This is a genomic window from Paracoccus tegillarcae, from assembly GCF_002847305.1.
GTDB lineage: Bacteria > Pseudomonadota > Alphaproteobacteria > Rhodobacterales > Rhodobacteraceae > Paracoccus > Paracoccus tegillarcae.
Map to the genome: position 1 here is coordinate 480001 of NZ_CP025408.1, position 112738 is coordinate 592738.

114 protein-coding genes and 3 tRNA genes (2 of these 117 running past the window's edge) are annotated in these 112738 nt (G+C 62.4%); 48 read left to right on the forward strand and 69 right to left on the reverse strand.

The annotated features are described in order from the left end of the window. The 3 genes from CUV01_RS02410 to CUV01_RS02420 form a co-directional block, all read right to left on the reverse strand. On the reverse strand, positions 1 to 874 hold the 5' portion of the coding sequence (locus CUV01_RS02410; protein WP_101459068.1) for an NAD-dependent succinate-semialdehyde dehydrogenase. The gene continues 563 nt to the left of window position 1, outside the view; the window shows 874 of its 1437 coding nt (coding positions 1–874); the start codon lies at positions 872 to 874; its stop codon lies off the left edge, out of view. A gap of 109 nt (positions 875 to 983) precedes the next feature. Then, entirely contained in the window at positions 984 to 1937 is a 954-nt protein-coding gene (locus tag CUV01_RS02415; protein WP_101459069.1) for a LysR family transcriptional regulator, read from the reverse strand. A gap of 11 nt (positions 1938 to 1948) precedes the next feature. After that, positions 1949 to 2731 (reverse strand): aspartate dehydrogenase, encoded by a 783-nt coding sequence (locus CUV01_RS02420; protein WP_101459070.1) that lies wholly within the window; start codon positions 2729 to 2731, stop codon positions 1949 to 1951. A gap of 161 nt (positions 2732 to 2892) precedes the next feature. On the opposite strand from CUV01_RS02420, the gene CUV01_RS02425 reads away from it, so the two are divergent. From CUV01_RS02425 to CUV01_RS02450, 6 genes are all read left to right on the forward strand, one after another. Then, positions 2893 to 3846, forward strand: coding sequence for a dihydrodipicolinate synthase family protein (locus CUV01_RS02425; protein WP_101459071.1), 954 nt, complete (start codon positions 2893 to 2895; stop codon positions 3844 to 3846). Between the two features lie 10 nt (positions 3847 to 3856). Then, positions 3857 to 4741, forward strand: a complete 885-nt coding sequence (locus CUV01_RS02430) for a DMT family transporter (protein WP_101459072.1) — start codon at positions 3857 to 3859, stop codon at positions 4739 to 4741. A 115-nt stretch (positions 4742 to 4856) separates the two neighbouring features. Continuing rightward, positions 4857 to 5420, forward strand: a complete 564-nt coding sequence (locus tag CUV01_RS02435; protein WP_101459073.1) for a 3-hydroxyanthranilate 3,4-dioxygenase — start codon at positions 4857 to 4859, stop codon at positions 5418 to 5420. Between the two features lie 38 nt (positions 5421 to 5458). Continuing rightward, positions 5459 to 6445 (forward strand): TRAP transporter substrate-binding protein, encoded by a 987-nt coding sequence (locus CUV01_RS02440; RefSeq protein WP_101461806.1) that lies wholly within the window; start codon positions 5459 to 5461, stop codon positions 6443 to 6445. Positions 6446 to 6511: 66 nt separating this feature from the next. Then, positions 6512 to 7048, forward strand: a complete 537-nt coding sequence (locus tag CUV01_RS02445) for a TRAP transporter small permease (RefSeq protein ID WP_101461807.1) — start codon at positions 6512 to 6514, stop codon at positions 7046 to 7048. Beyond that, on the forward strand, positions 7045 to 8304 hold the full coding sequence (locus tag CUV01_RS02450; protein ID WP_101459074.1) for a TRAP transporter large permease: 1260 nt from the start codon (positions 7045 to 7047) through the stop codon (positions 8302 to 8304). Before CUV01_RS02445 ends, CUV01_RS02450 begins: the two co-directional genes overlap by 4 nt. Positions 8305 to 8467: 163 nt before the next feature. Here CUV01_RS02450 and rpsI read toward each other — a convergent pair whose 3' ends face one another. The 3 genes from rpsI to CUV01_RS02465 form a co-directional block, all read right to left on the reverse strand. Further along, positions 8468 to 8986, reverse strand: coding sequence for a 30S ribosomal protein S9 (rpsI, locus tag CUV01_RS02455; RefSeq protein ID WP_101459075.1), 519 nt, complete (start codon positions 8984 to 8986; stop codon positions 8468 to 8470). Between the two features lie 2 nt (positions 8987 to 8988). After that, a complete protein-coding gene (gene rplM / locus CUV01_RS02460) occupies positions 8989 to 9453 on the reverse strand; it encodes a 50S ribosomal protein L13 (protein ID WP_101459076.1) in 465 nt (154 codons plus the stop codon). 134 nt (positions 9454 to 9587) lie between these two features. After that, a complete protein-coding gene (locus tag CUV01_RS02465; RefSeq protein WP_101459077.1) occupies positions 9588 to 10025 on the reverse strand; it encodes a PaaI family thioesterase in 438 nt (145 codons plus the stop codon). Positions 10026 to 10081: 56 nt separating this feature from the next. Between CUV01_RS02465 and CUV01_RS02470 the strand changes: the two genes are divergently transcribed. Continuing rightward, positions 10082 to 10867 (forward strand): enoyl-CoA hydratase, encoded by a 786-nt coding sequence (locus tag CUV01_RS02470; protein WP_101459078.1) that lies wholly within the window; start codon positions 10082 to 10084, stop codon positions 10865 to 10867. A gap of 42 nt (positions 10868 to 10909) precedes the next feature. Here the strand turns inward: CUV01_RS02470 and CUV01_RS02475 are convergent, their stop codons facing one another. The 16 genes from CUV01_RS02475 to coaBC form a co-directional block, all read right to left on the reverse strand. Continuing rightward, positions 10910 to 11653: a cytochrome c biogenesis CcdA family protein gene (locus tag CUV01_RS02475; RefSeq protein WP_101459079.1), complete on the reverse strand. Its 744-nt coding sequence runs from the start codon at positions 11651 to 11653 to the stop codon at positions 10910 to 10912. Positions 11654 to 11750: 97 nt separating this feature from the next. Continuing rightward, positions 11751 to 14354 (reverse strand): Rne/Rng family ribonuclease, encoded by a 2604-nt coding sequence (locus CUV01_RS02480; RefSeq protein ID WP_101459080.1) that lies wholly within the window; start codon positions 14352 to 14354, stop codon positions 11751 to 11753. Between the two features lie 590 nt (positions 14355 to 14944). Continuing rightward, positions 14945 to 15021, reverse strand: a tRNA-Arg gene (locus CUV01_RS02485). A gap of 56 nt (positions 15022 to 15077) precedes the next feature. Beyond that, on the reverse strand, positions 15078 to 15764 hold the full coding sequence (locus tag CUV01_RS02490) for an ABC transporter ATP-binding protein (protein WP_101459081.1): 687 nt from the start codon (positions 15762 to 15764) through the stop codon (positions 15078 to 15080). Beyond that, a complete protein-coding gene (locus CUV01_RS02495; protein ID WP_101459082.1) occupies positions 15764 to 16507 on the reverse strand; it encodes an ABC transporter ATP-binding protein in 744 nt (247 codons plus the stop codon). Before CUV01_RS02495 ends, CUV01_RS02490 begins: the two co-directional genes overlap by 1 nt. Further along, positions 16504 to 17451, reverse strand: coding sequence for a branched-chain amino acid ABC transporter permease (locus CUV01_RS02500; RefSeq protein WP_101459083.1), 948 nt, complete (start codon positions 17449 to 17451; stop codon positions 16504 to 16506). The genes CUV01_RS02495 and CUV01_RS02500 overlap by 4 nt, the downstream gene beginning before the upstream one ends. After that, a complete protein-coding gene (locus CUV01_RS02505) occupies positions 17448 to 18365 on the reverse strand; it encodes a branched-chain amino acid ABC transporter permease (RefSeq protein ID WP_101459084.1) in 918 nt (305 codons plus the stop codon). The genes CUV01_RS02500 and CUV01_RS02505 overlap by 4 nt, the downstream gene beginning before the upstream one ends. 46 nt (positions 18366 to 18411) lie before the next feature. Next, a complete protein-coding gene (locus CUV01_RS02510) occupies positions 18412 to 19575 on the reverse strand; it encodes an ABC transporter substrate-binding protein (protein WP_101459085.1) in 1164 nt (387 codons plus the stop codon). A 146-nt stretch (positions 19576 to 19721) separates the two neighbouring features. After that, complete coding sequence (locus CUV01_RS02515) at positions 19722 to 20933, reverse strand: cysteine desulfurase (protein ID WP_101459086.1); 1212 nt, start codon at positions 20931 to 20933, stop codon at positions 19722 to 19724. After that, positions 20930 to 21526 (reverse strand): YIP1 family protein, encoded by a 597-nt coding sequence (locus tag CUV01_RS02520; protein WP_157994763.1) that lies wholly within the window; start codon positions 21524 to 21526, stop codon positions 20930 to 20932. The genes CUV01_RS02515 and CUV01_RS02520 overlap by 4 nt, the downstream gene beginning before the upstream one ends. After that, positions 21523 to 21942: a hypothetical protein gene (locus tag CUV01_RS02525; RefSeq protein WP_232962440.1), complete on the reverse strand. Its 420-nt coding sequence runs from the start codon at positions 21940 to 21942 to the stop codon at positions 21523 to 21525. The genes CUV01_RS02520 and CUV01_RS02525 overlap by 4 nt, the downstream gene beginning before the upstream one ends. 71 nt (positions 21943 to 22013) lie before the next feature. Continuing rightward, on the reverse strand, positions 22014 to 23354 hold the full coding sequence (locus CUV01_RS02530; RefSeq protein WP_101459089.1) for a SufB/SufD family protein: 1341 nt from the start codon (positions 23352 to 23354) through the stop codon (positions 22014 to 22016). Further along, positions 23354 to 24109, reverse strand: coding sequence for a Fe-S cluster assembly ATPase SufC (gene sufC, locus CUV01_RS02535; RefSeq protein ID WP_101459090.1), 756 nt, complete (start codon positions 24107 to 24109; stop codon positions 23354 to 23356). Before sufC ends, CUV01_RS02530 begins: the two co-directional genes overlap by 1 nt. 25 nt (positions 24110 to 24134) lie before the next feature. Continuing rightward, a complete protein-coding gene (gene sufB, locus CUV01_RS02540) occupies positions 24135 to 25652 on the reverse strand; it encodes a Fe-S cluster assembly protein SufB (protein WP_101459091.1) in 1518 nt (505 codons plus the stop codon). Positions 25653 to 25683: 31 nt separating this feature from the next. Then, a complete protein-coding gene (locus CUV01_RS02545) occupies positions 25684 to 26727 on the reverse strand; it encodes a cysteine desulfurase family protein (RefSeq protein WP_101459092.1) in 1044 nt (347 codons plus the stop codon). Further along, positions 26724 to 27956, reverse strand: coding sequence for a bifunctional phosphopantothenoylcysteine decarboxylase/phosphopantothenate--cysteine ligase CoaBC (gene coaBC / locus CUV01_RS02550; protein WP_101459093.1), 1233 nt, complete (start codon positions 27954 to 27956; stop codon positions 26724 to 26726). The genes CUV01_RS02545 and coaBC overlap by 4 nt, the downstream gene beginning before the upstream one ends. A gap of 119 nt (positions 27957 to 28075) precedes the next feature. On the opposite strand from coaBC, the gene CUV01_RS02555 reads away from it, so the two are divergent. Then, positions 28076 to 29590 carry a YifB family Mg chelatase-like AAA ATPase gene (locus CUV01_RS02555; protein WP_101459094.1) on the forward strand — a complete coding sequence of 505 codons (1515 nt, stop codon included), beginning with the start codon at positions 28076 to 28078 and terminating at the stop codon, positions 29588 to 29590. Between the two features lie 83 nt (positions 29591 to 29673). Here CUV01_RS02555 and gshB read toward each other — a convergent pair whose 3' ends face one another. From gshB to rsmI, 3 genes are all read right to left on the reverse strand, one after another. Further along, positions 29674 to 30621 carry a glutathione synthase gene (gshB, locus tag CUV01_RS02560; RefSeq protein WP_101459095.1) on the reverse strand — a complete coding sequence of 316 codons (948 nt, stop codon included), beginning with the start codon at positions 30619 to 30621 and terminating at the stop codon, positions 29674 to 29676. Positions 30622 to 30691: 70 nt separating this feature from the next. Beyond that, positions 30692 to 31015 carry a YraN family protein gene (locus tag CUV01_RS02565; RefSeq protein ID WP_101459096.1) on the reverse strand — a complete coding sequence of 108 codons (324 nt, stop codon included), beginning with the start codon at positions 31013 to 31015 and terminating at the stop codon, positions 30692 to 30694. Positions 31016 to 31085: 70 nt separating this feature from the next. Continuing rightward, the gene (gene rsmI / locus CUV01_RS02570; RefSeq protein ID WP_101459097.1) at positions 31086 to 32003 is read right to left on the reverse strand and encodes a 16S rRNA (cytidine(1402)-2'-O)-methyltransferase; all 918 of its coding nucleotides are present in this window, start codon (positions 32001 to 32003) and stop codon (positions 31086 to 31088) included. Between the two features lie 106 nt (positions 32004 to 32109). On the opposite strand from rsmI, the gene CUV01_RS02575 reads away from it, so the two are divergent. The 4 genes from CUV01_RS02575 (at position 32110) to CUV01_RS02590 (ending at position 38896) form a co-directional block, all read left to right on the forward strand. Then, positions 32110 to 33315 carry a penicillin-binding protein activator gene (locus CUV01_RS02575; protein WP_101459098.1) on the forward strand — a complete coding sequence of 402 codons (1206 nt, stop codon included), beginning with the start codon at positions 32110 to 32112 and terminating at the stop codon, positions 33313 to 33315. Positions 33316 to 33338: 23 nt separating this feature from the next. Further along, the gene (locus tag CUV01_RS02580) at positions 33339 to 36116 is read left to right on the forward strand and encodes a [protein-PII] uridylyltransferase (RefSeq protein WP_101459099.1); all 2778 of its coding nucleotides are present in this window, start codon (positions 33339 to 33341) and stop codon (positions 36114 to 36116) included. Further along, entirely contained in the window at positions 36116 to 37651 is a 1536-nt protein-coding gene (murJ, locus tag CUV01_RS02585) for a murein biosynthesis integral membrane protein MurJ (protein WP_101459100.1), read from the forward strand. Before CUV01_RS02580 ends, murJ begins: the two co-directional genes overlap by 1 nt. 129 nt (positions 37652 to 37780) lie before the next feature. Continuing rightward, positions 37781 to 38896, forward strand: coding sequence for an extracellular catalytic domain type 1 short-chain-length polyhydroxyalkanoate depolymerase (locus tag CUV01_RS02590; protein WP_101459101.1), 1116 nt, complete (start codon positions 37781 to 37783; stop codon positions 38894 to 38896). A gap of 25 nt (positions 38897 to 38921) precedes the next feature. Here the strand turns inward: CUV01_RS02590 and CUV01_RS02595 are convergent, their stop codons facing one another. Next, positions 38922 to 39611 (reverse strand): rhomboid family intramembrane serine protease, encoded by a 690-nt coding sequence (locus tag CUV01_RS02595; RefSeq protein ID WP_232962443.1) that lies wholly within the window; start codon positions 39609 to 39611, stop codon positions 38922 to 38924. Positions 39612 to 39697: 86 nt separating this feature from the next. Between CUV01_RS02595 and trpS the strand changes: the two genes are divergently transcribed. From trpS to fdhF, 3 genes are all read left to right on the forward strand, one after another. Then, positions 39698 to 40720, forward strand: coding sequence for a tryptophan--tRNA ligase (trpS, locus tag CUV01_RS02600; protein WP_101459102.1), 1023 nt, complete (start codon positions 39698 to 39700; stop codon positions 40718 to 40720). A 256-nt stretch (positions 40721 to 40976) separates the two neighbouring features. Continuing rightward, on the forward strand, positions 40977 to 42656 hold the full coding sequence (locus CUV01_RS02605) for an NAD(P)H-dependent oxidoreductase subunit E (protein ID WP_101459103.1): 1680 nt from the start codon (positions 40977 to 40979) through the stop codon (positions 42654 to 42656). 1 nt (position 42657) lies between these two features. Next, positions 42658 to 45453, forward strand: a complete 2796-nt coding sequence (gene fdhF / locus CUV01_RS02610; protein ID WP_101459104.1) for a formate dehydrogenase subunit alpha — start codon at positions 42658 to 42660, stop codon at positions 45451 to 45453. A 21-nt stretch (positions 45454 to 45474) separates the two neighbouring features. On the opposite strand, the gene CUV01_RS02615 is transcribed toward fdhF, so the two are convergent. Beyond that, on the reverse strand, positions 45475 to 46422 hold the full coding sequence (locus CUV01_RS02615; protein WP_198731869.1) for an XdhC family protein: 948 nt from the start codon (positions 46420 to 46422) through the stop codon (positions 45475 to 45477). Positions 46423 to 46568: 146 nt separating this feature from the next. Here CUV01_RS02615 and CUV01_RS02620 point away from each other — a divergent pair, with 146 nt between their 5' ends. Both CUV01_RS02620 and CUV01_RS02625 read left to right on the forward strand, forming a co-directional pair. Then, positions 46569 to 47192 (forward strand): HAD family hydrolase, encoded by a 624-nt coding sequence (locus tag CUV01_RS02620; RefSeq protein ID WP_101459106.1) that lies wholly within the window; start codon positions 46569 to 46571, stop codon positions 47190 to 47192. 35 nt (positions 47193 to 47227) lie between these two features. Continuing rightward, positions 47228 to 47301, forward strand: a tRNA-Gly gene (locus CUV01_RS02625). A 43-nt stretch (positions 47302 to 47344) separates the two neighbouring features. Here CUV01_RS02625 and CUV01_RS02630 read toward each other — a convergent pair. The 4 genes from CUV01_RS02630 to CUV01_RS02645 all read right to left on the reverse strand — a co-directional run bounded on the left by CUV01_RS02630 (position 47345) and on the right by CUV01_RS02645 (position 51309). Continuing rightward, positions 47345 to 48658 (reverse strand): FtsX-like permease family protein, encoded by a 1314-nt coding sequence (locus tag CUV01_RS02630; protein ID WP_101459107.1) that lies wholly within the window; start codon positions 48656 to 48658, stop codon positions 47345 to 47347. After that, the gene (locus CUV01_RS02635; protein WP_101459108.1) at positions 48655 to 49317 is read right to left on the reverse strand and encodes an ABC transporter ATP-binding protein; all 663 of its coding nucleotides are present in this window, start codon (positions 49315 to 49317) and stop codon (positions 48655 to 48657) included. Before CUV01_RS02635 ends, CUV01_RS02630 begins: the two co-directional genes overlap by 4 nt. Then, complete coding sequence (locus tag CUV01_RS02640; protein ID WP_101459109.1) at positions 49314 to 49745, reverse strand: hypothetical protein; 432 nt, start codon at positions 49743 to 49745, stop codon at positions 49314 to 49316. The genes CUV01_RS02635 and CUV01_RS02640 overlap by 4 nt, the downstream gene beginning before the upstream one ends. A 70-nt stretch (positions 49746 to 49815) precedes the next feature. Next, the gene (locus tag CUV01_RS02645; RefSeq protein ID WP_198731870.1) at positions 49816 to 51309 is read right to left on the reverse strand and encodes an alkaline phosphatase; all 1494 of its coding nucleotides are present in this window, start codon (positions 51307 to 51309) and stop codon (positions 49816 to 49818) included. A 423-nt stretch (positions 51310 to 51732) separates the two neighbouring features. On the opposite strand from CUV01_RS02645, the gene CUV01_RS02650 reads away from it, so the two are divergent. Both CUV01_RS02650 and truA read left to right on the forward strand, forming a co-directional pair. Then, on the forward strand, positions 51733 to 52704 hold the full coding sequence (locus CUV01_RS02650) for a 5-bromo-4-chloroindolyl phosphate hydrolysis family protein (RefSeq protein ID WP_101459110.1): 972 nt from the start codon (positions 51733 to 51735) through the stop codon (positions 52702 to 52704). A gap of 1 nt (position 52705) precedes the next feature. Beyond that, entirely contained in the window at positions 52706 to 53497 is a 792-nt protein-coding gene (gene truA, locus CUV01_RS02655; RefSeq protein ID WP_101459111.1) for a tRNA pseudouridine(38-40) synthase TruA, read from the forward strand. A 37-nt stretch (positions 53498 to 53534) separates the two neighbouring features. Here the strand turns inward: truA and CUV01_RS02660 are convergent, their stop codons facing one another. Next, positions 53535 to 54191: a sugar transferase gene (locus CUV01_RS02660; RefSeq protein ID WP_101461810.1), complete on the reverse strand. Its 657-nt coding sequence runs from the start codon at positions 54189 to 54191 to the stop codon at positions 53535 to 53537. Between the two features lie 262 nt (positions 54192 to 54453). On the opposite strand from CUV01_RS02660, the gene CUV01_RS02665 reads away from it, so the two are divergent. From CUV01_RS02665 to CUV01_RS02705, 10 genes are all read left to right on the forward strand, one after another. Further along, positions 54454 to 54909: a universal stress protein gene (locus CUV01_RS02665; protein ID WP_101459112.1), complete on the forward strand. Its 456-nt coding sequence runs from the start codon at positions 54454 to 54456 to the stop codon at positions 54907 to 54909. A gap of 81 nt (positions 54910 to 54990) precedes the next feature. After that, positions 54991 to 55551, forward strand: coding sequence for a NifU family protein (locus tag CUV01_RS02670; protein ID WP_101459113.1), 561 nt, complete (start codon positions 54991 to 54993; stop codon positions 55549 to 55551). Then, positions 55544 to 55870, forward strand: coding sequence for a GFA family protein (locus CUV01_RS20440; RefSeq protein WP_479684915.1), 327 nt, complete (start codon positions 55544 to 55546; stop codon positions 55868 to 55870). Before CUV01_RS02670 ends, CUV01_RS20440 begins: the two co-directional genes overlap by 8 nt. Continuing rightward, entirely contained in the window at positions 55867 to 56463 is a 597-nt protein-coding gene (tsaB, locus tag CUV01_RS02675; RefSeq protein ID WP_101459114.1) for a tRNA (adenosine(37)-N6)-threonylcarbamoyltransferase complex dimerization subunit type 1 TsaB, read from the forward strand. The genes CUV01_RS20440 and tsaB overlap by 4 nt, the downstream gene beginning before the upstream one ends. Next, entirely contained in the window at positions 56460 to 56858 is a 399-nt protein-coding gene (locus CUV01_RS02680) for a GNAT family N-acetyltransferase (RefSeq protein WP_101459115.1), read from the forward strand. Before tsaB ends, CUV01_RS02680 begins: the two co-directional genes overlap by 4 nt. Before the next feature lie 104 nt (positions 56859 to 56962). Continuing rightward, positions 56963 to 57952, forward strand: a complete 990-nt coding sequence (locus tag CUV01_RS02685; protein ID WP_101459116.1) for a BMP family lipoprotein — start codon at positions 56963 to 56965, stop codon at positions 57950 to 57952. Further along, complete coding sequence (locus CUV01_RS02690) at positions 57953 to 59602, forward strand: ABC transporter ATP-binding protein (RefSeq protein WP_101459117.1); 1650 nt, start codon at positions 57953 to 57955, stop codon at positions 59600 to 59602. Next, positions 59602 to 60699, forward strand: a complete 1098-nt coding sequence (locus tag CUV01_RS02695; protein WP_101459118.1) for an ABC transporter permease — start codon at positions 59602 to 59604, stop codon at positions 60697 to 60699. Before CUV01_RS02690 ends, CUV01_RS02695 begins: the two co-directional genes overlap by 1 nt. A gap of 119 nt (positions 60700 to 60818) precedes the next feature. Next, entirely contained in the window at positions 60819 to 61736 is a 918-nt protein-coding gene (locus CUV01_RS02700) for an ABC transporter permease (protein ID WP_232962671.1), read from the forward strand. Next, positions 61720 to 62541: a purine-nucleoside phosphorylase gene (locus tag CUV01_RS02705; protein WP_101459120.1), complete on the forward strand. Its 822-nt coding sequence runs from the start codon at positions 61720 to 61722 to the stop codon at positions 62539 to 62541. Before CUV01_RS02700 ends, CUV01_RS02705 begins: the two co-directional genes overlap by 17 nt. Before the next feature lie 63 nt (positions 62542 to 62604). Here the strand turns inward: CUV01_RS02705 and CUV01_RS02710 are convergent. Both CUV01_RS02710 and dapA read right to left on the reverse strand, forming a co-directional pair. Next, positions 62605 to 62691 (reverse strand) — tRNA-Leu (locus CUV01_RS02710). A gap of 154 nt (positions 62692 to 62845) precedes the next feature. Then, a complete protein-coding gene (gene dapA / locus CUV01_RS02715; protein WP_101461811.1) occupies positions 62846 to 63721 on the reverse strand; it encodes a 4-hydroxy-tetrahydrodipicolinate synthase in 876 nt (291 codons plus the stop codon). 112 nt (positions 63722 to 63833) lie between these two features. Here dapA and CUV01_RS02720 point away from each other — a divergent pair, with 112 nt between their 5' ends. After that, positions 63834 to 66017, forward strand: coding sequence for a lytic transglycosylase domain-containing protein (locus CUV01_RS02720; RefSeq protein WP_101459121.1), 2184 nt, complete (start codon positions 63834 to 63836; stop codon positions 66015 to 66017). On the opposite strand, the gene CUV01_RS02725 is transcribed toward CUV01_RS02720, so the two are convergent. The 3 genes from CUV01_RS02725 to CUV01_RS02735 form a co-directional block, all read right to left on the reverse strand. Next, positions 65971 to 66927 carry a DMT family transporter gene (locus tag CUV01_RS02725; protein ID WP_101459122.1) on the reverse strand — a complete coding sequence of 319 codons (957 nt, stop codon included), beginning with the start codon at positions 66925 to 66927 and terminating at the stop codon, positions 65971 to 65973. The two genes, CUV01_RS02720 and CUV01_RS02725, sit on opposite strands and share 47 nt — an antisense overlap. 81 nt (positions 66928 to 67008) lie before the next feature. Then, positions 67009 to 67797, reverse strand: a complete 789-nt coding sequence (locus tag CUV01_RS02730; protein ID WP_101459123.1) for an inositol monophosphatase family protein — start codon at positions 67795 to 67797, stop codon at positions 67009 to 67011. 61 nt (positions 67798 to 67858) lie between these two features. After that, on the reverse strand, positions 67859 to 68764 hold the full coding sequence (locus CUV01_RS02735; RefSeq protein ID WP_101459124.1) for a LysR family transcriptional regulator: 906 nt from the start codon (positions 68762 to 68764) through the stop codon (positions 67859 to 67861). Positions 68765 to 68856: 92 nt separating this feature from the next. Here CUV01_RS02735 and metF point away from each other — a divergent pair, with 92 nt between their 5' ends. Then, a complete protein-coding gene (gene metF, locus CUV01_RS02740) occupies positions 68857 to 69735 on the forward strand; it encodes a methylenetetrahydrofolate reductase [NAD(P)H] (RefSeq protein ID WP_101459125.1) in 879 nt (292 codons plus the stop codon). A 21-nt stretch (positions 69736 to 69756) separates the two neighbouring features. Here the strand turns inward: metF and CUV01_RS19990 are convergent, their stop codons facing one another. The 5 genes from CUV01_RS19990 to CUV01_RS02755 all read right to left on the reverse strand — a co-directional run bounded on the left by CUV01_RS19990 (position 69757) and on the right by CUV01_RS02755 (position 73332). After that, entirely contained in the window at positions 69757 to 70035 is a 279-nt protein-coding gene (locus CUV01_RS19990; protein WP_232962445.1) for an FAD-dependent monooxygenase family protein, read from the reverse strand. 18 nt (positions 70036 to 70053) lie between these two features. Beyond that, a complete protein-coding gene (locus CUV01_RS19995) occupies positions 70054 to 70338 on the reverse strand; it encodes a hypothetical protein (RefSeq protein WP_232962447.1) in 285 nt (94 codons plus the stop codon). Between the two features lie 60 nt (positions 70339 to 70398). Continuing rightward, a complete protein-coding gene (locus CUV01_RS20000) occupies positions 70399 to 70935 on the reverse strand; it encodes an FAD-dependent oxidoreductase (protein WP_232962449.1) in 537 nt (178 codons plus the stop codon). Between the two features lie 83 nt (positions 70936 to 71018). Continuing rightward, positions 71019 to 72143, reverse strand: a complete 1125-nt coding sequence (locus CUV01_RS02750) for a DUF2235 domain-containing protein (protein WP_232962451.1) — start codon at positions 72141 to 72143, stop codon at positions 71019 to 71021. A 34-nt stretch (positions 72144 to 72177) separates the two neighbouring features. After that, complete coding sequence (locus tag CUV01_RS02755; RefSeq protein ID WP_101461813.1) at positions 72178 to 73332, reverse strand: type III PLP-dependent enzyme; 1155 nt, start codon at positions 73330 to 73332, stop codon at positions 72178 to 72180. 131 nt (positions 73333 to 73463) lie between these two features. Here CUV01_RS02755 and CUV01_RS02760 point away from each other — a divergent pair, with 131 nt between their 5' ends. Further along, entirely contained in the window at positions 73464 to 73895 is a 432-nt protein-coding gene (locus CUV01_RS02760) for an Lrp/AsnC family transcriptional regulator (RefSeq protein ID WP_101459126.1), read from the forward strand. A 40-nt stretch (positions 73896 to 73935) separates the two neighbouring features. Continuing rightward, the gene (locus CUV01_RS02765; protein ID WP_101459127.1) at positions 73936 to 74187 is read left to right on the forward strand and encodes a hypothetical protein; all 252 of its coding nucleotides are present in this window, start codon (positions 73936 to 73938) and stop codon (positions 74185 to 74187) included. On the opposite strand, the gene CUV01_RS02770 is transcribed toward CUV01_RS02765, so the two are convergent. Beyond that, entirely contained in the window at positions 74164 to 75132 is a 969-nt protein-coding gene (locus CUV01_RS02770) for a threonine dehydratase (protein ID WP_101461814.1), read from the reverse strand. The two genes, CUV01_RS02765 and CUV01_RS02770, sit on opposite strands and share 24 nt — an antisense overlap. Before the next feature lie 116 nt (positions 75133 to 75248). Between CUV01_RS02770 and CUV01_RS02775 the strand changes: the two genes are divergently transcribed. Then, positions 75249 to 76376, forward strand: a complete 1128-nt coding sequence (locus CUV01_RS02775) for an aminotransferase class V-fold PLP-dependent enzyme (protein WP_101459128.1) — start codon at positions 75249 to 75251, stop codon at positions 76374 to 76376. Positions 76377 to 76472: 96 nt separating this feature from the next. On the opposite strand, the gene parC is transcribed toward CUV01_RS02775, so the two are convergent. Next, positions 76473 to 78692, reverse strand: a complete 2220-nt coding sequence (gene parC / locus CUV01_RS02780) for a DNA topoisomerase IV subunit A (protein WP_101461815.1) — start codon at positions 78690 to 78692, stop codon at positions 76473 to 76475. A 128-nt stretch (positions 78693 to 78820) separates the two neighbouring features. On the opposite strand from parC, the gene CUV01_RS02785 reads away from it, so the two are divergent. From CUV01_RS02785 to betC, 9 genes are all read left to right on the forward strand, one after another. Further along, the gene (locus CUV01_RS02785; RefSeq protein WP_101459129.1) at positions 78821 to 79354 is read left to right on the forward strand and encodes an SH3 domain-containing protein; all 534 of its coding nucleotides are present in this window, start codon (positions 78821 to 78823) and stop codon (positions 79352 to 79354) included. Between the two features lie 93 nt (positions 79355 to 79447). Further along, positions 79448 to 80272 carry an SDR family NAD(P)-dependent oxidoreductase gene (locus tag CUV01_RS02790; protein ID WP_101459130.1) on the forward strand — a complete coding sequence of 275 codons (825 nt, stop codon included), beginning with the start codon at positions 79448 to 79450 and terminating at the stop codon, positions 80270 to 80272. Between the two features lie 24 nt (positions 80273 to 80296). Continuing rightward, positions 80297 to 80497, forward strand: a complete 201-nt coding sequence (locus tag CUV01_RS02795; protein ID WP_101459131.1) for a twin transmembrane helix small protein — start codon at positions 80297 to 80299, stop codon at positions 80495 to 80497. Next, on the forward strand, positions 80497 to 81069 hold the full coding sequence (locus CUV01_RS02800) for a cob(I)yrinic acid a,c-diamide adenosyltransferase (protein WP_101459132.1): 573 nt from the start codon (positions 80497 to 80499) through the stop codon (positions 81067 to 81069). The genes CUV01_RS02795 and CUV01_RS02800 overlap by 1 nt, the downstream gene beginning before the upstream one ends. A gap of 120 nt (positions 81070 to 81189) precedes the next feature. Next, positions 81190 to 81948, forward strand: coding sequence for an electron transfer flavoprotein subunit beta/FixA family protein (locus tag CUV01_RS02805; RefSeq protein ID WP_101459133.1), 759 nt, complete (start codon positions 81190 to 81192; stop codon positions 81946 to 81948). Next, positions 81948 to 82874, forward strand: a complete 927-nt coding sequence (locus CUV01_RS02810) for an electron transfer flavoprotein subunit alpha/FixB family protein (protein ID WP_101459134.1) — start codon at positions 81948 to 81950, stop codon at positions 82872 to 82874. The genes CUV01_RS02805 and CUV01_RS02810 overlap by 1 nt, the downstream gene beginning before the upstream one ends. 283 nt (positions 82875 to 83157) lie before the next feature. Continuing rightward, a complete protein-coding gene (locus CUV01_RS02815; RefSeq protein ID WP_101459135.1) occupies positions 83158 to 84033 on the forward strand; it encodes a 3-hydroxybutyryl-CoA dehydrogenase in 876 nt (291 codons plus the stop codon). A gap of 81 nt (positions 84034 to 84114) precedes the next feature. Then, positions 84115 to 85044 (forward strand): choline ABC transporter substrate-binding protein, encoded by a 930-nt coding sequence (choX, locus tag CUV01_RS02820; RefSeq protein WP_101459136.1) that lies wholly within the window; start codon positions 84115 to 84117, stop codon positions 85042 to 85044. 20 nt (positions 85045 to 85064) lie between these two features. Beyond that, complete coding sequence (gene betC / locus CUV01_RS02825) at positions 85065 to 86534, forward strand: choline-sulfatase (protein ID WP_101461816.1); 1470 nt, start codon at positions 85065 to 85067, stop codon at positions 86532 to 86534. 80 nt (positions 86535 to 86614) lie between these two features. On the opposite strand, the gene CUV01_RS02830 is transcribed toward betC, so the two are convergent. The 6 genes from CUV01_RS02830 to CUV01_RS02855 all read right to left on the reverse strand — a co-directional run bounded on the left by CUV01_RS02830 (position 86615) and on the right by CUV01_RS02855 (position 89863). Next, entirely contained in the window at positions 86615 to 87022 is a 408-nt protein-coding gene (locus tag CUV01_RS02830) for a DUF2852 domain-containing protein (RefSeq protein ID WP_101459137.1), read from the reverse strand. A 93-nt stretch (positions 87023 to 87115) separates the two neighbouring features. Beyond that, the gene (locus CUV01_RS02835; RefSeq protein ID WP_101459138.1) at positions 87116 to 87730 is read right to left on the reverse strand and encodes a TetR/AcrR family transcriptional regulator; all 615 of its coding nucleotides are present in this window, start codon (positions 87728 to 87730) and stop codon (positions 87116 to 87118) included. A gap of 9 nt (positions 87731 to 87739) precedes the next feature. Continuing rightward, the gene (locus tag CUV01_RS02840; protein WP_101459139.1) at positions 87740 to 88018 is read right to left on the reverse strand and encodes an HPr family phosphocarrier protein; all 279 of its coding nucleotides are present in this window, start codon (positions 88016 to 88018) and stop codon (positions 87740 to 87742) included. Continuing rightward, a complete protein-coding gene (locus CUV01_RS02845) occupies positions 88015 to 88410 on the reverse strand; it encodes a PTS sugar transporter subunit IIA (RefSeq protein WP_101459140.1) in 396 nt (131 codons plus the stop codon). The genes CUV01_RS02840 and CUV01_RS02845 overlap by 4 nt, the downstream gene beginning before the upstream one ends. 28 nt (positions 88411 to 88438) lie before the next feature. Continuing rightward, positions 88439 to 89401: an RNase adapter RapZ gene (rapZ, locus tag CUV01_RS02850; protein WP_101459141.1), complete on the reverse strand. Its 963-nt coding sequence runs from the start codon at positions 89399 to 89401 to the stop codon at positions 88439 to 88441. A gap of 33 nt (positions 89402 to 89434) precedes the next feature. Continuing rightward, the gene (locus tag CUV01_RS02855) at positions 89435 to 89863 is read right to left on the reverse strand and encodes an HPr kinase/phosphorylase (protein ID WP_101459142.1); all 429 of its coding nucleotides are present in this window, start codon (positions 89861 to 89863) and stop codon (positions 89435 to 89437) included. A 194-nt stretch (positions 89864 to 90057) separates the two neighbouring features. Here CUV01_RS02855 and CUV01_RS02860 point away from each other — a divergent pair, with 194 nt between their 5' ends. Further along, positions 90058 to 91653, forward strand: coding sequence for a phosphoenolpyruvate carboxykinase (locus CUV01_RS02860; RefSeq protein WP_101459143.1), 1596 nt, complete (start codon positions 90058 to 90060; stop codon positions 91651 to 91653). 93 nt (positions 91654 to 91746) lie between these two features. On the opposite strand, the gene argF is transcribed toward CUV01_RS02860, so the two are convergent. The 7 genes from argF to CUV01_RS02895 all read right to left on the reverse strand — a co-directional run bounded on the left by argF (position 91747) and on the right by CUV01_RS02895 (position 96977). Then, a complete protein-coding gene (gene argF, locus CUV01_RS02865; protein ID WP_101459144.1) occupies positions 91747 to 92673 on the reverse strand; it encodes an ornithine carbamoyltransferase in 927 nt (308 codons plus the stop codon). A 120-nt stretch (positions 92674 to 92793) separates the two neighbouring features. After that, on the reverse strand, positions 92794 to 93276 hold the full coding sequence (locus tag CUV01_RS02870; RefSeq protein ID WP_157994764.1) for a GNAT family N-acetyltransferase: 483 nt from the start codon (positions 93274 to 93276) through the stop codon (positions 92794 to 92796). Further along, complete coding sequence (locus CUV01_RS02875) at positions 93269 to 93580, reverse strand: nitrile hydratase accessory protein (RefSeq protein WP_232962453.1); 312 nt, start codon at positions 93578 to 93580, stop codon at positions 93269 to 93271. Before CUV01_RS02875 ends, CUV01_RS02870 begins: the two co-directional genes overlap by 8 nt. Beyond that, entirely contained in the window at positions 93567 to 94223 is a 657-nt protein-coding gene (gene nthB / locus CUV01_RS02880; RefSeq protein WP_101459146.1) for a nitrile hydratase subunit beta, read from the reverse strand. Before nthB ends, CUV01_RS02875 begins: the two co-directional genes overlap by 14 nt. Then, positions 94220 to 94843: a nitrile hydratase subunit alpha gene (gene nthA, locus CUV01_RS02885; protein WP_101459147.1), complete on the reverse strand. Its 624-nt coding sequence runs from the start codon at positions 94841 to 94843 to the stop codon at positions 94220 to 94222. The genes nthB and nthA overlap by 4 nt, the downstream gene beginning before the upstream one ends. A gap of 3 nt (positions 94844 to 94846) precedes the next feature. After that, on the reverse strand, positions 94847 to 96022 hold the full coding sequence (locus CUV01_RS02890) for an aspartate aminotransferase family protein (RefSeq protein ID WP_101459148.1): 1176 nt from the start codon (positions 96020 to 96022) through the stop codon (positions 94847 to 94849). 136 nt (positions 96023 to 96158) lie between these two features. Continuing rightward, positions 96159 to 96977, reverse strand: a complete 819-nt coding sequence (locus CUV01_RS02895) for an ABC transporter permease (RefSeq protein WP_101459149.1) — start codon at positions 96975 to 96977, stop codon at positions 96159 to 96161. A gap of 115 nt (positions 96978 to 97092) precedes the next feature. Here CUV01_RS02895 and CUV01_RS02900 point away from each other — a divergent pair, with 115 nt between their 5' ends. Both CUV01_RS02900 and CUV01_RS02905 read left to right on the forward strand, forming a co-directional pair. Then, complete coding sequence (locus tag CUV01_RS02900) at positions 97093 to 97701, forward strand: GcrA family cell cycle regulator (RefSeq protein ID WP_101459150.1); 609 nt, start codon at positions 97093 to 97095, stop codon at positions 97699 to 97701. Between the two features lie 3 nt (positions 97702 to 97704). Further along, a complete protein-coding gene (locus CUV01_RS02905) occupies positions 97705 to 98148 on the forward strand; it encodes an NUDIX hydrolase (RefSeq protein ID WP_101459151.1) in 444 nt (147 codons plus the stop codon). Here CUV01_RS02905 and CUV01_RS02910 read toward each other — a convergent pair. From CUV01_RS02910 to CUV01_RS02965, 12 genes are all read right to left on the reverse strand, one after another. After that, positions 98142 to 100475, reverse strand: a complete 2334-nt coding sequence (locus tag CUV01_RS02910; RefSeq protein ID WP_101461818.1) for an aldehyde dehydrogenase family protein — start codon at positions 100473 to 100475, stop codon at positions 98142 to 98144. The genes CUV01_RS02905 and CUV01_RS02910 overlap by 7 nt on opposite strands. A gap of 7 nt (positions 100476 to 100482) precedes the next feature. Continuing rightward, positions 100483 to 101430, reverse strand: a complete 948-nt coding sequence (gene deoC / locus CUV01_RS02915) for a deoxyribose-phosphate aldolase (protein WP_101459152.1) — start codon at positions 101428 to 101430, stop codon at positions 100483 to 100485. A 116-nt stretch (positions 101431 to 101546) separates the two neighbouring features. Further along, entirely contained in the window at positions 101547 to 102416 is an 870-nt protein-coding gene (locus CUV01_RS02920) for a LysR family transcriptional regulator (RefSeq protein WP_101459153.1), read from the reverse strand. A 194-nt stretch (positions 102417 to 102610) separates the two neighbouring features. Continuing rightward, positions 102611 to 103303 carry a DUF1523 family protein gene (locus CUV01_RS02925; RefSeq protein WP_101459154.1) on the reverse strand — a complete coding sequence of 231 codons (693 nt, stop codon included), beginning with the start codon at positions 103301 to 103303 and terminating at the stop codon, positions 102611 to 102613. 10 nt (positions 103304 to 103313) lie between these two features. Further along, the gene (locus tag CUV01_RS02930; protein ID WP_101459155.1) at positions 103314 to 103595 is read right to left on the reverse strand and encodes a hypothetical protein; all 282 of its coding nucleotides are present in this window, start codon (positions 103593 to 103595) and stop codon (positions 103314 to 103316) included. 3 nt (positions 103596 to 103598) lie between these two features. Further along, positions 103599 to 104972: a DUF6638 family protein gene (locus CUV01_RS02935; protein WP_101459156.1), complete on the reverse strand. Its 1374-nt coding sequence runs from the start codon at positions 104970 to 104972 to the stop codon at positions 103599 to 103601. Between the two features lie 213 nt (positions 104973 to 105185). Beyond that, complete coding sequence (locus tag CUV01_RS02940) at positions 105186 to 105623, reverse strand: YbjQ family protein (protein ID WP_232962455.1); 438 nt, start codon at positions 105621 to 105623, stop codon at positions 105186 to 105188. 79 nt (positions 105624 to 105702) lie between these two features. Then, positions 105703 to 107625, reverse strand: a complete 1923-nt coding sequence (locus CUV01_RS02945; RefSeq protein WP_101459158.1) for an AAA family ATPase — start codon at positions 107623 to 107625, stop codon at positions 105703 to 105705. Further along, on the reverse strand, positions 107626 to 108207 hold the full coding sequence (locus tag CUV01_RS02950) for a putative glycolipid-binding domain-containing protein (protein ID WP_101459159.1): 582 nt from the start codon (positions 108205 to 108207) through the stop codon (positions 107626 to 107628). Then, positions 108182 to 109324 carry a hypothetical protein gene (locus tag CUV01_RS02955; protein ID WP_101459160.1) on the reverse strand — a complete coding sequence of 381 codons (1143 nt, stop codon included), beginning with the start codon at positions 109322 to 109324 and terminating at the stop codon, positions 108182 to 108184. Before CUV01_RS02955 ends, CUV01_RS02950 begins: the two co-directional genes overlap by 26 nt. Further along, entirely contained in the window at positions 109321 to 109707 is a 387-nt protein-coding gene (locus CUV01_RS02960; RefSeq protein ID WP_157994765.1) for a hypothetical protein, read from the reverse strand. The genes CUV01_RS02955 and CUV01_RS02960 overlap by 4 nt, the downstream gene beginning before the upstream one ends. Further along, on the reverse strand, positions 109682 to 110755 hold the full coding sequence (locus CUV01_RS02965) for a hypothetical protein (protein WP_101461819.1): 1074 nt from the start codon (positions 110753 to 110755) through the stop codon (positions 109682 to 109684). The genes CUV01_RS02960 and CUV01_RS02965 overlap by 26 nt, the downstream gene beginning before the upstream one ends. A 131-nt stretch (positions 110756 to 110886) precedes the next feature. On the opposite strand from CUV01_RS02965, the gene CUV01_RS02970 reads away from it, so the two are divergent. Both CUV01_RS02970 and CUV01_RS02975 read left to right on the forward strand, forming a co-directional pair. Next, the gene (locus CUV01_RS02970) at positions 110887 to 112167 is read left to right on the forward strand and encodes an acetylornithine deacetylase/succinyl-diaminopimelate desuccinylase family protein (protein WP_101461820.1); all 1281 of its coding nucleotides are present in this window, start codon (positions 110887 to 110889) and stop codon (positions 112165 to 112167) included. Positions 112168 to 112239: 72 nt separating this feature from the next. Continuing rightward, a protein-coding gene (locus tag CUV01_RS02975) for a hypothetical protein (RefSeq protein ID WP_101459162.1) crosses the window boundary here: on the forward strand, positions 112240 to 112738 show its 5' end (the start). It continues 1736 nt past the right edge of the window; only the first 499 of its 2235 coding nucleotides appear in the window; it begins with the start codon at positions 112240 to 112242; the stop codon falls past the right edge of the window.

Here is a 112738-nt window from a genome sequence, read left to right on the forward strand (position 1 = left end):
CATGTACGAAAAAACGCGTCGGCGATGTGCAGACTTGGCCCGCGTTGCGGTATTTGCGGATCGCGCTGCTGGTTGCCGCCTTCTCGACGTCGGTGTCTTCGCAGACGATCACAGGGGCATGGCCACCCAGTTCCATCAACACCCGGGTCATGTTTTCGGAGGCCAGCGTCGTCAGGTGGCGCCCGATGGCCGTCGATCCGGTGAACGCGACCAGACGCACCGGATCTTGCCGGATCAGGTGATCCGAAATCTCAGCGGGCTCACCAAAGACAAGGTTCAGCACGCCTGCAGGCAGGCCGGCATCGTGAAACGCCTGAACGATATGCATCGCGCCTGCCGGTGTTTCCTCGGCCGCCTTGAGGATGATTGAGCAGCCAGTTGCCAGTGCGCCGGCAATCTTGCGGCAGGGCTGGCTCATCGGGAAATTCCACGGCGACAGGCCCAGAACAATGCCGACCGGTTCGTGATGAACAACATAGCGCACGCCGGGTGCGGACGGGATCACCCGACCATAGGTGCGCATCGCCTCGCCCGCGTCCCATTCCAAAAACTCACAGCCGCGGATCACCTCCAGCCTTGCCTGGGGCAGCGGCTTGCCGTGTTCTGCGGTGATAGAGCGGGCGATTTCTTCCTGCCGGTCGCGCAAGATCGCCGCAGCCCTCAGCATGATGTCGGCGCGCTTACGCGGGGCTGTACGTCGCCAGACGCGAAACCCCTCATCTGCGGCACTCAAAGCATCGTCCAGGTCTGAAATTCGGGCAATAGGAAGGCGGCCGATCTCTGCCTCCGTCGCGGGGTTGATGACCGACAGATTGTCTGCCGTCTTGCGCCATTCGCCGCCGATATAGAGTTTCAGATCCGGATAACTGCTCATGGTGCCCTCGCAAGGTCGTGTTGCTGATGGGCAGGGTCACATTAGGCTGGCCATCACATCAACGCAATTGAACAAATACTGGTATCCGATTGCGTGATATCAGAGCCTGCTACGCTGGCTGGAACTCTTTGGCCGCAACCTGCAGGGCGTCGAGAAAGGCGCTTCCTGCCGGAGACAGGCTGCGTTCACCCCTGTAGGACACGCCGACTGGCCCGGCACCAAACGGGACAGCCCAGTCAATTCTGGTCAACAGCCCGCTTTCGATATCAAGGGATGCGACATGCGCGGGCAGCAGTCCCACGAAATCATGGGACCGCAGCAGCGAGCGATTGGCGAGATAGGATACCGATTCAATTGCGGTGGCAGGCACATACTGCCCTTGCCGGACGAAATACTGATCCGTCTGCCGCCTGAGGGTGGTTTCAACCGGGGGCAGGATCCAGCCAAATGGCATCAGCTGCTCGAACGACACATTGGCGACACCGGCCATCGGGTGCTGATTGCCTGCGACAGCCATCACCTGCTCGTCAAAGAACTTGACCTGCTCGATCCGCGAGCGATGCCTGTGGCTGGGCAAGCGCCCGACAACCATGTCAATCTCACCCGACAGCAGTGCGGGCATCAACACCTCGTTCGTTCCCTCGACGATCTTGATCGCGACATTGGGCCGGTCCCGCAAAAGGTGCTCGACAGCGATGGGCAACAACCCGGGCGAGGCCGCAAGCAAGGTGCCGACAACGACCCGCCCGCTATTGCCTTCGTTCAGATCATCCAACTCCTGCGCGGCGTTCGATACCTGCGAGAATATCAGCTTGCCATGCCGGATCAGGGCCTCGCCATAAACCGTAGGAACGACCCCCCTATTGGTCCGCTCGAACAGCTTGACCTCAAAATCCAGCTCGAGGTCCTGTATCATCTTGGTCGCGGCAGGTTGCGAGATGCTCAGATTGCGCGCGGCATTCTGAATGTTGCCATGCTGGCCCACGGCGACAAGCAACCTCAGCTGGCGCAGCTTTAGCCGGGTCAGGGCGCGATCGAGGATGCGGGTGTGATTGGATGCCACGTGTCAGCCCCTCAAGTGATGATGGCCGCGTGGCGGCGTTCGATGGCGGCAATGACGCTCATTGCCGCAAGGGCGGAACTGCGCGGATTTTCCGGCAACGGTTTGCCCTCGATCCGAAAGGTAAAGCTGCCAAAGCTGCCCGATGCCTGAATTTCGTGAATGTTGGCGGTGACATCGGGATCGGCGATGAGCCTGACCTTGGTAAGATCGAACCCCATGCCTGCGATCGCCACGGCGGCGGCAACATTCGCATTCTTGGGATAGTCCCTGGCCGCTTGCCGCGCGGTGCCATCAAAATGCATCTCGGCCGAGCGCAGATTTGTCAGGTCGATGCGGTCTTCGGCTGGTGACCCCAACCAGCCCTCGGGCGGCTTGCGGCCCGTATAGGTGACATCCGTCAATCCGCCCACCCGTGCGGCCTGCAGGCAATCAAGCGCGCCGATGGCCCCGCTGGCAAGATGCAGTTGCCCGCCACCCGCCCGAGCCGCCGCCGCCAGATCCCTCTCCAACTCGGGGTCGGAAAGTGCGCCCACCGATACTGACACCAGATCAATGCCTCGCCGCAGGATGGCAGCCCCGTGTTCGACAAGGGCTGCGTGCCCGGCACAATCGACCATCAGGTCAATATCATCCGGTAAATCAGACACCTTCGTCACACGCAGGACGGGCTCATCGCCCGGCGCCTCCCCCCGCGTCCGGCGAACCAGCATCACATGCGGACCAAGCCCCTGCGACCCAAGCTTTTCGGTCACATACTGGCCAATGGCCCCTTCGCCGATCATTCCGATTTTCATCCAGGTCTCCCAACAGTCCTCACCCTATAGCAGGAAACTCTGGGCCCCTTGGTATAGAAATTTTGAATACCCAGTTCACTCCAATCCGATTGGCATCAGGCGGCAAACACACCCTTAGTGGGGCATATCACCCGTGCAAAAGACCCATCGGAGCCGCTCTCATGAAGTATGAAAAACAGGACGCCAAAGCCTATGCGCGTGAGAATATGCGCGGCATCTGGGCAGCGGCACTGAACCCGTTTGACGACAATCTGGCGCTGGATGAGGCCGGGTTGCGCCGCAATATCCGCCACTGGATCGACGATCTGGGCATCGAAGGGCTGTTCATTGCCGGCAAGCAGGGCGAGTTCTGGTCAATGACGCTGGACGAGCGCAAGCGCAACATGACCGTTGCCGCCGAGGAATGCGGCGACAAGGCCGGGACGATCATGTCGATTTCGGATCAGAACGTCAGCACAGTGCTGGAATTGGGCCGCCACGCGCAGGATTGCGGGGCGGACTATGTGGTGGTGCATGCGCCCATGCTCACCTTTTGCCATGATCGGGACGAGGTGTTGTACAACTATTACAAATACCTGTGCGATCGCCTGGACATCGGCATCGCGATGTGGAGCCACCCCGACAGCGGTTATCTGATGCAGCCCGAAACCTGCGCGCGGATTTCCGAGCTTACCAATATCATGGCCATCAAATACTCGGTCCCGCGCGAAATGTATGCGCGTCTGACCAAGATGGTCGGCGACCGGATTCTCGTCTCGACGTCGCAAGAGGATGACTGGCTGGACAATATCGAAGAACTGGGCTGGCAGCTTTATCTGTGCTCTTCGCCGCCCTATCAGTTGCAAACGACAAACGACCGCCGGATGCATGAATATACCGAACTGGCCTTTGCAGGTAAGTTCGATCAGGCGCGGCGCGTGCGCGACAGTCTGGAACCGGTACGCGCGGCGATCCGCGACACCAAGCCCGGCGGGAAACCCACGGCGCATGGCAAATATTGGCAAGAATTGCTGGGCCAGGTCGGCGGGCGCGTGCGCCACCCGATGCTGGAACTGACGGACGCGGAAAAGACCGCGACCAAGGCAGCGTTCGAAGGTTGCGGCCTGCGGATTTGATGCATCGCACATGAGCGGCCAAGGTTTTGCGCTGCTTGCAGCCCTTTTCTACGGGATGGCCGGCGTCACGATTGCCAAAGGCAGATCCACCGCGCGCGGCGACAATGGCGTGTTTCTTTCGGTTCTTGTGACCGCATGCATGTCGGGTGGCTTGTGGCGTCTGCAGGGACAGACCGACGCCTCTGATCTGCTCGCCTCAGATGCGCTGATCCCTGTTGCAGCCTTCATCGCCGCGGGAATGTTCTCGATGGTCATGGGGCGGACCACCATGTACCGCGCGACGGAACAGATCGGCCCGGTGGCAACCAGCCTGCTGCGCCGACTGACGCCGGTTTTCGCGTTGCCCATCGCCTTTCTGATCCTGGCCGAGGTGCCGACCTGGGGGACAGTCCTCGGCGCAGCTTTGGTGATTTGCGCGATCCTGATCCACATCGGCAGACCCACCCTTGTATCAAAAGGCGCGGTAGATGCTGGCTGGGCGATGGGCGTCGCGTCGGCGGTCTTTTACGCCCTGTCCTACGCGCTTCGCAGCTATGGGCTGGATCGCATCCCGGATGCGGCCATGGGCACATTTATCGGCGCACTGGCCGGCCTGCTCTGGATGCAGGGCGCGGCCGCTTTGGGGCCAAAACCGCGCGCGCGATTGCACCGGCTATACGTGGACCAAGGGCGCTGGCACTGGCTGACCGCAATAACGCTGAGTGGCGGGCAGTTGTGTCAGTTCTTTGCGCTTAAATCGACATCGGTCGTGGTGGTCGCCACCCTCGGGTCGCTCGAGGTACTTTTCACCGCTTTTCTGGGCCACGCACTTCTTGGCCGCACGCGGATCGGACAAGCTCGCATCTGGCTGCCGGCGGGCCTGGCAGCCATAGGAACCGCTCTGCTGATGTTGTAGGAACCGCTATCATGAAAACTGATATCTACATTCTTAGAAACAAATATTTCGTGGCCGCAAATTCCCCTACGCTTTCAGCTAGACAAGACCTTCCATGCGGCAACGGAGCAAACACATGTCCAATCATCCAACATTGAAGCCCTTCAATTTCAAACGTTGGGTCGAAGAGAACGCCGACAAGCTGCGTCCCCCGGTCGGGAACCAGCTGCTGCACAAAGAAGGTGACATGATCGTCATGGTCGTTGGTGGCCCCAATACCCGCGTCGATTTTCACGATGACCCGGTGGAAGAATGGTTCTTTCAGCAAAAGGGCGACATGATGCTCAAGATCGCCGATGGCGGCAAAATCTATGATGTGCCAGTGCGCGAAGGCGAAGTTTTCATGCTGCCGCCACATACCCGCCACGCGCCGCAGCGCCCACAAGAGGGTTCAATCGGTATCGTCGTGGAGGCCCCTCGCCAGCCCGGCATGATGGAAGGGTTCGAATGGTATTGCTTCAACTGTGAAGGCTTGGTGCATCGCGCCGAGTTGGCCCTTGATGGCCCCGAGGGCATCGTCACCGCCCTGCCACAGATCTACGAGGCCTTTCATAACAGCGACGAGGCGCGCACCTGCCCGCATTGCGGCACCATGCATCCCGGCAAAGGGAAACCACCCGCGGATTGGGTGCAATTATAAAAACGAATAAGACAGAAAACATGATCAGGGAGATCAGAATGACATTCATGGGTAAAGCACTCGGGGGCGCGGCCTTCGCTGCATTGGCTGGTCTAACGACGACTGCAGCGATGGCCGAAGACTTTCGCATCGGGCTGATTACGCCGCCGCAGCATATCTGGACCAAGGCCGCAGAGGCCTTTGGCACCGAGTTGGCCGAAGCCAGCGGTGGTGCGCATAGCCTGACGGTCTTTCCGGCAAGCCAACTGGGCAACGAATCCGAGATGCTGCAGCAATTGCAGACCGGCGCGCTGGACATGGCATTCATGACCGTGGCCGAAGTCTCCAACCGGGCGCGTGATTTCGGCGCTTTCTACGCCCCCTATCTGGCAAATGACATCGAACATGCCGGACAAATCCTGCGCAGCGACACCGCAAAATCGCTGCTCGAGCAACTGCCCGCAGAAGTCGGGGTTGTCGGCACGGGTTATGGCATGGCTGGCCTGCGCCAGATTGTCAGCCGCGGTGACATCACCTCGGCTGCAGATCTCGCTGGCCTCAAGCTGCGCATCACCCCCTTCGAGCCGATCCTCGATTTCTACAATGCCTTCGGCGCGGCACCTACGCCCATGCCGCTGCCAGAGGTCTATGACGCGCTGGCCAATGGTCAGGTTGACGCAATCGACATGGATGCCGAATTGATCTGGGTCCTGAAATACTATGAGCAGGCCGATACGATCGTGCAGTCCGATCACATGATGTTCCCGATGGTCGGGCTGGTCTCGGGCAAGGTCTGGGCGGATATGTCGGGGGATGACCGCGCCATGGTCGGTGAACTGATGGCCAAACATGTCGACAGCACCATCGATTCCTACATCGAAAAGGAACAAGGGTGGCTGGATCAGATAGCCGAAACCGGCAAGACCTATACCAAGGTTGACGAATCCTTCTTTGGTGATGCTGTCGACAAATGGAACGCGATCTGGTCCGAAAAGTCCGCCGCGCTTGACGGCTTGCGCGAGGTCGCGGCTGATACGGCCAACTGAGACGAGAGGTCGGAACGATCCCGGGGCGCAACGCACTTGCGCCCCGTTTTCATGGGAGAATCGGATATGCTGGGCAGGGCTTCTGCAAACTGGGCACGCGTTGAAATGGCGCTTGCAGCGGCAATGGCCGCCGCAATCACGCTGCTGATCCTTTTGAATGTCGCAACGCGCAGCCTTGGGGTCGCGCTCTTTTGGGTCGATGAACTGGCCATCTATGCCATGGCGTGGATGACATTCCTGGGCGCCTCGGCAGCCCTGCACTATGGCCACGCGGTCGCTGTCACCATCCTGACGGACGTCCTGCCGCGCACCATCAGGACAGGGGCGGCGATTTTGGCGGATCTGATCGTGCTGATCTTTGCCTTGTTCATGATCTGGTTCTGCTGGCGCTGGTTCTCGCCATTGGAACTTGCGCGGCAGGGATTTGATACCAAGGCCTTTCAAGCGGCCACCTTCAATTTCATCTATGCCGAACCGACGACGACCTTGGGGATCAAGAAAGCCTGGGTCTGGAGCGTGATGTGGTTCTTTGCCCTCGGCGCAACCCTGCACAGTCTTGCCAATCTGTTTGACCGTAGCGATCGTGCCAGAGGCGCCCCATGACACCACTTATCTTTGCGTTCAAACTGCTGATCGCGGTGCCGGTGGCGTTGGTGCTTGCTCTGACGGCAATCTGGTACATCTGGGAAAGCGGCAACACGGTCCTCTACGACAGTTTTGCCCAAAAGATGTTTGCGGGCCTCGAAAACTACGGGCTGCTTGCGATCCCCCTGTTCATGCTGACCGGTGAAATGATGAACGAGGGCGGCATGACCGGCAGGCTCATCAACGCGGCCCGTGTCTTCGTGGGCGGGTTCCGGGGCGGTCTGGCCTATATCAACCTGCTCGCCAATATGTTCATGGCCGCAATTATCGGATCGGCGACGGCGCAAATCGCGGTGATGGCGCGCGCCATGACGCCCGAGATGGAGAAAGAGGGCTACGACAAGGGTTTTGCCGCCGCCACGACTGCCGCCGGCGGGCTGCTGGCCCCTGTCATCCCGCCCTCGATGATGTTTGTCATCTACGGCGTGTTGGCCCAGGTTCCCATTGGCGAAATGTTCCTGGCTGGCATTCTGCCGGGCCTCTTGCTTGCCAGTTCCTTCGCGGCTGTCATCGCATTGATTGGCTTTATTCAAGGGTTTCCCAAGGGCGACTGGTTCACCCGCAAAGAGGCAATCTCGGCACTCTTGGCCTGCCTGCCTGCTGCGCTGATCCCCATCGCGATCATCGGCGGGATCCTGTTCGGAATCGCCACGCCGACCGAATCCGCAGCCATCGCCTCGCTGATCGCCTTTCTTGTAGGCTGGCTGATCTACGGCGAATTAAAGCCGCGTTCGCTGCTGGAGATGTTCCGGCGCACTGCCGTGAACGCGTCAATGATCGTGTTCATGATCGCGGCGGCAAACGTATTTGGCTGGGTCATCATCTACGAGGCTCTGCCGCAGAAACTGGCGGCCCTGATCACAACCGTCACCAGCGATCCCTTCATGTTCCTGCTGATCGTCAACGTGATCTTGCTGCTGGTCGGCATGCTGATCGACGGCATTGCGGCCGTTATTCTGATCACGCCAATACTGCTGCCCATCGCGATGAATGACTACAGCATCAGCCCCTATCAGTTTGGCGTTGTCATGTGTCTGAACCTCGTGCTGGGCCTGTTGACCCCACCTGTCGGTGTCGGTCTCTATATCGCCTCTTCGATGAGTGGTGCATCGCCGGGCCGCATCCTGCGTTCGCTTTGGCCGTTCTTGCTGGCGGTTGCAGCAATCCTGGTCTTGCTCAGCCGGTTTCCAGCGATCTCCACGGCGTTGATCTAGCGCCTGCAGTGGCTGGGCGGTTCAGGCCAACCGCAGTCGAACGATGAACGCGCGCTTGCACGATCAATGACGGAGGCAGCAAAACGCAAAGGCGCGGCCCGAAGGCCGCGCTTTTTTCGTTGGTGCTTCTGGATCAAAACCATCCAGAACGGATCTGCAAAGATCAGCGCTTCGAGAACTGGAAGCTACGGCGAGCCTTGGCCTTACCGTATTTCTTCCGCTCGACCACGCGGCTGTCGCGGGTCAGGAAGCCGGCGGCTTTCAGCGCGGCGCGCAGGGTCGGTTCATGCAGTTGCAGCGCCTGGCTGATACCGTGCTTCACGGCGCCTGCCTGGCCGGACAAACCGCCGCCCTTGACGGTGGCCTGCACGTCATACTGACCGCTGACGCCGGCAACCTCGAAGGGCTGGCGCAGGATCATCTGCAGCACCGGACGCGCGAAATATTCGCTCATGTCCTTGCCGTTCACCATGACCTTGCCGGAACCGGGGCGAACCCAGACGCGAGCCACGGCATCCTTGCGTTTGCCGGTCGCATAAGAACGACCCAGATCGTCGCGCTTGGCCTCGTACAGCGGCGCGGCGGCGACGGCGTCAGCAGGGGCGTCGGCAGTGGCGGTATCCGCCGCGCTGCCCGCAACGGCCGATTTCAGTTCGTCGAGAGATTTGATGTCTTCAGCCATAATCACGCGCTCCGGGTGTTCTTGGCGTTCATGGACTTGACGTCCAGAACTTCGGGCTGCTGTGCCTCATGCGGGTGCTCGGTCCCGGCATAGACGCGCAGATTGGTCATCTGCTGCTTGCCCAGTTTGTTGCGGCTGATCATCCGCTCGACCGCCTTGGTGACGACGCGCTCGGGATGCGCACCTTCCAGCAATTGGCGTGCGGTGCGGTGCTTGATGCCGCCCGGATGGCCAGTGTGCCAGAAGTATTTCTTGTCATCGCGCTTGTTGCCGGTCATCTGCACCTTGTCGGCGTTGATGATGATGACGTTGTCGCCCATATCCATGTGCGGAGTGAAGGTCGGCTTGTGCTTGCCGCGCAGCCGGTTGGCGACGATCGTTGCAAGGCGGCCCAGAACGATGCCCTCGGCGTCGATCAGGATCCACTTCTTCTCGATCTCCGCCGGTTTAGCGGTATAGGTTTTCATCTTGCGTCCCTTTGATGGGGGTAAATTCGAGATGCAGCTATATCGTGAATATCCACGACCCCGTCAAGCGACATGATGCTTAATTACTCAAGCAAAATCAGCATCTTAACAAATAGGTATTTAAATACCCCACTCTAGCCCCCTGAATTCGGGCGGTTCTGAGGAATCGAGTAGGTCATAGAGCAGCGGGCGACCGGCTGATCCTGCCCGTCCGAAAAGATCAGCGCCTCCCCTACGGCCAACACCCGCCCCAATTTGAGGATCCGGCATTGGGCCAGCAAATCGCACCCGGCCTCGGGTTTGCGCATGAAATCGATGCTGGCATTGGTCGTGACCGCCAGCGCGACCGGACCGATGCGCGACAGAATGGCCGTATAGATCGCCAGATCCGCCAAGGCGAACATCGAAGGCCCGCTCACGGTTCCGCCGGGCCGCAGATGCGACTGGTTGACCTTCAACCGCGCGACCAGAACCTCATCATCAGCCGTATCGACGATAAATTCGCCCGCTATCTGCTGAAATTCGCGCGCCAGAAACGCATTCAGCGCATCTGCATCCATTGTCAGACCCATACTTTCCCCCCTTGCCAATCCGCTCTAGAGTTTCGGCAGCCGAGGAGGAATTCAAGATGGATCAGCTGGTCTTACGCAACGATACGGGTCATGTGGCACGGCTGACGCTGAACAGCCCAAAGAATTTCAACGCACTGTCGGTCGAAATGATTGCCGCACTGAGCGATCATCTGACCGCAATCGCAGACGATGACAGCATTCGCGCCGTGATCCTGTCGGGCACAGGCAAGGCTTTTTGCGCCGGGCATGACCTGCGGCAGATGCAATCCGCGCGCGATTTGCCGGATGGCGGCGGTGCGGCCTATCAGAGCCTGTTCGACGATTGCGCGCGCATGATGCAGATGATCCCTGCCCTGCCCCAACCCGTCATCGCGCAAGTGCACGGTATCGCCACGGCGGCGGGCTGCCAGTTGGTCGCCAGCTGCGATCTGGCCATCGCTGCCGAAGGCACGCGCTTTGGCGTGAACGGGGTCAATATCGGACTTTTCTGTTCGACCCCGATGGTCGCACTCAGCCGCGTGATCCCGCCCAAGGCAGCCTTTGAAATGCTGACGACCGGTAACTTCATCGACGCTGTCCGTGCGCGTGAACTGGGCCTGATAAACCAGATCGCACCCGGTGATGAACTGGCGGATCAGGCCCTGAGCATGGCCCAGACCATCGCCGCGAAACTGCCCGCCGCCGTGCGTATGGGAAAGCGCGCCTTTCACGACCAGATGGGTCTTGGATTGGCCGATGCTTACGGGCGCGCAGGCGGCACCATGTGCGAAAACATGATGCTGCCGGAAACGGATGAAGGCATCACGGCATTTCTGGAAAAGCGGCCGCCCAACTGGTCCTGAGGTGGGCTGTCTTGATGGGCACAAGGTGGCTGTAGCGGCGCCTTAACCCAACATGGCCAGCGCCGGAAATGTCTCGAGCAGCCAATAGGCAAAGGCCGCGAAAGCACCCGTCAGCAGCATTATCCCGACGATCACCAGCAGCCCGCCCATGACCCGCTCGATGGTGCCCATATAGGGTTTGATGCGGTTCATCAGACCGATCGAGCGGTTGATGAATATCGCCGATAGCAGGAACGGAATGCCCAAACCCATGGCATAAACCGCCAGCAGCGCCGTGCCCCGGCCCATCTCTCCACCCGCCGCGGCAAGCGACAGGATCATGCCCAGCTGCGGCCCGATGCAGGGCGTCCAGCCAAAGGCAAAGGCCAGCCCCAGGACAAACGCGCCGAAGGCGGTACCGCCCTGCTCGCCCGCCTCCAGCCGTGCCTCTTGGTCAAGAAAAGGGATGCGGATGACATGCAGGAAATGCAGGCCCATCACGATGACCATTACCCCGGCAATCCGCGACAGCCATTCCTGATACTGCAGAAACGCCCGCCCAAAGGCAGACGCGGCAAAGCCCATGACCAGAAAAACGACCGACAGGCCCAGAACGAACATCAGCGCCGGGCCGATGGCACTGCGCTCGCCCGATTTCAGCCCGCCGACATTCACCCCGGTCATATAGGCCAGATAGGGTGGAACGATGGGCAGGACGCATGGCGACAGAAACGACAACAGACCAGCCAGCATCGCGACCAGCGCGGCAGGCAAAAAGGCGGCTTCGGCAAGTTCGATTCCCAGCATGGCGGCACTCTAACGCGCGAAACCGAAACGGAAAGAGCGTATCAGGTCACGCCTGCGTGGGGTGACCGGTCCGGATCGCCCGGACCGGCCCGTTTCTTCAACGGCCGAGTGACCACCAACCGCGCCGCTTAGGCCGCGCGGGACGTTCTTCGGGCTGAGTTTCGGCCTGTTCGGACGCATCAGCACCGACCAACGCGGCCTTTGGCTCTGGCTCAACTTCGGCGGCCTGTGCAGGCTCGGGCTGTTGCTCGGCCTCCGGCTCGGGTGCTTCTTCAGCCACCTCTTCGGGAACGATCACGGGCATCGCAGGCTCGGCGTTGCTCTCGGCATCAACAACCGGCTCTGGGGCGACAGGTGCCGGGGCCGCTGCAATCTCTTGCGGCACGTCTGCTGGCGCATCCGGTTGGGCATCCTGCGAGGCAGCGGCAATTGCGGCTGTCTCAGTGCCGTCATTGGCCTCATCGCCCTCATCCGACTTGCGACGCGAACGGCTGCGGCTCTTGCGCGGCTTTTTCGGCTTGGCATCCTCGTCTGCCTCAGCCGCTGTCACCTTTTGCGCCCCGCGGTCATCCGAGTCCGTCTCATCGGCGTCATTCGATGCGTCGGCGGTCTCGGACTGATCCGCGTTGCCGTCATCATTGGCGCCCTGATCCTGATCAGAGCGATCTCCGGATTTCCGCCGCCGACGACGCCGGCGGCGCTTGCCGCGCCCCTCGCCATTCGAATCGCCGCGATCCTCGCTGCTGCGGGCCTCGGCTGTCTCGGCCGGCTGGTCCTCATCGGTGTCTGTCTCGGCCTCGGCCTCAATGACATCATCTGCATCATCAATCTGCGCCATCAGCTGCGCGCTGGCCGATACGGCTGCACTCTCGACTTCGGGCACGATCCGCGTCGCAGTCTTGAATTTTTCCAGCGTGTAGTCGGGCGAGATCAGCGATGGATCGGCCTCGACGCGAACCGACATGCCATAACGCATCTCGATCGTCGCGATATGCTCGCGCTTGCCGTTCATCAGGAAATTGGCAACCGCAACCGGCGCCTTGACCAGAATCTCGCGCGAGCGCTTGCGGGTGCCTTCTTCCTCAACCGCGCGCAGGATCGTCAGCGCCAGACTGTCATCGGAGCGGATCAGCCCGGTGCCGTGGCAATGCGCACAAGGCTGCGTGGTCGATTCCAGCATCCCCGGACGCAGCCGCTGACGGCTCATCTCCATCAGGCCAAAACCGCTGATCTTGCCCACCTGGATACGGGCACGGTCGGTTTTCAACCGGTCTTTCAGGCGCTTCTCGACAGAGGCGTTGTTCTTGCGCTCTTCCATGTCGATGAAGTCGATCACGATCAGCCCCGCCAGATCGCGCAGGCGCAACTGGCGGGCAACTTCGTCGCAGGCCTCAAGGTTGGTCTTGGTCGCGGTGTCCTCGATGCTGCCTTCCTTGGTCGCGCGGCCAGAGTTCACATCGATGGCCACCAGCGCCTCGGTCACACCGATGACGATATAGCCACCCGATTTCAACTGGACGGTCGGGTTGAACATGCCGCCAAGATAGCTTTCCACCTGAAAGCGCGCGAAAAGCGGCATCTGATCGGTGTAATGTTTCACGTTGCGGGCGTGGGACGGCATGATCATCTTCATGAAGTCCTTGGCGGTGCGATAGCCGCGCTCGCCCTCGACCAGCACTTCGTCGATCTCTTTGCTGTAAAGATCGCGGATGCTGCGCTTGATCAGATCGCCCTCTTCATAGATCGGCGCAGGTGCGACGGATTTGAACGTCAGATCGCGGATCTGTTCCCAGAGCCGCATCAGATATTCATAGTCGCGCCGGACCTCGGTCTTGGTGCGCTGGCTGCCGGCGGTGCGGATGATCAGGCCCGCGCCTTTCGGAACGGCCAGTTCGGACGCGATATCTTTCAGCTTCTTGCGGTCAGCCGCATTGGTGATCTTGCGGGAAATCCCGCCACCGCGCGCAGTGTTCGGCATCAGCACGCAATAGCGACCGGCCAGCGACAGATAGGTCGTCAGCGCAGCGCCCTTGTTGCCGCGCTCTTCCTTGACCACCTGCACCAGCAGGATCTGCCGAACCTTGACGACTTCCTGGATCTTGTAGCGGCGCTGGCGCGGCTTTTTCGGCGTGCGGATCTCTTCGGTCACATCATCATCGGCAACCGATTCAATGTTCTCATCCTTGTCAGAGGCTTCCACCGCGTCTGCCTGATCGGCATCCTGGTCATTGCTCTGGTCGCGATCGTCGTCCTGATCAGCGTCCTTGACGTCCAGCGTCTCCATCCCGGGCACGTCGTCCGAGGCGACGGTTTCATCCGTCTGGGTGTTCGCCTCGGGTTTGGCTTTGCCGCGCCGGCGCGACGGTTTGGGCTTGCTGGCGCGCGCCGCCTCTTCGGCAGCAATGGCCTCGGCATAGGCTTGCTCTTCGGCCAGCAAGGCATCGCGGTCAGCCGCAGGGATCTGGTAGTAATCAGGGTGAATTTCGGCGAAGGCCAGGAAACCGTGACGGTTGCCGCCATAGTCCACAAATGCGGCCTGCAGCGACGGTTCGACCCGCGTGACTTTTGCCAGATAAATATTGCCGGCCAGTTGCCGCTTGTTCAGTGTCTCAAAGTCAAATTCTTCGACCTTGGTTCCATCGGCCACGACGACCCGAGTTTCCTCGGCATGTGTCGCGTCGATCAGCATCTTTTTTGCCATGAGATTTTCTTTCGCGCAGGCGCACGCTTGCCGGCCCAGGCGGGCCAGACAATTTACGGCTGCGGTGTGATGGGAACGCGGGCGCGCCGGGTGGTGCGGATGACGCGGCCGGCCTGTCAGCCTGCCTTAACGTCCCTGCCATACCCAAAGCGCGTTCCATCGCGTTCGTTACCTGTGTTGGCCCCAGATCCATGAGGATCATGACGGCTAGCGAATTCCGCCCCAAAACGACCATATCGTATCAGGGGCGAGAGTTTTCCGCGCGACGCTTGCCGCCCGTCCATGGGTAGCCAGAGGAGCCGCGCTGCGAAACTGTTGGCAAGGCACAACCAAAAGTTGAGGGAGGTGCACTGCGTATGAACAACATAGTGGTTCAAGCGGGGAAAATTCAATGGATAAAACGCACTCGCCCGATTCTGTCCGCGACAGAAAGCCTGTCCAACCCTCGGCGGCCCTTGTTTTCTGGCGATGATCTTGTCCTTCGCACTCTCCGCGGACCGTATTCACCCCCTGCCGAGACCAGGGCACGCAAACGCCCAGTTCCCCAACGTTAAAGACGCGGGCAAATCGTTCATCGACGACATGGGAATTGGCGCACCCGAGAGGATTCGAACCTCTGGCCTCTGCCTTCGGAGGGCAGCGCTCTATCCAGCTGAGCTACGGGTGCCGCGGTCGCCTCAATAGCCGGGCTTTAACGGGCGTGCAACGGGTAATCCCACTTGCTCAGACGTGCAGATAGCGTTCCTTGACCTCGTCTGACGCCACAAGCTGGGCGTTGTCACCCGTCCAGACCACGCGGCCCTTTTCGATGACTACATGACGGTCGGCCAGGTGGCTCAGGGCATCGACATTCTTGTCGACGATCAGGATCGCCTCGCCTTCTGCCTTAAGCGCGGCGAGGCAGGCCCAGATTTCGTCGCGGATCAGCGGGGCCAGCCCTTCGGTCGCCTCGTCCAGAACGATCAGGCGCGGGTTGGTCATCAGCGCGCGGCCGATGGCCACCATCTGCTGTTCACCGCCCGAAAGCTGGTTGCCCATATGCCCCGCGCGCTCTGACAGGCGCGGGAACAGTGCCAGCACGCGATCCAGCGACCATGCGCCATCACGCGCTGTGGCAATCAGGTTTTCGCGCACATCCAGCGTCGGGAATATCTGTCTCCCTTCGGGCACCAGCCCCAGCCCCGCCAGCGCGATACGATGCGGGGCGGCATTGGTCAGGTCCTGATCGCCAACGATCACGCGACCAGCGCGCGCGCGCAACAGACCGAAGATCGTGCTGATCGTCGTCGTCTTGCCCATGCCGTTGCGGCCCATCAGCGTGACCACCTCGCCCGCCCCGACGGTCAGATCGATGCCGTGCAGCACCACGCTGTCGCCGTAACCTGCCTGCAACCCCTCGACGCGCAACATCACGCGTCCTCGCCCAGATAGGCGCGGCGCACCTGCGCGTCTGACCGGATCTCGGCGGGCGCACCGGTCGCAATCACCTGACCGTAGACGAGGACGCTGATCCGGTCGGCCAGCGCGAATACCGCATCCATATCATGTTCGATCAACAACACCGTTACCTCACCCTTCAGGCTGTCGATGACCTGCACCAGCCGCTCGGCCTCTGCCCCCGAGGTGCCGGCCAGCGGTTCATCCAGCAATAGCAGGCGCGGCTGCGTGGCCAGTGCAATGGCCAGTTCCAACTGGCGCTTTTCGCCGTGGCTCAGCGATCCGGCGCGCTGACCGGCGCTGTCCTGCAGCCCCACCCGGGCCAGCGCCGCATGCGCCTGATCGTTCAACGCGGCTTCACCTGCAACCGGGGCAAAAAAGCGAAAACTGCTGCCGCTGCGTGCCTGCACGGCTGTGGCCACGTTCTCCAATACGCTGAAACCGGGCAGGATCGAGGTGATTTGAAAACTGCGCGACAGGCCGCGCCTCACCCGCGCCGGCATCTTCAACGCCGTGATATCCTCGGCCCCGAAAACGACGCGCCCGCGATCACAGGCCAACTGACCCGACAGTTGCGCAATCAATGTCGTCTTGCCAGCGCCATTGGGTCCGATGACGGCGTGCAACTCTCCGTCTTCGACGGACAGGCTGACATCATCGGTGACCTTCAACGCGCCATAGCTTTTGCAGAGGTTCTGGACCGAAAGCAGGCTCATTTCACCCCGCCTCCGATCCGGCGGATCAGACCGCTGATCCCGTCGCGCGAGACCAGTACGATACCGACCAGAAACAACCCGAAGAACAACGGCCAGTGATCCGACATACCCGACAACCATTCCTCCAGCAGCAGCGCGATCACAGCGCCGCCCACAGCGCCGATCAGATTGCCGACACCGCCCAGCACCACCATCACGATCAACTCGCCCGAGCGGTGCCAGTTCATCAGCGCCGGAGACACGAATTCCGTCTGGTTGGCCAGCATCACCCCGGCGATCGAGGCAATGCAGCCCGAGATGACATAGGCCGTCAGCTGATAGCGAAACGGCGAAAAGCCGACAGCCTGCATCCTGACCGCATTCTCACGTGTGCCTGTCAGCACCCGGCCAAACCGCGATTGCGTGATGCGCAGCGCCAGCAGATAGGACCCGACCAGCAGGGCCAGCGTGACATAGAGCAGCGTGGTGTCATTCTCCAGCAAGGGTTGGCCCAGCAGCGTCGAGCGTGCCTGCAGAGTCACGCCGTCATCGCCGCCATAGGCAGACAGAGAGACGAAAAAGAAATAGACCATCTGCGCAAAGGCCAGCGTGATCATGATGAAATAGACCCCGCGCGTGCGCAGCGAGATCGCGCCGGTGATCAGCGCGAAAGGTGCCGCCATGGCGGTGCCCGCCAACAGGTGCAGCCCCAGATCAGTTATGCCTGCGCGGCTGAGGATGGCGACGGCATAAGCCCCAAAGCCAAGATAGGCGGCGTGGCCAAAGCTGACCATGCCGCCATAGCCAAGGATCAGATCCAGCGCGAGGGCCGCAATCGCGAATGCCAGGATGCGCGTGGCAATGACGACCAGAAAACTGTCGCCCACGAGATGTGCGATCACAGGCAGGATCGCGAAGCCGCCAAAGATCACCAGCGCGGCGATATTTCTGATGCGTGGGTTCATGCCCGCTGCCCGAAGAGGCCGGCAGGCCGCAGGGCCAGGATCACCGCCATCAGGATATAAACCAGCATCGGCGCCAGCACCCTGCCCGCCTGCGCGGCTGCAGAAGGCTCCATCATCGCGCCCAGTGCGATGGGGCCGAAGGTCCGTCCCACGGTATCGACGACGCCCACCAGCAGCGCGCCGGCAAAGGCCCCCTTGATCGACCCGATGCCACCAATGACGATCACCACGAAGGCCAGGATCAGCACGCTTTCCCCCATGCCCGGATCAACGGCCAGAATGGGCGCAACCATCGCGCCGGCAAAGCCCGCCAGCATCGCGCCAAAGGCAAAAATCACCGTAAACAGACGCCCCACATCGACGCCCAGTGCAGACAGCATCGCGCGGTTCGTCGCACCCGCCCGCAGGCGCATTCCGATGCGGGTGCGGGTGATCACGAACCACAAACCCACCGCAGTCAGTAGCCCGGCCGCGATGATCGCCAGACGAAAGACCGGGTAACGCAGCGGCCCGATCAGCGGGATTGATCCTGACAGCGCGTCGGGCATGGCCACGGTCAGCGGCGCAGCACCCCAGATGATCTCGACCGCCTCGGTGATCACCATCACCAGCCCGAATGTCGCCAGCACCTGATCCAGATGGCTGCGATCATAGAGATGCCGAAAAACCAGAAACTCAAGCGCCAGACCCAAGGCCAGCGTGGCCGGCAGCACCAACAGCAGCCCAAGCGTGTAGCTGCCGGTCATGCCTGCAAAGCTGACCACCAGATAGGCCCCGACCATATACATCGCGCCATGCGACAGGTTCACGAAATCCATGATCCCGAAAACCAGTGTCAGCCCGGCGGCGATCAGGAACAAGAGCACGCCGAATTGCAGCCCGTTCAACAGTTGCAGCAGGAAAAGATTGGTCATATCCGCCCACAAACCAGGGGCGCGGTGTGACCCGCGCCCGCCTGGCTCAGTTCATCTGGCATTCGGTCGCGTAATTGTCGGCATAATCCTCGAAGATCGGCTGAACGATCGAGGTCGCAAAGTTGCCGTCCTCGCGCTTGACCACCTCGGCCAGATAGAAATCCTGCACCGGGAAGTGGTTCGCGCCAAAGGCAAAGTCACCGCGGACCGAGGCGAACTCGGCCCCCTCCAGTGCCGCGATCAGCGCATCCTTGTCAGCCGCGCCGCCGGCTGCGCGCACAGCCGCGTCGATCAGCTTGGCCGCATCATAGCCATGGGCGGCATAGCTGGCCGGGACCTTGCCGTATTTTTCCTCGAATGCTGCGACAAAGGCGGTGTTTTCGGGCGTATCCAGATCGGGCGCCCAGTTCGTACCGGAAAAGAAACCAACGGCAGCGTCCTGCTGAGCAGGCAGCGTCGATTCATCGACTGTAAAGGCTGACAGGAACGGAATGCTCTCCAGACCGGCTTGCCGGTACTGCTTGACCAGATTGACGCCCATGCCGCCGGGCATGAAGGCGAACACGGCATCGGGCTGCATCGCCGCGATCTGCGCCAGTTCCGCCGAGAAATCCAACTGTCCAAGCTGCGTGAACACCTCGCCCGCCACGCCGCCGTCATAGCTGTGCTTGAAACCCGCCAGACTGTCCTGACCGGCCTGATAGTTCGGTGCCAGCAGGAACACGTTGTCAAAGCCCTGTTCCTTGGCATAAGCCCCCATCACCTCGTGGTTCTGGTCGTTCTGATAGCTGACCGAAAAGAACGCCTTGTTGCATTCCGCACCGGCCAGGTTCGAGGGCCCCGCATTCGGGCTGATCAGGATCGCACCACCATCAGTCACAGGCTTCACGATAGCCCCGGCGATGTTGGAAAAGATCGGCCCGACGACGATATCCGCGCCATCACGTTCGACCAGTTCGCGCGCCTTGTTGGCAGCGATATCGGGCTTTTGCTCGTCATCGACGATGAACAGTTCCGTCGGCATTCCGCCGATCTCACCGATCTCATCGGCGGCCAGTTGAAATCCGTCGCGCGCCTGTTCACCCAGAACGGCGGCAGGGCCGGACAGAGTCAGCAGCACGCCGATCTTCAGCGTTTCATCATCTTGCGCAGCGGCAGGGCCGGCAAGGATCGCGGTGGAGGCAAGCAGGGTCAGGATCTTGCGGGTCATCTTGGGTCAACCTTCCTGTTGGTGGAACCCCTGTTGCGGGGCTTGGCCATTCATCGGCGCTTTGACACTAACACGCACCAATCAGAAGGTTTGAGTCAAGAAAATTGTTTCAGGCTTAAAATAAATGCACCGTCCAGGCGCGTTGTTCAGGCGAACAATTCGCGACAGAACTGCAGCCCGTCGATCAGCGCGTCGACCTCTGCCTCGGTGTTATACATCGCGAATGACGCCCGCGCCGAAGCGGTAATCCCGTAGAAATCCATCAACGGCATGGCGCAATGGCTGCCTGCCCGCACGGCAATGCCCCGCTTGTCGAGGATGGTCGAGATATCATGCGCATGCGCACCTTCCATCGTCATGGAAAAGATAGCGCCCTTGTCAGCCGCATCGCCCTGCACCTGTAGCCAGTTCAGGCTGCGCAGCTTGTCGCGCGCACGGTCACGCAGCGTGCGTTCATGTGCGGCCACGTTTTCCATGCCGATGTCCATCAGATATTCCAAGGCCGCGCCAAGCCCGATCTGGTTGACGATACCGGGGGTGCCGGCCTCGAACTTCAACGGCGGATCGGCATAGACCACGCCATCGCGGCTGACAGTCTTGATCATATCGCCGCCGCCCATAAAGGGCCGCATCTCGGCCTGACGATCACGCGAAATCCAGATCGCCCCCGAACCGGAAGGACCGTAAAGCTTGTGCCCGGTGATGCAGTAGAAATCGACGCCAAGCGCGCTCAGATCAACGGGCATATGCACAGCCGCCTGCGAGCCGTCGACCAGCACCGGCACATCGGTCCCCGCGGCGATCGCCGCCACATCTACAACCGTGCCGGTCACGTTGGACATATGCGTCACTGCAACCAGCTTGGTCTTGGGCCCGATGGCAGCCAGCACCTTTTCGGCGGGCAGGCTGCCGTCGGGGTCCGGCTCGACCCATTTCAGCACCGCGCCCTGCCGCTCGCGCAGGAAATTCCATGGCACGATATTGGCGTGATGCTCCATCACCGACAGCACGATTTCATCGCCCGCCTGCAGGTTCGGCGCCGCCCAGCCATAGCTGACCAGATTGATCGCCTCGGTCGAACCGCTGGTAAAAATCACCTCTTCCTCATCGGGTGCATTGAGGAAACGCGCGATGATGGCGCGGACGCGCTCGTAATTATCGGTGGCCAGGTTCGACAGAAAATGCAGCCCGCGATGCACATTGGCATATTCGCCCTCATAGGCGCGCGTAATCGCATCGATGACCTGCCGGGGCTTTTGCGCGCTGGCACCGCTGTCCAGATAAACCAGCGGTCTCTTGTTCACCTGCCGAGACAGGATGGGAAAATCCGCGCGGATCTTTTCAACGTCAAAACTCATGCGGGCACCTCGGGCAAAAGGCCGAAAGCGGCCGCGACGAAGGATAGCAGGAAGGCAAAGGCAAACATCGCTGCGACCATGCCCAGAAACACCTTAAAGCCGCTGCGAAAGCCGTGCAGAACCTTTGTGAACTGCACGGTGAGGTAAAAGAACATGCCAGCGGCGGCCAGACCAAGAAGCGCCCCCAGACCCGGCATGATCGGCAACAGCACAATCTGCGCCAACTGGACCAGCAACAACACTGCCTCTATCCAGACAACCAGGATCAGCGCATCCTCGAAAGTGCCATCGCCGCCGAACATCCGACCGACGCCCGCCATCAGCCCCGCTGACAGAACCACTGCAGCCATTTGCAACCCGGCCAGTATCAGCGGCTGGTCCACGATCCAGCCGTAAGGCCGCGGCTCGCCATCGACGGGTACCGTCACCAGGGCCGCGGTCAGTGATGCCAGAATCGCAGCCAGCGACACCACCAGCACAGCCAGCGCCCAACGGACGCCAAGCGGATAGTCGACATCCAGTATCGCACGCGCAGCCTGAGCCGGGTTTCGCAAGGTCATGCCGACCAGCAATCTGATATTCAGCCCGTTCATGCCGTCCTCGTCAATGCCACGATCCCTGCGCCCCATATCACGACAAAACCGATCCCCGCCACTGCGCGCGTCAAGGTCAGCGCCGGGCCGTCACCCAGGAACCCCGCGACCAGCCCCGACAGCAGCATCGCCGGCGAGATGGCCAGCAGCGCCCAGAACAGCGCCAGCCGTGAATGCCGTGGGTCCAGTGGCCGTCCGGTCAGGCGTGACAAGGCCGAGACCAGCGCCGCCACCGCATAGGCAATCACCGGCATCAGGAACATCACCGCCATGATCGCACCGCTGATCCGCGCTTCCAGCGGGATCGAGGGGTCCAATTCGGCGGCCCGTGCATGACCCGGCGCCTGAGCGATCAGAAAGATCAGCATCGCCGCCAGCAACACGACCAGCAGCGTCCGGTCTGGCATATCCGCCATTCCCCGCACCACCTGACGCGGGGCCCACCAGCTTTGCAACACACGCGGCAAGATGCCGCGGGGGGCCGCCGTCAAATTTTGGCCCGTCGCGTCAGCCATGCCTCTAACCGATGGTTGATCTGTTCGCGCAAGCCCTCATCTGCGACCTCGTCCAGCGCATCGGCCAGGAAGGAAAGCACCAGCAAGACGATAGCCCGATCCTTGGGCACGCCCCTGGAACGCAGATAGAACAGCGCGGTCTCGTCGATAGCACCCGTGGTCGAGCCATGCGAGCAGACGACGTCATCGGCATAGATTTCCAATTCTGGCTTGGCCAGGAACTGACTGTCCTCATCCAGCAGCAAAGCCTGACTGATCTGATAGCCGTCGGTTTTCTGCGCGCCGGCCTTGACCAGAATCTTGCCTTGGAACACGCCCTTGGCACCGTTTTTCAGAACCTTCTTGAAGACCTGACGGCTTTCGCAGCGCTCTGCGCCATGCGTGACAAAGACCGTGTCGTCATGATGGAACGGCCCCTTGTCGCCATCGCCCAGCACAGCGGCAGCGATATGGCCGACCGCATCATCGCCCACAAACTCGATCACGCCTTCATGGCGCATCAGCGTGCCGTTGACCGACAGCGTAAAGCTGCGGAACTGGGCCTCACGGTCGACACGCGCGAATATGGCGCTGAACCCCAGCTTTTGGTGTCCCGCGCGTTTGGCCGCGATGTGATGCAGCTTGGCGCCCGGCGCCAGATCGACCTCTATCTGGCCGTTGCTGCGCGCACCGACCATGCCGGTTTCCAGCAATGTCAGCTCGGCGTCTTGCTCCAGCCGGATGACGTGATGCCAGATGACATCGGCATCGTCTTTCGCACGGCGATGCAGGATATGGATGGGCTTTGCCGGCTTTCCGGTCACGCGGATCAGCACGCCTTCATCTGCGGCAGCCGTGTTCAGCGCCGCAAAGGGCCGCTTGACCGGGTTCTGGCCCGCCGTTTCAAGCACGCCATACAGATCCTTGGCCCAATGGCCGGCTTCGCCCTCGACCGACGACAGGATGTCGATCTCAACGCCGTCCTGCGACAGATCCGAGCTGGCGGCAGCATCAAAACGGCCATCCACGAAAACGATCAGCAGCCGGTCAAGATCCGTGAAAAGCGGCGAGTCGGGCGACTTGTCCTCGATCTCGATGGGGTCCGGGCGGGGCGCATTGAACGAACGCGGATCGGTATAACGCCAGTATTCGTCGCGCGCTCCGGGCAAGCCCATCTCGCGCAGGCGCGCCAGCGCGTCTGCGCGGGCGGGCGCGGTAAAGCCGCCCTCTGGCAAGGTCAGCGCGTCAAGCCGCGCGTCCAGCGCGTCGGCCTTTTTCGGCGCGCCGCTGACCTGCGGAGTCACGTCCTTGGTTTGGACAGCAGCGTCAGACATCAACCAGCCTCCGTGACAAGATCGCCGTAACCCTCGGTCTCGACCTGCAGCGCCAGTTCCGGGCCGCCGGTTTTCACGATCCGGCCATCCGCCATGATATGAACGACATCGGGTTTGATGTGGTCCAGCAGGCGCTGATAATGGGTGATGACCAAGAAGCTGCGATCAGGGCTGCGCAGCGCGTTCACGCCGTCGGCCACCAAGCGCATCGCATCGACATCAAGGCCGCTATCGGTCTCGTCCATGATGCACATGCGCGGTTCCAGCATGGCCATCTGCAGGATTTCGTTTCGCTTTTTCTCACCGCCCGAAAAGCCCACATTGACCGGGCGCTTCAGCATATCCGCGTCGATTTTGAGATCAGCGGCCTTGGCGCGCACGACCTTGAGAAACTCGCCCGCCGACAGTTCATCCTGTCCGCGCGCCTTGCGCTGTGCGTTCACGGCGGTGCGCAGAAATGTCATGTTGCCCACGCCGGGGATCTCGACCGGGTACTGGAATGCCAGAAACAGGCCAGCGGCGGCGCGTTCCTCGGGATCCATGTCCAGCAGATCGGCACCCTCGAGGCTGGCCGATCCTTCGGTCACCTCATAGCCATCACGACCCGACAGCACATAGGACAGCGTGGATTTGCCCGACCCGTTCGGCCCCATGATCGCATGGACCTGACCGGCGGGAATTTCCAGATCGACACCCTTAAGGATACGCTTGTCTTCTTCCTCAAGTTTCACGTGCAAGTTATTGATTTTCAGCATCTGTAATGATCCTTCCGGCGTGGCCTCAGCCGACGCTTCCTTCAAGTGAGATAGCGACGAGGCTTTGCGCTTCCATCGCGAATTCCATCGGCAGTGCCTGCAGCACCTCTTTGGCGAAGCCGTTGACGATCAGCGCGATCGCCTCTTCCTCGCCCATGCCGCGCTGGCGACAATAGAACAGCTGGTCATCATCGACCTTGCTGGTCGTGGCCTCGTGTTCGACGCGGCTGCTGGTATTCTTGACCTCGATATAAGGCACGGTATGCGCACCGCATTCAGATCCGATCAGCAGGCTGTCGCATTGCGTATAGTTGCGGCTGTTCGTGGCACGCGGGTGCATCGACACCAGCCCGCGATAGGTGTTCTGCGCCTTGCCCGCGGAAATTCCTTTGGAAACAATGCGAGAGCGGGTGCTCTTGCCAAGATGGATCATCTTGGTCCCGGTATCGGCCTGCTGGAAATTGTTGGCAATGGCGATGGAATAGAACTCGCCGCTGCTTTCATTGCCGCGCAGGATGCAGGACGGGTATTTCCATGTGATCGCAGAGCCGGTTTCGACCTGGGTCCACATGACCTTGGCCCGGTCCTCGCGGCAATCGGCGCGCTTGGTCACGAAGTTATAGATCCCGCCCTTGCCGTCCTCGTCGCCGGGGAACCAGTTCTGAACGGTCGAATACTTGACCTCTGCATCCTCAAGAATGACGATTTCCACCACGGCTGCGTGCAGCTGATTGGTATCGCGCTTGGGCGCCGTGCAGCCTTCGAGATAGCTGACATAGCTGCCCTTTTCGGCGATGATCAGCGTGCGTTCGAACTGGCCGGTATTTTCGGCGTTGATGCGGAAATAAGTCGACAGTTCCATCGGGCAGCGGACGCCCTCGGGGATATAGACGAAGCTGCCATCCGAAAACACGGCGCTGTTCAGCGTGGCGAAATAGTTATCCGATTGCGGCACGACCGAACCCAGATATTTCTTCACCAGTTCGGGGTGCTCGCGGATCGCCTCTGAGATCGAGCAGAAGATCACGCCGGCCTTGGCCAGCTCATCCTTGAAGGTCGTGCCGACGCTGACGCTGTCAAAGACCGCATCCACGGCAACCTTGCGGCCCTCGGCGGGCGCATCGCCTGCGCCTTCGACGCCGGCAAGGATCATCTGTTCCTTCAGCGGTATGCCCAGCTTTTCATAGGTCGCCAGCAGCTTGGGATCGACCTCGTCCAGCGATTTGGGTTTGACTTCCATGCTTTTCGGGCGGGCGTAATAATACTGATCCTGAAAGTCGATCTCAGGATAGTTCAGCATGGCCCAGGTCGGTTCGGTCATGGTCTGCCAGCGGCGGAACGCCTCTAGCCGCCAGTCGGTCATCCATTCCGGCTCGCCATTCTTTTCCGAGATCAGGCGCACGATGTCTTCGTTTACGCCCTTGGGGGCGTATTCCATCTCGATCTCGGTATCCCAGCCATATTTATAGCTGCCCATGTTCTGCACTGTCTCGACGGTTTCCCGGTCGACACCTTCGCGCACCTCAAGATCGGTCTCGCTCATCTTTCGCCCTTCCTCGTGCCGACTGAAGCAGTCAGCCATTCCGTTCGCGCCACCGCAGATACGCTTTTTCCCACGCATCCGCAAAGCGATTCACCTCATCCACCGTGGTGGCGGGCCCAAAAGAAACGCGTATGGCCGAGGCGGCGTCGCTATCCGAATAGCCCATCGCCTGCAAGGCGCCGCTGGCGCGCACCTTTCCCGATGAACAGGCCGAACCCGCCGAAATGGCAAAACCCGCCAGATCCATCTGCATGACCTGCGTTTCCCCCTTCCAGCCGGATGTAAGAACGCAGCTGGTATTCGGCAAGCGCCGCGCACCCAGTCCCGCGATCTTTGCATCCGGGGCGACGTCCAGAATCCGGGCCTCCAACCCGTCCCGCATCTCGGCGATGCGATCCCAGGTTCCGGCCTCAAGATCACGCTGAGCGGTGACGGCCGCAGCAGCAAAACCGGCGATGCCGATCAGGTTTTCGGTGCCGGCCCGGCGCCCCTGTTCCTGGCCGCCGCCCCGAATCAACGCCTGAATATCGGTGCCTTTCTTCAGGATCAGCGCGCCGATGCCCTTTGGGCCGCCCAGTTTGTGCGCACTGACAAAGCCAGCCGTGACATCCAGCCAGTTGAAGGCAAGCGGCACCTTGCCGAACGCCTGCGTCAGATCGCTGCTGGCCAGACCGGCGGGCAAATCCTGCATCACGCCGGTTTCGTTATTGGCCAGTTGCAGGCTGCTATGCGTCGGATCGGCGATGGTCACGATCCCGTCAGCGTCCACCGGCAGCACCGGATCGCACCAGACCTTGATCGCGCTGTGTTCGATCGCCGCACAGGCGATGCCCTGCCCGGCCAGCACCATTGTCGCGGCCTCTGTCGTGCCTGAGGTAAAGACGACATCCGCGCCCTCGGCCCCCAATGCGATGGCCACGGCGTCGCGCGACCGTTCCAGCAGCATCTTGGCGGCACGGCCTTCGGCATGAACGGATGACGGGTTCCCGGCCAGCTCCATCGCATCGACCATTGCGGTCTTGACCTCTGGCCGCAGCGGGGTGGTTGCATTCCAGTCCAGATAATGACGGTTCATCCCAGCGCATCCGCCATCCGCTGCGCCAGACGGCGCGCAACCTCATCCTTGCCCATGCGCGGCCAATCCTCGGCGCCGTCCTCGGTGATCAGGGTCACGGTGTTTTCTGCGCCGCCCATGATGCCGGTCTCGGGGCTGACGTCATTGGCGACAATCCAGTCGCAGCCCTTGCGCAACCGCTTGGCGGTGGCATGGGCGATCACATCATCCGTCTCCGCCGCAAAACCGACGACCAATTCCGGGCGACCATTCATCAACTTGCTGACCCAGGCCAGAATGTCCGGGTTTTCGGTAAAATCCAGCGCCGGAAACGTACCGGACCCATCCTTCTTTATCTTCGAGCCGCTGGCATTCTTGACCTGCCAATCGGCCACCGCTGCAGCCATCACAGCTGCATCTGCCGGCAATGCGGCCTCGACGGCATCACGCATCTGTTGTGCAGTTTCGACGGCGATCACATCGACCCCATCGGGCGGGGCAACCGATGCTGGCCCGGTCACGAAACTGATTTTCGCGCCCAGATCGCGCAAGGCGGCGGCGATCGCCGTGCCCTGCGCGCCCGATGAGCGGTTGGCGATATAGCGCACCGGATCAATCGGTTCATGCGTCGGCCCCGAGGTCACGATGATATGTTTGCCGGCCAGCGCACCGGGCGCCACCTTATCCTGCGGCATCAAGCGCAGCGGTGCGGCACCAAGTGCGTCCTGCGTCGCGGCGATGATCGCCTCTGGCTCGGCCATCCGGCCAGAGCCGAATTCGCCGCACGCCATGGCGCCCGCATCAGGGCCCACGATCAGGATGCCATCCTCGCGCAGCGTGGCCAGGTTGCGCCGCGTCGCCGGATGGTCCCACATCCGCACATTCATCGCAGGCGCGATCAGGACCTGCTTGTTCGACGCCAATAGCAGGGTCGAGGCCAGATCATCGGCAAGCCCATGAGCCATCTTGGCCATCAGATCAGCCGTGGCCGGCGCCACCACCACCAGATCGGCATTCCGGGTCAGGGCGATATGACCGATCTCAGCCTCGGTCGAGATATCGAACAGATCCTGATGCACGGCCTCTCCGGCCAGAACCGAAACCGCCATCGGCGTGGTGAACTCGGCGCCTGCGCGGGTCAGAACGGGCGTTACCTCGGCCCCTGCCCCCTTGAAGAGCCGGATCAGCGCGGGGATCTTGTAGGCCGCGATGCCGCCGCCGATGATCAGAAGGATACGCTTGCCGTCCATGCCGGTCTCCTGTTGCTTGGCTGACAGATAGCCCCCGCCCCCCGACTTCGCAAGAAAGCTGCCCCGTTAACCATGTCTTAAGGCGCGGCCCTTAACCATGATGAAAAACGGGGGAACAGATGGTCGCGATCGCCTATTCGGTCGCCTTTGAGGGGGTGGATGCGCGTCTGGTCGAGGTGCAGTGTTCGGTGTCACCGGGGCTGCCCGGCTTTGCCATCGTCGGTCTGCCGGACAAGGCGGTAAGCGAGGCGCGCGAACGGGTCCGCGCCGCCTTTGACGCGTTATCGGTGGCCTTGCCGAGCCGGCGGATCACGGTGAACCTGTCGCCGGCGGATCTGCCGAAAGAAGGCTCTCACTTCGATCTGCCCATCGCGCTGGCAGTGCTGGCCGCCATTGAAATCGTGCCCGGCGATGAATTGGCGCGCTGCGTCTGCCTGGGCGAACTGGCGCTGGACGGTCGGTTGGTGCCGGTCACGGGCGCCCTGCCCGCTGCGATGGCGGCAGCGGAAGAAGATCGCGCGCTGATCTGCCCGCGCGCCTGTGGACCAGAGGCAGCCTGGGTCGAATCGGTGCCAGTACTGGCGCCAACGTCGCTGCGCGAGGCGGTCGATCACCTGACCGATCGCGCGCCCATCGCCCCAGCACGGCCCGGCACGATCCAGGCGCCTGAATTCATCGCCTGCCTGTCCGAAGTGAAGGGGCAGGAACGCGCCAAACGCGCGCTGGAGATTGCCGCCGCCGGACGCCATCACCTGCTGATGGTTGGCCCGCCCGGTGCAGGAAAATCCATGCTGGCAGCGCGGATGGCAGGGCTGCTGCCGCCGCTATCGGCCGCCGAGGCACTGGAAACCTCGATGATCCATTCGCTGGCCGGCGTGCTGAAGGATGGCGGTATCCCGCGACATCCACCGATGCGCGAGCCGCATCATACGGCCTCGATGGCGGCGATTGTCGGCGGCGGTCGCAGCGCAAAACCGGGCGAGATCAGCCTCGCCCATAACGGGCTGCTGTTTCTGGACGAATTTCCCGAATTTTCGCGACAGGTGCTGGAAACGCTGCGCCAGCCCATCGAAACGGGCGAAGTCGTGGTGGCCCGCGCAAATGCCCATGTGCGCTATCCCTGCCGGTTCCAGTTGATCGCGGCGGCAAACCCCTGCCGGTGTGGCCATCTGGCTGATGCGGCGCGGGCCTGCTCTCGGGCGCCAAACTGCGGTTCGGATTATCTGGGCAAGATCTCCGGGCCGCTGATGGATCGATTTGATCTGCGTATCGAGGTGCCGCAGGTCAGCTTTCTGGATCTCGACCTGCCAGCCGACGGCGAAAAATCGGCGGCAATAGCCGAACGCGTAGAGGCAGCCCGCGCGGTTCAGACGGCGCGCTTCAGCGAGCGGTCGCGTGCGCGTGTCAATGCCGAGGCTTCGGGCGCCATCCTGGACGAAATCGCGGCACCCGACAGCGAAGGTCGGGCGCTGATCCTGAAAGCATCCGAGAAGCTCGGCCTGACGGCGCGGGGCTATCATCGCATATTGCGAACGGCGCGAACCATTGCCGATCTGGATGGCAGCGAGGCAGTGCGGGTGAACCATCTGGCCGAAGCGATCAGCTATCGGCTGCCCTTTGTGGCGGGCGGGTAGAACCCGACCGCCTTGCGTGCCGCGACCGCCTGCCTGCTTGGCCCCATCGAGGGGCCGCGCAGGCACGGCGCATTTTGCGCCAATCAGCGACTGGCGAGACGTTTCTCGATTGCATCCCAGATCAGTGCGGCGGCGTTGATCCCGTCAAAGCGTTCCAGTTCCTGGATGCCCGTGGGCGAAGTGACGTTGATTTCCGTCAGCCAGCCGTCAATCACGTCGATCCCGGTGAAAATCAGCCCCTTTTCACGCAGCGCCGGGCCGATACGGTCGCAGATCTCGCGTTCGCGGTCGGTCAGGTCGATCTTTTCTGGCCGCCCACCCACATGCATGTTCGAGCGCGCCTCGCCCGCAGCAGGGACCCGGTTGATCGCACCGACCGGCTCGCCATCCACCAGAATGATGCGCTTGTCGCCCTGGACCACAGCGGGCAGGTATTTCTGCGCGATCAGCGGCTCGCGGTTGATGCCGGCGAACAGCTCGGTCAGGGATGACAGATTGGGGTCAGTCGGGCGCAAATGGAAAACGCCTGCACCGCCATTCCCGTAGAGCGGCTTTACGATAATATCGCCGTGGCGTTCGCGAAACCGACGAATGGCGGCCACATCGCGGGCAATCATCGTCGGCGGGGTAAGCTCGGGAAAATCCAGCACGAACAGCTTTTCGGGGCTGTTGCGCACCCAGAAGGGGTCGTTGACCACCAATGCTGCGGGATGCACGCGGTCCAGCAGATAGGTCGACGTGATATAGCCCATATCGAAGGGCGGGTCCTGGCGCAGCCAGATGACATCGAAATCGGACAGATCGACCTCGGCCCATTCACCAAAGGTGACGTGATTACCCTGTTCACGGCGCAGCGTCACCGGGCGGCCTCGTGCCAACACGCGGCCTTCGTCAAAAACCATCTGGTCGACGGTATACTGAAAAAGCCGATGGCCACGTGCCTCGGCCTCGAGACCGATGCGAAAGGTGCTGTCGGCATCGACGGACACGTCCTCGATCGGGTCCATCTGAAGGGCGACGGAAAGCGACATGCCGGATCTCCTTGGTCAGCGCATCCTGCTTGTCGCCCGGTCAGAAATCAGTTGCAAGGGTCCGGTGTGCCTAGTTCATCCCAAAGGCGTTGTGGATGATGTCGACGCGACCCAGCCCATCAACCAGCGCCGCATCGAAGCGCATCGGCACCGCGCGTCCGCCGTCAATGCCGTCAGCGAATTCCAGTGCGGCAAGGCAAATTCTGTCCATTTGCTGCCTGCCAAGGCGATACGACGCCTGTGCGTGACTGGTGGACTTTTTGACCTCGACAAAGACGATTTCATCGCCGTCGCGAAAAATGAGATCGATTTCACCCGCAAGTCCACGCCAGCGCGATTCCAGCAGGCTGCACCCCTGCAGTTCATAGCGCGCAGCGACCGAATGCTCGGCCATTTGCCCGGACAGGCAGGCGATCTGACCACGCCGCGCCCTGACGGTTTCGTTCTCAGGCCCTATACTCACTCTATGTCCTTTCGTCACCGGGCTTCATGTCCAGCGCAAGCTGATAGACGGCCCGCCGGGGCAAGCCCAATCGTGTCGCAACCTCGCGTGAGGCGTCTTTGACCGTCGCGTCCTGCAGCGCCTGTCGCAATTCAGCGCGAATCGCGTCGTCATCGACGGCGACGGGGGCTGGCCGATCCAGCACAAGCACGACTTCGCCGCGCAATCCTTCATCGGGGATTTGCTCGGCCAGTTCTGCAGCCGTTCCCCGGATCAGTTCTTCGAATTTCTTGGTCAGTTCCCTGCAAATGACGATAGATCGATTCGGTTCAATCTCGCACAATTTTGCCAAGGTATCCTTAACGCGCCTCGGGCTTTCATAAAGGATCAGTGTCGCATCGATTGCCCCCCATTGGCGCAGCCAGGTGTCGCGCGCACCATCTGCGTTCGGCGGAAAGCCTGCGAAAAGAAAGCGATCGCTTGGCAGGCCCGCCACGGTCAGCGCGGCCAGCGCAGCCGAGGCGCCCGGAACAGGATGCAACCGAAGGCCCATTGCAGCGGCGTCACGCGCAAGCTTGAAACCCGGATCGGCCACCATCGGCGTACCCGCATCCGAACAGAACGCCACCGAGGCACCCTCGGCCAGCCTGGCCAACAGACCCGGGCGAGCACGGTCGGCATTGTGATCGTGATAGGCGATAATTCGCCGTCCGCGCAGCGGGATCGCGTGGATCTCCATCAGGTGGCGCAGGACCCGGGTATCCTCGGCGGCCAGAACCTCGGCCGCGTTCAGCACGTCCAGCGCGCGCAAGGTTATGTCGCGTGCAGCGCCGATCGGCGTGGCCACCAGATACAGACCCGGCAGCAATGTCGGTGCGTCGATGCGCGCCGCAATCTCGGAGGCGGCGTCCAGTCCGGTGCGGTCGGTGTTATTGTTCATGCGGCTCTCCTGCCCGTTTTCCGGCTGCGCTGATTGCCAAGTCGGGGATATGTGAATACGCTGGCTGCCAGCAAGATAAACCCGAACCTGACAGGGAATTTTCATTATGTTCGCCTTTGCCCAACGCCATGGCGCGCTGCCCGCCCGTTCGTTTCTAATGCGGGCCGGCGCCATTGCATCTGCGGTTCTGATCGCCGCCTGCCAACCGATCGGTCAAGCCGGAACCGGCAGCCAGAGTGGCCAGATGATTGATCCATCTGAGCCCGTCACCGTCTCGCTGTTGGCGCCAGGCGGCAGCGGCAATGCCAATCTGGACTGGTTGTCACGCTCGCTCAAGAACGCCGCTCGGATGGCTGCCGCCGACGCTCAGGGTGCACAGATCGACCTGCGCATCTATGATACCGGCGGCGACGCGGCACAGGCCGTCGCGCGTGCCTCCGAGGGTGCTGATGCCGGCGCCAAGATCGTGCTGGGGCCGCTGTTTGCCGAATCTGCCAACGCTGTCGGAAACGCGATGGCGCAGCGCAATATCAATGTGATGACCTTCTCGAACAATGCCGATGTCGCGGGCGGAAACGTCTTCGTGGTGGGCAGCACCTTCGCAAACGTCGCCGACCGTCTGGTCAGCTACGGCGTGCGCAACGGCAAGCGCCGCATCTTGTCGGTGTCCGAGAATGACGTCGCAGGCCAGGTCGGCGCCCGCGCGATTGAAACGGCAGCCGCCAGAAATGGCGCGACGCTGGCCGGCAAAGTGACCCACCCGGTTTCGATCACGGGGATTGACGGCGTTGCGCCGCAAATCGCCCAGGCCGCGCAATCAGGCCAGATCGACGCGATCTTCATGACGGCAAACAATCAGGCTGTGCTGCCCTATCTGACCGAAAAACTGGCCGCCGCCGGCGTGACCAGCCAGGTCACCCAGTTCATGGGGCTGACCCGGTGGGACGAGCCCAACTCGCGGCTCGAACTGCCGCAATTGCAGGGCGGCTGGTTCGCGATCCCCGATACCACGCGCAAGGCGCAGTTCGAGGCCCGCTATCGCGCGGCCTATGGCGAGGCACCGCATGAATTGGCCGGTCTGGCCTATGACGGCGTCGCGGCCATCGCGGCGAATATCCGCGCGGGCAAACGCGATGCCGTTGCCAGTTCGGGCCTCACCCAGCGCGCAGGCTTTTCGGGTGTGAACGGTGCCTTCCGCTTCCGTCCCGACGGCACCAACCAGCGTGCAATGGCCGTGGCGACGATACGCGGCAATCAACTGGTCATCCTTGATCCCGCCCCGAGCCGCTTTGGCCGAGGTGCCGGGTTCTGATCTTGCCGACCAGGGAACCACAAATGCCGGATGATAATCCGGTTCAAAGCGCCCCGGCATTGCCCGGGGCGCATTCCGTATTCGATCCCGGCACCTTCCTGCCTGCATTGGATACGGCGCTGGCAGGGCTGACCGAAGCGCGTGATATTCGGGCCGCAACCGTCAAACTGCTATCAGAGGCGCGCAAATCGGCGATGGCCGATATCGTGACCGGTTTCGAGTCGCATCCGCGCGCCGCACGAGAGACCGTGCGGGCCATCGCCAGCCTGACCGACGGGATCGTGACCGCGATCCATCATGTTGCAACGACCCTGCTGCATCCCCATTCCAGCCCCTCGGAAATCGAGCGGCTGGCGGTGCTGGCCGTTGGCGGCTATGGCCGCGCCGAGATGGCGCCGCAATCGGATGTCGACCTGCTGTTCCTGACGCCCTGGAAGGTCACGGCCTGGGCGGAAAGCGTGGTTGAGTCCATGCTCTACATGCTGTGGGACATGAACCTGAAGATCGGTCATTCGGTCCGTTCCGTCGATGAGTGCCTGCGCCTTGGGGCGGGCGACATGACCATCCGCACCGCGCTGGTCGAACACCGGCTGGTCACAGGCTATGCACCGTTGGCGCAGGAACTGCGCGAACGGCTGTGGTCAGAGCTGTTCGTCAAGACGGTGCCCGAATTCGTCGAGGCCAAACTGGCCGAGCGTGACGCCCGGCACGAAAAACAGGGCGGCCAGCGCTATGTGCTGGAACCCAACGTGAAAGAGGGCAAGGGCGGGCTGCGCGACCTGCAAACGCTGTACTGGATCGGCAAGTATATCCACCGCGTGGATCGTGCCGTCGAACTGGTCGATCTGGGCTTTTTCACGCGCGAGGAACATCTCAGCTTCTGGCAGGCCGAGGATTTCCTCTGGGCCGTGCGCTGCCATCTGCATCTGATTGCGGGGCGACCGGTCGATCAGCTGACCTTTGATATGCAGGTCGAGGTCTCGCAGCGCATGGGATACCGCGATGGCAATGGTCGGCGCGAGGTCGAGCATTTCATGCAGGACTATTTTCGCCACGCCACCAATGTAGGCGAGGTCACGCGCGTCTTTCTGACCGCGCTGGAGGCAAGCCATGTTCACAAGGCGCCCTTTCTGGGCCGGCTGTTTCGACGCCGCCGCAAATTGCGCGTGGGTTTTGCCGAAGATGGCGGCCGGCTGGCCGTGGCGGACAGCGAAGAATTTGTCAGGCAGCCGATCAATCTGCTGCGCCTCTTCGAAGAGGCGCTGCGCACTGGTCTGCTGATCCACCCCGATGCGATGCGGCTGGTGACCATGCATCTTGACCTGATAGACGATTCGGTTCGCACCAATCCCGAGGCCGCGCGGATTTTTCTGGATCTGCTGCTCAAGCACGGCAACCCCGAACGCGCCCTGCGCCGGATGAGCGAACTGGGCGTGCTGTCGGCCTTTATTCCCGAATTCGAACCGATCGTGGCGATGATGCAGTTCAACGTCTATCATCACTACACCGTGGACGAGCATTCGATCCAATGCGTCGCCGCCCTGGCCGAGATCGAGCGCGGCGAACACCCCGATGATCTGCCGCTGTCGCATGAGATCATGGAAGCGGGCATCAATCGCCGGGTGCTTTATCTGGCGACGCTGCTGCACGATATCGGCAAGGGGCGGCCCGAAGACCACTCGATCCTTGGGGCGCGTCTGGCACGGCGGGTGGTGACCCGGCTCGGCTTTACCGCCGAAGAGGTCGAGACCGTCGAATGGCTGGTGCGCAACCATCTGCTGATGTCCGACGTGGCGCAAAAGCGCGATATATCCGACCCGCGCACGCTGCGCGACTTTGCCAAGGCGGTGAAGACGAAAAAGCGGCTGGACATGCTGCTGGTGCTGACCGTCTGCGATATTCGCGGCGTCGGCCCCGGCACCTGGAACAACTGGAAAGCGATGCTGCTGCGCAAGCTGCATCAGGAAACTGCGGCCGCGCTGGATGGCGGGCTGGAAGAACTGAACCGCGACAAGCGCCAGAACGAGGCCAAACGCGCCCTGCGGCACCTGCTGGTCGCGACCGGCTGGGAGGCCAAAGAGATCCGCGCCGAGATCGCGCGGCATTACGACAGCTATTGGCCGGGCCTGCCAACCGAGACGCAGGCGATCTTTGCCAGGTTGCTGAACGGGATTGGCCCCGATGAGATCCGCATCGACCTGAAACCCGATACCGACCGCGACGCCACCCGAGCTGCCTTTGTGCTGTCGGATCATCCGGGCATCTTCTCGCGCCTTTGCGGGGCATTGTCGCTGATGGGGGCCAACGTCGTCGACGCGCGCACCTATACCACCAAGGACGGCTATGCGACGGCGGTGTTCTGGGTACAGGATTCCGACGGTCACCCCTATGCCCAGGATCGCCTGCCCCGTTTGCGCCGCATGATTGACCGGACGCTGAACGGCGAAGTTGTCGCGCGCGATGCCTTTGCCGATCGTGACAAGCCGCGCAAGCGCGACAGCCAGTTCCGCTTTCCGACGCATGTCACCTTCGACAATGAAGGCAGCGATATCTATACCATCATCGAGGTCGACACGCGCGACCGGCCGGGCCTGCTTTATGACCTGACCCGGACGCTGGCGACGAACCATATTCAGATTGCCAGCGCCGTGATCGCCACCTATGGCGCGCAGGTCGTGGACAGTTTTTATGTCAAGGACATGTTCGGAATGAAGCTGTTTGCTGATGCCAAGCGCAGTTCGCTGGAAAAGAAATTGCGGCTGGCGATCCAGCAGGGCACGGAACGGGCAGGCAAGAACTGATGGCGAAATCCGGACTGGTGCGCGGCTTTCTGTCGGTTGGCAGCTGGACCATGGTGTCCCGCGTCTCGGGCTTTGTCCGTGACATCCTGATGGCCGCATGGCTGGGCACCGGCCCCGTTGCCGAGGCCTTTCTGATCGCGCTGTCCCTGCCCAACATGTTTCGCCGCTTTTTTGCCGAAGGGGCCTTCAACACCGCCTTCATCCCGATGTTTTCCAAGAGGCTGGAGGATCGGGCCGATGCACAGCGTTTCGCCTCCGAGGCGTTTTCGGGGCTGTTTATCACCGTGCTGATCCTGTCGGCGCTGGCGATGATCTTCATGCCGGGGCTGGTCTGGCTGATGGCCTCTGGCTTTGTGGGGGATGAACGTTTCGCGCTGGCCGTCGAATACGGGCGCATCACCTTTCCCTATATCCTGCTGATCTCGATGGCCTCGATGGTCTCGGGTGTTCTGAATGCCAATGGCCGCTTTACCGCCGCCGCCGCCGCGCCGGTCCTTCTGAACCTGTTGTTCATCATGGCCATGGGGATGGGGCGCTGGCGGGGTTGGGATCTGGGCCTGACGCTGGCATGGGCCACGCCTGTCACCGGGATCGCCCAATTGGGGCTGGTCTGGTGGGACGCCCATCGAACCGGCTGGACCTTCTGGCCCAAACGCCCGCGCTTGTCGCCCGACATGCGCCGGCTGCTGGCGGTGGCTCTGCCCGCGGCCTTTGCCGGCGGTGTGGTCCAACTGAACCTGCTGATCGGACGGCAGGTCGGGTCGCGGTTTGATGGCGCGATTGCCTGGCTCAGCTATTCCGACCGGCTTTATCAGCTGCCGCTTGGCGTGGTCGGTGCGGCGGTTGCGGTTGTGCTGTTGCCCGAATTGGCGCGCCGCTTGCGGGCCGAGGATCACGCGGGCGGCCAATCCGCCTATAGCCGCGCGACCGAGTTCGGCCTGTTCCTGACCCTGCCCGCCGCCTTTGCCATCGCCATCATCGCCGTGCCGATGGTCTCGACCCTGTTCGAGCGCGGCGCATTCGGTCCCGATGACACCGTGCAAACCGCCCGCGCGCTGGTCGTCTATGCGCTTGGCCTGCCGGCATTCGTGCTGCAGAAGATCCTGCAACCGCTGTATTTCGCCCGCGAAGATACCCGGACGCCCTTCCGTTTCGCGCTGTTTTCCATGTTCGTGAATGCTGCCGTCGCCTTCGGCCTGATGGGCAGTATAGGCTTTTTGGCCGCCGCCCTTGGCACAACATTTGCTGCCTGGGTGATGGTCGCGCAATTGTGGTGGGGCACCCGGTCGATGGGTCAGGCCGCGCGCGCCGATGCCCGCCTGCGCCGCGCTGCACCGCGTATCCTGCTGGCCTCGGCACTGATGGCAGTGGCGCTTTGGTTCATGATGAACTGGCTGGACGCCTCATCCATCGGCCGCATTCCCGGTCTGGCCATTCTGGTCTTTGGCGGCGCGGCCATCTATTTCACGCTGGCCTTTGCAACCGGCGCCTATCGCCTGTCGGAGCTGAAATCCGCCGTCAAACGGTCGCGCTAAGCCGCGCGATGCGCAGATGCACACGAGGTCTTGAGGGTCTGCGGCTTGTCGTTGCTTCCCCCAGCCTCCAAATAGCGATGCCGTTCCTTCATCAGGCCGTTTCTGGCCCACCCGCAAAGCCTGGACCAGATGTATAACCCTTTCAAACGCGCCCAATCCAAGGTCAAACGACAGATACGCCGGAACACCGCTGCCGCAGTCGCCAGCATGTTCGAGCCCTTTCGCCCGCCAAAGCCCAAGACCAAGCGCAAGACGACCAAAACAGCAAAACCTGCGACCAAGACGGCCACCAAACCCCGCGCGCGTGCCAGCAAGGCAAGTCAAACGGCCAAGACGCCCGCCACATCCCGCGCAAAAACGACGACACCGCGCGGTGCCTCGTTCAAACGCGGCGTCCATGTCTGCGAATTCGGGCAGCGCTCGTTCAACCTGTATACCCCGGTTTCTGCGAAAACGGCGACCGGCCCGCTGCCCTTGCTTGTGATGCTGCACGGCTGCGGTCAGACACCCGACGATTTCGCGCGCGGCACCGGCATGAACGTGCTTGCCGAAGAGTTCGGATTTCTGGTGGTCTATCCAGCGCAGGAACGCAGGACCCAGATCTATCGCTGCTGGAACTGGTACAAGCGCGACGATCAGGGCCGTGGGCAAGGCGAACCCGCACTGATCGCCAGCCTGACCCGGCGTGTGATCGCTGAAAACGACATCGATCCGGCCAAGGTCTATATCGCCGGCCTTTCGGCGGGTGCGTCCGCATCCTTGATCATCGCGTCCGCCTATCCCGATATTTTCGCGGCCGTGGGTGCGCATTCCGGCCTGCCGGTCGGCGCGGCCCATGACGAGCGCTCGGCCATCGTTGCCATGCAGCACGGCGCACCGGGGGATCGCAATCTGGTGCCGATGCCGACGATCAATTTCCACGGCGGCTCCGACAAGGTGGTGCACCCCCGTAATGGCCGCTTTGTCGCCTCCCGCGCGCTAGAGCCTTATTCGCATTTGCCCAAGTCAGAAAAGACCGGGCGGGTGCCGGGTGGCCGCAAATACGTCAAGACGATGCACAGGATCGGGAAAGGCCGGTCCTTTGTTGAACAATGGGTCATCGCCGATTCCGGCCACGCATGGTCCGGTGGCAACGCCGCTGGCAGCTATACCGATCCGGACGGGCCAGACGCATCGCGCGCCATGGTCCGGTTCTTCCTGCGCCATCGCACGACGGTAAAGCGGCGATCCGCTGCACCTGCCTGACCCGGTTCGTTCTGCGCGACCCGCCTTAGCGTTGCCGCAACTGCCACAGGGCACGGGCCAGCCCGCCATCGACCAGCAGGAAGGACAGGCCAAAGCCGGTTGCGAAACCCGCGATCTCTGCGATCCAGCCATGGCCCGCATTGCCATAGATCAGCCCGAAGACCAGTTGGAACAACAACAGCATCCCGATCAGCGCAAAGGCCCGCATCCGGTTCACATGCTGTGCCGCCAGCCGCGTCCACAGCAAAAAGGTAAACGCCCCGACCAGCCCGTAAACCGCCGGATATCCGCCCACCAGGGGCGCGACACGCCCATCATAGGTCGCTGAAAAGATGGTATAGACCAGCGCGCCGCCGATGGCCGAACCGAAAAACAGCGCCAGAACCGCCCAGGGCCTGAAATTCGAGGCCACCAGATTGCCCAGCGCCAGTGTGAAGGCGATGACGAACAGCGCATGCATGAAGCTGTAGTGAACGAAGGAATAGCTGAACAGCCGGTACGCCTGCCCCAGATCAACCGACCCCATCGCCCACATCCGTTCGACCATCTCGGGCACATAGGCCACGCGCTGGATGATCGTCGGGCGTATCGTTATCCCCTCGGCCCCGCCAATCAACCCGACGGATCCCAACGCAAAGATCGCCTCGGCCGCAATCATCGGCAGCGCCAGCACCCAGACCACCCAAGGCAACTGGTTGATCGGCGACTCATTCATCCCTTCACGCATCATCTCTCCTGTGGTTGCGATCCGACCGGGCAACCGCTAAGCGAATGACGAGCAAATTCCAAGCAGGCGAAGCGATGAGCAAGACCCACACCCCGCGCATCTTTTCCGGCATCCAGCCCTCGGGCGGGCTGACACTGGGGAATTATCTGGGCGCGTTGCAGCGCTTCGTGTCACTGCAGGACAGCGGGATAGAGACGATTTACTGCCTCGTCGACCTGCACGCGCTGACCACCTGGCAGGATCCTGACAAACTGCGCCTGCAAACCCGCGAGGCCGCCGCAGCCTTCATGGCCGCTGGCGTCGATCCGGTGCGCTCGATCCTGTTCAACCAAAGCCAGGTCAGCGCCCATGCAGAACTGTCCTGGCTGCTGTCCTGCGTCGCGCGCGTGGGCTGGATGGACCGCATGACCCAGTTCAAGGACAAGGGCGGCAAGGACCGGGAGCGTGTCAGCCTTGGGCTTTACGCCTATCCCGCGCTCATGGCCGCCGACATTCTGGCCTATCACGCGACTGCCGTGCCGGTGGGCGACGATCAGAAGCAGCATCTGGAACTGACCCGCGACATCGCGGCCAAATTCAACCATGATTACGACGTCGACTTCTTTCCCATCACCGAACCGCTGATCGAAGGCGTGGCCACCCGCGTCATGTCGCTGCGTGACGGGTCGAAGAAAATGTCGAAATCCGATCCTTCGGATGCCAGCCGCATCAACCTGACCGATGATGCCGACGCAATCTCGAAAAAGATCCGCAAGGCCCGCACCGATGCAGAGCCCCTGCCCGGCAGCATGGACGGACTGAAGGATCGCCCCGAGGCGCGCAATCTGGTCAATATCTATGCCGCACTGTCCGAGGAAACGCCCGATCAGGTGCTGACCCGCTTCGAGGGCAAGGGCTTTGGCGATTTCAAGCCTGCGCTGGCCGATCTGGCAGTATCGGTCGTCTCGCCCATCACCGGGCGGATGAACGATTTCATGGCCGATCCGGCGGAAATCGACCGTGTATTGGGTGACGGTGCAGACCGCGCCGATGCGATTGCCAGGCCGATCCTGGATCAGACCAAGGATATCGTCGGGCTGATCCGCTCGCGCGGGTAAGCGCCTGACAGACAAGATGATGCGCCAGCCCGGTGGTTGGCGCATGGGCGGCTGATGCCGTAGCGCACCCGATTTTGTCGCATTCTGACAAGTCGCGGTCAAAAAATACCAACATTCTGGCCTATGCGGCCCATTGGCACGACTTTGGGTGCAGAACCGACCGGCACCACTGGTCCCTTCTGCCCTATGCGGCAATGACATAGACTGAGCAGGGTCAGGTCAGGCAGGATCGACCGTGGCGAGGGGGAAGACAGATTTGGACGATCGCAAGGGCATCTGGAAATCGGGCCGAGGCAAGGGCCGACACACGCCCAAGGGCCGGCAGGTCGATGACGAGGCGCTGGAACAGGTCCGCGTGCTGCTGGGCGAGGCCCCACGCAGCCGCGATCTGCTGATCGAGTATCTGCACCGTATTCAGGACCAATATGGCCACCTCTCGGCTGCCCATCTGCGCGCACTGGCCGAAGAAATGCGCCTTGCGATGGCTGAGGTCTACGAGGTCGCCACCTTCTACGCCCATTTCGACGTGGTGAAGGAAGACGAGGCGCCGCCCCCTGCGCTGACCATCCGCGTCTGCGACAGCCTGTCATGCGAATTGGCCGGCGCGCAGGCCCTGCTGGCTGCGCTGAAAGACGGCCAGAACCCGGCGCAGGTTCGCGTCTTGCGGGCGCCCTGCATGGGCCGTTGCGATACCGCGCCGGTGCTGGAGCTGGGTCACAATCATATCGATCATGCGACGCCGGAAAAGGTCACGGCTGCGATCAACGCGGGCGACACGCATGCCCATATTCCCGACTATCAGGATTTTTCCGCCTACACCGCGACCGGCGGCTATGACGCGCTGGCCCGCCTGCGCGCGGGTGGCGATTGGGAACAGGTGCAGCAGCAATTGCTGGATGCGGGGCTGCGCGGCCTTGGCGGGGCGGGTTTCCCCTCTGGCAAGAAATGGGGCTTTGTCCGCGCCAATCCCGGCCCGCGCTACCTTGCGGTGAATGGCGACGAGGGCGAGCCGGGGACGTTCAAGGACCGCTATTACCTTGAACGCACACCGCATCTGTTTCTGGAAGGCATGCTGATCGCGGCATGGGCCGTGCAGGCAGAGCGCGCGTTTATCTATATGCGCGACGAATACCCTGCCGTGCTGGAAATCCTGCACTGTGAGATCAAAGCACTGGAGGGTGCCGGTATAGTAGAGCCGGGCTATATCGACCTGCGGCGCGGTGCGGGCGCTTATATCTGCGGCGAAGAAAGCGCGATGATCGAGTCGATCGAGGGCAAGCGCGGCATCCCCCGCCACCGCCCGCCTTTCGTGGCGCAGGTTGGCATCTTTGATCGGCCCACATTGGTCCATAACGTCGAGACGCTGCACTGGATCGCGCGCATTTGCCGCGAAGGTCCGCAGGTGCTGAACGGCACCGAAAAGAACGGCCGCAAGGGTCTGCGCAGCTATTCCGTTTCGGGCCGCGTGGCGCAGCCGGGGGTTCATCTGCTGCCAGCAGGCTCGACGATCACCGACATCATCGGGGCCGCTGGCGGAATGGCAGACGGCCACGCTTTCAAGGCCTATCAGCCGGGCGGGCCGTCCTCGGGCCTGCTGCCCGCATCCATGGCGGACATCCCGCTGGATTTCGACACGCTGCAACCGCATGACAGCTTTATCGGCTCAGCCGCCGTTGTGGTTCTGTCCGATCAGGACAGCGCGCGGGACGCGGCGCTGAACATGCTGCGGTTCTTCGAGGATGAAAGCTGCGGGCAATGCACACCCTGCCGGGTCGGCTGCGAAAAGGCGGTCAAGCTGATGCAGGCCGAGCACTGGGACCAGCCGCTGTTGCGGGAACTGAGCGCCGCGATGGTCGATGCCAGCATCTGCGGACTGGGTCAGGCCGCGCCGAACCCGATCCTGCTGACGATGAAACATTTCCCCGAGGAGGTCTGACATGTCCGACCCCATCCGCTTTACCCTCGACGGAGCCGAGGTCACCGCCGAACCCGGCCAGACCATCTGGGAAATCGCCAATGGTCGCGGCCTGACGATCCCGCATCTGTGCCACAAGCCCGCGCCCGGTTATCGCCCCGACGGCAATTGCCGCGCCTGTATGGTCGAGATCGAGGGCGAACGCACGCTGGCCGCCTCCTGCATCCGCGAACCCGCCGCTGGCATGGTCGTCAAGACCGCCTCTGACCGGGCCAGGGCCTCGCGCAAGATGGTGATGGAGCTGCTGCTGGCCGATCAGCCGGCCCAGGACGTGGCGCATGACCAGTCAGCACCGTTCTGGGACATGGCTGCGGCCGCCGGCATCAGCACCAGCCGGTTCCCGAAAATGGCCCCGGCAGCCGTCCCGGCCACCGATGCAAGCCATGTCGCGATGACCGTCAATCTGGATGCCTGCATCCAGTGCGGGCTGTGCGTGCGGGCCTGTCGCGAGGTGCAGGTGAACGACGTGATCGGCATGGCGTTTCGCGGACATGGCACGCTGCCGGTTTTCGACATGGACGATCCGATGGGCGACAGCACCTGCGTGGCCTGCGGCGAATGCGTGCAGGCCTGCCCCACTGGCGCGCTGATGCCCGCCACCGTGGTTGATGCCGCACAGATCGGCGACCGCGCCGATTTCGACAGCGAAACCGAAACCGTCTGCCCCTTCTGCGGGGTGGGCTGCAAGCTTAGCTTGAAGGTCAAGGACAGCCAGATCAAATATGTCGAGGGCCTGAACGGCCCCGCCAATGAAAACCGGCTCTGCGTCAAGGGCCGGTTTGGTTATGACTACATCCACCACTCACACCGCCTGACCAAGCCGCTGATCCGGCGCGAGGACGCGCCACCCAAAGGGCTGAATGTCGATCCCCAAAACTGGCAAACCCATTTCCGCGAGGCCGAATGGGACGAGGCGATGGCCTTTGCCGCGGGCGGGCTGGGCAAGCTGCGTCAGGCCCATGGCGGGCAATCGGTTGCGGGCTTTGGCAGTGCCAAATGCACGAACGAAGAGGCCTATCTGTTTCAGAAACTGATCCGGCAGGCCTTTCGCCACAACAATGTCGATCACTGCACCCGGCTGTGCCACGCCTCATCGGTGTCGGCGCTGATCGAGAATGTGGGATCAGGCGCTGTCACCGCGACCTTCAACCAGATCGAAAACGCTGATGTCGCCATCATCATCGGCGCCAATCCGGTCGAGAACCACCCCGTCGCTGCGACCTTTTTCAAGCAGTTCACCAAACGCGGCGGCAAGCTGATCGTAATGGACCCGCGCGGCGTCGGAATGCGGCGCTTTGCCAGCCATATGCTGCAATTCCGGCCCGGTGCGGATGTCTCGATGCTGAACGCGATCATGCATGTGATCGTGGAAGAGGGTCTTTATGACGAGCAGTATATCCAAGCCTATACCGAGAATTGGGAGGCCGAGAAGGCACATCTGAAGGACTTCTCGCCCGAGGCCATGGCCCCGATTTGCGGCATCGAGCCGGATGTCCTGCGCGACGTGGCCCGCACCTTTGCGGGTGCGCAGGCGGCGATGATCTTCTGGGGCATGGGCGTTTCGCAGCATATCCACGGCACCGACAATTCGCGCTGTCTGATCAGCCTGGCGCTGATGTGCGGTCAGGTCGGGCGCCCCGGCACCGGGCTGCACCCGCTGCGCGGTCAGAACAATGTGCAGGGCGCGTCCGATGCGGGCCTGATCCCGATGTTCCTGCCCGATTATCTGTCGGTCGAGAACACCGAATACCGCGACAAGGTCATCGGCATCTGGGGCGATAATGGCGGCGATGGCTGGGCGGCTGACTGGTCAGACAAAAAGGGCCTGACGGTGACCGAGATCATCGACCAGATCTATGACCGCAATATCAAGGGCATGTATATTCAGGGCGAAAACCCGGCCATGTCGGACCCCGATCTGGATCACGCCCGCGCGGCATTGTCGCGGCTGGAACATCTGGTTGTGCAGGATATCTTTCTGACCGAAACCGCGAACTATGCTGACGTGATCCTGCCCGCCTCGGCGCTGTATGAAAAGAACGGCACCGTCAGCAACACCAACCGTCAGGTGCAACGCGTGCGTCCCGCCGTGCCGCCGCCGGGCGATGCGCGTGAGGACTGGCTGATCACCATCGATCTGGCGCAGCGGCTTGGGCTGAACTGGCAGTATGACCACGTGTCGCAGGTCTATGACGAGATGGCCCTGACCATGCCGTCGCTGGACAACATCACCTGGGAACGGCTCAAGACCCAGACCGTCACCTACCCGTCGCTGTCGCCCGAAGATCCGGGTCAGGCGGTGGTCTTTGGCGATGGCTTCCCGCGCGCCGGTGGGCGGGCAAAGTTCACGCCGGCATCGGTCATTGCACCCGATGAAGTGCCAGATGCCGAATACCCGATGATCATGACCACAGGCCGGCAGCTGGAACATTGGCATACTGGCTCGATGACGCGCAGATCCAAGGTGCTGGACGGGGTCGAGCCCGAGGCCAATGCCTCGCTGCATCCGAAGACCCTGCGGCGGCTTGGGGTCGAGCCGGGCGAGATGATACGCCTGACCACCCGGCGCGGCAGCATCACCATCATGGCGCGTGCGGACCGGGCGGTGGCCGAGGATATGGTGTTTGTCCCCTTTGCCTATGTCGAGGCGGCGGCGAATATCCTGACCAACCCTGCGATCGACCCCTATGGCAAGATCCCCGAATTCAAGTTCTCGGCGGTCCGGGTCGAACCGATGACGGCAGCCGCCGAACGTTGATCGTCACCGCCGGATCGTTGCTCAGGCACCGGATTTGGCGCGATCCAGCACTTCGGCCAGAACCGAGACGGCCAGCGTCCGCGCATCGCGGGCAGAATGGATCAGACCGACCGGGCCATGCAGCCGCGCGATCCGGTCCTCGGTCACGCCCAGTTCGGCCAATGCGTGACGCCGGGTCGCGGCGGCGCGCTGTGATCCCTGCGAACCGATGTAAAAGGCCGGCGTCTGCAGCGCGCCCTGCAGGATCGCCGGTTCCCAATCGTGATCGTGAAAGAAAAGCACGATCGAGGTCCAGCCATCCACGCTCAGATCGCCGGGCCAACCGGGCCGGATCATTCGCTGCGTGGCGCAACCTGCCCCAGCCGCGCTTTGCAGCGTTTCATCGTCGGGGGACAGCAGCAGACCGGGAAAGCCCACCGAATGGGCCAGCGCCGCAAAGGTAAAGGCCTCAGGACCCTTGCCAAAGACCAGAAAGCGCAGCTCTGGCTCGATCCTCAGGACGAAATCCTTGTCTGCCAGCCCTGTCTGCCCCTCGGCTTGCAGTGCCATTGCACCGGTTCGGGTGTTGATCCGCAGCGAACAGACCTCGCGCGCGTCTCGCTTGGCAGCGACCTGCCGCAGCACATCGCGGTCGGGGTTGGGCAGCAGCAGGATATCCAGCCCGCCGCCGCAGGGCAGCTGGATGTCGATAAAGGGCGAACCGCGACCATAGCGGACATTGCGCGGCTGCCCCTCGGCCATCGCCTGACGGGCGTGATGGGCAATGTCGGATTCGACGCAGCCCGAGGATAGCGTGCCCACCAGAGTATCATCCTCGCCCTCGGGCATGATCGCCATGACCGCACCCACCGGACGATAGGACGGACCCTCGACCCCGGTGATGATCGCCAGCACGACATCGCCCGGCGCGGCCACAGCCTCGGCCAGCGGATCGCGCGACACAGCAGCGGATTGGTTCAGAATATTCATGCCTGACAGTCCCATTCCTTTGCCTATCAGTTAGGATGCGCATCGCGTTCCGACAATGCGTCTTTGGTCGAACTGCGCCGCGCACACTTGTCTTCAGCCCTCCGCTGGCACAGGCTTGGCCATAGATCCAATCGGCAGGGCCATACATGAGCAAACCCCATATCGTCTTCGACCTCGGCGAGGTTCTGATCGGCTGGACACCTGAACTTGCCTTTGCCGATGACTTCCCGGATCCGGCGCAGGCGCGGGACTGGATGACAGAAATCGGCTTTCGCGACTGGAACTACCTTCAGGACGGAGGCCGCCCGCTGTCCGAGGGTCTGGCCGCTGCGCGCGCCGCCCACGGCGAACTGGCGGCCCCGCTGGAGCGCTATACCGACAACTTTCCGGCCTCGATCCGCAAAGCGGTGCCCGGCAGTTGGGATCTGGCAGAGGCGCTCAAGGCCGATGGCTACCGGCTGCTGGCGATCACCAACTGGTCGGCGGATAACTGGCCTGCCGCCCTGTCGCTTTATCCACGGCTGACAACCCTGTTCGAGGATATCGTGGTCTCGGGCATCGAGGGTTTGCTGAAGCCCGAACCAGAGATCTACCTTACCCTGACCCGCCGCAATGGAATTGAACCCGGCGATTGCATTTTCATCGATGACAGCCCCGCCAATGTGGCGGGCGCACAGGCTGTGGGAATGGACGCCATCCATTTCACCGATGCGCCCGCGCTGGACAAAGCGCTGCAAGCCCGTGGAATCGTCATAACCAGAGACGCTTGAACTGCCCCGACAGGCCGCATATACCGATGGTCGATGCGGGTGTAGCTCAATGGTAGAGCAGCAGCCTTCCAAGCTGAATACGTGGGTTCGATTCCCATCACCCGCTCCATCACCCTGAATGTCTGACTTGTATGCCTCTTGGATCGCGCGCCTTAGCGGCGCAGTCTTTCGGCAACGGGTCGTGTCAGCGCAATTGCCGCCGGGACCAGTGCGAACAGCAGGGCGATGGTGAAATAGGTGGCAACCAGATGCAGTTCAGACCAGCCCATCATGGGGCGGATCAGCAGACCGGTACGCGCCGATAGCAGGCCAGACAGCACGCGCACGGCGAGAAACCCCAAACCCAACCCAAGGACAGAGCCGGCGCCCAGCAAAACCGCAGCATAAGACCAGACAACCGCAAAGACCGCGCGCGAGGGTGCACCCAAGGCACGCAGCAGGGCCAACCGCCGTTCGAACAGTTGGGACAGCACGATCAGACCGGCCATGACCGCAGCGGCGACCAAAGCCTGTGTGCCAAGCGACATGACCGACATGATTTCGCGCATATTGCCCATCAGCCCATGCAGCCGGGACAGCACCGCGCCGGGAAAGAAGGCCATCGTATCGCGCGTGGTGAATTGCGATTGCAGCCCGTAGGCCGTGGGCAGATCCGGCGTCGTGACCAGAACCGCCGGGCTGCCGGGAAAATGCTCGGCGTCGAAAGGGGGGCCGATCCGTTGGCTTTCGATATCATCATGGCCGTTGCCCAGCCCATGGGTCAGCCAGACGCCCTCGACCGGCTGAATGATCGCGTCGTCCCACGGGCTGCCGGTGGGCGCCATGCGCCCGGTGACATGCAGATGCACACCCTCATGCGCGTGATCCTCGGCCAGCGCGCCATGGCCATGGGCGGGTTCCACCTCGCCGCCCACGGCCAAGGGCACGCGCGCGCCGATCACGGCCTCATCGGGGGTGCCAAAGATCGCACCCTCGGCCAGCAGCCCCGACAGATGCGCGACGAAATCCGCAGTGCTGCCGACGATCGGATGACCCTGCCAGCTGTCACCATAGGCAATCGGCGTCAGGGTGGCGCGGTCGCCTGCGGCCTCGGTCAGTGCCTGCCAGGTGGCACCGTCCAGCAACGGCGCATCAACGGCCTGCAGGTAGACGGTGGCCATCAGCATGGACACCTCGTCACCCGGCGCAGCGACGATCAGGTCGAACTTTTCCGCCACCCGCGCCGAGGCCTGACGCAACCCGCGTTCCTGCGCGATCAGCCCGACCCCCAGTGCAACCGACAGCGCCACCAGCAAAACGAAGGCAAGGTTGGTCCAGCGATAGCGGCGCAACAGGCTGCGAACCAGCGGCCCTACCAGCAACCCGCGACAGATCATCCAGCCCAACAACAGCGCCGGAGCAAGAATGGCGGCCAGAACCAGCGCATCCTGCGCGCCAGCCGACAAGCTGTGCCAGAGACCGCTCATGGATCCGCCACCAATCTGCCGTCACGGATGGTCAGCGTCCGGTCCATGGACGCCCAGACCTGCTCATCATGGCTGACAATGACCACGCTGCGACCTGCGTCGCGCGACAGCGCCGCAAGATCGGCGATCAGCGCATCGGCAGTGGGGCGATCAAGGCTGGCCGTCGGCTCATCGGCCAGCAGAATGGCGGGGTCATGCGCCAATGCACGAACGACCGCCACGCGCTGACGTTCGCCGCCCGACAGCAGTTCGGCCCTGCGATCGGCCAGCGGTGCGATACCCAGGCGTTCCATCAACGCATCGGTGCGGCGCGCCAGCGATCTGCGGTCAGGCCGGAACATGGCCGCGATCATCGCGTTCTGGCGCGCGGTCATTTCCTCGAACAGGATGAAATCCTGAAAGATCATGCCAATATGATCGCCGCGAAACCGCGTGCGCTGCGCATCCGACAGACCGCAGAGATCCGTATCCCCCCAGGCCAGCCGCCCCTGCCCCGCGATCAGCCCCGCCATAGCGTGCAGCGCGGTGGTCTTGCCTGCCCCCGATGGCCCGCGAATGCCCGTCAGGCTGCCGGGTGGCAGGTCCAGCCGGTTCAGAGACAGCAAATCCCGGTCGCCCGCGCGAACCCGGAGATCACGGATCGAAAGCGCCAGACTCATACGCGCTGATATTCCGCATCCGACAGCCGCACCCGGCTGACAAAGCCAAGCTCGGGGTCCTTGTGGGTGCCCAGTTCAAGCGCGCCCGACACGACAATAGGGATGTTGAAGGCGATCACCTTGACTACACGCTTGGCATAGATGGCGACGATATCGTCGGGCCAGTCCGACGCGCTGTTGCAAAACGGGCAGACCGCCATCGGGCGACGCGTCAGCACGAAAAAACGGCTCTCGGCGCGAAGGGGCGGGGCCATAAAGCCCTCGACCCGGATGCGCTGACCCTGCAACCCCTCGGCCAGTGGCGAAAACGACAGATCCTTGTTGTAAAGATCGCGCAACAGGATCGGATCATCGGCGGCAAATGCCCCTGTGGCCAAGGGCAGCGCGGCCAGCGCCAACAGGGCAGAGCGGCGGTCGAAAGAAGCCATGGCATGGCCTTTCAGGTCAAATGGGACGGGCCGTCAGGTAGCCCGCCCACTGATTGTAACAGATCATGCCCTACTCGGCGGTCACAGCCTTGAGCATGACGTGAAAGATCAGGTTCTGCTCGATCACGCCGCGGAACAGATGCGACCAGGGGCCGGTGGACATGACCGCGACATCCTCGCCGGAATGCGTCTCGGAAGGCATGGGCAGCAGCGCCTGTTGCAGGTAATCGGGATCGGTTGCCTCTTCCTGGGTCAGGTCCGGCCGCGACCCGCTCCAGTCATTCGCGCCCTCCTCCTGATGCAGGATCGAGCCGGCGCCGTTCAGATAACCGGCAACGGTATAGGGCTTGCCGTCCAGCGCCATGCTGGGCGTATCAGTGTGCTCATGGCCCTGATCATCGACCTCATAGCACAGGCCGGTGATCGGCGTGCCGCGCCCGCAATAGCCGTTGAAGTTCACCGCGTGGCTGTGATCGGCCGTGACGATGATCAGCGTCTCGGCGGTGTCGACCATCGACAGGGCCATTGCAATGGCATCGGCAAAGGCTGCCCCGTCTGTCACCGTGCGATGCAGGTTGCCAGCGTGATTGGCGTGATCAACACGGCCCGACTCGATCTCAAGGTAATAGCCATCCTCGTTCTGCGACAGGTTGGTGATGGCCATTTCGGTCATCTCTGCCAACGAAGGCTCGCCGGTGCGGTCATGTTCATATTTCATGTGGCTGGCCTCGAACAGGCCCAGAACCGGCTGCGACAGATCGGCGGCGCGTGCCGTCTCGTCGTTCCAGACATATTGCCAACCGTTGGCCTTGATCTCCTCGACCAGATTGCGGTCATCGACGCGGCGGCCCTCCTTGCCTTCGTCATCGGTGATGCCGTTGGGCAGAAAGTGCTGACGCCCGCCGCCCATCGCAAAGTCGATGGTCCCGGCGCTGATCGCGTCGGCCATCTGCAGGGCAATGTCCTTTTGCGCGCAGTTCTCGGGAAGCTGGGTATCGTCTTCCCAGTCGCGATTGGCGGTCCTGGAATAGACTGCCGCCGGGGTGGCATGGGTGATGCGTGCGGTGGTGACGATGCCCACCGATTTGCCCATGTCACTGACGATCTCGGAAAAGGTGGTAAGGCCGGCATTTGCGGCGGCATCGCAGCTGTCATAGGCACCGGCATCGTCGATATTGATCGTGCCATTGCGCGACTTGATACCTGTGTTCATCGCGCTGGCGGTTGGCGCGGAATCCGGGGTCTGGCCGTTGGTGGTATAGGTTTTCACCAGAGCAACGTTGGGGAATGTCTCTTGCGGCAGAACATGGTCGTCCCCCATGCCGCCTGTCTGCTGGCCCACCCACAGGCGCGTTGCGTAATTGGTACCGATACCGTTCCCGTCAGCTACGAACAGGATGACGTTCTTTGCGCGGTCTGTATTCGGCTGAACGGCCTCCAACTCGGCGATATGAGCCTGAGCATCGGTGTACCAGGGGCTTTCCTGCTGAGAAATGGTGACCTGGGCAGCAGCCCCGGTTGCGAACAGAAGTCCAATGGCGGTGGCAGGGATGCGAATTGACATGGTAACCTCATAGGTTGTGTTCGAAGGGCCAATCTCATCTTAAGATGACAATCCGGTGCACGTTGCACAACGATTTTGTGATATTTGCGGTCCAATGCTGCCGCACCCGCGCCCCGATCGCGTTGCGCTGATCCTCAAGTCACAGTCAAACTTGCCGCCGGCAGAGCCGCCAGGCATCTGGTTTTCTGCGATTTTTCGGGCTAGATCATCGCGCAACCCGTTCGGTCAGGCACCCTGCCCTTGCGCCCATAGCCCGCGCATCCCATTCTTACCCGATGGAACAAGCCAGCCCGACGAGGAGTTTTGGCGCAAATGGCGAAAGGAACGCCCATGTCCCGCAAGGCCACTCAACGGCTGTCCTTCTATCTGCTTGTGCTGCTGACGCTCTACGCATCACTGCATGGCGCGGCATAGGCGGCAGGCATGGCACAGCGTTACGGTGGAAAATACTCGCCCGATGGCCAGCAGCGCGGCCCCGGTGATCCGCAGGCGGTCCAACCGATGGGGGCGATGCGGCACGCGCTGGAAAGCCGCGTCAAATGGGTCACCATCGCCGCATCGCCGTTTCTGCTGGGGGCGTTCGGCCAAACCCCAACCGGCTTGGTCACCGATCTGGCGGCCTTTGGCACCATGGCGCTGGCGGGTTGGCTGACCCGCGAAGGCTTGCAGGCCCAAGCCGCCTACGAGGCACGCCGCGTCGCCAAACGCCCGGCCTTTCCGCGCAAATTGTTCGGCAGCGTCCTGACCGGGCTGGGTCTTGCCGTCGGCGCGGCCGAACCCGGTGCCTATGCAGACGGCGCGCTGATCGGCATGGCGGGTGCGGCGCTGCATTGGCTGTCCTTTGGCCCCGACCCGATGCGCGACAAGGGGATGGAAGGCGTCGACAGCTTTCAGCAAGACCGCGTGGCGCGGATGGTTGGCGAAGGACAGCGCTATCTGGACGGCATGAAAGAGGCGGTCCTGCGCACCGGCGACCGACGGCTCGAGTCGCGGGTGTCGATGTTCGAGGCGACCGTGCATGACCTCTTTCGTCAGGTCGAACAGAACCCAGAGGATCTGTCCGCTGCGCGGCGATATATGGGCGTCTATCTGATGGGCGCTCGTGATGCGACGGTGAAGTTCGTCGATGTCTATTCGCAGACCCGCGATGCCCGCACCCGCGAGGATTACGAGGCGCTGCTGGCCGATCTGGAAACCAATTTCGCCGCACGGACGGGTGCCTTTCTGGACGGCAGCCGCACCGATCTGGATATCGAGATCCAGGTGTTGCGTGACCGGCTGGCACGCGAGGGTGTCGACAGCCCCGAACGCGCTGCGACCGCGCTGGAAAGCCAGGATGCGGTCACCATGGACGAGTTGTTGCGCGCGCGTGACAAGGCTGAAACCAAATCCTGACATGCCCCGCTTTGCGCTGAAGATCGACTATGACGGCGCCCCCTTCGCTGGCTGGCAGGCACAGGCCGACCAGCCGACGGTTCAGGGGGCGATAGAGACTGCTCTGGCGCGGCTGGACCGCGGCTTTGCTGCGGGCGCACGGATCGCGGCGGCGGGCCGCACCGATGCGGGCGTTCATGCCACGGGTCAGGTCGCGCATGCCGATCTGGAAAAGGACTGGGACCCGTTTCGTCTGTCCGAGGCGCTGAACTGGCATCTGAAACCGGCACCTGTCGCGGTCTTGCAGGCGGCCCGGGTAGATGACAGCTTTCACGCGCGCTTTTCTGCGTCAGAGCGGCGCTATACTTTCCGCCTGATCGCACGCCGCGGGCCGGTCACCCATGATCGCGGTCTGGTCTGGCAGGTGCTGAACCCGCTGAACGTCGAGGCCATGCGCGAAGGTGCGGCGCATCTGATCGGGCGGCATGATTTCACCACATTCCGGTCCTCGATCTGTCAGGCGCAAAGCCCGGTCAAGACGATGGACGAGATCAGCATCGAGGAAATCGCCCTGCCACAGGGCGCCGAGTATCTGTTCCATCTGCGCGCGAGGTCGTTCCTGCACAATCAGGTTCGTTCGATAGTCGGCACATTAGAGCGTGTCGGCGCAGGCGCATGGGAACCGATACGCGTGGCCGAGGCGCTGGCGGCATGTGACCGCGCGGCCTGCGGCCCCGTCTGCCCGCCGCACGGTCTTTACCTGACCGGCGTAGGTTATCCGCAGAACCCGTTCAGGTCCGGCACTGATAGCTAGGGATGCAATTGCTGTGCTGGCTGCGCAAGAACGCCGGTCAGACGTCCGATTGCTGCTGCCTGCGAAGGCGACGTCTACGGCGCCCGACGCCGACTGTCACGATCCTTACCGTCTGCCACATGATCCAGACATCCATCATGATCGAACGATGCCGCTGATAGATCAGATCCAGTCGCAGCTTGGCGGGCAGGCAGCGGCGGCGATAGACGAATTCAGTCGCTTCGGCGCTGCTGCACGAAGACAGGATGCGCCCCTCGTGACGGTGATAGATCAAGGTCGCAAGCCCGGTGACACCCGGACGGCTTTTCAGCACCTGCGCGTAGACGGTCGGGTATTGTTCGACATGTTCGCGATTGGGTGGCCGGGGTCCGACAAAGCTCATGTCGCCCTTGAGGATGTTGAACAACTGCGGCAACTCGTCGATCCGGGTCCGGCGCAGGAAATGGCCGAAACGCGTGATCCGGGCATTCTTGTGCGGGCCGGTGACGCCGTAATCGCTTTCCTCGACACTCATGGTGCGGAATTTCCACAGCGTGAAGGACTGTTTCAACCCAGACATGCGCCTTGCGCTGTAAATGATCGGTCGGCCCTGTGTGATCAACAGTGCCAGAGCAACACCGCCCATCAGCAGCAGCACGGGCAGCAGCAGCAGTGTCGCGAAGACAATATCAAAGAGACGCTTTGACAGGGGCATCGGATAGCTCTGCGCTTCCGCATCAGAGGTAAACCACGCCATCTGCGGCATGTTCAGCCCTGTGAGCTGCGACACCTCTGTCTTGTCCCAATCTTGGTGAATCGTCACTGAGCGGCTGCCTTTATGTGCCGAATTTGCTTTGTATCCGGTAACACACCGTTACAAATATGGAAATACTACACCCCCGTTCAGTTCCTCAACCTTGCACCAGGGTGGCTCTTCGGTCACTCTATGGCCGGTAACTGGCACAGGAGCCGGCGCGATGCGCAAATTTCTCGTCCTCCTGGACGATAGCCGTGAATGCCTGAACGCGATGCGTTTTGCCGCAATGCGGGCAGCGAATACAGGGGGTGCGGTCATTGTGATGGCCGTCATTGCAGCCGAAGAAATCCAGCATGGGCTGGGGGTTGCGGATGTCATGCGGGCCGAGGCGCGCGAACGCATCGAGGCCCATTTCGAGGTTTTCGCCAAGTGGATGCGCGACCGCCCCAAGGTCGAGCCGGAACTGGTGATCCGCGAGGGTGATCCGGCCGACGAACTACTGGCGCAGGTCGGCGAAGATCCGCTGATCGGTGTGGTCGTACTGGGCATCGCCGCCGAGAAGGGCGCCAAAAACCCGATCATCAATCGCCTGCTGCGCGAAGCCGGCGTTCTGGGCTGTCCGGTCACGCTGGTCCCAGGGGATATTTCCAAGGAACGACTGGAAGCCATTACCTGACGGCGCGGACAATAGGACGCGCCAAGCCGGCTTGACCCAACCGCCTGTGACGCCCATATCAAGACCAAAGGAGCACAGCCCATGTTCATTCAGACCGAGACCACGCCAAACCCCGCCACGCTGAAATTTCTGCCGGGCGAGACTGTTTTGGGTAATGGCACCGCCGACTTCCCCACAGGCGACACTGCGGGCAAGTCACCGCTGGCCGCGCGCATCTTTGCGGTGCAGGGCGTCAACGGCGTGTTTCTGGGCGGCGATTTCGTGACCGTGACCAAGTCGGATGAGACCGATTGGGATCACCTCAAGCCCTCGGTTCTGGGGGCGATCATGGAACACTACCAGTCCGGCGCGCCCGCCATCGAAGGCGAAGCCGCCGAGAATAGCGGCCATGCCAGCCATGACGGGCCCGATGGTGAGATCGTCGACCAGATCAAGGAATTGCTGGACACCCGCGTCCGCCCCGCCGTGGCGCAGGATGGTGGCGACATCACCTTTCACGGCTTTGATCGCGGGATTGTCTATCTGCATATGCAGGGTGCCTGCGCGGGCTGCCCCTCTTCGACCCTGACGTTGAAGATGGGCATCGAGAACCTGCTGCGCCACTATATCCCAGAGGTGATCGAGGTTCGCCCCGTTGCCTGACGCGCCTGACGACGGCGCATGCGAAGAACCAAGAGGGCGCTGCTATTGTGGCGCCTCTTCATTTTCCGCGCTCGCGCCGCCGCTGATCGCTTCATACTGCCACTGCACAGATTGCCGACGCCGGGCCGCCGCCGCCGTCGCAGCGTATAAGCCTGAGCAGATCGGGTTCACGCCAGACCTTGGCACCGGCAGGACGGTAGGTGCCGGGGTGACGCGCTGGAACCGTGCGTCCCGCGGATCGCCACTGGCGGCGCGGTTCGACGATCTGCCACGCCAGAACGGCAGTTTGCGCGACCTGCTGAATGATGCACGCTCATGAGCCGCGATCTGCCGCTCGCCCTGGCCTTCGACACCTCTGCCGCGCATTGCGCCGTCGCGCTGCTGGCGGGCGATCGGGTGCTGGCCGAGCGGGTCGAGCCGATGACCAAAGGCCAGGCCGAGCGGCTGTTTCCCCTGCTGGACGAGATACTCGCCGAGGCCGGCTTGGGCTGGGCTGATCTGGACGTGATCGGCGTGGGCACGGGCCCCGGAAACTTTACCGGCATCCGCATCGCGGTCGCCGCCGCACGCGGGCTGGCCCTGTCGCTGAGGATCCCGGCCATTGGCATCAGTGTAACCGAAGCCGCCGCGCTTGATCTGCCGCGGCCCTGCCGGGTGGTGATCCCCTCGCGGAAAGATCAGGTTATCTGGCAGGATTTCGGGCTGGAAGGCGAGGGTCGGCCACAGCAAGCCGCGGCCGATACGCTGCCGCCCGGCCCTGCACCTGCCGCCCCGCTGATGCCGCTGGCGGTCGCCATGGCCCGGATCGCGCTGGCCCGCCGTCACACCCCTGCGCCCCGCCCTGCCCCGATCTATCTGCGCCCCGCCGATGCGGCACCGTCACGCGATGCGCCTGTGGTGATGCTGCCGTGAGCCCGGATGCGCTGGCGGAACTGCACCGGCGCTGCTTTGATGTGCCCCGCCCGTGGACGGCAGCCGAGTTTGCGGGCCTGCTGCAGGGGCCGCACGCCTTTCTGCTGAACCGACCGAATGGCTTTCTGCTGGGCCGGGTCGTCGCGGACGAGGCCGAGTTGCTGACCCTCGCCGTCGCCCCCGAGGCACGACGGCACGGTATCGGCGCAGCCCTGACGCGGGATTTTTCCAGCAGCGCGCGCAAACGCGGCGCGGCTGAGGCATTCCTGGAAGTGGCCGCAAACAACCACCCGGCGATTGCCCTCTATCAGGCGCAGGGATGGCAGAATGTCGGGCGTCGGCCGGGCTATTATACCCCTGAAATTGACGGTCTGACGCTGCGCCTTGCGCTTTGAAAACGCGCAGAATAGTGTTGACCACTTTCGGGCTATGCGCCCTAATCAAGCAATGCAGCGGGCAGAATCGTCCGTAACGATATTGACAAGAAGAGGTTACCATAATGTCTCTGATGAAAACCCTTTTCGCCGGAACCGCGCTGGTCGCGCTGAGCGCCGGCGTCGCGGCGGCAGAGCCGGCGCTGATCTTTGATCTGGGCGGCAAGTTCGACAAATCCTTCAACGAAGCCGCCAATAACGGCGCCGTGCGTTGGGCCGAGGAAACCGGCGGCAGCTACAAGGAACTGGAGATGCAGTCCGAGGCGCAGCGCGAACAGGCCCTGCGCCGCTTGGCTGAAACCGGCGCCAATCCGATCATCATGACCGGCTTTGCCTTTGGCGACGTGCTGAACAAGGTCGCGCCCGACTATCCCGACACCAAGTTCGGCATCATCGACATGGTGGTCGAACAGCCGAACGTGCAATCGGTTGTCTTTACCGAGGAACAGGGCAGCTATCTGGCCGGGATCATGGCCGCAATGGCATCGGAAACCGATACCGTCGGCTTTATCGGCGGCATGGACATTCCGCTGATCCACAAGTTCGAATGCGGCTTTGCGCAGGGCTTCAAATCGGTCAAGCCCGAGGGCAACGTGCTGATCAACTATACCGGCACCACGCCTGCGGCATGGAACGACCCGGTCAAGGGCGGTGAACTGGCCAAGGCGCAGATCAGCCAGGGCGCGGACGTGGTCTATGCGGCTGCCGGCGGCACCGGCATCGGCGTGCTGCAAGCCGTGGCAGATGGCGGCAAGCTGGGCGTTGGCGTCGACAGCAACCAGAACCACCTGCATCCGGGCAGCATGCTGACCTCGATGGTCAAGCGCGTCGACAACGCCGTCTTTGACGCGTTCACCGCAGGCGCTGATCTGGAGGCCGGCGTCAAGGTGATGGACCTGAAAGCAGACGGCGTCGCCGTTGCGATCGACGATGACAACAAGGATCTGGTAACCGCCGAAATGCAGACTGCGATCGACGAGGCGACAGCCCAGATCGCCGATGGCAGCGTCGCGGTGCACGATTACATGACCGATAACACCTGCCCGGTCCAGTAAATGGCCGAGGCGACACAACCTTCGGGGGGGCGGCCAGACACGGCCGCCCCCGCCGCAATCGAGTTGCGTGGAATATCAAAGGCCTTCGGTCCGGTTCAGGCAAACAAGAACATCGACCTGCGCGTCGAAAAGGGCACGATCCACGGCATCATCGGCGAGAACGGTGCGGGCAAGTCGACATTGATGTCGATCCTTTACGGGTTCTACAAACCCGATAGCGGCGAGATCATGGTGAACGGTCAGCCGCTGACCATTGCAGACAGCCAGACCGCCATCCGCGCCGGCATCGGCATGGTTTTCCAGCATTTCAAGCTGGTGCAGAACTTCACCGTGCTGGAAAATATCATCCTCGGCGTCGAGGACGGCCCGATGCTGCGCCCTTCGCTCGCCAAGGCACGCGGCGTCCTGAAGCAGCTGGCCGAAGAATACGAACTGAATGTCGACCCCGATGAGACCATCGAAGAGCTTTCGGTCGGTCATCAGCAGCGCGTCGAGATCCTCAAGGCACTGTACCGCGAAGCCGATATCCTGATCCTGGACGAGCCGACCGGCGTGCTGACCCCGGCCGAGGCCGACCACCTGTTCCGGATCCTCGAAGGGCTGCGCGCCGAGGGCAAGACCATCATCCTGATCACCCACAAGCTGCGCGAGATCATGGAGATCACGGACAGCGTCTCGGTGATGCGACGCGGCGAGATGGTGGCATCGGTCCAGACCGCCCAGACCAGCCCCGAGGAACTGGCCGAACTGATGGTCGGTCGAAAGGTCATCCTGAACATCGAGAAAGCCGCCGCCAATCCGGGCCAAGCGGTGCTTGAGGTTCGCGATCTGCGGCTGGTCGATGACGAGGGTGTCGAGCGCCTGCGCGGCATCAGCTTTGACATTCGTGCCGGCGAAATTCTGGGCATCGCGGGCGTCAGCGGCAATGGCCAGACGCAGTTGATGGAATTGCTGGGCGGTTATCCCGAAAAGGGCAGCAAGGTCAGCGGCACCATCCATATGAATGGCGACAACCTGGACCTGACCGGAACCAAATCCGACGCCCGCACGCGCCGCAAACGCGGTATTGGCCATGTCCCCGAGGACCGGCAGACCGAAGGTCTGATCATGGATTTCGCAGCCTGGGAAAACGTGGCCTTCGGCTATCACGACAAGCCCGCCTATCAGAGCGGGCTGATGATGAATAACACCGCCATCAAGTCCGATGCCGAGAAATATTTCGAGGATTTCGACGTCCGTCCGCGCAACACCAACCTGGCAGCTCGCAACTTTTCCGGCGGCAACCAGCAAAAGATCGTGGTGGCCCGCGAGATCGAGCGGAACCCCGACCTCTTGCTGATCGGCCAGCCCACCCGCGGCGTTGATATCGGCGCGATCGAGTTCATCCACAAACGGATCGTCGAATTGCGCGATGCGGGTAAGGCCGTTCTGCTGGTCAGCGTCGAGTTGGACGAGATCCTGTCGCTGTCTGACCGCATTGCCGTGATGTTTGACGGCCGTATCATGGGCGAACGGCTGCCCTCTGAAACGACGACCGGAGAACTGGGCCTGTTGATGGCCGGTGTTACCGACACCGAAAACACCCCCGACAGCGCGGGCATCCCGCCCGAAGACCGACATGTTGATGAACTGCCAGAGGGTCGTGCCTGATGGATAAGATGCCAAAATGGGCCGATGTCATCCTGACACCGCTCATTTCACTGTTTCTGGCGATGGCCATCTCGGCGCTGGTGATCCTGGCCATCGGCGAAAGCCCATGGGTGGCGCTGACGACAATGGTCGAGGGCGCGCTTGGGTCCAGCTATGGCTGGGGCTACACGCTGTATTACACAACGAATTTCATCTTTACCGGACTGGCCGTGATGGTCGCCTACCACGCCGCGCTGTTCAACATCGGCGGCGAGGGTCAGGCGGCGATGGGTGGTCTGGGGGTGGCGCTGGTCTGTCTGGCATTCCCCTGGCCGCATTGGGCGCTGGCCCTGCCCGCCGCCATGATCGGCGGCGCGTTGCTGGGGGCAGCCTGGGCATTCATCCCGGCATGGCTGCAGGCAAAACGCGGCAGCCACATCGTCATCACCACGATCATGTTCAACTTTATCGCGGCAGCGGTCCTGAACTATGTGCTGGTCAATATGCTGCGCCCCGTGGGCAGCATGGACCCGGCCTCAGCCCGCTTTCCCGAGGGCACACACCTGCCGAAACTGTCGGATATCGCTACGATTTTCGGCACCGAGTGGGGCAAGAACACGCCCGTCAACATCACTTTCTTTATCGCCATCGCAGCCTGCTTTCTGGTCTGGCTGCTGATCTGGCGCACCCGCCTTGGATATGAGATCCGCGCCTTTGGCAAATCCGAGCCCGGTGCGATGTATGCCGGTATTTCGCCGGTGCGCATCACCGTCATTGCCATGCTGATCTCGGGTGGGCTGGCCGGTCTGATGGCGATCAACAACGTCATGGGCGAAAGCGAACGGCTGGTGCTGAACGCGGTCGAAGGCGCAGGCTTTATCGGCATCGCGGTGGCGCTGATGGGCCGCAATCACCCCTTCGGCGTCTTTCTCGCGGCGCTGCTCTTTGGCTTTCTCTATCAGGGCGGCGGCGAATTGGCGCTGTGGACCAGCATCCCGCGCGAGTTGATCATCGTCATCCAGGCGCTGGTCATCCTGTTTACCGGCGCGCTGGACAATATGGTGCGGATGCCGCTGGAGCGCATCTTCATGGCCCTGCGCAAGCGAGAGGACGTCTGATGGGACTGAATTCGCTGAAAGACGCGCTGACGCCGATCATCGTGTTGTCCATCTGCGTGATCTGGGTGCTGCTGGACCAGAACCGTGCCCTTGACGGTATCGAAAGCGCGCTGCGCCTGATGACGCCGCTTTTGCTGGCCTGCCTCGCGGGCCTTTATTCGGAACGCGCAGGCGTCTTTGATATCGGGCTAGAGGGCAAGATGCTGATGGCCGCGTTCTCTGCGGCGACCGTGGCGTATCTGACCGGCAGCGCCTGGTTGGGGCTGCTGGCCGGTATTGGCGGCTCGCTGTCGCTGTCGCTGATCCATGGCCTGGCCTCGATCACCTTTCGCGGCAATCAGCTGATTTCCGGCGTTGCCATAAACTTTCTCGCCTCGGGTCTGACGGTGTTGCTGGGGATCAAGATCTTTGGCCTCGGCGGCCGGACCCCGGCCCTTGTCGGCGATGCCCGTTTTGGCGACCTGAACCTGCCCTTTGCCGATGCGCTGGCCGGTGTGCCGCTGCTGGGGCCGATCTATTCGCGGCTGATCTCGGGGCACTCGATTCTGGTCTATATGGCCATTCTGGCAGTGCCGCTGACCTGGTGGGTACTCTATCGCACACGCTTTGGCCTGCGCCTGCGGGCTGTGGGCGAAAACCCGGCCTCGGTCGATACGGCGGGCATCTCGGTCACCCGGCTGCGCTATGCCGCGATTGCGATCTGCGGCATCCTTTGCGGCGTCGCTGGCGCCTATCTGGCCACCGGGCTTTCCGCAGGCTTCGTCAAGGAAATGACCGCCGGTCGCGGCTTTATCGCCCTGGCGGCGCTGATCTTTGCCAAATGGCGGCCCTGGGGCGCGCTGTTTGCAACGCTGCTGTTCGGCCTGCTGGAATCGCTGGCAAACCAATATCCCAACCTGGATCTGGGCTTCGTTACCATCCCCTCGATGTTCATGAACGCACTGCCTTACATCCTGACCGTCATCATCCTCGCCGGCTTTGTTGGCCGCGCGATCCCGCCACGCGCGGGCGGAGAACCCTATGTCAAAGAGCGATGATCTTGTTGCCCTCATCCGCGAGCGTGCAGGGCCAGAGGCGCCGGAATACGCGCTGATCCTTGGCTCGGGCCTTGGGCATATCTCTGGCACGGTCGATGGCACAGCGATCCCTTATGACGAGCTGCCCGGCTTTCCCCATGCCGGTGTGTCAGGCCACGTACCGCAGCTGGTGATCGGCCAGTTAGAGGGCCGCCGCGTGGCGGTTTTCGGTGGCCGCTCGCATTACTACGAATCCGGTCGGGCCGATGCGATGCGCCTGCCTTTGGAAGTGGTCGCCGGGCTGGGCACGAAAAAGCTGATCCTGACCAATGCCGCCGGTTCAGTGCGTGAAACGATGCAGCCCGGCGCGCTGATGATGCTGTCCGATCACATCAACCTGTCGGGTGCAAACCCGCTGATCGGCGAGGCCACCGATGCCCGCTTTCAGCCGATGACCGACGCCCATGATACCGATCTGCGCGCGGCCCTGCGCAGCGCCGCCATCGCCGAAAATGTCGACCTGAACGAGGGCGTCTACACCTGGTTTTCCGGCCCCAGCTTCGAAACACCGGCCGAGATCCGCATGACCCAGATCATCGGCGGCGATGCGGTCGGCATGTCAACGGTTCCCGAAATCATCCTCGGCCGCTTCTTCGGCCTGCGCTGCGCGGCGATCTCGGTCATCACCAATATGGGTGCGGGCATGTCGGACGAGGCCCTCAGCCACGAACATACCAAGGCCATGGCCCCCATCGGCGCGGCCAAGCTGGAACAGGTACTGCGCCGATTCCTTCGCGATGGCGACGCGGCTGTGCCAGTGATCTAGGGCAGCCGTGCCACTCAAGGCAGGCCACAGGCGCAGACCAAGGAACCAATTTTCAGAAAGTAATGGTGCGGTCGAGAGGACTCGAACCTCCACGGGAGTTACCCCACAGCGACCTCAACGCTGCGCGTCTACCAATTCCGCCACGACCGCATCCGGGCAGTGGGCGGGGTGATAGCCAAAGCTGTGCCGATTGAAAAGGGGTAATCGCATCTGCGGCGATGCCCGCAGCGCCCGGCCGACAGGCCGCGGGGCGCAAGGGGGTCGATCCCCCTTGCGCCCCGCCCGTTGCTTGCAGCGTTCTCTGTCAGATCAGCCCGGCATGCGCCAAGGCGGCGTCGATCTGCTTGCGGGTCTCGGCGCGCAGCGGGGTCAACGGCAGCCGCACGCGATCTTCGCACAATCCCAGCCGCGACATCGCATATTTGACGCCCACCAGCCCCGGCTCGACAAAAATCGCGATATGCAAGCGCATCAGGCGGTCCTGAAACTCCAGCGCCTTGGCGAAATCGCCGGCCAGCGTCGCCTGTTGCATCTTCGAGCACAAACCCGGCGCAACATTGCCGGTGACCGAGATGCACCCAACCCCGCCTTGAGCATTGAACCCATGCGCGGTCGCGTCCTCGCCCGACAATTGGATGAAATCGGGGCCGCAGGTGATGCGCTGCTGGCTGACACGCTCCAACTTGCCGGTCGCGTCCTTGACGCCGACGATATTGCGCAGCTTTGACAGTTCACCCATTGTTTCGGGCGTCATGTCGATGACCGAACGGGGCGGTATATTATAGATGATGATCGGCAGATCGGCGGCGTCATGCAGCGCAGTGAAATGCGCAATCAGCCCCTCTTGCGTCGGCTTGTTGTAATAGGGCGTGACCACCAGTGCGCCCTGCGCGCCAGCCTCGGCAGCGAATTGCACCAGCCCGGTTGCCTCGCGCGTCGAATTCGAGCCCGCGCCGGCAATCACCGGGATACGGCCATCGACCACCTCGACCACGGTCTCGATCACGCGGCGATGTTCGTCATGGCTCAGCGTCGGGCTTTCACCCGTCGTGCCGACCGGGGCCAGACCGTTGCTGCCCTGTTCGATATGCCATTCGACCAGCTTCTTCAGCGTATCCAGATCCAACTCGCCGTCCGAGGTGAACGGCGTGACGAGGGCGGGTATCGACCCTTTGAACATGGCACGCTCCTGCATTTGTGGTTCCAGAACGCGCGGACCCTATATCCGGGCTGCGGAATTGCCAAGGATGTGAGTTGCACCCGGCGTGATCGCGCCGCTAAACAGAGGGCGAATGCGGTCTATCGGTCACATATTCCGGGCAGGTGCGCTGGCGCTGATGCTGCCGGCCCTGCCAGCGCAGGCCGAGGATGCCGGCGCGATGGCGCTGGCCCTGTCAGCAGCCGAGGTCGGCGATTGGATCACCGCGCGCGCCGCGGCGCAGCGTTCGGGCCCGATGGCCGAGGCGCTGATCGGCTGGCAGGCCCTGCAGGCGGGTCATGGCGAGTTTGGCGACTATCTGGCCTTTCGCCGGAATCACCCCGACTGGCCGGGCGATGCACGTCTTATCGCACGCGGCGACGCAAGGCTGCGCGCCGAGATGCCAGCCGATGACATCCGCGACTGGCTGGGCGACCGACTGCCGGACAGCTTGGCGGCGGAAACCGCACTGCTGGCTACCCTGGACGATGATGCGGCCAAGACCGAGCGCGCGCGTTTCTGGACCGTGACCCCGCTTGAGCCATCTGAAGAAAGCGCGTTTCTGACCGCCCACGGGCCCGAGCTGAAACCGCTGGCCGCCGACCGCGCATTCGCGATGCTGGATCAGGGCGAATGGCAAACTGCCGAAAGGCGGCTGACCGATATGCCCGCACCGCAGGCCGCGCTGGCGCGTGCGCGCATCGCCTTGCAGGCCCGCCGCGACGGCGTTGACGATCTGATCAATGCGCTGCCACCGACCGACGGCGCTGATCCCGGCTTGACCATGGACCGTTTTCGCTGGCGCGTTGCGGCCAAGCTGCACGATCTGGCCCGCGATCTGATGCTGGACGTGTCGACCAGCGCCGAGGCGCTGCGCGATCCCGAAGTCTGGGCGCAGATGCGCGTCGATTATGCGCGACTGGCCATGCGCAACGGTGACTGGCCACTGGCTGAGCGTCTGGCCGCGAACCATTTCCTGCCCGCTGATAATCGCCACTATCCCGATCTGGAATGGTTGGCGGGTTACGCCGCACTTCGGACCGGCGCGGCAGATCGGGCGCTGGACCATTTCCTGCATCTCGAAACCGTCGTCGGCAGTGCGATCAGCACCGCACGCGCGGCCTATTGGCAGGGGCGCGCGCATGAAAATCTGGGCGATCAGACGGCAGCAGAGGCAGCCTATCGTCTGGGGGCGGATCATCCGGGCGTCTATTACGGCCAGCTTTCCGTCGAAAAGCTGGGTCTGACGATGCCGGCCGAATTTGCCGTTCAGGGCCGCGCCGAGGACAGTTTGCCCGACTGGCGCGGCAGCGGGTTGCGGGACCACGAGTTGTTCAACGCCGGTCTTTGGCTTGTCGCGACGGGCCGTGCCGATCAGGCGCAGCAGTTCTTTTTGCAGGCCGCTGATAACGGCGCCGAGCCAGATGACATCGCCCGTATGGCGCGGCTGATGATCGAGGCGGGCAAACCCTGGCATGCGCTGCGCCTGTCGAAACGCGCGGCCAATCAACAGGCCATCTATCCGGCGGCACATTTCCCGCTGACCGGGCTGGAGGAAACCGATCTGGGGCTGCCCCCCGAACTGGTTCTGTCCATCGCCCGGCAGGAAAGCGAGTTCAACCATACCGTCGGCAGCCATGCAGGCGCGCTAGGTCTGATGCAGGTGATGCCCGCCACCGCGGAGGCCATGGCCCGTCAGATCCGCGAACCCTTTGATCGCGCCCGGCTGACACGCGACGCGGCCTATAATGCACGACTTGGCGCGGCCTATCTGTCAGGCCTGCGGGATCGCTTTGGCACCTCGATCGCGCTGGTCGCCTCGGGATATAATGCGGGGCCGGGCCGGCCTGCGCGCTGGCTTGGCGATTTTGGCGATCTGCGCAAGGGCGCGGATCATGGCGGTACCGATCCGGTCGACTGGGTCGAGCTGATCCCTTTTGACGAGACGCGGAATTACGTCATGCGCGTGACCGAGGCGCAGCCGATCTATCGCGCCCGGATCATGGGAAAGCCCGCGCCAATTGTGCCAAGTTGGGATCTGTCGGGCGGCGGGCTGATGCCGCCACCGCCGCTGCGGTTGACCCTGGCATTGTCTTCGCGCCCGCCCGGCAGGCCGCTGCGTCTGGCACAGGTTCCCCTGAGCCCCGACCTGCGAGAGGCGGTAGGCCGGATGCCTTTGCCCAGAAACCTGCCCGCCGGGGATGAGCCTGATCTGAACTGGCCCGAGGGCGTCACAAGCCCGGCTGCTGCGCCTTTTGCCTCTCGCGCCATAAGGTAAACAGCCCGGCACCGACCACAACCGTGGCCCCGATGACGACATTCAGCCTTAGCTCATCGCCAAAAACCAGCACGCCGATCGCGCTGACCCAAACCAGCTGCGTATAGGCAAAGGGCTGCAGCGCCGATGCCTCGGCCAGTTCATAGGCCCGGATCAGCAGATAATGCCCCGTCGCCGCCAGCATGCACAGTAACGCCATCCAGACCCAGTCAATCGGCGCCAGCCATTCCCAATGCCAGATGCCCAATGCGGTGATCGCCACGGCCCCGAAAATGCCGGTCCAGAAAAAGCTGACAATCGCCGGATCTGCGCGCGAGACATAGCGCGTCAGCAACCCGTAGACCGCGAACATCAGCGCCGCGATCAGGGGCAGCATCGCCTCGGTCGCAAAGGCGCTGCGACCCGGCTGCAAGACGATCAGGATGCCCACAAAGCCGATGAAGATGGCGGTCCAGCGCCGCCAGCCGACCTTTTCGCCCAGGATGGGTCCGGACAATGCGGCGACCAGCAGCGGCGAAATGGTGAAGATCGCATGTGTCTCGACGAGACCCAGGCGCACAAAGGCCTCGATCATGATCACCACCTCGCCCACCAGCAACAAGGCGCGGGTGATCTGCAGATAGGGATGACGCGACCGGATCGCCCGGCGCAACCCGCCCGGCTGGCGTGCAACCAGCGCCAGAACGAAGAATGCAAAGAACCAATAACGCAGCATCACCACGAATGTCGGGGCATAGCTGCTGCCCAACTGCCGCGACAAGCCGTCCTGCAGCGCAAAGATAAGGCTGGTGCCGCACATGATCATGATCGCCAAACCAGTGCGGTCGTCGATCGGATTATTGTTCGGCGGCACCGCCGGCGCGCGCGTCGCAGGGGCGTTCAGCGGGTTCTGAGGCGTTTCCTCGGACATGAGAATCCTTGCGCAAAGTGCAAGTCCGGGATGCGCCTTTCCCGAAAAGAGGTCAAGGTGGGCAAAACCCGCCCGCAGACCTCAGTCGCGCGCCCGGATCACCTTGGCGAATTGTTCAAAGATCGTGGCATTTGCAGTGACGATCCGACCGGATTCCAGCACGTGATCACCATCGCGCAGACCCTCGGCAAAACCGCCGGCCTCGCGCACCATCAGGATCCCGGCGGCGATGTCCCAGGGGCTGATGCCGCGTTCCCAATAGCCGTCAAAGCGGCCTGCCGCGACATAGGCAAGATCCAGAGAGGCCGCACCCCAACGCCGAACGCCAGCCGTCAGCGGCATCAGCCGCGCCAGATCCTGCAGCGTCGCCGGCAGCGTGCCCCGGCCGCCGAATGGCACGCCGGTGGCAAAGATCGACTCGATCATCTTGCCGCGGCCCGAAACCCGCAAACGCTGATCGTTCATATAGGCGCCGTTGCCCTTTTCGGCGGTATACAACTCGTCCTTCGCCGGATCAAAAATGACCGCCGCGACGATTTCACCCTTGTGCTCCAGCGCGATGCTGACGGCCCAATGCGGCAGCCCGTGCAGAAAGTTGGTGGTGCCGTCCAGCGGGTCTACGATCCAGCGCCGGGTCGGGTCTTCGCCCGCCTCTTCGCCGGTTTCCTCGCCCAGCCAGCCATAGTTGGGGCGCGCGCCGCGCAGCTCTTCCTTGATGATCCGCTCGGCCTCGCGGTCGGCCCGTGACACGAAATCGCCCGCGCCCTTGACGCTGACCTGCAGGTTCTCGACCTCACGAAAATCCTTGACCAGACTCCGACCGGCCTTGCGGGCAGCCTTGATCATCACGTTCATATTGGCAGATGGCATTCGCGGACTCCTGACGGGTTGCGCGCCTCTTAGGCCGAAGAGCCAGAAAAGCCAAGCCGCGTCACGCGCGCAGCATGCGGATCGGCTCTGTCCGCGACAGGCGCAGGACATGCGCCATGTAGGGCTGGGCCAGATCATCATCGCGGATCGCCGCATAAAGGCGCCGCAGCAGCCCGCCCTGCCCCAATGGCAGCAGCGCCAGTTCAGGATTGGCAGCGTGACGGCGCAACACCCAATCGGGCATTACAGCAACCCCGCGCCCGGATGCCACCAGCATCAGCGCGACATCTGTCAGTTCGACCTTTCGATGGTTGGCCGGTTCGATCCCGGCCGGGGTCAGGAACTGGCTGAATACGTCCAGCCGCGCACGGTCCATCGGATAGGTGATCAGCGTTTCGCGCAGCAGATCCTCGGGTTCGACATAGCCCTTTTCGACCAGCGGATGCGCGGCGGGCACCACCATCGTCGGCGCGTAGTCAAACAGCGGTGCAAATGTCACACCGGGCACCTCCTCCGGATCAGACGAGATCACCAGATCGACCTGCTCGCGGGTCAGTGCCGGCAAGGCCTCAAAGGCCAGCCCAACGCGGATATCGACATCAACATCCGGCCAGGCGCGGCGAAATTTATCCAGCACCGGCAGCAGCCAGTCGAAACAGGCATGGCATTCCATGGCGATATGCAACCGGCCCACCCGACCCATCTCGACGCCCTTGAACTCGGCTTCGGTGGCGGCAACCATCGGCAGCACCTGCTCGGCCAGCCGCAAGAGCCGCATTCCGGCAGCCGACAGCCGCATCGGCTTGGCGCGGCGGACGAACAGTTCGATCCCGGCCTGATCCTCTAACGCCTTGATCTGATGAGACAGGGCCGATTGCGTGATGTTCAGCAAATCCGCCGCGCGGGCCAGCCCGCCTTGTTCGTGAACCGCGCGGACAGTCCGCAGATGGCGCAATTCCAGATGCATGTTCTTGAATCACTTTCATGACGATCTTGAGAAACATGAATTTGTCTCACGTCGCGCGACGTGGCACAAGGGCTGCAACAAGGGGAATCACCATGACCGTCAGCACGCCGAAAATCAGCTTTGAATTCTTCCCGCCCAAAACGCTGGAAGCATCCTTTGCCCTGTGGGAAACCGCACGCGCGCTGGCCCCGATGGAGCCCGATTTCGTCTCGGTCACCTATGGCGCGGGCGGCACCACGCGGCAATTGACCCATGAGGCGGTGACGACGATCCAGAAGAATTATGGCCTGAACGTCGCCGCGCATCTGACCTGTGTCGACGCCTCGCGCGAGGAAACATTGGCCATCGTGCAATCCTATGCCGATGCCGGTGTACGCGAAATCGTGGCCCTGCGCGGCGATGCGCCCAAGGGTCAGGACGGCTTTAGCCCCCATGCTGACGGATTTGCCAACTCGATCGAGTTGATCGAGGCGATTGCAGCGCGCGGCGACATGAATATCCGCGTCGGCGCCTATCCCGAACCGCATCCCGACAGCCCCTCAACCGATGCCGATGTTGACTGGCTCAAGCGCAAGATCGACGCCGGTGCGACCAGCGCGATCACCCAGTTCTTCTTTGAGGCGGACACATTTTTCCGCTTTCGCGACAAATGCGTGGCCGCAGGTATCGACGCCCCGATCATTCCGGGCATCCTGCCGGTCCAAAGCTGGGCGGGCACCAAGCGCTTTGCCAAGATGTGCGGCACGACGGTCCCGCAATGGGCGGACGAGGCCTTTACCGCCGCCGCCCGCGATGGCGAAGGCCGCGAAGAGTTGCTGGCAACCGCGATCTGCACCGAGTTGTGCGATGATCTGATCCGCGGCGGCGTGGACCGGCTGCATTTCTACACGCTGAACCGCCCGGGCCTGACCCGCGATGTCTGCGCCGCCCTGGGCGTTCAGCCGACGCGCGAACTCAGGGCCGTGGCCTGAGCCAGCGCAGCCGACCGGGTGTCAGGGCTGCCGTTCGCCCGCAAGCGGCGGCAACAGATCACCCGCAACCAGCCGCGAAAGCATCGGTCGCACAACGGGCCAGGTGGCCATCGGCGCCATCAGATGATCGCGCAGCCAGGGCAGCGCATGCGAGTTTGATTGATACATCGGTGTCAGCAGCGCGCTGAACGCCTGATAGGATCTGATATGCCAGCGGCGCATGCGCGCGTAGTCGGGCAAAGCATCGATCAGCGGTTGACGCAGCGCGATGACCAGCGCAAGCGCATCCAGCAAGGCCATGTTCGCGCCCTGCCCCAGTTACGGGCTGGCGCGATGTGCGGCGTCACCAATATGCACCATGGACTGGGAATAGGGCCGCGATAGCGACCCATGGGTATAGCGTACCGTGATCAACTGATCGTTGCGGGTGATGCCGCGCAGGAAGGGCGAGATTTCGGGCCAGATCGATACGGCCTCTGCCTTCCAGTCTTCGATGGAACTGCCAGCCCACCCGGCCATCCGATCAACGGCCATTGACCAGAAAATCGTCGCGATGGGCTGAGGATCATCGGGAAGGCTGCCCACGGGAAGCACGCCGACCATGCGATCCGCACGCCGATAGCGTTGGCGCAACTGGTCGCGCGGCAGGGCGGCGTCATCAGGCTAGGGCACGGTTCCCCAAATCGCGCCATAGGACAGGGGTCGTGTCTGAATGGGTGACAGATGCGAACCGGCGCCGGCGGCATCGACGACCAGATCGAAAGGGCCAAACGCACGGCCATCCGCCAGCCGGATCAACCGGCGGTCGCGATCCAGCGGCGCTGCCGTGACACGGGCCGATGTGACGGTCGGAATGCCCACCGCCGTAACCCGACGCCAAAGCAGGTCGAACAGACCCGCCCGTTGAAACGCACGGCCGGGCGCGCCAGTTGGATAGGGCACATCCAGCACCGTCCGATCACCCTTGGCCGTGTCGCCATACATTCTGAGTATAGGGCAGGAAAGCGCCCGCGCCTCCTCTCCCGCACCGATCAGGTCAAGCACGGCAAGGCCTACGGGCTGGATCACCAGCCCAGACCCGACAGGGCCGGGTCTATCGAACTGCTCGAAAAGGGTGACGTCATGGCTCTCGGCATGGGCCAGCAAAGCGGCAGAGAGGCCGCCGATACCGGCCCCGGTTATGGCGATTCGCAGTTTCATCACGCGGGTTTGTAGGTCGGGGCTGCCAAAGACAACGCGCGATCTGCCAGCCGGCGGGTGGTCGCGGTAGCGTGGCGATGGACCTAGACCCGCTGCTCGGGCTCGGGCCCCGCATCGGGACCTGTGACGGTCACAGGCGCAGGTTTGGGCTTCCGCAATCTGCGCCGGCGAGGTGCTGCGAAGCGGGCCAGATGGCGGACCAAAAGTGCCGGGCCGGGATAGGGCAGCGCGACGGATGGGTGCAGCAGTTCGGTCGCCTCGCGCCCCGCCGTGCGCGAGGCTCGCGCCAGGAACGCCTTGCCCCAACGCCGCCAATTGCCAATCGACGGCGCGGTCGGGTCGGTCACAAAGTTCCGCCGCCAGCCAAGCGGCAAGGACAGCCCCACCGCCTCGGCCCGTTCCATCATCCAGATCAATGGGATATTGGCCAAAGGTCTTGCAAATTCCAGCCCCGATAACTGTCCGCCGATATCCGCATGCGCCCCACGAAACCATGCCTGTTCGATCCGGCCTGCCTGACTGGCATCATCCCATATCAGCGGCGCGAATGCCGCCCTCGTCTCATCCAGTGACAATGCCTGAAAGCCGAAATCCACATCCGCACCCAGATGAGCATCATGAAAGCGATGGCGCGGTTCGGTCAGCATCCACAACAACGGCAGCCGGATACCCAACGCCATCACGGTGTCAAAACACCCGACCATGCGGATCGGCACCTGCGCGTGGCAGCGCCGTTTGTGAAATGCGGCCATGATCTTTGCGTCGCCACCATCCTGATAGTAGCGCCAGGCAAGACGGATATGGCGCTCGGTCGCGTAGCGATCACGCAGCAGACCGATGCGGCCGATCATCCCGGCAAGGCTGCGCACCGCAAAGGCACCGCGCGAATAACCCAGCAGAAAAATCTGGTCGCCTGGCGCATAGCCCGAAGCGAGCCAGCCATAGGCCTCGCCGATACGCGCCTCCATCCCTGTGCCCGAGGCCAATTCGGGGATCGTTCGCCAATGGTTCCACTGCTGCCCGGCGGCATAGTGCAGGCGCAACCGGCCGGCACCCTCTGGCAGGGGTCCATACTTGCCGCGCAGTACGGCATGAATGCGCGCAATCGAACTGCGTTGCCCCTCGGCCAGCGACGCGAATGTGCCATCCATCATCACCACATGGGTGACGGGCGAACGTGGCGAGGGGGATGACGAGTCGGGCATCATCCCTCGACGCTAGCACGAGAATCTTGCGAAATCCTTAGGTCAAACTCATCACGGTCGCGTGGGTCATCGCGCCAAAGCCGTTGAACCGGGTATTGGTGACCGTCGAATAGGCACCGGTCCCATGAAAGATGACGTAATCGCCCTCTTCGATATCGGCAGGCAATGACATTTCACCCGGCAGACGATCGACCGAATCGCAGGTCGGGCCAAAGATGACGCGGCTTTGCGGATCGCCCTCACGCGGTTTGCCCTGCGCTGTCAGCACCTGCAAGCGGTCGATATTGCCGATGATCGGCAGTTCCGTCAGACCGCCATAGACGCCATCGTTCAGGAACAGATCGCCTTCGTCGCGCACCGATTTTACACGCGTGATCAGGGCATAGGCATCTGCCGACAGACCCCTGCCCGGCTCGCAGACCAGATCGGGCACTTTTGCGCCAAAGGCCTCGGCGGCGGTATCGGCGATCTCGTCAAAGATGGCCTGCAGGTCGGGCTCGACACCGATTACCCGATGCGACGGAAAGCCGCCGCCCACATTCAGCCGGGCGATGTCTATCCCAGCCATCTGGGCGATCTCGGCCGCCACCCCGATATAGCTTTCCCAGGCAATCGGGTCGGTGCATTGGGTGCCCGGGTGGAAGGTCAGCGACGGGGTGTAGCCGCGACGCGCGACCTCGGCCAGCAGCTCTGCCGCCAGTTCCGGCGTAGCCCCGAATTTCGATCCGAAATCATAGGCCGCACCCAGCACCGGCAGCTTGAACCGGGGTGAAATCTCGACCGGCCCGCGATCGGTTTCGGTGGGCACGCGCGCGAACAGCTTGTCCAACTCAGAGCGGCTGTCGACTGACCAGGACCGGATACCCGATGCGACCGCGTGGTCGATTTCCCAGCCCGCGCGCACGGGGTTGTGGTAGTGCCGCGCCGCCGCTGGCGACAACCGCCCGATCAGGTCGATCTCAAAGGGCGATGCCACGTCAAAACCGCGCACGCCTGCCGTCAGCAGGTTCTGGATCACGACCTCTTCGGGGTTCGATTTGACCGCATAGGTCACCAGCCCCGGAAACCCATCCACAAAGCGCCGCGCATTCTCCTGCAACACGGTCGGCGCGAACGCCATGACCGGATGGTCGGGTTGCTGATGGCGGATAATGTCGGCGGGGTTTTCCCAGACGGTCTTGTTCTGTCCCATGGGCGGCCTTTCCTTCTGCTGGTCGCGCAACCAAGAATGGCGCATATAGGTTCCGAATTCACTGATGAATATGGTAGAATTGTGCCACAGTTCAGTTAATTCGCCCGCCAGCTTGGCAAATTGAGGCATTCATGGACGATCTGGACCGCAGCATCATCACCCAATTGGCGCAGGACGCACGAATATCTGTCGCGGTGCTGTCGCGGCGGCTGAAAGTTGCACGTTCGACTGTGCAGGCCAGGCTGGAAAGATTGGAAAGCAGCGGCGCGATTGCTGGCTATACCGTGCGTCTGGGCGAATCAGCGCGCTCGGCCCGGATCCGGGCGACGGTGCTGCTGGTGATAGAGCCCCGATCCCTGGCCGCGATCCTGGCGCGGTTGAAAACCCTGCCAGAGGTCGAGCGCATCCACACCACCAGCGGCCGCGTCGATCTGGCCTTGCAGGTGGCTGCCGGCTCGACCAGCGCGCTGGACGATGTGCTGGACCGGATCGGCGGGCTGGAAGGGGTGCGCTCATCGGAAAGTCTGATTCATCTGTCGACCAAGCTGGACCGCGCGATCTGAAGCTGCGGGGAGGGTCCGAGATCGGGCCGATCATAATCCGATGGCCGGGAATCTCTTTGTCCTGACCGTGCTTGCGTCGTCACCGGGCGACGCGCTGATCCAACAGAGCAGCGGCAGCTTTGTTCTCTGGCAGATTTTCGTGATCCCGGCGCTGCTTCCAATCGAGGGGACTATCTGGACAGGGTGGACGACCGTTTCCGCGGGTTTGCTGGATCTGTTGCTGATCGTCGGCGCCGACAGTCTGTTTCTGCGCCAGCCGACACGCCGCTCAGGCGGGCGGCGTGCCCCCTGACAGCAGAACTGCCGCCTTGTCGCTGTCGATATTGCCGCCGGACAGAACCACCGCGACGCGCTGGTCCTGCTGTTGATCCTGCTCTGCCATCAGCGCCGCCAGGGCGGCCGCCCCTGCACCTTCTGCGATGTTATGGGTATCGGCGAACAACGTCCGCGCGGCCTCTGCGATCTGGTCGTCGCTGACGGCCACGATCCGCGCGGCCCCCTTGCCATAGATCGCCAGCGCCTCGGCCACAGGCACGCGCACCGCCATGCCGTCGGCAAATGTCGTGGCGCTGTCAGTCGTGACCGGCTGACCCTGCTGCACCGACAGCAAGGCGCCCGGTGCACCCTCGGCCACGACGCCCACCACTTCGGTCGTCAGCCCCAGCGCATCACGCGCCGCGATCACGCCACAAATGCCCGAACCGCAGCCAATGGGCACATAGACGCGGTCCAGCGGCGGGGCGTCCTTGAACATCTCATAGCCATAGGTCGCCACGCCGCGCACCAATTCACGGTGAAAGGGCGGCACGGGGAACAGGCCCTCGGCTTCGGCGGCAGCAATGGCCGCCTCGCGCGCGGCGTCGAAATCCTCGCCGTGTTCGCGCAGCTCGGCGCCATAGGCCCGCATGGCGGCATTCTTTTCGGGCGAGTTTCCATGCGGCACATAGATGACCGCCCGCAGCCCCGCACGTGTCGCCGCCCGCGCCTGGCTTTGACCGTGATTGCCGCGCGTGGCAGTGATCACGCCTGCACAATCCGGATGTTCGCGGCGCAGCCAGTCGATGAAGGTCACGCCTCCACGCACCTTGAACGCGCCCGTGGGCAGGTGGTTTTCATGCTTTACCCAGACCTCGCACCCCAATCGCGCTGATAGCTGCGGCCACATATGGGTCGGCGTCGCCGGCACATGTGCGTGAACCAGTTCCGCTGCCTGCCGCAATTCTTCCTGATCAAACATCGTGCCCCCCATTCTGGCGGCCAACCTAGCCAGCGCCCATCTGCGACACAAGACGGGCTGGTCCGGCACGCGGCCAACCGCTAACCTGTGGGCTTATTCGCTGGAAAGGACTGCCCATGCCCGGCTTGCGCCCCGATATCGACCCAGATGGCCTGGAGGAATTCTCGGTCGTTTTCACCGACCGTTCGCTGAACCACATGTCGCAGAAATTCCAAAGCGTCATGCGGGAACTGTCCAAGAGCCTGCGCGAGGTCTACAACGCCGATCAGGTCGCCATCGTGCCCGGCGGCGGCACCTTTGCGATGGAGGCCGTCGCCCGCCAGTTTGGCCGTGGCGCCCATGCGCTGATCCTGCGCAACGGCTGGTTCAGCTATCGCTGGACCCAGATTTTCGAGGCGGGCGGCTTTGCCGATGAAACCACCGTCGTCAACGCCCGGCCCGTGGGCAATCAGACGCAGCCCGCCTATGCCCCGCCGCCAATCGAAGAGGTCACCGCCCGTATCCGCGAGACACGGCCCAATGTGGTCTTTGCCCCGCATGTCGAGACCTCGGCCGGCCTGATCCTGCCCGATGACTACATCACCGCCATGGCCGCCGCCGCCCACGACGTTGGCGCGCTGATGATTCTGGACTGCATCGCCTCCGGCGCGATCTGGATCGATATGGTCGAAACCGGCGTCGATGTGCTGATCTCGGCCCCGCAAAAGGGCTGGTCGTCCACCCCCGCCGCAGGGCTGGTCATGCTGTCGCCCGAGGCCGCCCGTCGCCTGCCCGACACCAGCAGCGACAGCTTTGCCATGGATCTGAAGAAATGGCGTGCGATCATGGCCGCCTATGAGGATGGCGGCCACGCCTATCACGCCACCATGCCCACCGATTCGCTGGTGGCGCTGCACGCAGCCATGCGCGAGACCGAGGAGATGGGCTTTGACAATGCACGGATGGCGCAGTGGAAGCTGGGCGAAAGCGTGCGCGAGATGCTGGCTGGCAAGGGCATCCGCTCGGTCGCCGCGCAAGGCTTTGGCGCGCCGGGTGTGGTGGTCAGCTATACCGACGATCCCGGCATCAAATCAGGCAAGAAATTCGCCGCCGAGGGCCTGCAAATCGCGGCAGGCGTTCCCTTGCAGGTTGGCGAGGGCGAGGATTTCTCGACCTTTCGCATCGGGCTGTTCGGGTTGGACAAGCTGATGGATGTGGACGCCACGCTGGCCCGGCTGAGACCGGCTGTCGACAAGTTGCTATAAACAGGCACAGCAGACGGGCGGGGGCGTCCGCGCGGCGGTGTTTCCGCTAGTAGCGGGGCCGTTCCGCACGACGCGGCCCGCCATGCAAGACCCGACCTAGTTGAACCGATTGTCGCGCGGAAAGCCGCGCGGCGCCATGCGACCGGCACTGGCGCGTTTGCCCAGCCATTCGGTCAGATCGGGCTCGGTACGGGTGCGGCCGCCCGTTTCCTGCCAGCGCAGCCCCTCGGCCAGCGTGATGCAGGTCGCATCCGACAGACCGCCATCCTTGAATTTTTGCAGGCGAACGCCCTTGCCGCGACCCATTTCCGGCAGCTCGTCCAGCGGAAAGACCAGCATCTTGCGGTTCTCGCCCACGGTCACGACATGATCGCCGCTGATCGGCCGGCACAGCAACGCGTCGCCGTTCAGCACCTGCTTGCCGGTCTTGGTCTGCGCCAGGATATCGCCGGCCACGACCACAAAGCCATCGCCGGCCTTTGACGCGACCAGATATTTCTGGTCAGGGCGCCAGGCGAAGACGGCGATCACCTCGGCCTCGTTGGGCAGGTCGATCATCAGGCGCAGCGGTTCGCCCATGCCCCGGCCGCCGGGCAGATTATTGGACGGCAGCGTGTAAAAGCGCCCGTTCGAGGCAAAGACCATCAGCTTGTCGGTCGTCTCGGAATGCAGCGCCAGACCCGGGCCGTCGCCGTCCTTGAACTTGACCTCGGCATCCAGTGGCTGGTGGCCCTTCATGGCGCGGATCCATCCCATTTTGGACAGGATCACGGTCAGCGGCTCTCGTTCGATCATCGCATCCATGTCGATCGGTTCGACCTCGACGGCCTCGCTGATCTGGCTGCGGCGCTGCCCTTCGGGCTTGGACTTGCCAAAGAGGTTGCGCACCTCTTTCAACTGATCCGCGATACGCGACCATTGCGCGCCCTCATCCGACAGCATCGCCGACAGGCCATCGCGTTCTTCCATCAGGCGGTCGCGCTCGGCGCGCAGCTCGATTTCCTCAAGCTTGCGCAGCGCGCGCAGGCGCATGTTCAAGATCGCCTCGACCTGCACCTCGGTCAGCTTGAACTCGGCCATCATCACCGATTTCGGCTCGTCCTCATAGCGGATGATCTCGATCACCCGGTCGAGGTTCAGATAGGCGATCAGATAGCCTTCCAGCACCTCAAGCCGCGCCGCGATCTTTTCCAGCCGATAGTTCGCGCGGCGGATCAGCACCTCGCGGCGGTGGTCCAGAAAGGCGCGCAAAACCTCTTTCAGCGAGCAGACCTTGGGCACGCGGCCGTCGATCAACACGTTCATGTTCAGACTGAAGCGGGTTTCCAGATCGCTGACCCTGAACAGCGCCGCCATCATCTGTTCGGGATCGACGGCGCGGGTGCGCGGCTCGAGAACGATGCGGATATCCTCGGCGGATTCGTCGCGCACATCCGCCAGAATCGGGATCTTCTTGGTCTGGATCAATTCTGCCAGACGCTCGATCAGCTTGGATTTCTGGACCTGATAGGGGATCTCGGTCACGACGATCTGCCACTGGCCGCGGCCCAGATCCTCTTGTTCCCACCGTGAGCGCAGGCGGAACGCGCCGCGACCCGTGCGATAGGTCTCGGCCATCGATTCGCGGCTTTCGACGATCACCCCGCCGGTGGGGAAATCAGGGCCCTGAATGATCGTGGCCAGCGTGTCGTCGCGCGCATCCGGCGTCTTGATCAGATGCAGGCAGGCGTCGATCACCTCGTGCAGGTTATGCGGCGGGATATTGGTCGCCATGCCCACCGCAATGCCCGATGCGCCATTGGCCAGCAGGTTCGGGAAGGCCGCGGGCAGAACCACCGGCTCTTCCAGCGTGCCGTCGTAATTGGGGCGATAATCGACCGCATCTTCGGCCAGCCCCTCCATCAGCGCCTCGGAAGAGGCATCAAGACGAGCCTCGGTATATCGGGCGGCGGCAGGGTTATCGCCGTCGATATTGCCAAAGTTGCCCTGCCCGTCGACCAGCGGGTAACGCATGGCGAAATCCTGAGCCAAACGCGCCATCGCGTCATAGATCGCGGCATCGCCATGGGGGTGATAATTGCCCATCACATCGCCGGTGATCTTGGCCGATTTCCGGAACGCGCCAGTGGGCGACAAGCGCAATTCGCGCATCGCAAACAGGATGCGGCGGTGCACCGGCTTCAGCCCGTCGCGCGCATCGGGCAGCGCCCGGTTCATGATCGTGGACAGCGCATAGGTCAGATAGCGCTCGCCAATCGCGCGGCTTAGCGGTTCGGCTTCGGTGCGTTCGGGATCAAGGGGCAATTCGTCAGACATGACGCTTGGATAGGGCGACGCGCCGCGCCGGTCCAGCATGAAAATTTGCCCAGTTTCGTATCTGGCGGAACACGGCCGTGTGAAACTGCGTTATAGGGGGCAGTGGCTCGGGGAACGAATAAGACAAGATGATTCGACTGACGATACTGACCGTGCTTGGGCTGTTTGCCGCATTGACGCTGTTTGGCGACCCCGATCCCGACGCACCGTTCAACGCAGCCACTGAGACCGCAGCAGCCGGCGACACTGATGAAGCCACCGCCGCAGATGCGTCGCCAGAGACGGTCGCGGCGGCAACAACGGTCGCCAGCGAAGTCAGCGCGCCGGCGGTTCCATCCGAGGCCGTTCAGCAGACACCCGAACAGGTCCAGAGCTTTCCCGGCCCCGCGCTGCGCCCCTCGCCCGAATATGCAGGCCAGGCAGAGGTCGCAAAGATCGAGGCGATGGAACAAAGCGGCGCACAGATCATGTATGTCACCGGCAACAGCGTGAATTTCCGCGCCGGTCCCTCGACCAATGACCGGGTTATCGGGGCGCTTTTGCTGGGCAGCCCGGTCGAGGCGCTTGGCCAGGCTGACGGCGGCTGGATGCAATTGCGCGACGCACAGGGGCGCGAAGGCTACATGTCGGCGCAGTTCCTGTCGCCGGACCGGCCCAACTGACACCGGCCTGTCGTGCTTTTCCGATGCGCCGACCTTTCATCATCCATCAAGGCCGCCTATCCACTGGCGTGACTGGCAAGAGGCATTCTCATCATGCAGGGACGGGTTTTGATCACCGGCTGTTCATCCGGCATCGGACTGGACGCGGCGCGGCATCTGCGTGACCGGGGCTGGCAGGTCGTGGCCACCTGCCGCGACGAGGCAGATATCGCGGCACGTCAGGGAGAGGGCATGGAATGCCTGCATCTGGAACTGGCCGATGAATCCAGCGTCGCCGATTGCGTGGCGGGTGCGCTGGCAGGCGGCCCGGTCGATGCGCTGGTCAATAATGCTGCCTTCGCCCTGCCCGGCGCTGTCGAGGATATTCCCCGCGACGGCTTGCGCGCGATTTTCGAGGCCAATCTCTTCGGCACGCATGACCTGACCGTGCGGCTGATCCCGCATTTCCGCCAGCGCGGCGCCGGTCGGATCGTCAATATCAGCTCGGTTCTGGGGCTGATCGGCATTCCCTGGCGCGGCCCCTATGTGGCGACGAAATTCGCACTGGAGGGGCTGACCGATGTGATGCGGCTGGAACTGGCCGACACGCCCATCCATGTTTCGCTGATCGAACCCGGCCCCATCGCCTCGCGCATCCGTGAAAACGCGATCCCGCATTTCGAGCGGTGGGTGAACTGGCAGGCCAGCCCGCGGGCCGATGATTATCGCGATACCCTGCTGAAACGGCTGTATGAACCGGCCGCCAAAAAGGACCGCTTTGAATTGCCGCCCCAAGCGGTCAGCACCCGCATCGCCCATGCCCTGGAGGCATCGCGCCCGCGGCCGCGCTACTATGTCACAGTACCGACGCGCATTTCGGGCATTGGACGACGAATTCTGCCGACGCGCGCTCTGGACTGGTTCGCGCGGCGCGGATAGGCTCGCGACCGAAAGCGAGGGCCCATGCGGGACGATCCCCTGTTCTATGTCATCCTTCTGGCGTTGCTGGCGGTGGTGGCCATTCTGATGACCGGCATTGGCGGCTTTGCGAAGGGCGGCGAATTCAATCGCAAGCATGGCAACCGAATGATGCGCTGGCGCATCATTGCGCAGGCAATCGCGATCGCCCTGATCCTGTTATTCATCTGGCTGAGGTCGTCCTGATGGTCGTTTTGAACAAGATTTACACCCGCACCGGCGACAAGGGCGACACCGCCCTGTCCGATGGCAGCCGTGTGGCCAAGCACGATCCGCGCGTCGAAGCCTATGGCACGGTGGATGAACTGAACGCCACGCTTGGCCTTTGCCGGCAGCATGCGACGGGTGATCTGGCCGCGCAACTCTCGGTCATTCAGAACGATCTGTTCGATCTGGGCGCCGATCTGTCGCGCCCGAACATGGCGGCTGACGCAGAGGCCGGATACGAGGTGCTGCGCATCATTCAGCCGCAGGTCGACCGACTGGAAACCGAAATCGACGCAATGAACACCGATCTGCAGCCGCTGCGCAGCTTTATCCTGCCCGGCGGCTCGGTTCTGGCATCCTATCTGCACCTGTCACGGACCGTCGCACGCCGTGCCGAACGCCGCGCGACCGAGCTTGCAGCATCGGGCGATGCCAATCCGGTGGCAGTGAAATATCTCAACCGGCTGTCTGACTGGCTGTTCGTGGCCGGGCGCGTCGCCAATGGCGGGGGGCGCGACGACATCCTTTGGGTACCGGGCGCCAGCCGTTAGGTTGACGTGAACGTAAACGCAACGTCATGCACTGTTAGCGCAATTTCGCTCTGTAACTGATGGGCGCTGGCGGATAACACGGTTGGCGAACCGATGACGCTAGGAAAGGGAGAGCACCATATGAAGGTCCTCGTGCCGGTTAAGCGCGTGATTGATTACAACGTAAAGGCCAAGGTTAAGTCCGATGGCAGCGGTGTTGATCTCGCGAATGTTAAAATGTCGATGAACCCGTTTGACGAGATTGCCGTGGAAGAGGCGATCCGGCTGAAGGAAAAAGGCGTGGCCGAAGAGGTCATCGCGGTTTCCATCGGCGTCAAGCAGGCCGCTGAAACCCTGCGCACGGCGCTGGCCATGGGCGCCGACCGCGCCATTCTGGTGGTCGCCGCCGATGACGTGCATACCGATATCGAGCCGCTTGCCGTCGCCAAGATCCTGAAAGCCGTGATCGACGAGGAACAGCCCGGGCTGGTCATCGCCGGCAAGCAGGCGATCGACAACGACATGAACGCCACCGGCCAGATGCTGGCGGCACTGCTGGGCTGGGGTCAGGCGACCTTTGCCAGCAAGCTGGAAATCGATGGCGATCAGGCCAAGGTAACACGCGAAGTCGATGGCGGTCTGCAGACCATCAGCGTCAAGATGCCGGCGATTGTCACCGCCGACCTGCGTTTGAACGAGCCGCGCTATGCGTCGCTGCCCAACATCATGAAGGCAAAGAAAAAGCCTTTGGATGAGAAGACGGCGGATGATTACGGCGTCGATGTCTCGCCGCGTCTGGAGATTGTTTCCGTCAAGGAACCCGAGGGCCGCAAGGCCGGGATCAAGGTGGAATCGGTCGATGAACTGGTGTCGAAACTTAAAGAAGCGGGGGTTGTGTAATGGCTGTTCTGCTGCTGGGTGAAGTCACGAATGGCGAATTGAACGCCGACGCGACCGGCAAGGCCGTGAACGCGGTCAAAGGTCTGGGCGATGTCACGGTGCTATGCGCCGGCGCATCCGCGAAAGCCGCCGCCGAAGAAGCTGCCAAGATCGACGGCGTCGCCAAGGTTCTGGTCGCCGAGGATGATCTTTACGGTCACCGTCTGGCCGAACCGACCGCCGCGCTGCTGGTATCACTGGCTGGCGATTACGATCACATCGTCGCGCCTGCCACCACCGACGCCAAAAACGTCATGCCGCGCGTCGCCGCGCTGCTGGACGCGATGGTGATCTCGGATGTGTCGGCCGTTGTCGATGCCGACACGTTCGAACGCCCGGTCTATGCTGGCAACGCGATCCAGACGGTGAAATCCAAGGACGCCAAGAAGGTCATGACCATCCGCGTCGCCAGCTTTGATGGCGCAGGCGACGGTGGCTCGGCCTCGGTCGAAGACACCGCCACAGCGGAAGATCCGGGCCTGTCGTCATGGGTCAGCGATGAGGTCGCCGAAAGTGACCGCCCCGAGCTGACCTCGGCCGGTCGCGTCGTGTCCGGCGGGCGCGGCGTTGGCTCGAAAGAGCAGTTCGAGATCATCGAGGCGCTGGCCGACAAGTTGGGTGCCGCCGTTGGTGCATCCCGCGCAGCGGTCGACAGCGGCTATGCCCCGAACGACTGGCAGGTTGGCCAGACGGGCAAGGTCGTGGCGCCTGATCTGTATGTCGCCGTCGGCATCTCGGGTGCGATCCAGCATCTGGCCGGGATGAAAGACAGCAAGGTCATCGTCGCCATCAACAAGGACGAAGAAGCCCCGATCTTCCAGATCGCGGACTATGGCCTTGTCGCAGACCTGTTCCAGGCCGTCCCGGAACTGACCGAAAAGCTGTAAGCTGAACGACAGCCAGTTATAGAGAACGCCCCGGTGTCTTGCCGGGGCGTTTTTTGTTTTGGCGGGGCAGCCGCATCGAAGGCGCGACAGTAAACGGCGGAAAGCTGGCCTGAAAGTTCTTGGGAACGGCGATCAACAGCGCTGGCGGATGGTGACACGCCCGTTGGCCCGACTGTCACCGAACTGGATCGCCGATGCGGTTGACGGCCTCGCGTCGTTTTCGCATTGAAACGCCCCCCTTCCGCGCCCTATCGTCGCCCCCAACAATCGAGGATGTGACGACATGGCGATTCAATCGGTAGGCGTGATCGGCGCGGGACAGATGGGCAATGGCATCGCACATGTCTTTGCGCAGGCAGGCTATGACGTGCTGATGACCGATATCAGCCAAGAGGCGCTGGACAAGGCCGTGGCCCTGATCGGCACGAACATGGACCGTCAGGTCAGTCGCGAAAAGATCACCGAGGACGAGAAAAAGGCCGCAATGGCCCGGATCAAGACCACGATGAAGCTGGGCGATCTGGGCCAGACCGATCTGGTGATCGAGGCCGCGACCGAGCGCGAAACCGTCAAGCAGGCGATCTTCGAGGATCTGCTGCCGCATCTGAAGCCCGAGACGATCCTGACCTCGAACACCTCTTCGATCTCGATCACCCGGCTGGCCAGCCGTACCGACCGGCCGGAAAAGTTCATGGGTTTCCACTTCATGAACCCGGTGCCGATCATGCAACTGGTCGAACTGATCCGCGGCATCGCGACGGACGAACCAACCTACAACGCCCTGCACGAAGTGGTCGAGAAACTGGGCAAGACCTCGGCCAGCGCCGAGGATTTCCCGGCCTTCATCGTCAACCGCATTCTGATGCCGATGATCAACGAGGCGGTCTATACGCTGTACGAGGGCGTCGGCAATGTGAAGTCCATCGACCAGTCGATGAAGCTGGGCGCCAACTGGCCCATGGGTCCGCTGGAACTGGCCGATTTCATTGGGCTGGACACCTGTCTGGCGATCATGAACGTGCTGCATGACGGTTTGGCCGACACGAAATATCGCCCCTGCCCCTTGCTGACGAAATATGTCGAGGCCGGCTGGCTGGGTCGCAAGACCGGGCGCGGATTTTACGATTATCGCAGAGATGTGCCGGTTCCGACACGCTAGCGGTCGTTTCGGTTTGCGCAAGGGTCTCGGCATGGGTGTTTGCTGATCACGGGCCGCGCGCCCGAACGGGGAGATAGAAACATGAAGATCACCACCATCACGGCCACGCTTCTGGTGCTGGCCGCGCCTGCTTTTGCCGATGATGCAGAGTGTCAGACGGTGCGCCTGTCCGATCCCGGCTGGACCGACATCACAGCCACCAACAGCGTCGCCAGCGTGCTGCTGACCGGGCTGGGCTATGAGCCCGAGATCAGCACCCTGTCTGTGCCTGTGGGTTATGAGGCGCTGAAAAACGGCGACACCGATGTTTTTCTGGGCAACTGGATGCCCGCGCAGGCCAAATTCCGCGAGGATCTGGATGCATCCGGCACCGTCAGTGAACTGGTTCAGAACCTGACTGGCGCGAAGTTCACCCTTGCGGTCACGACGCCGGGTGCCGAGGCCGGCGTCGCCGATTTTGCCGATCTGGATGCACAGATGGATGCCTTTGAAGGCAAGATCTACGGGATCGAGCCAGGCGCACCTGCGAACCAGTCGATTCAGTCGATGATCGACAGTGATGCCTTTGGTCTGGGCGATTGGGAACTGGTCGAATCCGGTGAACAGGCGATGCTGGCGCAGTTGGCGCGCAACGATGCTGGTGGAACGCCGACCGTGTTTCTGGCCTGGGCACCCCATCCGATGAACGAGAATTTCGACATCACCTATCTGTCGGGCGGCGATGAACAATTCGGCCCCGATTTCGGCGGCGCGACGGTTCACACTGTGGCGCGCGATGAATGGGCCGCGTCCTGCCCGAACCTTGCGAAACTGTTCACCCAACTGACCTTTGATGTCAGCATGGAAAACCAGTTGATGGCCAAGATCCTCGATGACGGGATGTCTGGCGAGGACGCGGCTGCAGGCTGGTTGGCCGAAAACCCCGACGTGATGACGCCCTGGCTTGATGGCGTGACCACACTGGACGGGCAGCCGGGTGCCGATGCGGTCAAGGCCGCTATCGCAGGTTGAAGCCCAATATCCTGATTCTCATGGCAGATCAGCTGTCGGGGGTGCTTTTCCCCGACGGCCCCGCCGATTTCCTGCACACGCCGAACCTGCGGCGCCTGGCGGAACGGTCCACCCGTTTCGCCAATTGCTATACCGGCAGCCCGTTATGCGCGCCGGGGCGGGCCAGCTTCATGTCGGGCCAATTGCCGCGCCGCACCCAAGTCTATGACAATGCCGCGGAATTCGCATCCGACATCCCGACATATGCGCATCACCTGCGCCGTGCGGGTTATCACACCTGCCTCTCGGGCAAGATGCATTTCGTCGGCCCCGATCAGTTGCACGGATTCGAAGAACGGCTGACGACGGATGTCTATCCCGCCGATTTCGGCTGGACACCGGATTACCGTAAACCGGGCGAGCGGATCGACTGGTGGTATCATAATCTGGGCTCGGTCACGGGCGCGGGTGTGGCCGAGATTACCAACCAGTTGGAATATGACGATGAGGTTGCCTATAACGCCTGCCGCAAACTCTATGATCTGTCGCGCGGGGGCGACGACCGGCCATGGTGCCTGACGGTCAGTTTCACCCATCCGCATGACCCCTTTGTCGCGCGGCGCAAATACTGGGATCTGTACGCGGATGCGCCCGAACTGGCCGCGCCCGAACGCATTCCCTACGAAGAGCAGGACCCGCATTCGCAGCGCCTGATGGATGCCTGCGACTGGCGCGAGTTTGACATTACCGACGACCATATCCGCAGTGCGCGGCAGGGCTATTTCGCCAATATCAGCTATGTCGACGACAAGATCGGCGAGGTGCTGGATGTGCTGGACCGCACCCGGCAAGAGGCGATCATCCTGTTCCTGTCGGACCATGGCGAGATGCTGGGCGAACGCGGGCTTTGGTTCAAGATGAGCTTTTACGAGGGTTCTTCGCGGGTGCCGCTGATGATCTCGGCACCGGGCATGGCCGCGGGTCGGGTGGATCAGCCCGTCAGCACGATCGACGTCTTGCCGACGCTGTGCGATCTGGTCGGGCTGTCGATGGACGAGATCGCGCCCTGGACCGATGGGGAATCGCTGGCAGATGGCGGCGCAAGCCGTGGGCCGGTGGCGATGGAATACGCCGCCGAGGGCAGCATCACGCCCTTGATCGCGCTGGTCGATGGGCAGTGGAAATACACCGCCTGCCCCGCCGATCCCGAACAGCTGTTCGATCTGTCGACCGATCCCGGCGAGCGCAGGAACCTTGCCGGCGACCCGGACCATGCCGAACGGCTGGACCATTTCCGCCAGATGGCGGCCGCGCGGTGGGATTTGCCGGCCTATGACGCCGAGGTGCGCCAGTCGCAGGCCCGGCGCTGGATCGTCTATGAGGCGTTGCGGAACGGGGCCTATTATCCGTGGGACCACCAGCCACTGATGCAGGCATCTGAACGCTATATGCGCAACCATATGGATCTGAACATGCTGGAAGAAGCAAAGCGTTTCCCGCGCGGGGAATGAATGCGCTGGTCACCGCGATGTCATCACGCGCATAAATAAGCGGGGGCCAAACTGGCCCCCGTATTCCGTGTATCGCCGGATCAATCCTCGGACTTGTCGCCGCGCTGGTTCATGAACTGATCGAACTCGGCCTTGTCCTTGGCCTCGCGCAGCTTGCCCAGAAAATCCCGGAATTCGCGGTGTTCATCCTCGAGCCGTTTCAGCGTTTCTTCGCGATAGGCGTCAAAGGCGACATTTCCCGTCGAGGCGGCGTTATAGCGGCGGCTGTGTCCGCGTGTGCTGCATCCCACCATGCGTTTGCTCCAAATCATGTATCCCAGGATGGCCAGTCCGATCGGCCAGAACGCGACGAAGCCAAGGATCATTGCCGCAAGCCAGGCAGGCTTGCCGCGTTCATCCAGCCAATCGCGCGCGCGCCCTATCGGCCCGTTGCCGCGGTGCTGCGGCAGTTGATACCTCCCCGACCAATCTTGCGAAGCACTGTGCATTTTTGTGACCTTTCCATGTTTATGTTAATCACATTTACATAAATGGGTGCGACTGAGCCAGCTTCAAGACGTAGGGTCAAGTTTTTCGAAGAATCAGCTGGGAAACAGTCCCAGACCACGCAGATAGATCAGAACCGCGCTTTCCAGCATCTCTGAGGAAGCGATGGGTGTTCGACCGCCGGGCTTGCCCCGCGAGAACAATTCAACGACGCCGTGGCTGAGCGCCCAGATATGATTGGCGACCATGCGTGCCGGTGGGCGCTCTGCCTCGGGCAGGTCTTCAAACAACGCCTCGGCGGAACGCACCAGAACGCCATGCGCCCGGTCCGAGGCCAGCGCCAGATCAGCATTGCCGGTGACCGAAATACCCGATTCGAACATCGCCATGTAAAAGCCAGGACGCTCGCGCGCAAAATCCAGATAGGTCTGGCCCGTCCGAAGCAGGGCCGCCATCGGGTTGGGCCGGCCACCATTCAGCGATTTCTCAAGCTTGTCCGCGAAGTCTACGAAACCCTGCCGGGCGACCTCTTCCAGCAGATCCTCGCGCCCCTTGAAATGTCGGTAGGGCGCTGCAGCCGATACACCGGCGCGACGGGCGGCCTCAGTCAGGGTAAACGCCTGAGGCCCGACCTCTTCGATCAATATAGCGGTGGCATCGACCAGCGCCTGCCGCAAATTGCCATGGTGATAGGATTTGCGATCAGCCAAGCGGCGGCCCTACATGCCTTCGCCGAAATAATCGGCGACCAGCGCCTGCAATGCGTCCGACAACTGGGCGGCATCGGCACCAGAGGTGGTGACGCTGATGGTCGTGCCGCGTCCAGCGGTCAGCATCAGCAACCCCATGATCGAATCGCCCGAAACGGTCATGCCATCCAGCGTTACCTGCGCCTGCGCATCATGACGCTCGACGCATTCAACGAATTTGGCGCTGGCACGCGCATGCAGTCCCTTGACGTTGATAATGGTCAGATCGCGCGTGATCGGTGCAGTCATGACGCGACGGGCACTGTATACGAGTTGATGTATTTGCGCCCGGCCTCTTCGGCCTTGGCGACGGCCTTGGCGATGGGCTGATTGCGCGACTTGGCCAGTGCCAGCAGCATCGGCATATTGGCACCATAGATGATCGTGCGGTCCTGCAAGGCGCAGGCAGGCAGCGCCAGATTGGCGGGCGAACTGCCGATCAGATCGACCACCACGACGACACCGTCGCCGGTGTCCACGGCATTGGCGGCCTCCATGATCTCGGCCTTCTTTTCGGCGCGATCATGCTCTGCCTCGAATGTGACGGCCCTGATGCCGACCTGTGGCCCCACGACATGTTCGACGGCGGACAGGTATTCCCGCGCCAAACCACCATGAGCCACGATGACTATTCCAATCAATCCGTACCACCAACGCAATCGAACCGGGTCACGCTTCGCCCTGCCCGGCCGAGGCCGATTCGCTTGCAGGTGCCGGCGCCGAACCTCGGCGTTCAAGTTCCCTATGCCTTTTTGACACCCGCCACCCGGCATTCGCAAGCGCCTCGGCCATGTTTTCGACCAATGTGACGGAACGGTGTTGCCCTCCGGTACACCCAAAGCCGATTGCCAGATGCGTCTTGCCCTCTTCCAGATGTGCAGGAAGGGTGAATTCAATCAGGGCGCGAACGCGTTCGAAGAACTCGGCATAGCGTGCATCGGCCATGACGTGATCGCGGACCGCGACGTCGCGCCCATCCAATGGCCGCAATTCCGGCTGCCAATGCGGGTTGGCCAGAAAACGGCAGTCAAAGATGACATCGACCCCGCGCGGCACGCCCCTTTTGTAGGAAAAGGACTGCACCGAAACCGTCAGGCGCGTATTCTCATCCGAGGCAAACCAGCGCGCCAATTCTTCCTTGAGGTCATGCGGCGACAGATCGCTTGTATCCAGCAGCACGTCTGCGCGCACGCGAATGGGCGCCAGCAGATCAATTTCCGCCGTGACGCCGTCCAATGGCGCACCATCAACGGACAAAGGATGCCGGCGGCGGGTCTCGTTGTAGCGGCGCACCAGAGTGCCGGGCGCGCAGTCGAGATACAGAATTTCAGGGGCAAAGTCCGGGTTGCGCGTCAGCGCGTCGATCAACTCGATCACATTCGATGCCGAAAAATCGCGGTTTCGCACATCCAGACCCAACGCCAATGGCACCGGGCGGACAGGTCCGTCAAGAAGACGCGGGATCATCGACAGCGGCAGATTGTCGATCGCCTCGAAACCCAGATCTTCCAGCACGTTAATGGCCGTGGATCGTCCCGCACCCGAGGGTCCTGTGACCAGAACCAGCCTCTGCGCACCCTCGTTCCGGCAGTCACCTGTCAGGTCGGGGGTCAGGGGGTCGGTCTTGGTCATGTCACTCCTTTGCATCATCGGCTTTGCAGCCACTCAGGCCCGACGGCCTCCTATCAGCAGTTGCCGCAGCGCAGCACCAAGATGAGGCCGGTAAGTTGCTTTGACAAGAGGCAGCGATACGCCCGCAATTTCAGTCACTCGGAAGGGCGGCAAACGCTGATCGTCGTGATCACCCAGTTGAACCACCAGGGCCAGCGTCGCCGGACCTGCGGGCTCGGCCGACAGTATGCCGATGCCGCGCGCCTCTATCTGCCCTCTTATTGCGTCAGGCGCCTCGGCCAACAGCTCTGATCCGTTGCGTCTCACGAGGGTCCAGTCATCGCTGATCAGTTCTGCCCCCATCGCCATGAGATCGAGCGCCAGCGAGGACTTGCCCGCCCCCGACGATCCGGTGATCAACACACCCTGCCCCGCCAGCAAAACGCTGCTACCGCGAACCCGCCTGCCCGAATCAGCTGACATTCTCGCCCGCCAGGCCACGTCCCCGATCCGTCCGACACGCTGGAATGAGACAGAAAAATGAAATGATGGCGATAACATATGGTGTTTGCGCTAACTGACTGGTTGCCAAGACTTTCTTCATAAACGCTCCATGTTATAGCGACCGAAGCGGACCCAGGAACCGCCTTATCACAGTTGCACGGAGCCAAGCACAGATGACCACGCGCGTGAACCCGAATTGTCGACTTGAGGATCAGGGAATCGAAGGGCTGGGACGGGTCTATTACAACCTGCTTGAACCCGCGTTGATGAACGAGGCCATCGCCCGCGGCGAAGGCCAACTGGGCCTTGGCGGCACCTTTCTGGTGCAAACCGGCAAGCATACCGGCCGCTCACCCAAAGACAAGTTCGTCGTCCGCACGGCCGATGTCGAAGACAGTATCTGGTGGGAAAACAACGCACCGATGACGCCCGAAGCCTTTGACCTGCTGCATCAGGACATGTTGGCCCATATGAAAGGCGGCGACTATTTCGTGCAGGACCTGTTCGGTGGCGCCGATCCGGAATTGCGGCTTGATGTGCGTGTGGTGACCGAGATGGCCTGGCACGGGCTGTTCATCCGTCACCTGCTGCGTCGCCCCGCAGCGCAAGAGCTGGCAAGCTTTGTCCCCGAATTCACCATCATCAACTGCCCCGGCTTCAAGGCCGATCCGGCCCGCCACGGCACCCGCAGCGAAACCGTGATCGCCCTCAATTTCGAGAAAAAGCTCATCCTGATCGGCAATACCGCCTATGCGGGCGAGAACAAGAAATCGGTCTTTACGCTGCTGAACTATCTGCTGCCCGCAAAAGGCGTCATGCCCATGCATTGCAGCGCCAATCACGCGCCCGACGATGCAGACGACGTCGCCATCTTCTTTGGCCTCAGCGGTACCGGCAAGACCACGCTGTCTGCCGAACCGTCACGCGTGCTGATCGGCGATGATGAACATGGCTGGTCAGATCGCGGCATCTTCAACTTCGAAGGCGGCTGCTACGCCAAGACCATCAACCTGTCGCCCAAGGCCGAGCCCGAGATCTTTGCCACCACCACGCGCTTTGGCACGGTCATCGAAAACATGGTTCACAACCAGGAAACGCTGGAACTGGATTTCGAGGATAACTCGATCACCGATAACATGCGCTGCGCCTATCCGCTGGAGGCAATCTCGAACGCCTCGGAGACCAGCATCGGCGGCAATCCGAAGAACGTGATCATGCTGACCTGCGACGCATATGGCGTGTTGCCGCCCATTGCGCGGCTGACACCGGCTCAGGCCATGTATCACTTCCTGTCCGGCTTTACCTCGAAAACGCCAGGGACCGAGGTTGGCGTGACCGAGCCGATCCCGACCTTCTCTACCTGTTTCGGTGCGCCCTTCATGCCGCGCCGCCCCGAGGAATACGGCAGGCTGCTGCAGGAAAAGATCGCGCAGACAGGCGCGACTTGCTGGTTGGTCAACACCGGCTGGACCGGCGGCGCATATGGCACCGGCTCGCGCATGCCGATCGTGGCCACACGCGCCCTGTTGTCGGCGGCACTGGATGGCAGCCTCAACGACGCGCAGTTCCGCCGCGATCCGAACTTCGGCTTTGATGTTCCGGTCAGCGTGCCGGGTGTCTCGGATGTGCTGCTGGACCCGCGCCGGACCTGGGCTGATCCCGAAGCCTATGACCGGCAGGCCGAAAAGCTGGTGCAGATGTTCAGCGACAATTTCGAGCAATACCTGCCCGGTATCGACGACGACGTTCGCGCTGCCGCCATCGGCTGATCGCCCCAGCCCAAAGAAAACCAAAACCCGCGCCACCGCGCGGGTTTTTTGTCACGTCGGGCGGCCTTGGCCGCCCGTCATTGTGCCAAACACTCAGACACCCAGACAATAACGCATGATCGCCTTCTGCGCGTGCAGACGGTTCTCGGCCTCGTCGAAAATAACCGAATGCGGGCCGTCCATGACTGCGCTGGTTGCCTCGTCATCGCGATGCGCAGGCAGGCAATGCATAAACAGCGCATCGGGCTTGGCCCGCGCCATCAGCGCCTCGTTTACCTGATAGCCGCGCAACTGGTTGTGCCGACGTTCGCGGGCGGATTGTGGATCGTGCATACTGACCCAGGTGTCGGTGACGACCAGATCGGCCCCGTCAACGGCCTTGGCCGGGTCACGCTCGATGGTGACAGGATGGCCCTTGCCTGCAGCATAATCCATCCAGACATTTTCCGGATCCAGCGTCTCGGGGCCGGTAAAGGTCAGGTCAAAGCCGAACTGCCCGGCTGCGTGGGCGAAGCTGGCAAAGACATTGTTCCCGTCGCCCGACCAGACGACCTTTTTGCCGGCAATAGGACCGCGATGTTCCTCGAAGGTCATGATATCAGCCATGATCTGGCAGGGATGGGTCCGGTTGGTCAGCCCGTTGATAACAGGCACCGTCGCATGCTCGGCCATATCCAGCAGGGTCTGTTCTTCAAAGGTGCGGATCATGATCAGATCGACATAGCGCGACAGCACGCGCGCGGTATCGGCGATGGTCTCGCCATGGCCCAACTGCATCTCGGAGCCTGACAGCACCATGGTCTGCCCGCCCATCTGGCGCACACCGACATCAAAGCTGACGCGGGTACGGGTCGAGGGCTTTTCAAAGATCAGTGCCACCATCTGCCCGGCCAGCACCTGATCATCATCCGGCGTCCCCTTTGGGCGACCGTTGCGCGCGGTTTTGATGGCGCGGGCTTTGTCGATGATGGCGCGCAGATCGGCCTGATCGGTTTTGTGAATATCAAGGAAGTGTTTCATCTGATGGGCTTTCTTCTGTTACGGCCAGCAAGCCGCGTTCGTGCGCCGGGGTCAAGGGGGCGCTGCCTCCGTCGCGCTGTCGCGCGCCTCCCCCGGGATATTTTCATGAAAAAGAAAGCATCATCGGTGGCGGGTCATGATGCGGGCGGGTTCGCCGTCTTCATTCGGAACGACTCTGGTTCCCTGAAAGCCGGCCTTCTCATAGGCGCGAATGGCGCGCAGGTTTGCGGGATCGGGGTCAATGATCAGCGCCGGCGCGCGCTCAAGCAGGTGTTCGGCCACTGCATTCAGCCATTCGCCGCCATGGCCCATGCCATCAGGGCCAGAAAAGACGTCGACGGCGATGGTGCCATCGGGCGTGCCGGCCGCATCGTAATGCGGCTCGTTCCAATGTGCAGCGACTGAGTGCTGGACATAGGCAACCGGTTGGTTTTCGCGCAGGACAATGAGCAGATGCATCGCCGGATCATCCAACGCCTCGCCCAGGCTTGCGATCTGTTGGTCCGTGTCTTTCCACCATTCAGCGACGGCGGGCTGGCGCAACCAACCCGCCAGCATCGGAAAATCATCCCGTGTGACTGGCCTGAATCCGTATTTAGCCATCGTCCAGCGCCTCTGGATCGTTGGATAGCTCAATCGGCTGGCCGTGCGGCGTTGCGCGGGCGGCGCGTTGCCAGGATGCGGCCAGTGCTGCGATCTGTTCGCCCCCGGCCACATCGCGCTCGGCAAGGATGGTTTGCAAGGTGGCCAGCCAGTCTTCGAAGTAGTCGCCCTTGGCCGCGCGCGCCTGACCAAAGGCTGTTGACCAGTCGGACCAGTCCAGCCAACCGGCCTCATTCAGCGCCACCGTCAGCGCGAACAACTGAGCCTGCCATGGTTCGTCAAAGGGTTGTTCAGGCGTGTTCAAGATAGCTTTCCCATGCGTCGATGGTGACGGAACTGCCCGGTTCAGCCGCCCCGCCCCATAGTTCGGCCCCTTGAAAGCGGACGGAATACAGGTGCTGCGGCGCCTCTCCGTTTCCGTGGGCATTGCTGTCGGGGAAGATAAACCCCCCGCGCGTTGCCACCACGCGACCCAGATGCCCACGAACATATCCCGGCAGGCGCGTATGCCCGTTTGGCTGCAGGTTCAGCGCCCGCACAGCGTCACCGACGCCAAAGCGTGGCGCAGTTTCGATCGCGCGATCAGTTGGGCCGCCGCGTGCAAGAACCGCGTCGACCGCATCCGCGGGCATCCGACGAGGGTGGGCAGGCGCGGTTTGCGCGTCACCGCTGGCCAGTTCCTCGGGTGTGATAAAGCCATGCCGTTGCAGCAGCACTTCAAGCGCGCGGGTCCAGATTTCGTAGTAAGACGTTCCCAGATAGATCGGCCATGGCAGGCTTTCGCGCGCATGGCGGCTTTCGTCGATGTTCCAGGCCCCAAGCACGCCAGCTGCCAATGTCAGACCAAGGGCGCGTTCTTCCCATTCTGCGTGAAAAATCGGCTCTTCCGCCTCAGGCGCGATTGCCCCGAAGCCCATCTTGCCGCCAAGATCATGCGGGCCGTTCATGGCTTGCCACCCGGCGTCAAAGCCAGCCCCGTGCCGATCATCGAATCGCGGCTGACAAGGTCGGCCAGTTCGTCGGCCGACCAGCCCTCGGTCCCATCCGGGCGCATCGGCACGACGAGATAGCGCAGTTCGGCGGTCGAATCCCAAACCTGTACGTCTGTGCCTTTATCCAAGGTCACGCCGAATTCCGCCAGCACTGCCCGAGGTTCACGCACCGCGCGGGACCGATAAGCGGGCGACTTGTACCAGACCGGCGGAAGGCCCAGCACCGACCACGGATAGCAGGAACACAACGTGCAAACGACCATGTGATGTGTTTCAGGCGTGTTGAAGAGCGCCTGCATATGTTCGCCCTGACGCCCGACAAAGCCCATTTCGGCAATGGCGGCGGTCGCGTCATCGCGCAGGCGGCGGGCGAAATCAGGGTCGTTCCAGGCACGCGCGACGACGGCGGCGCCATTTTTGGGGCCGACCTTGTTCTGATAGGTGTCGATGATGCGGTCCACGGCAGCAGGATCGATCAGCCCTTTTTTGGTCAGAATGGTTTCCAACGCGCGGACCCGGGCGGTCATCTCGTCCAGATCGCTGCCATCACCCTGGTCATGATCGTGGTCGTGCATCGCCTATTCTCCTGAAAGACTGGCCGCTGCCTTGTCCAGCCGCGCGACCGCCTCGGCAATATCTTCGTCGCTGATATTCAGCGGCGGAAGCAAGCGCAGGACATTGTCGGCTGCGGGTATGGTCAGGATTTGCTGGTCGTAGCCGGCATTGACCAGTTCGGTCGGCGCGATCTTGCATTTCAGGCCGATCATCAACCCCTGGCCGCGCACACTGTCGAACAGATCGGGATGCGCCGCGATCAGACCTTCCAGTTTTTGCCGCAGCAGGCTGGCTTTGCGATTCACCTCGGCCAGAAATTCCGGGTCGGCCACGATCTGCATCACCCGCGCGCCGATGGCGCAGCCCAAGGGGTTACCGCCATAGGTCGAACCGTGCGTGCCCGCGACCATGCCGGCTGCCGCGTCCTCGGTCGCCAGCACAGCGCCCAGGGGGAAGCCACCGCCGATGCCTTTGGCGACCATCATGATATCGGGCGTGATGCCTGCATATTCATGCGCAAACAGCCGTCCGGTTCGACCCATCCCTGATTGCACCTCGTCGAGGATCAGCAGCGCACCGGTCTTGTCGCAGAGCGCACGGATCTCGCCCAGTTCGTCGTCGGACAGGGGACGAATGCCGCCCTCGCCCTGAATGGGCTCGATCATCACGGCACAGGTCTTGTCGCTGATCGCATCCCGCAAGGCCGGAATATCGCCAAAGGGCAATTGCCGGAAACCGGGCATCAGCGGGCCAAAGCCCTTGATCATCTTCTCGGATCCCGCAGCCGCTATGGCACCGGTTGAGCGCCCATGAAACGCGCCGTCAAATGTCAGGATTTCGGTCCGGTCAGGATTGCCCTCGAAATCCCAGTATTTGCGGGCCATCTTGATCGCAAGTTCGGCAGCCTCGGTGCCGGAATTGGTGAAAAAGACCGTGTCGGCAAAGGTCGCATCGACCAGCAGATCGGCAAGCCGCTGCTGGTCGGGGATCTGATACAGGTTGGAGACATGCCAGATCTTGCCCGCCTGTTCCGTCAGCGTGGCGACCAGTTCGGGATGCGCGTGGCCCAGCACGTTCACTGCGATACCTGCGCCAAGATCCAGATATCGGGTGCCATCGGTGGTGATGGCCCAGCTGCCCTCGCCCCTCTCGAAAGACAGCGGCGCACGGTTATAGGTCGGCAAAACATGCGAAATCATGGCAGATTCCCTTGGCGTGATACAGATTGTAAAGGCAGGCGTGATCGAGCGTTGAATTTCAACGTCGGGGACGGGCAATCATGTTGGTCCGGTCGATCATGCAGATCGGCATAGCGCCAAATCACCGTCCGCGCAATCACGCTTTCATCCGATAGCCGGATTTCAGCCAGCGCCACACGATGAACAGCACCACGCCTGCGCAAAACGTGCACACCAGCAGACCGCGCACGGGCGGTGCGTCGCTGACCCCGGCAAAGCCATAGCGCGCACCGTCGATCAGATAGAAGATCGGATTCCAGTGCGACAGCGTGCGGAACGGTTCTGGCAGAGCCTCGACCGAATAAAACGTGCCGGACAGGAACGACAGCGGCGCGATGATAAAATTGTTGATCGCTGCCATCTGGTCGAATTTCTGCGCCATGATCGCGGCCAGAATACCCAATCCGCCCATCAGCAGCGCCCCCAGAAGTACGAAAGCCAGCACCCATAGCGGATGCGCTATGCTCTGCCCGATGACCAGTGCCATCCCGATCGAGATGACCACCGCGACCAGGCCGGCACGCACAACGGCACCGGCCAGATAGCCGGCCAGCAACTCTGTCGCGGATAGCGGCGGCATCAGCGTGTCGATGATATTGCCCTGCATCTTTGCCGATATGATCGAGGATGACGTATTGGCGAATGCGTTCTGAATAACGGTCATCATCAGAATGCCCGGCCCGATAAAGGCCAGATAGGGTACACCCATGATCTGCTGGTCACCCCGCCCCAACGCGACGGAAAACACCGTGATGAACAGCCCCGCCGTCATCAGTGGCGCAAAGATGGTCTGCTGCCACACGGCCATGAAGCGCATGATCTCGCGGTGCGCCAGCGTGTACATGCCCAACCAGTTGATGCGCCCGAAACGGCGGACGCCCAGGCCTTTTGCTGCGTCGCTTCTGCTATCTGCCATCTTCCAGTCCTTGAACTCGTCGCCCCCAGGGGCTATTTCTCGGCATCCCGTTATTGGCGGGGGAATTCACGGGTTTCAAGATGTGGCGGGGATACGCCCTGCCGGAAAGGCAACGATGTCCTGGACGGATGAGCGCGTCGAGACGCTAAAACGCATGTGGGGCGAAGGCCAGTCGGCCAGCGCCATCGCCAAGGAACTGGGCGGCGTCACCCGCAATGCCGTGATTGGCAAGGTACATCGCCTTGGCCTGTCGAACCGCAATGAAGAGGCCGAGGCCGCGCCCGCCAAGGCCGCGCCGCCAACCGCGTCGCCTGCGCCCGAGGCCGCCAAGAAACCGGCCAAGAAGGCCGAGCCCAAACCCGCGCCCAAAGCCGAAACGGCGGAAAAGCCCAAGGTCGAAGAGGAAGAGCCCTCGACGCAGCCGGCCTTTACCCCTGTCGCACGTCGCCCGATTGTTCCGGCCGGTCAACCGCTACCACCGCAGCCCTCGGCCAATGAAATCAGCCCCGAGGCGCTGGCATCGGTGCGCGAAGTCGAGAAAAAGGCGCGCAAGCTGTCCCTGATGGATCTGACCGAACGCACCTGCAAATGGCCCATCGGCGATCCCGCGACCGAAAAGTTCTGGTTCTGTGGTCTGCCCAGCCAGCAGGGGAAACCCTATTGCGAGGCCCATACCGGCGTCGCCTTCCAGCCCATGAGCTCGCGCCGCGACCGGCGGCGCTGACGCTTGCCCGACAGGCCCGGCGGATTTCCCAAACTGGCAGCACTGGCGGTAACGCTGGTGGATGATCAGGTCTTGCTTGTGCGTCGCCGCAACCCGCCCGATGCCGGGCTGTGGGGCTTTCCCGGCGGGCATGTCGAGCCGGGTGAGACCGCGCTGGCCGCCGCAATCCGTGAATTGGCCGAGGAAACCGGCGTGATCGCGCGGGCGGTCGGCTATCTGGACAATGTCGATGTCATCATCCGCGACCCGTCGGGGGGTCTGAGCCATCATTTTCTGCTGGCCGCGGTGTTTTGCGACTATGTGTCCGGCGATCCGGTCGCAGGTGATGACGCGCTAGAGGCCGCGTGGATCGCCGTCACCGACGTGCTGGCCGGGCGCGTCGCCATCTCGGCCAGTGTGGATCAGCTGCTGCGCCGCGCGCTGACCCACATTTCCGACCATCAATAAGCGGCGCTGCCGGTTCCGGCCGGCAAGGCACCATAGGGCAGCCAGATGGTCTTGGTCTGCGTGGCGTGGCGCAGGAATTCGCGCCCCTGTGCCTGCGGTCCGGTCCAATTGCGGTTCACGGGTGACCAGACGGGCTTCAGATTTCCGCCCGCCGCCTGCTCGATCACTCGCAGCTGTTCGGCCCCGCCGACATACCACATGGCTGCGACCTCATCATGGGCAGCCAGAACCTTGGCCAGTTCGTCCTTTGGCCCGGTCACGATATTGACCACACCGCCCGGCAGATCCGAGGTATCGAACACCTGATACAGGTCCAGCACCGGCAGCGGATCGTCCTGCGCGGCGATCACCACAACACGGTTTCCCATCGCAATCGCCGGCATGACCAGTGACATAAAGCCCGCCAGTGGCTGCGCATTCGGGCAAGCGATGCCCATGACGCCATAAGGCTCGGGGATCACATTCACCAGATGCGCGGGTTTGGTCTGCACGTTCCGGCCATCGAACTTGTCGGCCCAGGCAGCATAATGAAACGCGCGATCAATCGCGGCATCGACCTCGGACCGGTTGGAGCGTTTGGCGAATTCATCGGCGCGGGCGGCAAGGTTTTCGGCGATGTAATACAGCACCTGCGCGCGGGCATGACCGCCCATGCCGCCCCATTTTCCGGCCTTGGCCGCGGCCTCGACCGCGTTGCGGATATCCTTGCGGTTGCCCAACGGGGCCAGCCCCCCGGGGACCGCATAATTGGCGCCGCCATCGGGACGCTTTTGCGCGCCACCGATATACAGCTTGGCCGTGCGGTCGATCCCGCCGCCCTTGCCTTCGCCGCCAGGTGCGGCCTGCGGGGTCTGAGGCGCAGGTTCGTTCTTGGTCTTGACCTTGGGACCGGCCAGATAATCCAGCATCCCGGCAACGCCGCCCTCGCGGCCAAAACCGCTTTCGCGGTAGCCGCCAAAGGGTGCAGCCGCGTCGAACATATTGGCGCAGTTGATCCAGATCACGCCGGCCTTGATCCGCGACGCCAGATCGGTGGCAACGGTCGCGCTTTCCGACCAGACCGAACCGGCCAGACCGTAGCGCGTGTTATTGGCCAACTCGACCGCCTCATCCGCTGTGCGGAAGGTAGACAAGGTGGCGATGGGGCCAAAGATTTCCTGCTCCATCCCCGGATTGGCCGGGGCGATGTTTCGCAGGTAACCCGGCGCGATAAAGCAGCCCTCGCCCGGCTGACCGCCAACCAGTTCCGCGCCCGCATCGGTCGCGGCCCTGCAGATCGCCTGAATGCGATCCTTTTGAACAGGGTCGACAATCGCGCCGACATCCGTGGATTTGTCCAAAGGCAGTCCGACGCGGAGCTTGTCCATGCGCGCGGCCAGCAGCGTCTCAAAGCGCTCTGCCACCGCCTCGGCCACAAGGATACGCGATCCGGCACAGCAGACCTGACCCTGATTGAACCAGATCGAATCGACCACGCCCTCGACCGCGGCATCTAGATCGGCGTCGTCCATCACGACAAAGGGCGACTTGCCGCCCAGTTCAAGTGTCAGCTTCTTGCCGGTTCCGGCCAGTGTTTCGGCAATCGCGCGGCCAACCTCGGTCGAGCCGGTAAAGGCGATCTTGTCGACCTCGGCCTCGACAATCGCGGCCCCTGTCGCACCGTCGCCTGTCACGATGTTGACCACCCCGTCTGGCAGCCCCACCTCGGCGCAGATCTCGGCAAAGGCAAGCGCGGTCAGCGAGGTGTATTCCGCAGGTTTCAGCACAACGGTATTGCCCGCCGCCAGCGCAGGCGCGATCTTCCAGGCCATCATCAGCAGCGGAAAATTCCACGGGATGATCTGACCGCAGACGCCAAGCGGCGTGTGATCGGGGAATTCCTCGTCACGCAACTCGGCCCAGCCTGCATGATGATAAAAATGCCGTGCGACCAGGGGGATATCGATATCGCGGGATTCGCGGATCGGCTTGCCATTGTCCAGCGTTTCCAGCACCGACAAAAAGCGTTCCCGTTTCTGCACATGCCGCGCGATGGCATAAAGGTACCGCGCCCGTTCGCTGCCGGACAGCTTGGCCCAGCCATTCTGCGCCTTCTTGGCCGCGCGCACGGCGTCGGCCACATCCTCGGGTGTACCCTGGGTGATCTGGGCCAGCTTGTCGCCGGTTGCGGGATCAGCACTTGCGAAGGTCTGGCCAGGTTTGGTGAACTTGCCGTTGATGAAATGCCCAAACGGGCCTCGCCTGGTCAGCCAGTCGCGCACAGCGCTGCTGTCCTCCACCGAAGGGCCGTATTCCATGCTGTCCATGATATCGGTCACTGTCGACATGTTCCCCTCAGGCGATGGCTTGGCGATGGGCGCTGGCATAGCGGCCCGTCACGTGATGGCTGATCTGGCGTTCGATATCGCCCAGCAGGCTGCTGGCGCCAATGCGGAACAGGTCGGGCCTTAGCCAATCCGTGCCCAGTTCCTCTTTCATCAGCACCTGCCAGCTGATCGCATCCTTGGCGGTGCGCAACCCCCCGGCGGGCTTGAAGCCGACGGCATTGCCCGACTGGGTCTGATAATCGCGGATGGCGCGGCACATGATCAGGCTGACCGGCAGCGTGGCGTTGACGCCCTCTTTGCCGGTCGAGGTCTTGATCCAGTCGCTGCCGGCCTGCATGGCGACATGGCTGGCCTTGGCGACGTTCTCGAAAGATTTAAGATCGCCGGTCGCCAGAATGGCCTTCATCCTGGATGATCCGCAGGCCTCGCGCATGGCACTGATCTCATCGTAAAGCGCGGCCCAGTTGCCTTGCAAGACATGTGCCCGCGTGATGACGATGTCGATTTCGTCGGCGCCCTGATCCACCGCATAGCGGATCTCGGCCAGTCGCAGATCCAGCGGCATCAGCCCGGCTGGAAACCCGGTGGCAACCGAGGCGACCGGCACGCCGGAATTGCCAAGCGCACGCTTGGCCGCCGCAACCATGGTCGGATAGACACAGACTGCCCCGGTCGTCAGCCCCTCAACGCCCAGTTCTTTCAGCAGATCGGGCGCGACAGGCTGCATGGCCTTGGCACACAGGCGGGCCACGCGGTCATCGGTATCGTCACCGGCCAGCGTGGTCAGGTCGATGCAGCGCACCGCGTTCAAAAGCCAGGCGGCCTGCCAGTCTTTCTTGAGACTGCGGCGAACGGGCAGCGTGGCTGCCCGGCGCTCGACCGCTGGCGTGTTGATGCGGATACCCTCGAACCAGTCGGGGCGCAGATCGGTGCCGGGGTTTCGTCTGACTGACATTGCGCCTCTCGAGCCTTGAGTTGACGGGTAAGGTAGCCGCGCGGCTCGATACGAGCAAGCGGGATGGACGTGACGGCACGGCACGGCACGCGCAGGGTCCGTGATGGCCCGCGTAGCTATCCCCGCAAGGGCCGGGCACCCGCCAGCAGATCGGCATTGTCATCATAGACCGCGACGATCCGGTCGATCAGACAGCGGATATGCGGCAAATGCCGGTCGTCGTCATGCATGACCAGATGTTGCTCTTCGGTGAGATCGTCGATGATCGGGCCGGCGCGCGACAAGGCCGGATCACAATCGGCGATCATGCAGGGCATCACCCCTATCCCCGCGCCGGCATTGATCAGCGCATGGACGGTCGCCACCGAATTGGCCCGCACGGCGATGGGAAGATCCTGATCGTGCAGCCAGCGCGCGGCCGGGTGGCGGGCATACACCGGGTCCATCGCGACCCAGTCCAGCAACTCGGGCCGGGGCACCGACCAACTGCGATAGGGAGCAAAGCGCAGCACGCCCAGCTTGCGCGACGCAAGGTTGCCGCCCTCTGCCGGACGATTGCGGATGCCCAGATCGATCTCGCGATGGGCAATATCCAGCACAGCCTCGGAGGTGACGAAGTTCAGACGGAAATTGTCACCCGACCGGCTTAATGCGCCGAACTTGTCGGCCAGAAACATCGCGGTTGCGGTGCCCGCTGACAACCGGATGATCGGGCGGTCGCGCTGCGCCGACAGAAAGTCCTGCACCGGGCGCGCGGCGGCCTGCATTGCGCGAACCTTTTTCAACAGCGCCTGTCCTGCAGGTGTCAGGCTGTAACCGGTCTGCGCGCGTTCGAACAACGCCTGGCCGGTCTGCTGTTCCAGCGCCAGCATTCGCCGCCCCACCGTCGGCGCACTCAGCCCCAAGGCACGGGCCGCGCCCGACAGGCCGCCAGCCTCGGCGACATGGAAAAACACGTGCAGATCGTCCCAGCCAACATCTTTCATAGATGAAAAGCACCTTGCGTTCAGCGGCGGTTTTTTACCGCCGAATACAGGCTATCTTGTCACTGAAGAAAAAGAAAGGACCTGACCATGCTGCCAATCATCCCGCCTCAGCAGCCCATCGAGATACGCGAAGAAGACTATTATGCGCTGTCAGGCCATGCCGGCTGGTTGGCAAGCATGGCGCAACTCATGGCCTATTTTCGCGGCTTGCCACGCCATGTATCCATCCATCCCGACATCCGCCCCTTGGCATCGGAGGCTTCCGATACGACGCGGTCGCGGGCGGCATCGGCGCTGGCCGACGCGTCGTCCCAAGCCTGATCAACGCGGGCGACCGTCGGGTCGATGGTGCGCTGGCGAAACTGCGCCCACATGCGCCAGAACAGCAACAGCAACAAGAGCAGCAGCGCACTGGCAATCACCGCGCCCCAGTTGCGCGGGTGGTCATTCGGCCCCGCAACGGTGTCGATCGAAATCGCGTTGGGGTAAACAGACAGCCACGGCAGCCGCCACCCATAGGCGGTGATGCTGACCCATTGCGGATCCGCCGATGTGGACCTGAGATTGGTCGCCTCGGCATGCAGGTTCGCGCTGTCATATTTGAAATAGGGCGGCCAGATCCAGCCGGTATCCTCATTGCGATAGACAAACACCTTTTCGTTCGGCCGCACCGTCTCGATAAAGCGGATGTCGCGCTGGCCCTGCGCGTTCTCGACCGTGCCGGTATCGTCGCTGGCGTAAAAGATGCTGTTGGACGGGCTGATATAGGTCAGCCTGTTATAGGTGTTGGTAATGCGGACCGTGTTCTTGGAGGGCAGCGTATAGTCCAGAAAGCCATAGACGAAGACGCCCAGAAGAACCCCAAAGACGACCTTGATATAATGCATCTGCGGCCCCTTACTGCCAGTTGACCCAATAAACGATCCCCATGATCGTCGCGGTCGGAATGATAAAGACAAGCCACAGCAGCCGGCCTTTCAGGCTTTTGTCGAAACCGACCATTGACCTGCGAACAAACTCGTCACGGGCGGGGTTGTTCCCAACCTGATCGGGATGACGGCTGGCCCATTCGTTTTCCAGCGCCTCGCGCCGCAAAGAGCGCAGGTAAAGCCGGATCAAAAGGTAAAAAGCCACCTCAAGCAGCAGAACCAGTAACAGCAATCGAAACAAAGCGATCAAATGTCAGCCTCCCCAAGGGCCTTTGATGTCCGGAACGGCGGCCGCTTCGCTGAGGCTAGCACGCGACGCCCCCCAGGGACCAGCCGCCGGCGCGGATGCCGGTTCGGTCATACCCGGCTCGCCGCCAAAGAGCGCGTCACGGGTGCCCTGCTTGTCGATCTGATACTCGCGGGCCAGGAAATTGGCGACATATTCGCGCTTTTTATCATCCCAGGTCTGATACAGCCGGTAGAACAGCGGCTTGTGGGTGATGAACATCTGCCGCACGTCGTCTGGCGACAACTCGCTGAGCAACCGATTGACCAGATCGCGCGCGGGGCCGGGCGTGGCGCGAACGGCGTAGAAATAGGCGGGATCGCCACTGTCGATCACCGGCCAGTCGCCGCCCTGCTCGGCATAGCGCAGCAGCGCGGCGAGCCCGCGTATCTCGGGCGGTAACTGATTGCCCATCCGCGCCCCCGCGCGGCGCAACTCGGCCCGGCTGGCATTGCCGGTGTCGATACCCAACCGGGTCGCCGCATCGACAAGGATGAAATCGATCTTCTGGCGCAGGATCGGCGCGGCATCGGCACCACGCGCCGCGATGATCGGCTCGGCCAGCGCATTGCGGGCAAGCCAGGCGGCGATCTTGTTGCGGTCGTCAAGCGTCAGGGTCAGCTTGCCCGGCACATCGACCTGCTGCGCCGGATCCGCAAAGATCATCGCCGGCTCACGAGCCGAGCGGATCACATAAACGCCGCCGAAATCCGACGTCCAGAAGTCGGGCACCTCGAATTCGGTATGCTGCAGATCGACGGGGTGGCGCAGAACATCGCCGGTTTTCTGCGCCTGTTCGATCATGCGCGCGATCAGAACATCATCATACCAGCCATCGGGCTCATTGCGGAACCGGTCAATCAGCGCGGTCAGCTGATCGGCCTCGGCGACATGGTTGCCGGTGGTGTCGGCGCTGATGCTCAGGCGGCTGATGTTCAGCAGATCGGCGGGACTGCTGACCTGCCAGACCTGATCGTCAACCTCGCCCACGACGGCATCGCGCGCGGTCAGGCTGAAAAGCTGGCTTTCATTCTCGGCGATAAAACCCTGCAACACATCGCGCAGCACCGACAGATCGGCATTCAGCATCGGCGCGGTCTTCTGCTCGGTGGTCAGCAGGATGAACTGCCGATTGCCGCCATCGGGGCGCAGATAGTCCATATCGCCCAGCTCATCCCCGATCTCGGGGGAATAGCCCGACAGGTCGATATGGAACTCCGCCTGCGCGGTTTCCTTGCCGGTGATCTTCTTCAGCGCCCGATTATAGAGGCTGACCCAAGCGCCCGAGTTCACCCGGATCAGGTTGCCGAACATCAGGCCCTTTTCGATGAGGCGTTCCATATTGGTTCTCCTATATCCGGCAGAGGGCAGCGCCCGACCGAGGGTGTACGCTGGCGGCGGTTGAGGCTTGGCGGTTTATGGTGCCAGCTTCCGCTGAACGGCTGCGCGGTACTTGGCATCGACAAAGCGTCCGCCCGGGGGGCGGTCGGACGCTGCCCGGGCCGCTGGCGCGGCTGTTCCGGGCGGGGGCGTGCCGTGCCTTCAAGGGTCCACTCAAAGCTTTGCTCTCACGGCTGTCCCTGACGCCACAAGCATGACCATATTGCCCGCACCCGAAAGTTCGACATAGTCGAGATCGACGCCCACAACTGCGTTTGCGCCCACAGCATGTGCCTCCCGCTTCAGTTCCAGGAGGGCCATGCGGCGAGCGTCGCGCATCGTGTTTTGAATGGCTTTCGAACGTCCCCCAACGATGTCACGGGCACTCGTAAAAAGGTCTCGAAAGATGTTCATACCGTAAGCGCACTCAGCGGTGACGATCTCTATGCGTTCGAAGATTTCCAAGTTAGTGCCGCATTCGGTTGTCAAAATGATATTGTTTATCTCCGAATTCGTCTCATTGGGACCGCTAATCGTTTCGTCAGACTCGCCAACCAATTGGGCGCTCTTACATTGGCTGCAACTGTCGCCAACTTTACCGAAGAACCCCATATCTCTGCCGCATTCTCTGCATACTGGCATCGGCTTTCTCGCTTCTGTATATAATTTAGTGAGCCATCACAGGCTCTGCTCACCCCCGCCCCCCATACCGCTTCTGCGCTTCGGCCATCCGCTCCATCCCGCGCACGGTTTCTGCGATAGCGGCTTCGTCCGCGCTGTCGGAATAGCGCCATTCGCTGTCGGCGTAGCGGTTGATTTCCTGCACCACCATCTCGGTCGTGATCGGCTGGCGCAGGGCAGAGATCATCTCCAGCTTGCGGTCATAGGGTTGGTGCATGAACGCCTCGGGCGTTTCGAACCACTCGTCGGGCATGTCGAAATCCATCGCGCGGGCTTTGACAGCGTCGGTGATGTTCTTGACCGCACGGCCGGTAAAGCGCGGCTCGGCCTCGGCGATTGCGTAAAGATAGCTGCCCAGTTCGGCCAGATCGGTCAGTTCGCCATATTGGCCGGTCACGTCGCTGAAAACTTTTTCCAGACCAGCCTCATGCGGACGGGAATGGCCCGCATAGCTGTCGGCGACGGCCTTCTTCATCGCCTGCGCTTTCATCAGATCGTGCTGGCCCACGGGGATATCGTGACGCTTGCCCAGCAGCAGGGCCAGGATGTCGATGTAATCGTCCCGCGTCTTGGGGCCGTCGATCAGGAACCGCGCGCTGGCACGCTGGCGCAGGGCGTCGTCGATGCTTTCGGCGTGGTTGGAAAACATGCCAAAGCTGCAATTGCCGCGCACAACGGTGCTGGCACCCGAAAACGCCTCCATCAGCACGGCGGTGATTTCCTGCTGGCCGGCGGATGACTGACGGTCGCCGCGCTTGCCGGCGATCTGATCGATATCGTCGATGGTGCCGAAGCCGATCACCGAGGGATCGATGATGCCGTCGATAAAGGCACGCGCGTTCTGCCCCGATTTGCCCTGATAGCTGTCGATATTGTCCACCGACAGGTTGGCATAGCGGAACGGATAGCCGCCGATCTGGCAGTAATCGTTCAGCATCCCGGCCATCATCTGGATCAGCGTCGTCTTGCCGGTGCCGGGGCGGCCGTCGCCAAGAAACGTAAAGACAAAGCCGCCCAGTTCGACGAACGGGTTCATCCGGCGGTCGAAATCATAGCCCACCATCATCCGCGCCAGCCTCATCGCCTGATGCTTGGCGATGGCGTTGCCCACCACCTCTTCGGGTTTCTTGAAGCTCATGGTCAGCGGCTTGCCGCGGGCCTTGGTTGCAGGCTGAAAACCGGCGATGGGGAAATCATCGGCGGCCACGCGCCAGCTGCCGCCCGTGAACGCGCCGGTGCGCGGGGCAGTTTCGGCGCGGGCCTGAACGGCGGCAGACAGTGCCTCGGCAGAGGCAATCACGGTGGCAATCAGCGTCTTGTCGTCGGTTGCCCGCGATACGTTCTGATCCAGTTCCCACAGCGCGCCCTGCAGCGCGGTCAGCGGATTGTCGGTCAGGATCTCGTCACTGGTAATGCCCTCGACCGTTTCCGGCCCCGCATGTTCGGCCAGCAGAAAAGCGGTCGCATTGGCAAAGACCGACAGCGCGGCCAGCGATTCCACGGCCAGCAATTCGCCGAACTCAGTGCGGTGGTCGGCGGGCAAGCGGCCCTCCAGATTGGCGCGTTTCAGTTCTGCCGCGCCCGAACGCGCTGCGATTTCATCCGTGACGGCCAGCCCGATCGCAATGGCGCGGCGCAGCGCACGAACGACGGTGGCAGCGGCGGGCGACGGCAGATCATCGCCGCCGATCCCTTCGATCCGGTCGATCAGTTGCACGCCACTGGCGCGCTGCGTGCTGCGACCTGCAAGGCCAGGCGTGGTCGAGCGAAAGCGCGAGGTCCGGGGGATCCCGGGTGAACGTTCGGGCACCGCGAGGGTCGCCGCCTTGCCCAGACGGGGCGCGTGATCAAAGCCGCTCAGCAGGCTTAGTGCCTGACTGTAATGCGCCCTGATCTCGGCCTCGGGCAGTTCCATTTCATTGCGCGCTTCCATTCATACCTCTTGCGTCCAAAGCGGCGGATAATCTGTCACCAGACCATCGCCATCAATCGTTATCGTCGTGCTGAACCCGCTGCCCGCGGCATAGCGCCAGGCATCGCCCTGCCGCTCATAGTGCTGTGGCAACGGTTTTAGCCGCCAGTCCTCCGGGTCCAGCCATGCAGCGGCGATATCGGCGCTGTCCTGCCGCGCGGCCCGCATCCGCCGGATCGGCAGCGTATTGGTGGCCGGCGTAAAGCCAAGGTCGATGTCGCGCAGTCCGCTCACCTCGGGCACCGCCTCGCCATTCACCCGCCATTCACCGGCTTCGCCACGATGCACCGAAAGGCTGAGCGCTCGTTTGCCCACGCGACCCATGATCCGGGCGGAGTGGGTGATCCAATCCTCATCAACCGAAACCTCATAGGCCAGCTGAGCCGGGCCAAGGGCATCGGCCCAGACGGCCATCCCCTCCAGCCGCCACTGCGCGCCCTCGGACCAGAGCCTGCAGGCATCATGGCCGGGCAGATCAAGCCTGCGCCAGATGATATGCGCCCCCGCACCCACCAGTTCAGCGATAGCTGGTGACGCGACCATCGGGGCCGGGCACGTATTTGCGGATATTGCGAAATCCCGGCGGGTCGAGTGCAGCCAGCGCCTGATAAGGTCGTTGCGGCAGCACCAGCAAACGGGTGGCAGAGCTGGCCCCCTGCCCCGCGCCGTGCTGGTTCAGCGGATCCAGCCGAAAAATCTGCCGCTCGGTCACGCCAAAGAAGCCGCTGGATTCCATCGTCGCGCGTTCGGACTGCAGGTCCTCGATCGTCATGGCCATCGCCCAGTCCTGCCCCGAGGGCGCGCCTGCATCTTCCAGCACCCGTCGGATCGGGCCCTCTTGCGTGGTGAAGCCGCCGGAATAGGCGGGGCCCAGTGTGATGCGCCGCAGCCGGTGCGGGTGCAGCGTGTCGAAATCGCGGTCAAACCCCTGCGCGATGGTGACCAGTTGCAGCCCGGCGACCGATTGCGCCAAAAGATGCGCGCGGACCTCGGGCCAGCGTTTCGGATCATCGGTCAGCCCGCGCCTTCCGGTATCGTCCACATCCATCAGATAGAGGACCGGGACATTCAACTGGCTGTCATAGACTGCCCAGTGCAGCAGCCAGCGGCGGCGCTTGCCATCGGCCCCCGACAGCCAATAGCCCTGCGGGTGCATCTGCGGCCAGAACAGACCACCCTTCGCGAGTGTCTCGTAGTAATAACGCTGAGACAGCGCGTATTGCAGCCGTGTCGGGATGCTCAACTGGCTGACGATCTGGCGGATCATGTCATCCTTGATCGCAACCGCGTCCGGTGTGCGGGCCAGTTCGGCCCCAGCCTGCGCGGCATCGGCGGCGGTCTGGGCGATCTCTTGCCAGACGGGAAAACCGGATTCGTGGATGTCGATGGTCAACTGGCGCTGCAACGGTCCTTCGATGCGATTGGCCACCAGATACTTCATCGCCAGCGCATCCATGCTGGCCTTGAGCGCATCCAGATAACCGCCGATCACTTCGGTTTCGGTCCGGGTAAACAACCCGTCGCGCACGGTCTCGACCAGAGCTTCGCGCAGCGTGGCCGCGATGCGCCGCGTCTGGTCGATAAAGGCGCGGGCGGTCAGGTCGTCGTCCAGCGCGCGGTGATCGGCATCCAGATTGCCTGTGCGGTCGTTCTTGCTCATGGCTTCTTTCCACCAAGCCAGCGCAGGCCCGCCGCAATGCCGTCGGCCACGGTCGCGACCCAGCGTTGTTCGGCGGCCTGCAAGCGGGCGGCGATCATCCGCCGGTTTCGCCAGTCGGTCGAAACCCAGACGATCAGGACGATGCCTGCAATCAGGTTTGCGATCATGTCACCAGCAAAGATCAGCAGCAGCAACAGGATGCCCAGCCCCATGGACACGAGAAAACCGGCGCTGATCGCCACGAAAATGGCCTCTGCCACAGTCTTGCCGTCCATTACCGCATAAATGCCGCCCAGACCTGCAAACAGGGCGAAGATGCCGCCCAACCGCAGACCCGGCTTGCCAGTCAATGCGCTGTCAGCCGCCATAAAGGTTGCTGTCATGCTTCTTGACGATCTCGCTGAAGCGGCGGGCAAAGCGTTCATCGGCCTTGGCCTTTTCTTCCAGCACCTTGCGGGCAAAGACCATGTGATCGCCATGCGATTCCAGCATGTCGGCCATCTTGTCATTGGTCGCGGTGCCGATGGCTGCCATGGCGGCCTGCGCCTCCTGGTCGGTCCTCACACCGATCTCGTTGATTCGGTGCGCAATGTCCTGCTGCTGGGCGGTCTTCAGCGATTTGGTCAGCGCGTCATACAGCACCACCCGCTGACGGGTATCGGTCTGCAGCTTGTTGATCAGCACCATCTGGGTCGCGGCCTGGTTTTGCAAACTGTCGACCCAGGTCTTGCCGGCCTCGATATAGCGCTCCAGCGTCTGCGATTTGGCCAGCGCGACCTGTTCGTCTTGCACCAGCGCGTTATGTTCCTTGTTCGCATTGGCCAGTTCCGTTTCCAGCCGGGTGCGATCCGTGGCGTCGGTGGTGGTCGAGATCTTGTTTTCCAACTCGATCAGTCGCGGATCCATTTCCTTGATCTTTTCGCGCAGCGCCTCGAGCGTGGCGACGGTCGCCTCGCGCTCTTCCAGCGTGCCGGTCAGGTTGGTCTCGACCTTGGCCTTCTGGTCGTTCAGCAGATCAAGCTGGCCCTGCAGCAATCGGGTGATGGTGTCGGATTTCGAGATCAGATCCTGCAATTTATCGTCGATACTGGCCGAACGCAGTCTTTCCTGACGCATCGATTCGGATTTGCCGCCCGCAAAGATGCCGACGAACTTTTCCCAGCCGGTCTTGCTGCGCAACTCCTCGAAATCCTTCGAGAAACCGGCGGTCACATCGTCCAGCCCCATGATCAGCTCGGCGATATTGGCGTTCATCGCCTCGGTATGGCTGTGCACGTCCTGCAGGGTCGCATTGGCCACGTCGATCGGCAAATCCTCGACCGCCGCGCGGGCCGTCGCCTGATCCAGCCGCGAGGTCATTTCCGCAATCTTGTCCTGCGTTGCCGCAACCTGCTGCTGGCTTTTCTGTATCTGCTGTTCCAGCGATGCCATCGCCATACCCCCTGAACTGGTTCTTTGCACAAGATGTTAGGTCCTACGACGCCCGGCGCAAGGGGAATAGGCTTGAAACAGGCCGATTTTGGCCGTTGTCAGCGCCCAGCCTGCTGCATAACCTCACCGGCATGGAGCAGTTGAAAACCGCCATTGTCACCCGTCGCGACGCGCTGATCGCGCTGACGCAGGACCTGATCCGCATCGCCACGCTGAACCCACCCGGGCGGCGATATCACGAAATTTGCGAGTATCTGCAGGCGCGAATGTCGCCGCAGGGGTGGGATTGCACATTGGTTCGGGCGCATGGTGCACCGGGCGACAGCGAGGATTTCCCACGCTGGAACTTCGTCGCTCGTCACAAGGGCGCCCGGCAGGGTGATGTGGTTCACTTCAACAGCCATCATGACGTGGTCGAGGTCGGACATGGCTGGACCCGTGATCCTTTCGGGGGCGAACTGGACGGCGATCGCATCTATGGCCGCGGGTCCTGCGACATGAAAGGCGGCTTGGCGGCCAGCATCATCGCCGCCGAGGCATTCGTGGCGCTGAACCCCGAACATGCCGGCATGATCGAGATCAGCGCCACTGCGGATGAGGAATCGGGCGGCTATGGCGGCGTGGCCTATCTGGCCGAACAGCGCGCATTTGCCCATGTCGATCACGTCATCATTCCCGAACCCTTGCACAAGGACCGCATCTGTCTGGGCCATCGCGGCGTCTGGTGGGCAGAAATCGAAACGCAAGGGCGCATCGCGCACGGGTCAATGCCCTTCCTCGGTGATTGCGCCGTTCGCCATATGGGTGCTGTGCTGGATGAAATGGAGGCGACGCTGTGGCCCCTGCTGGCCGGCAAGCATACCGGGATGCCGGTCATCCCCGAAGGCGCGCGATCATCGACGCTGAACATCAATTCCATCCACGGCGGCGCGGCGGAACAGGCAGAGGATTACACCGGCCTGCCCACGCCATGCGTGCCCGACCGCTGCCGCATCGTGATCGACCGGCGCTTTCTGATCGAGGAAGATCTGGCCGAGGTAAAATCAGAGGTCACGGCACTGCTGGAAAAGGTCAAGGCGCAGCGGCCCAGCTTTCAATACGAGGTCCGCGATCTGTTCGAGGTGATCCCCTCGATGACCGACAAGGATGCGCCCGTCGTGCGATCTACCGCGGCCGCCATCGAACGCGTGCTGGGGCGCGAGGCGGGCTATGTCGTGTCGCCTGGTACCTATGACCAGAAACACATCGACCGCATCGGCAAGCTGAAGAACTGCATCGCCTATGGGCCCGGCGTTCTGGATCTGGCGCATCAGCCGGATGAGTGGGTCGGCGTTCAAGACATGCTGGACAGCGCGCTCGTCATGGCACTGGTGCTGGACGACCTGCTGGGCAATACGAAAATCGAAACATAATCGGTTTCTATTTTATGTTAAACTAAATACCTGATAATATTAAGGCGTTATTCCGGTCATTAAGGTGCGGAATTGGAAAAGACGCTGATATTGGTCGTTCACGGAATTGGCGAACAGGCCCCCGGCGAGACGATTGACGCCCTGACCGGCGGCGCGGTGCAGGAACTGCGCTTGCCCGGCGCCATCGAAGGTCGGACCGAGATGATCGCGGAACCGGCCGAGGACAGCGAGCTTTTGCAACTGTTCCCCTGCACCATCAGGCAAACCGTCATCCCGGCCTCGTTCAACGACACGTTTGATCAGGATCAGGATGTCCTTGCCGCCGAAGTCTACTGGTCGGACCTTTCGCCGGCCCCGAAAGGCCCATTCAGCACGGCTTTTGACCTGCTGCATAGTGTTTTGGGGTTGGGCTATCTGGCGCTGGAGAATGTCGACCACAGCGATGGCAAAATCAGCCCGTGGTCACGGCGCGGGGTGCATGCTTTCATCTGGATCTTTTATGCGCTGCTCGCGCCACTGAATGCGCTGCTGCTGGTGGGATCGCTGTCGCTGCTGAGCGATCAGTTCTTCT

Bases quoted from the DNA above. Each gene is read 5' to 3' on its own strand.
- CUV01_RS02945 (WP_101459158.1), bottom strand. From the start codon at position 107,625: ATGGAAGCGCGCAATGAAATGGAACTGCCCGAGGCCGAGATCAGGGCG.
- murJ (WP_101459100.1), top strand. From the start codon at position 36,116: ATGGCGAAATCCGGACTGGTGCGCGGCTTTCTGTCGGTTGGCAGCTGG.
- CUV01_RS02465 (WP_101459077.1), bottom strand. From the start codon at position 10,025: ATGGGTCTGACAATGGATGCAGATGCGCTGAATGCGTTTCTGGCGCGC.
- CUV01_RS19990 (WP_232962445.1), bottom strand. From the start codon at position 70,035: ATGGCCTTGCTGGATGCGCTTGCGCTGGTCATCGCGCTGCGTCAACCG.
- CUV01_RS02720 (WP_101459121.1), top strand. From the start codon at position 63,834: ATGCGGTCTATCGGTCACATATTCCGGGCAGGTGCGCTGGCGCTGATG.
- CUV01_RS02910 (WP_101461818.1), bottom strand. From the start codon at position 100,475: ATGTCGACAGTGACCGATATCATGGACAGCATGGAATACGGCCCTTCG.
- CUV01_RS02860 (WP_101459143.1), top strand. From the start codon at position 90,058: ATGACCACGCGCGTGAACCCGAATTGTCGACTTGAGGATCAGGGAATC.
- nthB (WP_101459146.1), bottom strand. From the start codon at position 94,223: ATGAACGGCCCGCATGATCTTGGCGGCAAGATGGGCTTCGGGGCAATC.
- CUV01_RS02920 (WP_101459153.1), bottom strand. From the start codon at position 102,416: ATGAAAGATGTTGGCTGGGACGATCTGCACGTGTTTTTCCATGTCGCC.
- CUV01_RS02960 (WP_157994765.1), bottom strand. From the start codon at position 109,707: ATGACAGCAACCTTTATGGCGGCTGACAGCGCATTGACTGGCAAGCCG.
- trpS (WP_101459102.1), top strand. From the start codon at position 39,698: ATGAGCAAGACCCACACCCCGCGCATCTTTTCCGGCATCCAGCCCTCG.
- CUV01_RS02495 (WP_101459082.1), bottom strand. From the start codon at position 16,507: ATGAGCCTGCTTTCGGTCCAGAACCTCTGCAAAAGCTATGGCGCGTTG.
- CUV01_RS02635 (WP_101459108.1), bottom strand. From the start codon at position 49,317: ATGAGTCTGGCGCTTTCGATCCGTGATCTCCGGGTTCGCGCGGGCGAC.
- CUV01_RS02735 (WP_101459124.1), bottom strand. From the start codon at position 68,764: ATGCATCTGGAATTGCGCCATCTGCGGACTGTCCGCGCGGTTCACGAA.
- deoC (WP_101459152.1), bottom strand. From the start codon at position 101,430: ATGTCAGTCAGACGAAACCCCGGCACCGATCTGCGCCCCGACTGGTTC.
- CUV01_RS02500 (WP_101459083.1), bottom strand. From the start codon at position 17,451: ATGAACCCACGCATCAGAAATATCGCCGCGCTGGTGATCTTTGGCGGC.
- CUV01_RS02490 (WP_101459081.1), bottom strand. From the start codon at position 15,764: ATGTTGCGCGTCGAGGGGTTGCAGGCAGGTTACGGCGACAGCGTGGTG.
- CUV01_RS02520 (WP_157994763.1), bottom strand. From the start codon at position 21,526: ATGAACGGGCTGAATATCAGATTGCTGGTCGGCATGACCTTGCGAAAC.
- CUV01_RS02420 (WP_101459070.1), bottom strand. From the start codon at position 2,731: ATGAAAATCGGAATGATCGGCGAAGGGGCCATTGGCCAGTATGTGACC.
- CUV01_RS02525 (WP_232962440.1), bottom strand. From the start codon at position 21,942: ATGGCGGATATGCCAGACCGGACGCTGCTGGTCGTGTTGCTGGCGGCG.
- CUV01_RS02760 (WP_101459126.1), top strand. From the start codon at position 73,464: ATGGACGATCTGGACCGCAGCATCATCACCCAATTGGCGCAGGACGCA.
- CUV01_RS02475 (WP_101459079.1), bottom strand. From the start codon at position 11,653: ATGCTGGGAATCGAACTTGCCGAAGCCGCCTTTTTGCCTGCCGCGCTG.
- CUV01_RS02575 (WP_101459098.1), top strand. From the start codon at position 32,110: ATGTTCGCCTTTGCCCAACGCCATGGCGCGCTGCCCGCCCGTTCGTTT.
- CUV01_RS02665 (WP_101459112.1), top strand. From the start codon at position 54,454: ATGCGCAAATTTCTCGTCCTCCTGGACGATAGCCGTGAATGCCTGAAC.
- CUV01_RS02435 (WP_101459073.1), top strand. From the start codon at position 4,857: ATGTCCAATCATCCAACATTGAAGCCCTTCAATTTCAAACGTTGGGTC.
- CUV01_RS02870 (WP_157994764.1), bottom strand. From the start codon at position 93,276: ATGGCTAAATACGGATTCAGGCCAGTCACACGGGATGATTTTCCGATG.
- choX (WP_101459136.1), top strand. From the start codon at position 84,115: ATGAAGATCACCACCATCACGGCCACGCTTCTGGTGCTGGCCGCGCCT.
- CUV01_RS02730 (WP_101459123.1), bottom strand. From the start codon at position 67,797: ATGCCATCTGCCAATATGAACGTGATGATCAAGGCTGCCCGCAAGGCC.
- CUV01_RS02690 (WP_101459117.1), top strand. From the start codon at position 57,953: ATGGCCGAGGCGACACAACCTTCGGGGGGGCGGCCAGACACGGCCGCC.
- rpsI (WP_101459075.1), bottom strand. From the start codon at position 8,986: ATGGCTGAAGACATCAAATCTCTCGACGAACTGAAATCGGCCGTTGCG.
- rapZ (WP_101459141.1), bottom strand. From the start codon at position 89,401: ATGACCAAGACCGACCCCCTGACCCCCGACCTGACAGGTGACTGCCGG.
- truA (WP_101459111.1), top strand. From the start codon at position 52,706: ATGCCCCGCTTTGCGCTGAAGATCGACTATGACGGCGCCCCCTTCGCT.
- CUV01_RS02445 (WP_101461807.1), top strand. From the start codon at position 6,512: ATGCTGGGCAGGGCTTCTGCAAACTGGGCACGCGTTGAAATGGCGCTT.
- CUV01_RS02955 (WP_101459160.1), bottom strand. From the start codon at position 109,324: ATGAGCAAGAACGACCGCACAGGCAATCTGGATGCCGATCACCGCGCG.
- CUV01_RS02700 (WP_232962671.1), top strand. From the start codon at position 60,819: ATGACGCCGCTTTTGCTGGCCTGCCTCGCGGGCCTTTATTCGGAACGC.
- CUV01_RS02480 (WP_101459080.1), bottom strand. From the start codon at position 14,354: ATGGCAAAAAAGATGCTGATCGACGCGACACATGCCGAGGAAACTCGG.
- dapA (WP_101461811.1), bottom strand. From the start codon at position 63,721: ATGTTCAAAGGGTCGATACCCGCCCTCGTCACGCCGTTCACCTCGGAC.
- CUV01_RS02685 (WP_101459116.1), top strand. From the start codon at position 56,963: ATGTCTCTGATGAAAACCCTTTTCGCCGGAACCGCGCTGGTCGCGCTG.
- CUV01_RS02425 (WP_101459071.1), top strand. From the start codon at position 2,893: ATGAAGTATGAAAAACAGGACGCCAAAGCCTATGCGCGTGAGAATATG.
- CUV01_RS02755 (WP_101461813.1), bottom strand. From the start codon at position 73,332: ATGGGACAGAACAAGACCGTCTGGGAAAACCCCGCCGACATTATCCGC.
- CUV01_RS02900 (WP_101459150.1), top strand. From the start codon at position 97,093: ATGTCCTGGACGGATGAGCGCGTCGAGACGCTAAAACGCATGTGGGGC.
- gshB (WP_101459095.1), bottom strand. From the start codon at position 30,621: ATGTCGCTTTCCGTCGCCCTTCAGATGGACCCGATCGAGGACGTGTCC.
- CUV01_RS02670 (WP_101459113.1), top strand. From the start codon at position 54,991: ATGTTCATTCAGACCGAGACCACGCCAAACCCCGCCACGCTGAAATTT.
- CUV01_RS02660 (WP_101461810.1), bottom strand. From the start codon at position 54,191: ATGCCCCTGTCAAAGCGTCTCTTTGATATTGTCTTCGCGACACTGCTG.
- CUV01_RS02630 (WP_101459107.1), bottom strand. From the start codon at position 48,658: ATGAGCGGTCTCTGGCACAGCTTGTCGGCTGGCGCGCAGGATGCGCTG.
- rplM (WP_101459076.1), bottom strand. From the start codon at position 9,453: ATGAAAACCTATACCGCTAAACCGGCGGAGATCGAGAAGAAGTGGATC.
- CUV01_RS02830 (WP_101459137.1), bottom strand. From the start codon at position 87,022: ATGCACAGTGCTTCGCAAGATTGGTCGGGGAGGTATCAACTGCCGCAG.
- CUV01_RS02650 (WP_101459110.1), top strand. From the start codon at position 51,733: ATGGCACAGCGTTACGGTGGAAAATACTCGCCCGATGGCCAGCAGCGC.
- CUV01_RS02925 (WP_101459154.1), bottom strand. From the start codon at position 103,303: ATGCATTATATCAAGGTCGTCTTTGGGGTTCTTCTGGGCGTCTTCGTC.
- sufC (WP_101459090.1), bottom strand. From the start codon at position 24,109: ATGCTGAAAATCAATAACTTGCACGTGAAACTTGAGGAAGAAGACAAG.
- CUV01_RS02765 (WP_101459127.1), top strand. From the start codon at position 73,936: ATGGCCGGGAATCTCTTTGTCCTGACCGTGCTTGCGTCGTCACCGGGC.
- CUV01_RS02840 (WP_101459139.1), bottom strand. From the start codon at position 88,018: ATGACTGCACCGATCACGCGCGATCTGACCATTATCAACGTCAAGGGA.
- CUV01_RS02620 (WP_101459106.1), top strand. From the start codon at position 46,569: ATGAGCAAACCCCATATCGTCTTCGACCTCGGCGAGGTTCTGATCGGC.
- CUV01_RS02770 (WP_101461814.1), bottom strand. From the start codon at position 75,132: ATGTTTGATCAGGAAGAATTGCGGCAGGCAGCGGAACTGGTTCACGCA.
- CUV01_RS02510 (WP_101459085.1), bottom strand. From the start codon at position 19,575: ATGACCCGCAAGATCCTGACCCTGCTTGCCTCCACCGCGATCCTTGCC.
- CUV01_RS20000 (WP_232962449.1), bottom strand. From the start codon at position 70,935: ATGAAACTGCGAATCGCCATAACCGGGGCCGGTATCGGCGGCCTCTCT.
- CUV01_RS02785 (WP_101459129.1), top strand. From the start codon at position 78,821: ATGATTCGACTGACGATACTGACCGTGCTTGGGCTGTTTGCCGCATTG.
- CUV01_RS02935 (WP_101459156.1), bottom strand. From the start codon at position 104,972: ATGGAACGCCTCATCGAAAAGGGCCTGATGTTCGGCAACCTGATCCGG.
- CUV01_RS02775 (WP_101459128.1), top strand. From the start codon at position 75,249: ATGCCCGGCTTGCGCCCCGATATCGACCCAGATGGCCTGGAGGAATTC.
- CUV01_RS02750 (WP_232962451.1), bottom strand. From the start codon at position 72,143: ATGATGCCCGACTCGTCATCCCCCTCGCCACGTTCGCCCGTCACCCAT.
- CUV01_RS02950 (WP_101459159.1), bottom strand. From the start codon at position 108,207: ATGGTCGCGTCACCAGCTATCGCTGAACTGGTGGGTGCGGGGGCGCAT.
- CUV01_RS02705 (WP_101459120.1), top strand. From the start codon at position 61,720: ATGTCAAAGAGCGATGATCTTGTTGCCCTCATCCGCGAGCGTGCAGGG.
- CUV01_RS02810 (WP_101459134.1), top strand. From the start codon at position 81,948: ATGGCTGTTCTGCTGCTGGGTGAAGTCACGAATGGCGAATTGAACGCC.
- CUV01_RS02530 (WP_101459089.1), bottom strand. From the start codon at position 23,354: ATGTCTGACGCTGCTGTCCAAACCAAGGACGTGACTCCGCAGGTCAGC.
- tsaB (WP_101459114.1), top strand. From the start codon at position 55,867: ATGAGCCGCGATCTGCCGCTCGCCCTGGCCTTCGACACCTCTGCCGCG.
- CUV01_RS02450 (WP_101459074.1), top strand. From the start codon at position 7,045: ATGACACCACTTATCTTTGCGTTCAAACTGCTGATCGCGGTGCCGGTG.
- CUV01_RS02590 (WP_101459101.1), top strand. From the start codon at position 37,781: ATGTATAACCCTTTCAAACGCGCCCAATCCAAGGTCAAACGACAGATA.
- CUV01_RS02615 (WP_198731869.1), bottom strand. From the start codon at position 46,422: ATGAATATTCTGAACCAATCCGCTGCTGTGTCGCGCGATCCGCTGGCC.
- CUV01_RS02545 (WP_101459092.1), bottom strand. From the start codon at position 26,727: ATGAACCGTCATTATCTGGACTGGAATGCAACCACCCCGCTGCGGCCA.
- nthA (WP_101459147.1), bottom strand. From the start codon at position 94,843: ATGCACGACCACGATCATGACCAGGGTGATGGCAGCGATCTGGACGAG.
- CUV01_RS02795 (WP_101459131.1), top strand. From the start codon at position 80,297: ATGCGGGACGATCCCCTGTTCTATGTCATCCTTCTGGCGTTGCTGGCG.
- betC (WP_101461816.1), top strand. From the start codon at position 85,065: ATGGCAGATCAGCTGTCGGGGGTGCTTTTCCCCGACGGCCCCGCCGAT.
- CUV01_RS02695 (WP_101459118.1), top strand. From the start codon at position 59,602: ATGGATAAGATGCCAAAATGGGCCGATGTCATCCTGACACCGCTCATT.
- CUV01_RS02890 (WP_101459148.1), bottom strand. From the start codon at position 96,022: ATGATTTCGCATGTTTTGCCGACCTATAACCGTGCGCCGCTGTCTTTC.
- CUV01_RS02580 (WP_101459099.1), top strand. From the start codon at position 33,339: ATGCCGGATGATAATCCGGTTCAAAGCGCCCCGGCATTGCCCGGGGCG.
- coaBC (WP_101459093.1), bottom strand. From the start codon at position 27,956: ATGGACGGCAAGCGTATCCTTCTGATCATCGGCGGCGGCATCGCGGCC.
- CUV01_RS02855 (WP_101459142.1), bottom strand. From the start codon at position 89,863: ATGTCAGCTGATTCGGGCAGGCGGGTTCGCGGTAGCAGCGTTTTGCTG.
- metF (WP_101459125.1), top strand. From the start codon at position 68,857: ATGACCGTCAGCACGCCGAAAATCAGCTTTGAATTCTTCCCGCCCAAA.
- sufB (WP_101459091.1), bottom strand. From the start codon at position 25,652: ATGAGCGAGACCGATCTTGAGGTGCGCGAAGGTGTCGACCGGGAAACC.
- CUV01_RS02640 (WP_101459109.1), bottom strand. From the start codon at position 49,745: ATGGCTTCTTTCGACCGCCGCTCTGCCCTGTTGGCGCTGGCCGCGCTG.
- CUV01_RS02725 (WP_101459122.1), bottom strand. From the start codon at position 66,927: ATGTCCGAGGAAACGCCTCAGAACCCGCTGAACGCCCCTGCGACGCGC.
- CUV01_RS02440 (WP_101461806.1), top strand. From the start codon at position 5,459: ATGACATTCATGGGTAAAGCACTCGGGGGCGCGGCCTTCGCTGCATTG.
- CUV01_RS19995 (WP_232962447.1), bottom strand. From the start codon at position 70,338: ATGGTCGGCGTGCTTCCCGTGGGCAGCCTTCCCGATGATCCTCAGCCC.
- CUV01_RS02565 (WP_101459096.1), bottom strand. From the start codon at position 31,015: ATGGCCGAGCATTCGGTCGCTGCGCGCTATGAACTGCAGGGGTGCAGC.
- argF (WP_101459144.1), bottom strand. From the start codon at position 92,673: ATGAAACACTTCCTTGATATTCACAAAACCGATCAGGCCGATCTGCGC.
- CUV01_RS02800 (WP_101459132.1), top strand. From the start codon at position 80,497: ATGGTCGTTTTGAACAAGATTTACACCCGCACCGGCGACAAGGGCGAC.
- CUV01_RS02645 (WP_198731870.1), bottom strand. From the start codon at position 51,309: ATGTCAATTCGCATCCCTGCCACCGCCATTGGACTTCTGTTCGCAACC.
- CUV01_RS02965 (WP_101461819.1), bottom strand. From the start codon at position 110,755: ATGGCATCGCTGGAACAGCAGATACAGAAAAGCCAGCAGCAGGTTGCG.
- rsmI (WP_101459097.1), bottom strand. From the start codon at position 32,003: ATGAACAATAACACCGACCGCACCGGACTGGACGCCGCCTCCGAGATT.
- fdhF (WP_101459104.1), top strand. From the start codon at position 42,658: ATGTCCGACCCCATCCGCTTTACCCTCGACGGAGCCGAGGTCACCGCC.
- CUV01_RS02470 (WP_101459078.1), top strand. From the start codon at position 10,082: ATGGATCAGCTGGTCTTACGCAACGATACGGGTCATGTGGCACGGCTG.
- CUV01_RS02430 (WP_101459072.1), top strand. From the start codon at position 3,857: ATGAGCGGCCAAGGTTTTGCGCTGCTTGCAGCCCTTTTCTACGGGATG.
- parC (WP_101461815.1), bottom strand. From the start codon at position 78,692: ATGTCTGACGAATTGCCCCTTGATCCCGAACGCACCGAAGCCGAACCG.
- CUV01_RS02895 (WP_101459149.1), bottom strand. From the start codon at position 96,977: ATGGCAGATAGCAGAAGCGACGCAGCAAAAGGCCTGGGCGTCCGCCGT.
- CUV01_RS02805 (WP_101459133.1), top strand. From the start codon at position 81,190: ATGAAGGTCCTCGTGCCGGTTAAGCGCGTGATTGATTACAACGTAAAG.
- CUV01_RS02970 (WP_101461820.1), top strand. From the start codon at position 110,887: ATGGAGCAGTTGAAAACCGCCATTGTCACCCGTCGCGACGCGCTGATC.
- CUV01_RS02790 (WP_101459130.1), top strand. From the start codon at position 79,448: ATGCAGGGACGGGTTTTGATCACCGGCTGTTCATCCGGCATCGGACTG.
- CUV01_RS02515 (WP_101459086.1), bottom strand. From the start codon at position 20,933: ATGAGTTTTGACGTTGAAAAGATCCGCGCGGATTTTCCCATCCTGTCT.
- CUV01_RS02815 (WP_101459135.1), top strand. From the start codon at position 83,158: ATGGCGATTCAATCGGTAGGCGTGATCGGCGCGGGACAGATGGGCAAT.
- CUV01_RS02505 (WP_101459084.1), bottom strand. From the start codon at position 18,365: ATGACCAATCTTTTCCTGCTGCAACTGTTGAACGGGCTGCAATTCGGC.
- CUV01_RS02595 (WP_232962443.1), bottom strand. From the start codon at position 39,611: ATGAATGAGTCGCCGATCAACCAGTTGCCTTGGGTGGTCTGGGTGCTG.
- CUV01_RS02555 (WP_101459094.1), top strand. From the start codon at position 28,076: ATGGTCGCGATCGCCTATTCGGTCGCCTTTGAGGGGGTGGATGCGCGT.
- CUV01_RS02940 (WP_232962455.1), bottom strand. From the start codon at position 105,623: ATGGGGTTCTTCGGTAAAGTTGGCGACAGTTGCAGCCAATGTAAGAGC.